The organism is Marinomonas sp. IMCC 4694 (genome assembly GCF_008122525.1).
In the GTDB taxonomy this organism is placed as follows: domain Bacteria; phylum Pseudomonadota; class Gammaproteobacteria; order Pseudomonadales; family Marinomonadaceae; genus Marinomonas.
Map to the genome: position 1 here is coordinate 1 of NZ_VSRV01000001.1, position 115,343 is coordinate 115,343.

Genomic DNA, 115,343 nt, shown 5'->3' on the forward strand with positions numbered 1-115,343 from the left:
GTGTCTTTGGAGCATTGGAATCTTTGTCTGCAGCGTTTGCAGGGTGAGTTTTCCACCTCTCAGTTTAATACCTGGATTCGTCCATTGCAGGCTGAAATGATGCCGAATGGAGACCTGTGCCTAAGTGCACCGAATCGCTTTGTATTAGATTGGGTGAGTAACAAATATCAAACGCGCATAAAAGAGTTGTTGTCTGAGTTTTCTGGCGATGATTTGGCCCCCGTTTTAAAACTGGCGGTAAATACTCAAAACTTCGCTCAAGCCAATCAATCGACACCGCCCCCACCACCTCTATCGAATGCTTCGCCTGTTAGCCCTTTGAACAATGAAGTGGTGAGGGAGTCGGGGTATCGCCCTGGGTTTGGAGTGATGGACTATGAAGAGAGTACGCCTCATGCGGATCTTGAATTTGAGGCCCCATTAACCCTTTCGACGAATGGTCGAGGGTTGCGTGGTGAGCTTGAGCCTTATGAACAAGGGCAGCTGCCATTGGCGACACCGAAACGTAAAGTTCAAGTGGAAGGCGGTATCAATCACGGCGCCAATTTAAACAATTCGTTTACGTTTGATAACTTCATTGAAGGGAAATCCAACCAGCTTGCTCATGCAGCGGCCTTGCAAGTCGCAGAAAATCCAGGGGGTGCCTACAACCCACTTTTTATCTATGGGGGCGTTGGACTGGGTAAAACGCACTTAATGCAAGCGGTCGGCACGGAAATGATGCGCCACAACCCGAATGCGAAAGTCGTGTATTTGCATTCTGAGCGTTTTGTTGCTGATATGGTTAAAGCACTGCAATTGAACGCCATTAACGATTTCAAGCGTTACTATCGTTCGGTGGACGCTTTATTAATAGACGACATTCAATTTTTTGCCGGCAAAGACCGTACACAAGAAGAGTTCTTTCATACCTTCAATGCCTTATTAGAAGGCGGTCAACAGATGATTTTAACCTGTGACCGCTATCCTAAAGAAATTCAAGGCCTTGAAGATCGCTTAAAATCCCGTTTTGGTTGGGGCTTAACGGTGGCGATTGAGCCACCTGAATTAGAAACTCGCGTGGCGATTTTGATGCGCAAAGCCGACGAAAGTGGCATTAAGTTGTCATACGATTCGGCGTTTTTTATCGCGCAGAAAATTCGCTCCAACGTACGAGAATTAGAAGGCGCTTTAAAGCGTGTGATTGCCAACTCGCACTTCACCGGTCGTGCAATCACCCCGGATTTCGTGCGCGAATCATTAAAAGACCTTTTGGCCTTGCAAGATAAGCTGGTGAACATTGATAATATCCAGCGCATTGTGGCGGAATACTACAAAATTAAGATCAGCGATTTGCTTTCAAAGCGTCGCAGTCGATCTGTGGCTCGGCCTCGCCAAGTGGCCATGTCATTGGCGAAAGAATTAACGAATCACAGCTTGCCAGAAATTGGCGATGCGTTTGGGGGTCGTGATCATACCACGGCATTGCATGCGATTCGTAAGATAAAAGAACTACAAGACACGGATTCTGACATCCGTGAAGACTACAAACAATTAATGCGAATTCTGACCACCTGATGGTCTAAGACTTTGAGTTTACGAGGAAAATAATGAAATTTTCAGTCGTCCGCGAGACACTTCTTAAGCCACTTCAGCTCGTGGCCGGTGTGGTAGAGCGTAAGCAAACCATGCCTGTCTTAGCCAACGTGTTAGTAGAGGTTAATAATCAAACCTTGACCTTGACCGGCTCTGATTCCGAAGTCGAATTGATCGGACATCTGCCTTTAGATGAATGTGAAGAAGGCCGCATCACCGTTCCGGCACGCAAACTGATGGACATCTGCAAAAGCTTGCCCGATAGCGCGGTCATCGAATTTACATTAGACGGGCCAAAAGCCGTGATCCGTTCTGGTCGTTCGCGTTTTAGTTTATCGACCTTGCCGGCGGACGAATTCCCAAATATCAAAGACATGCACGGTGATTTAACGGTATCAATCGCGCAAAACAGCGTACGTCGTTTAATCGACCGCACCGGTTTTGCCATGGCGAACCAAGATGTGCGTTATTATTTAAACGGCATGTTGTTGGAAGTGGCCGATGGTCAACTTCGTGTTGTGGCCACCGATGGCCACCGTTTGGCGACAGCAGTAGAAGACGCACAAGTCAGTGGTGATTTGACGCAAGTCATTATGCCGCGCAAAGGCGTGCTGGAACTGAATCGTTTGTTGAGCGATACCGACGACGTTGTGGAGCTGACCATTGGCACTAATCACATTCGTGCTAAAGTAGCCGAGTATGTATTTACTTCTAAGTTGGTGGACGGCAAATTTCCAGATTATCACCGAGTGATTCCACGCAATAACGAAAAAATTGTCATTGCTGACCGTTTAGAGCTGCGTCAAGTGTTTCTTCGCGCGTCGATCTTGTCAAACGAAAAATACCGTGGCGTGCGATTGACTCTGTCAAATGGTATGTTGCAAGTGCATGCGAATAACCCAGAGCAAGAAGAAGCCGAAGAGTCCGTGTTAGTGCAATATCAAGGCGACAACATGGAAGTCGGTTTCAACGTCGGTTACTTGTTGGACGTACTGGGTGTCGTCGACACCCAAGAAGTGCGCCTGTCCCTGAACGATTCCAACAGCAGCGCTCTAATCGAAGAAGCCAATAGCCATGCCGCGCAATACGTTGTGATGCCAATGCGTTTGTAGTGGTTGTGACATACCGAGTTTCTTCAATATAATTGCTCTATCACTCGCTTGGCATTGACTCCGCAGCATGCCAAGCGAGACTTCCCTACCCTACGTAAGGTTTATTCGTTATGCCGCTGGTGCGTTTGGACATCTCTCATGTTCGCAACCTTTCTAGTGTGCGTTTTGAACCCTCGCCCCAAGTCAATATCATTGTTGGTGAAAACGGCAGCGGCAAAACCTCGGTGCTCGAAGCCATTCATTTGTTGTCCTTCGGTCGCTCGTTTCGCAGCCACAAACACAAAACCTACATCCAGCACGATCACGATGCCTGTGTTGTCTTCGCCCAATTGCATCAGCCTCAAGGCAGCCCGATTCGAGTCGGCTTGCAACGCTTTCGTGACGGTCAAATCGATGTGCGGATACAAGGTCAGCGCGCCCAGTCAGTCATTGAATTAGCTGAACGTCTACCGGTGCAGTTGATTAATCCCGATGCGTTTCGATTATTGGAAGGCGCACCCAGCATTCGACGCCAATTTGTTGACTGGGGCGCGTTCCATTTTGACAAAGACTTCATTCCAGCGTGGCGAGGCTGGCAAAAAGCATTAAAACAGCGGAATACCTTACTCAGACGTGGTAAAATATCGCTCAGTTTATTGGCGGCATTTGATCAAGAATTAATCCGCTTAGGTGAGCAAGTTAATCAATCTCGTAAAGCGTATGTGGCAAAATTGACGCCACATTTTGACGCGGTTCTAGCGCAGTTAACCACGGAACTTTCTGTCTCGTTGCAGTTTTTTCAAGGCTGGGATGCGCAAAAAGATCTACACATGGCCGTTGAAGCGGGGCGCGAGCGAGACATCGAACTGGGTTACACCCATACCGGCCCTCAGCGGGCGGATTTGCGAGTGAAAACAGCGACAGGTGATGCCCAAGATTCTTTGTCTCGTGGCCAGTTAAAGCTGGTGGTGTCGGCGTTAAAAATTGCCCAAGGGCAGTTATTGATTGATATGGGTCGCCCCTTGGTATTGTTAGTGGATGATTTACCTGCGGAACTGGACGCCAACCACCGACAAAAACTGTGTCAGTTGTTGGAGTCATTAAACAGCCAAATTTTTATTACCAGTGTCGAGCCTGATACCACAGATTTTACGTGGGCTGACACCACAGACGTTCGCCAGTTTTCAATGACTAACGGCGAGCTGTCTTTATTGAGCAAAGGTTTACAGGAGAGCTAAATGAGTGAAAATAATTACGATTCGTCCAGTATTAAGGTGCTCAAAGGCCTAGATGCCGTGCGTAAACGCCCAGGAATGTACATTGGTGATACGGACGATGGCACCGGTTTGCATCACATGGTGTTTGAAGTCGTGGACAACTCCATTGATGAAGCCCTTGCTGGCCATTGCGATACGATTACGGTACTGATTCACCCTGACGAATCGATTTCTGTGTCGGATAACGGCCGTGGTATTCCGGTAGATATTCACGAAGAAGAAGGTGTATCTGCCGCCGAGGTTATCATGACGGTGTTACACGCCGGCGGTAAGTTCGATGACAACTCTTACAAGGTGTCTGGTGGATTGCACGGCGTGGGTGTGTCTGTGGTAAACGCGTTGTCTGAAGCACTGACCCTGACGATTCGTAAAAGTGGTAAAGTGTACGAACAGCATTATGTGCATGGCGTACCCCAAGCGCCACTGGCTGTGATCGGTGACTCGGACGGCGCTGGCACGACGGTACATTTTAAGCCCTCACCTGCGACGTTTAACAATATTCTGTTTGTTTATGACATCTTAGCAAAGCGCCTGCGTGAATTGTCATTCTTGAATTCAGGCGTGGCCATCCGACTAAAAGATGAGCGCACAGGAAAAGAAGATTTTTTCAATTACAGCGGTGGCTTACGATCTTTTGTTGAGCATTTAAACACCAACAAAACACCGATCAACGATATTTTCCATTTTATCTGCCAGCGTGATGACCTAGAAGACGGCATCGCGGTCGAAGTGGCGTTGCAGTGGAACGAAGGTTTCCAAGAAAACATTTACTGTTACACCAACAATATTCCTCAGCGCGATGGCGGAACGCATTTAGCCGGTTTCCGTGGTGCTTTAACGCGTACGCTCAATACCTTTATTGAAAAAGAAGGGCTGGCGAAAAAGCAAAAAGTCGCCACCACCGGCGACGACAGCCGCGAAGGGTTAACCGCGATTGTGTCGGTTAAAGTACCGGATCCTAAGTTCTCTTCCCAGACCAAAGACAAGCTCGTCTCGTCGGAAGTAAAAACCGCCGTAGAGCAAGAAATGGCCAAGCGTTTTTCTGAGTATTTACTGGAAAAACCGAGTGAAGCTAAAATCATCGTTAACAAGATGATCGACGCTGCCCGTGCCCGTGAAGCCGCACGTCGTGCCCGTGATATGACGCGTCGTAAAGGCGCGCTAGACATCGCAGGCTTGCCGGGTAAATTGGCCGACTGTCAGGAAAAAGACCCAGCGCTTTCTGAAATCTACCTAGTGGAGGGTGACTCTGCGGGTGGTTCTGCAAAACAAGGTCGTGATCGTCGTACACAAGCGATTTTGCCCCTAAAAGGTAAAATCTTGAACGTCGAGAAAGCCCGTTTTGACAAGATGCTGGCGTCGGTTGAAGTAGGTACCCTGATCACCGCATTGGGTTGTGGTATCGGCCGTGACGAATTCAATGCCGACAAGCTGCGTTATCACAGCATCGTTATCATGACCGATGCCGACGTGGATGGATCGCACATTCGTACTCTGCTGTTGACCTTCTTCTTCCGTCAAATGCCAGAAATCATCGAGCGTGGTCATATCTTCATTGCACAACCGCCGTTGTTTAAAATCAAACGTGGTAAGCAAGAACAGTACATCAAAGACGAAGCCGCTATGGATCAGCATCTGATCGAAGTGGCGCTTGACGGCGCGCACATGCACGTCAACGCCGATGCGCCAGGTATTCAAGGCGAACCGTTAGCAAAATTAGTTCGTGATTACATTCAAATTGAAGCCGACATTGATCGTTTGTCTCGTGTGTATCCAAAAGATGTCATGAGTAAACTTTTGTATTGCAAAGCCTTAACGCAAGACAATCTCACCAACGAAGCCGCTGTGCTGGAATGGGTAGAAGCGATTCGTGCCCAAATGCCACAAGATGCGCGCACTGGCTTTCGTTTTGACTTCTCTGTGGAAAAAGATGACGAACGTAACCTCTATTTGCCCGTTGTGGACATCATGTCGCACGGGGTATCGAACCGTTACCGCTTTGAAGGCACTTTCTTTAACTCGCCAGAGTACAAGCGCATCGTGGCCATGTCTGAAACCGTGGACGAATTGTTTGGTGAAGAGTCTTACATTCAACGTGGCGAACGTCGTGAACCGGTGAACACCATCAGTGACATGAAAGCGTGGTTGATGAAAGAAGCCTCTCGCGGCATGACCATCCAGCGCTACAAAGGATTGGGTGAGATGAACCCAGAGCAGCTATGGGAAACCACCATGGACCCTGAAGTACGCCGCATGCTGCGCGTCACCATCGACGATGCCGTCGCGGCTGACCAAATGTTCACCACCTTGATGGGTGACGAAGTAGAACCACGTCGTAACTTCATTCAAGAAAACGCACTAAACGTCGCGAATCTAGACGTATAAGTATTTGATCTATAAAATAAAAAGCCCCAGCTTCGAAAGAAGCTGGGGCTTTTTATAATGTGTTATGCACTTCAAGGTTGAATCCGCCATCCCTAAATGTAGAGCGAAAACTAGTTTATAGGGCTTAATTTTCAGGCTGTCAAATTAAGCCCTATTTGGCAACTTACAACGCCGCTTTGATACTGGCTTCGATCGAGGTTGTAGGACGCCCAATCAGCGTTGACAGTGTTTTGCTGTCGTTGAATAGTCCGCCTTTCGACGCACCGACTTCAGAGTCCGCAAGAACCGCTGCGAAGCCTTCTGGTAAGCCTACACCAACAAGAATCTGGGTGTATTCCGCTTCTGGAACGTTTTGGTACGCCACCGTTTTGCCTGACACTTTGCTAATCGCGGCGGCGTATTCTCTTAGGGTGAAGGCGTTGTCACCTGCTAGCTCGTATACTTTGCCAGCTTGTCCATCTTTAACCAGTACTGCGGCAGCGGCAGCAGCATAGTCTGCACGTGCTGCAGTAGACAGTTTTCCATCTTCGGCACAACCAACAACACCATGCTCTAGTGCGGTTGCTACGCCCATTGTGTAGTTTTCTGAGTACCAGCCATTGCGAAGTAGTACATAGGGTACGCCAGATTCCGCTAACAGATTTTCTGTTTCTACGTGTTCTTTTGCCAAAATAAGAGGCGATGTGTCCGCGTTCAAGATACTGGTGTAAGCAATCAGAGAAACACCTGTTTGTTTGGCCGCATTGATGACGTTGCTGTGTTGAGTCGTACGTTGGCCTACTTCGCTTGAAGAGATCAACAATACTTTCTCGACACCTTGCATTGCCGCGACAAGAGAATCAAGGTCGCTATAATCCGCTTGGCGAACTTGAACGCCCTTTTCTGCTAAATCGACGACTTTCTCTGGGTTACGAACCGCTGCCACGATTTGGTTTGCTGGTGTGGTGTTTAAAAGGTTATCGATAACTAAACGGCCAAGTTGGCCAGATACGCCAGTAACTAAAATCATCATATTCTCCTTTGTGTTTTGAGTTGATGGAAGTAGAATATATCACTAACAAACTTTTAGTAAGTACGTACAAAAAGGTAAGTATGGAAAATAATGTACAAACTTCACAGAACGGCATGTCGCGCTTATTTGAGAAAGGCGATGTGTTTTCAGACAAATGCCCTTCCCGTGATATTTTGAAACATGTCACCAGTCGTTGGGGTGTGTTGGTGTTGGTTGCTCTTAAAGATGGTGACACACAGCGCTTTAGTGAATTGCGTCGTAAGATTGTGGGTGTCAGTGAAAAGATGCTCGCGCAAACTCTTCAAGCCTTGGAATTAGATGGCTTTGTGTTACGTACTTCTTATCCTGTGGTACCGCCTCATGTGGAATACAGTCTGACGGATTTAGGGCTAGAAGTGTCCGTTCGAGTGGCCAGTTTGGCGGATTGGATTGAAGACAATATTACCGATATTTTGGCGGCTCAGTCTTTGCAGAACGATGAATTAAAAACGTAATTTATTTATATTTAAAGCGTTTTTTTTTGAAAGTGAACACTTACTTCATATAGCTCCAGCCAAACATACCGCTGGATAGCGATGTGTTTGACTGAAGAAAGTAGGCAATGAATTTACATACCCAATTTGTCGCGCAGGTTGTAGTACACAGCGCCAACGGCGGTGTACGGGATACGCAGCATGCGGCCGCCGGGGAATTGATACTGCGGCATGCTGGCAAACACATCGAAACGTTCGGTGTCGCCGTGGATAGCATCGGATAGGATTTCACCCATGAGGTGGGAATTGGTGACACCGTGACCGGAGTAGCCTTGGGCGTAGTAAAGATTGTCGCCGATTTTACCCACTTGCGGCATGCGCATCATGGTTAATAAGAAGTTACCTGTCCAAGCAAAGTCGATTTTCACGTCTTTAAGTACGGGGTAAGTCTTGAGCATCTTGGGCACTATGATGGACTCTATTTTACCTGGATCGCGGGCGCCATACGTGGTGCCGCCACCATAAATTAAGCGACCGTCGCCAGACAAGCGGTAATAATCTAATAAATAGTTACAGTCTTCTACACACAGTCCTGTTGGTAACAGTTGTTTTTGGATAGCTTCCGATAAAGGCTCTGTGGTGATCACTTGTGTGCCACAGGGCATGGCTTTTTTCTCAATGTCGGGTAATAAACCAAACATGTAGGCGTTACCCGCGACGACCACGGTGTCGGCAATGACGGTGCCTTGTTTTGTGACGACTTTGCCAGGCTTGCCTTGTTCAAGACGAATGACTTCGGAATCTTCAAAGATCTGCCCACCCAATGCTTCGAACGCTTTCGCCTGACCCAGTACTAGGTTCAAGGGCTGGATATGACCGCCTTTACGATCTAATAAACCACCGGCGTAACGATCTGAGCCGATGTGATCTTGAATGGATGAGGCCGAAAGCAGTTCCAGTTCGTTGTGGCCGTGAGATTCCCACAACGCTTTTTTGGCTTTGAGGTCTTCAAATTGTTTTGGGTTGCAGGCCGCAAACACGTTGCCGTGTTTTAGATCGCAATCGATGTCGTATTTCTTAATGCGATGACGGATTAATTCAGAACCGGCAAAGGCCATTTTGGCCATTTTTTTGCCGATGTCGTCGCCATAGCTGTTGAAAATATAATCGATGTCTCGGTTAAAGCTGTTGACGATTTGCCCGCCATTACGGCCCGATGCACCAAAACCGATGCGTGAGCCTTCTACGACGATGACACGCTTGCCTTTTTCGGCCAAGCTCAAAGCGGTTGAAATACCGGTGAAGCCCGCGCCCACCACACAGACATCGCAGCGATGTTCGCCGGTCAGTTGAGGACGGATGGCCTTGTCGTTAGCAGAGGCGGCGTAATACGAATTGGCATGATTTGGTGATGTCATAGAAAATCCCTGCTATTTTAAGCTGATCCAAGTGTTTTTGATTTCAGTGTATTTTTCCAGAGCATGCCACGATTTATCCCGGCCGTTTCCAGAGGCTTTCACACCGCCAAAAGGCACGGTCGTGTCGCCATCTCCCCAAGTATTAACCCACACCATACCCGATTCCAACAAGCGGCTAACGCGATGCGCGCGGGACAGATCGTTGGTCCAAATCGACGCGCCGAGGCCGTATTTTGAATCATTGGCTAACGCAATGGCTTCTTCTTCGGTGTCGAAAGTCATCACGGCCAGCACGGGCCCAAAGATTTCTTCGCGAACGAATTCCATCTCGTGAGAAGCGTCGGTGAAAATCGTGGGTTGTGCATAGAAGCCCTGCCCTTCATGGTATTCACGCACACCGCCTAAGGCGAGCGTTGCGCCGTCGGCGATGGCACTGTTGATGAAACGATTCACGGTATCGAGTTGCGCTTTGTCGACCATCGGGCCCATTTTCGTTTTAGGGTTGAGTGGATCGCCAGGCACATACGCTTTTGCCGCGTCAATGAGCGCGACCATAAATTCTGTTTTAATGCTGCTGTGAATGTATAAACGAGAGCAGGCAATGCACACTTCGCCTTGATTGGTGAAGATGGCTGACGCCGCGCCTTTTGCAGCGGCTTGTATGTCTTTGCAATCGTCAAACACGAGGCAAGGCGATTTACCGCCCGCTTCGAGCCACACGCGTTTCATATTCGACTGCCCCGCGTATTGCATCAACATGCCGGCCACACGGCTGGAGCCAGTGAACGCCAAGGTGCCAATGTCGTGGTGCAAGGCCAGCGCTTTGCCGGCGGTATGACCAAAGCCCGGAAGCACGTTGAATACGCCATCAGGAAGGCCCGCTTGAGTGGCCAATTCGGCAATGCGCAAGGCGCTTAACGGCGCTTTTTCCGACGGTTTTAAAATAACGGAGTTGCCCGCCGCTAACGCGGGTGCGATTTTCCACATCACCATCATTAAGGGGTAGTTCCATGGCGTGATGACAGCAACCACACCGAGTGGTTCGCGGCTGATCAGCGCCAAGTGGTTCGGGTTGGTGGGTGCGATTTCACCGTACAATTTGTCGATACACTCGGCCGACCAGCGCAACGCATCAATGGAATCTGGCACGTCGATGTTGACCATTTCAGAGATGGATTTACCCATGTCTAGGGTGTCGGTTAAGGCCAATTCGTCTTGGTGGGCTTCGAGTAAATCGGCCCATTTTTGCAACACGCGTTTGCGTTTGCCGGGGGCCATATTTGACCATATGCCGCTTTTGAAGGCCGCTTTGGCCGCATCGGTGGCGAGGTTGACGTCGGCTTCGTCGCAGCTGGCCATGTTGACCAAAAGGGATTCGTCGGTTGGGTTAATACAGGCAAATGTTTCACCGCTTTGGGCGGGTGTGAAACCACCATTAATGTAAGCCTCGCTGTGCAGGCGAATGGTATCGCGAAGAGCTTGCCATTCTTGGTAGGTTTTCATACGTTATTCCTTCCTTTATATTTAGCCGATAGACTAAATGGGTTGCTATGGTTCTAAGCTAACTGAGCCGCCCCCTATCGTACTATATCCCCGTGGGGGTATATCGTAATTTTACGAACCCACTAAGATGACGATGAGTAAGTTAGCTATGTCATACTAAAGCATCCCCATTACACAATACCGCTTGGAGAATCCGTTTATGTCAAAGGTTACTGTTGCTGCTACGCAGATGCATTGCACGTGGAACAAAGAAGAAAACGTAGATCGTGCTGAGAAGCTGATTCGATCTGCAGCGGCCAAAGGTGCGCAAGTGATTCTGATTCAAGAGTTATTTGAAACGCCCTACTTCTGCATTGAAATTCACGAGCCTTATCATGATTTAGCAACGACGTTGGAAGAAAACGCGGCGTTTAAACGCTTTCAAGCCTTAGCGGCCGAGCTCAATGTGGTGTTGCCTTTTAGCTGGTACGAACAAGCGGGCCAAGTGCGTTTTAACGCCTTGGCGATGATCGACGCGGGCGGTGAATTGTTGGGTGTATACCGTAAAACGCACATTCCAGACAGCGATGGCTACCTTGAGAAATACTACTTTAGCCCTGGCGATACTGGCTTTAAAGTATGGAATACACAGTTTGGCTGCATTGGTGTGGGCATTTGTTGGGATCAATGGTTCCCTGAAACCGCTCGTTCTATGGCGTTAATGGGGGCCGATATTTTATTGTTCCCAACGGCGATTGGTTCAGAGCCTAGCCAGTCCGATTTAGACAGTATGCCCCATTGGACCAACACCATGCGCGGCCATGCGGCGGCGAACCAGGTGCCGGTCATTGCTTCGAACCGTATTGGTAAAGAAAGTGCCGAACATCGTGATTTGGCGCTGACGTTTTACGGCTCATCGTTTATTTGTGATGAGCGCGGTGAATTGGTTGAGCAAGCAGACCGCGACAGCGAGGGCGTATTGATTCACACCTTTGATTTAGACCATGTGCGTACGCAACGCAAAGCGTGGGGGCTGTTCCGTGATCGTCGTCCTGAGCATTATGGTGTGATCCAAACCCTCGACGGCCAATTAAAATCGACCGCCAAATAAAGGAGTCATTATGTTAACGACCCCAAAAGCGGATCAATTCTGGATGCCGGGCGAACACAGCCCGCAGTCGAGTGTGTGGTTAGGTTGGCCGACGCGCCCTGATAATTGGCGCGAAAACGGCTTGCCAGCGCAAGCAGCGTTCGCCCATTTTATTGAGCGTTTAAGCGGTTACGTCACGGTAAAGTTGGCGGTGTTGCCAGAGTATGAAGCGCAAGCCAAAAGCATGTTGCCCGCCTCGGTAGAGCTTCATCCAATGGCGTACAACGACGCTTGGTTGCGGGATACCGCACCGACTATGGTGATTAATCAGGCCGGTGAAAAGCGTGCGGTTGATTGGCAGTTTAACGCGTGGGGCGGCGAGCTAGACGGCTTGTATGATGACTGGGCAGACGACGAGAAGGTCGCGCAAAACATCGCCACAATAGAAGGCGTGCAGTGCTACCACGCACCTTTTATCTTAGAAGGTGGATCGATTCACTGTGACGGCGAAGGCACTTTGTACACCACGGAAGAGTGTTTGTTGCACCCTAGCCGTAATCCTAATTTAAGCCGTGAAGACATTGAATCCTTGCTCAAAAGTTACTTGTCCGTTGAGACCATTATTTGGTTGCCGTTGGGTTTGTTCAACGACGAAACCAACGGTCACATCGACAATATTTTGCACGTGGTGCGCCCAGGCGAAGTCTTGCTAACGGTGTGCGACGATGAAAACGACCCGCAATATGCGATCAGTCAGCAGGCGTTGTCGATCCTATCGAACACGCGCGACGCCAAAGGCCGTGAGATCAAGGTGCATGCTTTGCCGATGCCGGGGCCTTTGTATATCCGCGAAGAGGAAGCCGCGGGCTTGGTGCAGCCAGAGCGTATGGAGCGTGCCACCGACGATCGTTTGGCGGGGTCTTATGCTAATTGCCTGATTTGCAATGGTGCGGTGTTTTATCCGCTGTTAGACGAAGCACAAGACACCATCGCTCACGTGGTGCTGCAAAACGCCTTTCCTGAGCACAAGCTGATTGGTATTCCAGCGCGGGACATCTTGTTAGGCGGTGGCAATTTGCACTGCATTACGCAGCAAATTCCTGCCTAAACTGAGTTTAACTTGGGCCTGATTCAAGCCAAAAAGCAAAAAACACCGAGCGATGTTATCGCTCGGTGTTTATACATTTCATTTCATCTCATCTCATCTCAACTCAACTCAACTCAACTCAACTCAACTCAACTCAATTTAAATCAATTTAAATCAACTTAAATCAACTTAAATCAAAACACATAAAACCTTAACGGTCGGTTTTCACGTTGGTCCACAAGCGCGCCATTAAACGTTCAATGCGAATACCACGGACTTTTTGTGCGAAGAGTTTCTTTTTCACCTCGGCGGGTGGGTAGATACCCACATTGTCGCGGATTTCTTCGTCCTGCAAGTCCATTGCCGCCATATTGGGGTTGGCGTAGGCCACGTAGTTAGACACGTCAGCGATCACTTCGGGTTGCAATAAGTAGTTGATAAAAGCGTGAGCGGCTTCTTTGTTGTCGGCCGCTTTTGGAATCGCCAGCATATCAAACCAAATTTGTGCGCCTTCTTTTGGGATCGCGTATTCGATGTTCACGCCATTATCGGCTTCAATCGCGCGGTCTTGCGCTTGCAACACGTCTCCAGACCAGCCAATCGCCACACAAATATCGCCGTTGGCCAGAGCGCTGATGTATTGGGAAGAATGGAATTGACGAACGTAAGGGCGCACGCTTTTTAGCAACTCAACGCCTTCGCTGTCCAGCGCGTAGTCGGCTGGGGTGCGGCTGTTTGGATCTTTGCCAAGGTAATTCAGCACCAGTGGGTACAGTTCATCAGGTGAGTCTAAAAACATAACACCGCACGATTGTAATTTTTGCATATTTTCTGGCTTGAGGACCAAGTCCCAACTGTCCACCGGCGCGTCGTCGCCCAGCGCTTCTTTCACTTTCTCGACGTTATAACCGATGCCCGTTGTTCCCCACAAATATGGCACGCCGTATAGGTTGCCTGGATCAACCGCTTCTAAAAAGCCCAGCAGCTCTGGATCAACATGGTGTAGGTTAGTTAGGGCACTCTTATCGAGTTTATCAAATACCCCAGCTTGAATTTGTCGACCCATAAACGACGCCGTTGGCACGACTAAGTCGTAACCGGAATTGCCGGCGAGCAGTTTGGCTTCGAGCACTTCGTTGCTGTCGAACACGTCTTGAATCACATCGATGCCGGTTTGTTCTTCGAAATTGGCGATGGTGTCTTCTGCCATGTAATCCGACCAATTGAAGAACTTCAGTGTTTCGGCCATTACAGGCGTGGCGCTGCCCAACGCACAGACCACGCCAGCTATGGGTAAGATACAACGGGAGAATCGCTTAGGGTTTGTCATGGTTTGGTTCCTTTTATGATAAAGCCACACACCAAGTTAAGCTTTTGTATCCTAATCATGGTGTGGGTTGGTTAAAAATAAGCACAGATTCACGTACATTGACTCGTTCAGTATTTAATCATTAAACATTGAGTAACAGATGCTCACGCTCCCAAGAGCTGATAACGCGGTTAAATGTCTCGAATTCACTGCGTTTGACGCCCATGTACGCCGTGACGAAGTCTTGTCCTAAGATTTCGCACAATGGCTCGCATTCTTCCAGTAAACGCAAACCTTCTTCTAAGGTACGTGCGATCTCTACATCAGGATGATCCGAGGGAGGCTGATTGGCTTTGGTCGGCTCGGTTGGGTGCAGTTTCTCTTTCATGCCCAAGTAGCCGCATGCCAGTGTCGCGGCGATGGCCAAATACGGGTTGCAGTCGGCACCGGGGAAGCGGTTTTCAATGCGTGTGGCTTGCGGTGGCGCAAACGGAATGCGCAGCCCTGCGGTGCGGTTGTCGAAGCCCCAATTCATATTAATCGGAGCGGCCATCTCTGGCGAGAAACGACGGTAAGAATTCACATTGGGCGCAAAGAAAGAAATCGCATTCGGAGTGTATTTTTGCAAACCGCCTAAATAATGGTAGAACAATTCACTGGGTTCGCCATTGTTATCAAAAACGTTTTCCCCCGTTTTGGCGTCGACCAAGCTTTGGTGGATGTGCATCGAGCTGCCCGGCTCGTCTTTCATCGGTTTGGCCATAAAAGTTGCATAGACGCCATGTTTTAAAGCGGCTTCGCGCAAAGTTCGCTTGAACACAAACACCTGATCGGCCAGGTCTAATGGGTCCCCATGAATGAAGTTGATTTCCATTTGTGCCGCGCCCGATTCATGAATTAGAGTATCCACGTCCAAATCTTGCGCTTCGCAATAGCTGTAAAGCGTGTCAATAATGGAATTAAATTCGTTTACGGCGTCGATGCTGTAAGAGCGACGCGAGGTTTCGCGTTTGCCCGAGCGCCCTACTGCGGGTTTCAGCTCGTAATCTGGGTCGGTGTTGGGTTGAATGAGGTAGAATTCGACTTCCGGTGCGATGATGGGTTTTAAGCCTTCTTTTTCGTACAGGGATAAAATATGGCGTAGAATAGTTCGGCTTGCTAACGGGTGCAGATTGCCGTCGTGAGTGTAGCAGTCGTTGATGACTTGTGCGGTCGGTTCGTCGGCCCAAGGCACCATGCGTAAGGTTTTCGGATCGGGTTTGAGCACCATGTCGCGGTCGCTGGCATCGATGATGTCGTAGTGATTGTCGGCCCAATCGCCCGTCACACTTTGCACCAGTACCGTTTCAGGAATACGCCCCGTTTTTTCAGCAAGAAACTTATAGGTCGGGTAAAATTTCCCCCGTGCGTTTCCCGTCATGTCCGCTAATGTTGACTCGACTTCAGTAATCGAATGCTCTTTTAAAAAAGCTTCAAGCTCTGTCATAACTCACCTTACGTTGGTTGCTCAACGAATACTGTTGAGCGGTAATAAATGCCGGCTATTCTCTTTTTACTATTCGGTTGAAAAATAGTCAACCCGAATAATAATTCGGTTTAAACCATATTTTAGTTTGATTCTGAAATCAATACATACTCGGTTAATAAGTTGATATTACAATTGACATCCGCCCTAAAATCGATCAATTATTCGGTTATTAAATTGTACACGATGATAGGAGTCCCTTTTGAGCAAACACGCATCCTCTTACTATGAGGCAACGGCGCGCGGCGTGAAAAGTCGACCTCAATTGCTGGGTGATCACACAGTGGACATCTGCATTATAGGCGGAGGGTTTACCGGTACATCGGCGGCGTTACATTTGGCGCAAGCGGGCTATCAAGTGACCTTGTTAGAAGCGCAAACGATTGGCTGGGGCGCATCGGGTCGCAATGGCGGACAAATTTGCCAAGGTCATAATATGAGTCACGCCGATATGATCAAAAAAGTGGGCAAAGACACGGCTGACCTTTTATGGCAAACCTCGGTCAATTCCGTAGAGATGGTTAAAAATTTAGTGGCTCAGTATGACATCGACTGCGATCTGACGCCGGGCGTGTTGCACGTAGCGTCTAAAAAAGGCCACACCGACGACATTAAAGACGCGGTCGATTACAAACGTAACGTATTAGGTTATGAGGGTGTGCGCTTTTTAGACGCCGATGCCGTGGCGAACAAGCTGGGTACAGAGCAATACTTTGGTGGCGAATACTACGAGCAAGGTGCGCACATTCATCCATTGAATTTTGTGTTGGGCTTGGCGAATGCGGCGGAGTCTCATGGCGCGACGATTTACGAACACTCGCCTGTGGTGGAATACACTGATGGTCAGCAGCCAGAAGTGATCACCGCGAAAGGTCGTGTCACCTGCCGTTATGTGTTGTTCGCCTGCAACGGGTATTTAGGCCATTTAAATGGCCCAGCGGCACGTAAAATCATGCCAATAAACAATTTTATTATCGCCACCGAGCCTTTGCCTGAAGACATTGTAAGCCGTATCAACCCCGACCGAGTGGCCGTGGCGGATTCGAAATTTGTGGTGAATTATTATCGTTTATCGAAAGACAATCGCATGTTGTGGGGCGGCGGTGAAAACTACAGCCCCCGATTCCCTCGCGACATTGCCAGCTTTGTAAAAAAGCACATGGTTGAAACCTACCCTGAGCTGGGCGGCTATCGGATTGATCATGCTTGGGGTGGCACTTTGGCGATCACGCTCAATCGCATGCCAAATATTTCACGTCAAAAAGACAACGTGTTTGTGGCGCAAGGTTATTCGGGTCATGGCGTTGCGTTGGCAACCTATGCCGGCGCGATGTTTGCGAAAGCGGTTCAGGGGTCGTTAGAGGAAGTCGACGCGTTTGAGCGTTTGCCCAGTCATGACTTTCCCGGTGGCACACTGTTACGCTGGCCTGGGCTGGTGGCGGGGATGTTGTATTATTCGATGCTGGACCGTTTGCCTTAGGTTTTATCTCAGCGTTTTATCTTAATCACAGAAGAAGGACACCCTTTTCGACTATGCCTAGTTCATCCGAGACGGCGAAAACGCCACCAACACCGACAGCCGTAAAAACAATGCAATCCGTGTCACCGCGCAGCGAGCCGGTGCAGTCGCGCTCAATTAAACGCGCGCAGCAAATTCTCGATGTGACCAGCGAACTGCTCGAAACGGTTGGCTTGAACGATTTAAACACAGCGATCATTGCCAAAGAAGTGGGCATTTCGGTTGGCTCTCTGTATCACTATTTTCCCAATAAGCACGCTATCTTGTATGCGATGGGCAAGTCTTGGCTCGACAGTATTGAAGTGGTGTTAACCGAAATCCAAGAATGGTCGTTAGAAACCATGACTTTGTCGGCTTTTATAGATCAAGTGATCGATACGAACCTTCGTACTTATCGCCAGCAACGGGCGGTATTAGGCTTGGTGCAGGCGATGTTTTCGGTACAGGAGCTGCGAGAATTGGACGAACGCCACGACGACATGGTGATCTCGCAAATGGCGAAGGTGTTTAAACGCATCGGACTGAAAAAGCACGTGCGCGAACGTGAACGCATTGCACGTCTGTACCTAGAAGTGACACACAGTACCTATCTGGTCGTTGTTAACCAAAACGAACGCCGTGCCTCGCGTACCTTGTCTGATTTAAAGTTAATGTTAACTTGCTTATTAGAGCGTCATTTAAGCGACGCAGACATGGACACCAGCATTTAGTCAGGGCTGTCTATTTTTTAGAAACAGAAAGCGTTACAGACAGAAGTGTTTACAAGGCGTCTTTTTCTCGATCCAAAGTGTCTAGGTGGCTTAAGAATAGGGTGAAGATCTCAGATTGGCTGGAGGTGTTCAAACGGGCATGAATGTTTTTACGGTGCACTTTAACGGTGCCTGCGCTGATGTTCAGTTCGTTGGCGATGGATTTTGACGAGTGACCTTTTAGCAATAACCCCAAAATTTCCTGTTCGCGGGTGGTTAACACCCCGTGCGCAAAGGTCTTTAACGCGTGCTTCAATGGGCCCGAACGCGAGGCTTGTTCAACAAACTCTCCCGATTGCGCCAGCCAAAACTGACTGACTAACGCTTCTAGCACAGGAAAAATCATTTTGAGGTTGTTCAGCTCTGAACGGCGAATAGAGCCAACGGCTTTTTGTCGCCCCAACGAGATGGCGCAGGTTGTCGTTTTATCTAAATCCACCAGAATATTGATTTCATCAACGAGGTCAAAGTTGCGATAGCAGGTTTGGTAATATTCGGTTTCTTCAAACGAATCGGGTGCCATGTCGACCAAACGGTACACCCCAGGCGTGATACCCTGCTGAATGGCGTTAAACAGCGGGTCGAGCAAATAAGATTGGCTCAAATACAAGCGTAGTGTATGACTTTGTTCGCAAGGATCGCTGGGGAAAATCAGCAACGGTTTCAGCGCTTTTTTATAGGTGACGATGATAAAGGTGTCGAAATAGCAAAGATTCGATAAGACGCTTTTTAGTGTACTGGGAAAACTGGGCACACGAATATGGCTAGTCAGCGTACCTAAGTCCCGCATAAGCTCAGGTAGGGTTAGATGCCCCCCTAGTGTGTTTCTTTGCATAACAACGTGTCCTATTTGTAGACCCAATAGATCTATTTCCGACCCAATGCATGTCTGTGTAGCGCTCATTCATAGGGTCTTAGTGTACCGATAAAAAAATACCTATACAAAAGCAAATACTGTGCCGTATTGAGTATTGAATGCGCATCATATAAGCCGATTTTTTGTTCGGTTTTATTTTTTTGTGATAAGACAACTTTGCCTATTTAAATTTGTTTATTTTAAATGAAATTTACATCGACTTTGTAATTCTTTCTGTAGTAAAAATACCATCATAACCTGAACAATATGTCGGATTGTGTACGTTAGTGCTGAGAATTAAAGTGTCTTTTTTTCTGTATTTCCTAATATAAACAAGGCATATAGACGGCACTCATGAAATATATGTTTATCCTTCATTGTCACTTTTACACAATTGTGTCCATGTTTGCCTATACCCATTCGGGGATAGTTACTTGCAGCATTTTATCGGGTTAAGGTGAATTACATTAAAATTATTTGATTTGCGTCACGCATTTATCTCGATAAAAACGAATAAATACTCGATTATGAATCAACCAAAACAGCGTCTTTTTCAGCAAGACTCATTTCAAAAGAGAATAGTGTATGTCGGATATGTATGAAGGGAATAACGAGTTTGATCTGTTCATTACTGATCTAAATGGTAACTTACGCGGCAAGCGTATGCCTTCCAGCGGCCTCAGGTACGTAATGAAAAACGGCGTTAAGCTCCCCCAATCAGTGATAGGTTTTGATCATTGGGGCGATGACGTGCTGGACAACGGCATGGTATTCGAAACCGGTGACAGCGATGGGATTTGCTTGGCCGTTCATCCTGAACCGATTCCTGTGCCATGGGCGGAATCGGCTCGTGATCAGATCTTAGCGATGATGTACAACGCGGATGGCACGCCTTTTTACCCCGATCCTCGCCAACTACTGACTCGCATTGTTAATCGTTTCAAAGCGCTTGGTTACACGCCGGTTGTGGCCACCGAATTGGAATTTTACCTGTTAGACGGCACGTCCGAAGCCCAGCGTCGCCCTTCTCCACCCATTATTGTGGAAGGCAATGGCGTGCGTTTGAACAAAACCGACTGTTATTCCATCGAAGAAATGGACGGGCTCGAAAGCTTTTTTGCTGAAGTTCGCCAAGCCTGTGAGATACAAGGCATCCCGGCCGACACGATCATTTCTGAATTGGGTCCCGGCCAGTTTGAAATCAACATGAAACACACGGATGACGCGGTTCAAGCAGCAGACCATGCGATCATGTTTAAGCGTCTTATTAAAGGCGTGGCGCGTCAGCATGATTTCGGTGCGACTTTTATGGCGAAACCATACGCAGACAAAAGTGGTAATGGCTTCCATGTGCATTTCAGTTTGCTTGATGCAGACGGTAACAATGTTTTTAACAACGAAACCGTAGAAGGGTCAGATTTGCTGAAACAAGCCGTGGCGGGTTTATTGCATCACATGTCGGATTCGATGTTGGTCTTCGCGCCGCATTTAAATTCGTTCCGTCGTTTCCAAAGTGGTGCTCATGCCCCCACCTTTGCCAGTTGGGGTTATGAAAACCGCACTGTGGCGGTGCGCATTCCAGAAAGCGAACACCTAGCGCGTCGTATTGAGCATCGTGTTGCGGGCGCCGATGCGAATCCGTACTTAGTGCTGGCGACGGTATTGGGTGCGGCTTTGCATGGTATCGAAACGAAAATGTCGCCACCGGCTCCCATCGAAGGGGACGCTTATGCGATGTCAGACGATTTTGAGCCGCTGCCCAATCGTTGGGAATTGGCGACGGAAGCTTTTGCCGACAGCGCGTTTTTGACGGAATACATGGGCGAAGAGTTTGTTCGTGTCTATGGCGCCGCAAAAGAGCAAGAGCAAATGAAAATACACAGTCGTATTTCCAACGTGGAATATGAGGCGTATTTGTAATGGATTTGGTCCGTAGTTTGCCTTTATTTATCGTGCAAAATGCGACGAACAGAGTTAAAAAGACAAGAAAGCTCAGTCAGAGCTTGCGCGCAAAAACGCATTATTATATTTGGATCCAGTCAGCGGACGTTGGCTAACAATGGGAGAATTCTCTATGAAACGAAAAGCAATCAGTGCATTCATCGCCGCGACGGTATCGACTTTCGCAGCAAGCAGCTACGCAGAAGACGTGTTAAACATTTATAACTGGTCTGACTACATGGCACCGGGCGCTTTGGAGCAATTCAGCCAAGAAACCGGTATCAAGGTCAACTATGACGTGTACGACAGTAACGAAGCATTGGAAGCCAAATTGATGGCAGGTGGTTCAGGTTACGATTTGGTGATGCCGTCCAACTCCTTTTTTGAGCGCCAGCTGCAAGCGGGTGTTTATCAAAAAATCGACAAAAGTAAACTGACCAACTACCCTAATTTAGACCAAACTCTAGCCAAGCAAATTGAAAAGCACGATGCGGGCAATCAATACAATATTCCTTACGCATGGGGCACAATTGGTATCGGTTACAACACCAAAATGATTGAAGAGCGCTTGGGAACCACAGACATCGATTCTTGGGACGTACTGTTCAATCCAAGCATTGCCGCGAAGCTGCAAGACTGTGGTATTGCTGTGCTGGATTCCCCTGCTGAAATGATGTCTATTGTGAACAACTACCGTCAAGTTGATCCCAACTCGGAAGACAAGGGCGAGCTAGAGGCGTCGTCTAAGTTGATGGCCACAGCCCAAGACAACATAAAATATTTTCACTCCAGTAAATATATTTCCGATCTTGCGAACGGTGAGATCTGTGTTGCTGTAGGCTATAACGGCGATATTTTACAATCTCAAAGCCGTGCGGAAGAAGCGGAACAAGGTGTAGACATTAACTTCGTTATTCCAAAAGAAGGCACCTTGGTGTGGTTCGATTTGATGGCCATTCCTGCTGACGCCCCTCATGCTGACGCGGCGCATAAATTCATCGATTTTATTTTAAAGCCTGAGATCGCGGCCGCCATTTCTAACTATGTTTATTACGCGGTTCCGAATACGGCTGCAGAGCCATTGTTAGACGCAGACGTGGCGAATAACAAAGGTGTGTACCCAACTCAAGCTGTTAAAGAAAAACTGTATGTGCAAGTGGCCCATACAGCGCGTTTTGACCGCCTGCTAACGCGCGCTTGGACAAACATTAAAACCGGTCGTTAAGCTGCTTTACGTTAAGTCGTTTTGATTTACCGTCTTTCGATGTGAGGGCGAAGTCTATAAGATTCGCCCTCTTCGAATACATTCATACTGACAGGTGGGGTTATGTCTGTGTCTACTGGTTCTCCTATTGTGACGTCTCAAACGATGCCTATTTGGCGTCAAAAAGACGTGCAGCCGTTTGTTCGTATTGAGCAAGTAAATAAACAGTTTGGTGATTTTACCGCGGTTAATAATGTGTCCTTAGACATTTACAAGAACGAGCTGTTCTGTCTATTGGGCGGCTCAGGCTCGGGTAAAAGTACCCTGCTGCGCATGTTAGCGGGTTTTGAAACCCCAACGTCGGGTCGTATTATCATCGACGGCGTAGACATGTCTCATGTATCGCCTTGGGAACGTCCTGTTAATATGATGTTCCAGTCTTATGCTTTGTTTCCGCATTTAAGCGTGGAAGCGAACGTGGCCTTTGGTTTAAAACGTGAAGGCTTGCCTAGCGCGGAAGTCAAAAAACGCGTTGCCGACATGCTCGACATGGTGCAACTTAGTCATCTTGCCCGCCGTAAGCCGCATATGTTGTCCGGTGGTCAGCGCCAACGAGTCGCGTTAGCGCGTTCTTTAGTCAAACGTCCCAAGCTTTTATTATTAGATGAGCCGCTTGGTGCTTTAGATAAAAAACTGCGCGAAGAAACCCAATTTGAATTGATGCGTTTGCAAGAAGAGCTAGGCATTACCTTCGTGGTGGTGACTCATGATCAAGAAGAAGCCATGACGCTTGCGACACGCATCGGTGTGATGAACAACGGTGTGATTGTCCAAACCGCCGAACCCCATGAAGTCTACGAATACCCTAATAATCGCTTCGTGGCTGAATTCATCGGTAATGTGAATATCTTCGATGGTACCGTGATGACTGACGAGCGTGATAGCGCGACCATTCATTGCGCCGACGCCGACACGCTTATTTATCTGAACCATGGCATCAGTTGTGCGCCCAATCAAACGGTCAGTGTGGCGATTCGCCCTGAAAAAATGCGCATTACACGCGATGCTCCTGCGGTTGAAAACAACACCACAGCGGGTGTTATTACTGAAGTGGCTTACATGGGCAGCCAGTCTATTTACAAGGTGCGTCTGGCCTCTGGTAAAGAATTACGTATCACCCAGCCCAATGCACAGCGCGACGCAGGAGACCGTCTAACGTGGGATGATCAGGTGTATTTATCTTGGGATGCCGACAGCAGCGTGGTACTCACCTCATGATGACACCTTCCGCTACCGTCGAAACATCGCGTCCTACGTTATTAAAGCGTTTGCAAAGCCTTCGTTTGGGTCGTTGGTTGGTTATCTTGATGCCCATGTTGTGGCTGGCGGCGTTCTTTTTTATACCCTTTTTAGTGGTGTTTAAAATTTCTTTGTCTGAAGCCATGATTGCCGTGCCACCTTATTCACCGCTGCTGCAATGGGAACCGGATTCTGCCTTTGCTACCTTAAGAGTCACCTTTGGCAACTATTTGTTTTTGTTCGAGTCCCGCTTTTATTTAGACGCGTATCTCAGTTCTTTACGCATTGCAGCGATTTCAACATTTTTTGCTTTGATCATCGGTTTTCCGATTGCGTACCTAATCGCTCGTAGTGGTCCGACGATGCGTACCGTATTGTTGTCCTTGGTAATTTTGCCTTTTTGGACGTCTTTTTTATTACGGGTGTACGCTTGGATGGCGCTCCTGCAAAAGAATGGCTTAGTGAATGACATTATGATGTCGGTGGGCTTGATTGATCAGCCGTTGCAAATCTTGCAAACCGACTTTGCGGTGTTTCTAGGCATTGTCTACACCTATTTGCCCTTCATGATTTTACCTCTGTATACCACGTTGGAAAAAATGGACATGAGCTTGGTGGAAGCGGCGCTGGATTTGGGTGCAAAACCGTGGCGTGCATTTTGTCTGGTAACGTTACCTTTGGCGAAGCCGGGCATCATTGCGGGTTGTTTGTTGGTGTTTATTCCGGCCGTCGGTGAGTTCGTGATTCCTTCTTTGTTGGGCGGTTCCGATACTTTAATGATTGGTCGAGTATTGTGGGATGAGTTCTTCTTAAATCGAGATTGGCCTCTGGCGTCTGCCGTTGCGATTGTTATGTTGATCGTCTTAGTGGGTCCGATTATGTTCATGCGTAATGGCAACAAGGAGGCGGTATGAAGGGTCATTCTTTCGCGCTCAAATTTAGCGCTGGCTTTGGTTTTTTGTTTCTTTATGCGCCCATCGTTGCACTGATCATTTACAGCTTCAACGAGTCCAAACTGGTTACCGTTTGGGGGGGCTGGTCGCTTAAATGGTACGGCGAGTTGTTCCGCAATGAACAGATCATGAACGCAGCTTGGGTCAGCCTTAAAATTGCTTTTATCAGTGCGACCTTGGCCGCGATTTTGGGTACGCTGGCGGGATTCGTACTCAGCCGTATGAGACGTTTTCGCGGCAAAACCATGATGGCAGGCTGGGTGACCGCCCCCTTGGTCATGCCGGAAGTGATCACGGGATTGTCTTTGTTGCTGCTGTTTGTTGCGATGGAAAATATGTTTGGCTGGCCAGCAGGGCGAGGCACTACAACGATCGTCATCGCTCACACGACTTTTTGTTTAGCGTATGTGGCGGTTGTCGTTCAGTCTCGTTTGGCGTCTATGGATGAGACCTTGGAAGAAGCGGCGATGGATTTGGGCGCTAAGCCGGTTTCGTTGTTTTTTCTGATTACTCTGCCATTGATTTCACCGGCGATTCTGTCCGGTTGGTTGTTGTCGTTTACTTTGTCGCTGGACGATTTGGTGATTGCCAGCTTCGTATCTGGGCCGGGTAATTCGACCTTGCCGATGGTGATCTTCTCGAAAGTTCGATTGGGTGTGACGCCTGAAATTAACGCGTTGGCGACCTTGATGATCCTGATTGTGTCGATCGCTGTGATCGCAGCCATTGTGATTATGCGTCGCCAGAATCGCTTTCAAAAACCGTAACGTCGTATTATAAACGTGCTTTTTTAGGGGCAGATAAAGTATGAAAATAGGCATTCTTGCCGCGGGTATCACGCCCGATGTGTTGCGTTCTGAGTATCCGACCTACGCTGAGATGTTTGCTCAGCAACTCTCGGCGTTGGAGTCTTCATTATCGTTCGATATCTTCGACGTACGTTTAGGCGAGTTTCCAGCCAGCACGGACGTGTGCGATGGCTGGTTGATTACGGGCTCAAAATCCGACGCCTATGGCGATGATGAGTGGATCCTGCAATTGTGTGAGTTTATTCGTGAGGTCGATGCAAAGGGTCAAGTGTTAGTTGGCATTTGCTTTGGTCATCAAGTGATTGCTCGTGCCTTGGGTGGACGTGTTGAGAAGTTCACTGGTGGCTGGGGGGTAGGCGTTCATCATTATCAGGTTATCGATTCTGTTGACATATCACTGGACCGCAACGACATGGCTTTTTGCGCCTTTCATCAGGATCAAGTGGTTGAGAAACCAGAAAAAATGACAACGTTTTTGACCAGTGATTTTTGTCAATATGCGGGCTTGATATATCAAGATCGTATTTTAACTTTTCAAGGTCACCCTGAATTTTCGAAAGCCTATGAAAGCGAATTGATTGATATGTACGATGGCAAAACCTTGACCACCGAAGAAGCGATTAAGGCGCGTGCTAGTGTCGTTCGAGAGAACATAGATAATGATCAGCTCATGGCGTGGATCGGACGTTTTCTTCAAGGTTAGGAGTGACGCCGCGTTAATTTATACGTCGTACGAGGCCCATTTTGTTACGGTGAAGCGCTTGGGTGTTTCACCGTTTTTTTTTCGTTCCTGCTCTCCGCTCCTTTTTATTTGTGTTGTTTTTTTTTGATACAAGATTTTTTTTTGTTATGGCTATGAATTAATCAGTTTGCGTGATTAAATCCAAAATTAATCGTTTTCGCCCTTTCAACTCTGCTTAATATGACGAAATAAATGGATGTCCCTATGACGGAATTAACGCGCACAAGCTTGTATTGCGCCATGTTTATCGCGATTGGTGCGGTGGCGGGTTTACTGGGCCCGAGTTTGATATATCTGGCTGACTTGATTGACGCCTCTGTCGCTGAGATTTCCATTGTTTTTAGTGCCCGCGCCATGGGTAATATTCTGGGGGCTTTGCTGGCAGGGCGTATGTTCGATCGTTGGCCGGGGCATCATTATCTTATTGCGATGCTGCTGTGCCTGATTACTGGTCTGATTCTGGTGCCCTTCTCCAGTAGCTTGGTGATGTTGGTGGGGTTGTTTTTCCTGCTAGGTGCGGCGGAAGTCTCAACCAATGTAGGCGGCAATATGATGATGCTGTGGTTGCACAAAGAAAAAGTCGGCTCGTATGTCACTATTTTGCATTTATGCCACAGCGCGGGTTCCATGTTAGCGCCTTTGATTTTGATTTTCGCGACCTGGACGGGTCAAGGGTATAGCGTCGGTTTTTGGCTGGTGGCCTTGTATGCAGCCTGTTTGCCCTTGTTGTTATGGCGACTCCCGAGTCCGATATTCGAAGTAAGAAAAGTGGAAACGGTGCCGGCGACAAAGCAAAAAGCGACTTTTTTGGCGTTTCTTGTACTGATCTTTTTATATGTAGGTTTTGAATTAACCATTGCGGGCTGGATCAGTACGTACGCTGTTTTGGTTGGAAATGATCAAAGTTTTGCCGCGATTTTGGTGACTTGGTTTTTTGTAAGTTTGTCGTTAGGCCGTTTGTTTTCTGTGTTTTTACTGCGTTGGATCACACCTCGACAAGGTATTTATAGCTTACTTTTGATTGGGTTATCGGCCTGTTTAATGATGATTTTTTCACAGGCATCTTTGGTGTTGATTGCGTTATGGCTGGGGCTGGGCTGTTCGGCATTTTTTCCTGTGTTGTTTTCTTACGCGAATAGTATTATGACCCTAAATGGAAAGCGCACGGGTTACATATTTGTCTGTTGCGGTGGTGGTGCCTTGGTCGCGCCGTCATTGACAGGGCCGATTATTGAGCTGTTCAGTGTGGCGGCGTTTCCTTATTTGCTGCTGACGATGATGTTGCTCATGTGCGTCAGTTGGCACCGGTTAGCGAAAATGACCAAAGGGCGTGAGTAAGTATCCACTAACGCCTTGTTTATCGAACTAGGTGTTTTAGTTGGCTAGGCGATTAATTGGCTAGCTATATTGCTGCAGCGTCGCTACGGTAAATGCGGCAAGGTCGGTGTAAACACTAAAAGGGAAATCAATCTTTTTATACTGGGTGTCACGGCCTTTGCCGGTTAATACCAACACAGGTGAACAGCCGCGCGCTTGACCAGCTTGGAGGTCTCTGAGTGAGTCACCCACCAGGATCGCTGGAGTGTTCTCAAACGACACCCTAAGCTCTGCTTCTATGGCTTCAATCATGCCGCTTTTGGGTTTACGGCAGTTGCAGTCGTTGTCTGGTCCATGGGGGCAATATTGAATGCCATTGATCTTGCCGCCCTTCTCTTCGACCAAAGCCGTCATTTTATCGTGCATAGCTTGCAAGGTTGCTTCGTCATAATAGCCGCGAGCAATGCCTGATTGGTTGGTCACAACAAACACCTGAAAACCGGCTTTGGATAAGGCCGCAATAGCGTGAATGCTGCCAGCGATCGGTTGCCATTCCTCGACGGATTTAACATAAGCATCGGAGTCATGATTAATCACACCGTCTCGATCTAACAGAATAATAGGTTTGATTTGTGCCATAAATAGTGCCTTATCGTTGCCAGAACATAGGTGTGAATAAAACTAATAAAGTGAAGACCTCTAAACGTCCCAACAACATAGAAAAACACAGCATCCATTTCGCGGGATCGCTGATGCTGGTAAAGCTGTCGGCTACGTCACCGAGCCCTGGCCCCAAGTTATTCAGCGTCGCCGCCACGGCGGACCATGCAGTGACTTGGTCGAGTCCGGTCGCCATCAAACCAATCATCAAGATGACATAAACTAATAAATACGCCGAGAAAAATCCCCATACCGCCGACACCACTCGTTCCTGAATGGCTTTACCACCGACTTTAACTGGAATCACAGCGTTAGGGTGAATTAAGCGTTCTATTTCTCGCATACCTTGTTTGAGTATTAACAGAATACGAATCACCTTCATGCCACCGCCAGTTGAACTGGCACAGCCCCCCATAAAAGAAGTAACAATCAATAAGAAGGGTAAAAAATGCGGCCAACTTGAAAAGCCAGAAGTCCCGAAACCTGCCGTGGTAGCAATAGAAACCGTTTCAAATATCGCATAGCGCAGCGAAGTATCCCAGTCATAAGTGGCTGTCATCGCCAGCACCAAGGTGGACAACATAACCGTGCTGAACAGGACCATCAAGAAAAAGCGAGCTTCAGGGTCTTTTAAGTAATGCCAGACGCTTTTGTGGCGCCAAGCGAAAAAATGCAGCGCAAAGTTAAACGCCGCAATGATCATGAAAAAGGTACAAATAAGCTCAATCGCAACACTGTCAAAGTAACCAATACTGGCATCATGAGTAGAGAAACCGCCAATCGCTACGGTAGAAAAACTGTGGCAAATAGCATCGAATAAAGACATACCGGCTAACCAATAACCCAGTGCGCAGACAATGGTTAAGGTGGCATAAATATACCAAAGAGCCTTGGCTGTTTCGGCGATACGTGGCGTGAGCTTGGTGTCTTTAACGGGGCCGGGTGTTTCGGCGCGATACAGCTGCATTCCGCCGATGCCCAGCATAGGCATAATGGCCACGGCCAACACGATAATCCCCATGCCGCCTAGCCACTGTAACATTTGACGGTAAAACAAAATCGATTGAGGGAGGTCATCGATGCCAATTAGAATCGTCGCCCCCGTGGTGGTCAACCCAGAAATAGATTCAAATAAAGCATCGGTAAAGGTTAAGTCGGGTGTTTCAGCCAAGAAAAACGGCACGGAACCGAATAAGCCCAACACCGTCCAGAACAGCACTGTGACTAAAAATCCGTCGCGTATTTTCAATTCACCGCGTTCTTTTCGTACGGGCAGCCACAGTAAAAAGCCGCCGATTAAGTTAACCGCTAAACCATATAGGAACGCATTCAACGCGCCGTCGGAATAGATTAAAGAAACCACAATGGGAGGAATCAGCGAGATGCTGAACACCATGACCAATAACCCAATGACACGTAAGATAACCCTAAAATGCATATTGTTTCCCAGAACGTATTCCGATAAAACCGGCTGTCATAGTCGTTTTGTATGTTAGCCAGTGTGCAACAGAATCTGTCGTGACACGATTAAAAGAAAGTAAAAATCAAAAGAACGTTAAACCAACTTGGAAGAGTTGTTCGACCGCCGGAATTTGTTTTTTGTTGGTCACGAAAATAATGACGTGATCTTCGGCCTGAATCACCAGTTCGCTGGTGGCGATGATCATATCTTCTTCTCGAACAATGGCCCCTATAGTGGCACCTTCGGGCAAGTTCAAGTTGGCAATGCTGCGACCGACCACTTTGGAAGAGCGCTGATCACCATGAGCCACCGCTTCTAATGCTTCCGCCGCGCCTTTGCGCATGGAGTGTACATTCACCACATCACCGCGACGAATATAACTCAGCAGTGAACTGATGGTAGTTTGTTGAGGCGAAATGGCGATGTCGATCATGCCTTCTTGAACAATGTCGACGTAGGCTGGGTTATTGATGATTGTCATAACGGTACGAACCCCCAGTACTTTGGCCAACATGGACGACATGATATTGGCTTCGTCGTTATTGGTCAGTGCACAAAATACGTCGGTCGATTCAATGTTTTCTTCCAGTAACAGCTCCTGTTTAGAAGCATCGCCGTGTAGCACAATGGTGTTGTCTAGGCTTTCCGATAAATAACGGCAGCGCTCTAAATCGCGCTCAATAATTTTGACGCGGTATTCTTTTTCTAAACTCTGGGCCAAACGTTCGCCTATGTTGCCACCGCCAGCAATAATAATACGACGGTAAGGTGTATCTAGCGGCCGCAGTTCACTCATCACGTCTAATACGTCCCGTTGTGCGGTAAGAAAAAACACTTCATCGTTGGCATGAATATGTGTATTGCCATCCGGAGAAATGGATTTACCGTTGCGATAAATGGCCGCGATGCGAGTTTGAATGGATGGCATGTGCTCTTTTAAAAAGCTAATTGGCTGATCGATTAACGGTCCGCCCTTCTCTGCCTTCACGACCACAAGCTGAACTTTGCCGTCAGCAAATTCCATGACTTGCAGTGCGCCTGGATAACGAATCAGACGACTGAGATGTTTAGTGACTTCTTTTTCTGGACTGATACGAACGTCCATAGGCAGCGCCTGATCATTAAACAGCTCGGGGTAATGTGCATAAGCGCTGGAACGGACACGGCCAATTTTAGTGGGCGTTTTAAAGAGTGTATGCGCTACCTGACAGGCCACCATATTGGTTTCGTCTTGGTTGCTTACGGCAATTAACATATCGGCATCATTGCAGCCGGCTTGTTTTAATACGTCCGGGTGGGCGCCATTGCCTTCGACGGTTTGAATGTCGAGTCGGTCTTGCAGCTCTCTAAGGCGAACGAGGTCAGTATCGATGATGGTAATATCGTTATCTTCACTGGCTAGGTTTTCTGCCAGCGTCGCGCCAACTTGGCCTGCCCCTATAATGATGATTTTCATAGTTTCCCTTTTTGCCCTAGAGTCAAATGACTCAATAAACAGCTTCGTTTATTTGTTCGAAGCGTTCGTTTTTATTAACGCAAGTTTACCTATATAACTGGGATTATTTAACTTCAACTTGCTAAATACTCATAATTTTTTTGATCAGCGTGTGATCAATAAAAGAGTGTTTCATGTGGAACACTCTTTTTGTGAATTCAAGATAATTGGGCTACTTTTCACAGTGGGGATTAGTGAGTAAAAATTCTTTTTTACGGTAAGTTTTAATTTTTTTGCAATAAGCAATAATAAAAACCATCGTGACTTTCTAAAGTAGGAAACAATTGTCGTCCATGGCTGACAGGTGTCCCCCACTCAATGGCAAGCTCAGGCGCCAATGTGTTGAGAAGTATTTCTTGAGCGTCGTTTTGTCTGGCTAAAAAGCGTTGTATTTGTTGCTCATTTTCTTCGGGCATCAGTGAGCAAGTCACATACAACATAAAACCGCCTGGTTTTAACGTTGTCCAAACGGAGTCTAAAATGGCTTGTTGGACGACGACTAGGTCGTCAATGTCGGCGGGTTTACGATTGATCTTAATGTCCGGATTGCGGCGAATAACGCCGGTAGCCGTACAGGGAACGTCCAATAAAATTTTGTCGAAGTGTTCGCCGTCCCACCAAGCATCAAGGTCGCTTGCATCCGCGCAAAGTAATGTTGCGTCATTGCTGTAGCCTAGCCGATCAAGATTGGACTCGATTTTTTCCATTCGCCAAGGTTCAAGCTCTACGGCCGTAAGGCGAATGCCATCAGCAACCTCCAGTAGATGACCTGTTTTACCTCCTGGTGCCGCGCACGCATCCAGAATTTTATCACCCGCTTTTGGTGCTAAAATATGGGCGGAAAGTTGAGCCGCCTCATCTTGTACGCTCACATAGCCCATACCAAAATGAGGCAACTCTGTGACACGAACGGCTTTTTCAAGGTACAGAGACGACGGAGAAAATGTCCCAGCGGTGGAATCTATACCCTGTTCTTTTAGCAGTATCTGATATGTTTCACGTGAAACTTGGCTCTGGTTTACGCGAAGGCACATGGGCGGGTGCATGTTGCTGGCATCGACAATACGCTCTAATTGCTCGGGCCAATGTTTATTAAAACGCTTTAATAGCCATTTCGGTTGGTTATATTCAACCGACGGCATTGACCCAAGTGCCACTTCGATCTCATCGACTTCGCGCTGATAGCGACGTAATACAGCGTTCATCAGTTTGGTCGCCCAGTCTTTTTTCAGCAGTCGACAAGCCTCAACGGTTTCATGTACAGCCGCGTGATCTGGCGTATTCATGTAGGTCAGTTGGTATAAACCGAGAAGCAATGCCGCGTACAAATCGGTGTCTTTTTCTTCGAATGGATGTGCCAATAAATGCAACGCGATGCTGTTGAGTTTTGGGTATTGGCGGCATACACCAAAGCACAGCTCTTTTAGCATCGGAAGATGTTCACTGGCGACTTCATTCTGATAGCGCGCCAGTTGTGTGCTGAGCGAGCCTTGTTGGAGCAAGATATTGGTAATGACCTCGATCGCGACATGACGAGCGCTGTATTGTAAAGAGACCGAGTTGTTATGTTTTGCGCTGTTGTCGTTCATATTGTCGTTCATTTTGTTGTCACTCATAGGGTGTGCTCTGTCAGGCCGAGGCGCTGGCCAATAGTTAAGGCGGCTTTGTGTTTGCCATTTAGGGCGTCTTGAATCGACATGCGCTTACCGCCGGCGAACTGGACATCGGTGACAAGGATCGAACCCTGACCTGTCGCTACGATAATTCCCTCTTTACTGACAACAATAATGTCCCCAGGTATCGACGCTTCGTCGCTAACACTGGCAACGCTGGCGGCATGTATTTTCATCACGCCAGCGAGACTGTGAGTGAAAGCGACGGGCCAAGGAGACAAACCGCGAATGTGTCGTTCGATTAATTCAGCGGACATGCTCCAGTCTAGGTTGGCTTCTTGCTTGGTCAGCTTCGTCGCGTAGCAGGTCAGGCTGTCATCTTGTTTTTCGGGGACAAGAGAGCCTGCTGTTAATTGCTCAAGGGAATCGATCAACGCCGTGCCGCCTAATGTGGCTAAACGATCGTGTAAAGACGCAGAGGTATCTGTTGGCGTGATGTCGCAATGGGCTTTGAGGAGCATGTCGCCTGTGTCTAAGCCGATCTCCATCTGCATAATGGTGATGCCGGTTTCGCTATCGCCTGCGATCAGGGCTCGATGGATCGGCGCCGCACCACGCCAACGGGGCAATAACGAGGCATGCACGTTAATGCAGCCTAGTGTGGGTGTGTCTAAAACGGCTTTGGGTAAAATAATGCCGTACGCCGCAACAATCATTAAGTCGGCATCGAGCGCAGCAAGTTGCGCTTTGTCTTCGTCTAATTTGAAATTCACCGGTTGGTAAACCGCAATATGATGGGCAAGCGCTAATTGTTTAACAGGGCTTTGCACCAATTTTTGTCCTCGACCGGCCGGTCTATCTGGCTGAGTATAAACACCGACAAGTTCGTAGTGGTTCGCCGCTTTTGAATCAAGTAACGCTTTTAGGCTGGCTGCCGCAAAATCTGGCGTACCTGCGAAAACGATGCGCAACGGTTTGCTTGTGGTGGTCTGTGAGTGTGTAAGTGTCGACATAAAGGTTCCTTAACAAAAAATCAGGCCAAAGCCTGATTTTATAACAGATGACTAATGATCGTTTTTTGCCAAGCCGTGTTGGGCGTTATCCTTGCTTGAGCGCGAGCTTGTGGGCTTTTTCGAGCTTGCTTTTAATGCGATTGCGTTTGAGAGGCGATAAATAATCCACCATAAGCTTGCCATCAAGGTGGTCAATTTCGTGTTGCACACACACAGCCATCAGTTCATCGACTTCCAAAGAAAAGGCTTTGCCGTGACGATCCAATGCGTGGACTTTTACTTTAGCCGCCCTGTAAATATGCTCGTAAAATCCAGGAACAGACAGGCAACCTTCCTGACATTCGTTTGGTTCATCATTAAGAATGTCGAACGTTGGGTTGATAAACACCAACGGTTCGTTGCGTTCCTCAGAAAAGTCCATGACCACCAAGCGATGATGATAATCGACTTGAGTGGCCGCTAAACCCAACCCATTTTCGTCATACATGGTGTCTAGCATGTCGTCAATTTGGGTTTGCAGCGCGGTTGTAAATTCGGTAATGGGCTTAGCAACTGTGCGTAAGCGTTTATCTGGGTATTCAAGTACGGTTAAAACAGCCATGGTCTTTTCCAACAAAGTGTCTGTAATTCTTAACAAAGAGCTTTTAAGCGAAGACAATTTCTTCCGCTCCTTTCATAGACTTTATTGTAACGCAACTCGGACTATTGAGCAGTCTTCTCATGGCGGTTTTTTGGGCAATATGCTTGAATAGAGTGTCTAATCGTGGGCAAGGAAAGCTCAGAACATTTTTTAGTGGATTTTTACCCGTGGACCCTTAAACACCGATGCATAACAAATAGCCGTCGATGTTGTGATGCGCAAGGAAGCAGATTTTATGAATATCCCTTACTCTGGCGGTTTAACAAAAACGGATTGGTTATGTTTGAGCTTTTTATCGGACATTGGCCCGTCACGTCTTTCCAGACTTTATACCTACTTAATGCAACTTGAGCATGGCTCAGAAGTGGGGCCTATGGACACCTTGTCCTTGTTTGACGCACCTGAGCGTGATGGCTCTCAATCCCTAATAGTGCCTCCTGTCCTGTCGTCTTCAGACAGTATTTCTTTTGAACTGCTGAAAGCTCTCAAGTGGCCTGACGTCACAGCGCGACAGGCGATGGCGTATTTAACCAAGGGAACCCTCACAAAGGAGCAAGCGACAAAGCGAGACAACACGCTCACTTGGTTAGCGCAAGATCGTCACTTTCTTATGTTGCAAGAAGACGACGATTACCCAGCGGCCTTAAAAGAGATCAACGTTGCGCCTGCGTTCTTATATGTTGAAGGGCATCCTAAGGCGTTGGCCGCTCCAAAAATCGGCATCGTTGGTGCTCGAAAATGCACGGCTTATGGCCGTGAAACCACCTTTCATTTGGCTGAACAACTATCGTCCCGTGGGGTTTGCGTGGTAAGCGGCGGCGCCATAGGCATTGATACCGCGGCTCATCAGGGAGCGTTACACAGCAAAATCACACCGACCCTTGCCGTCATGGGCACAGGGTTATTGCATCGATACCCCGCTCAGAATCGTGCTTTGTTTGACCGGATTTTGGAACAAGGCGCACTGATTAGTGAGTATCCACTGTCAACCAGCCCTCGCCCTCATCTGTTTCCTCCGCGTAATCGTATTATTAGTGGCTTAAGTATGGGGGTGTTGGTGGCAGAGGCATCGATAAAAAGCGGTTCTTTAATCAGTGCGAGTTACGCCGTGCAGCAAAATCGAGATGTGTTTGCGTTACCGGGTCGATTAACCGATGCACAGTCTGCGGGTTGCCATCAGTTGTTGCGCCAAGGGGCGGTGTTGGTTCGTCACGTGGAAGATGTGTTAGAGCAGTATTCACAATTGACCCAGACCCGTGCGTCGGCTAGCCGTGACAGCGCTTCAAAAAGTGATCAACGCGTGAGTCAGCATTCACCTATATCACCACCTATTCTAGGATCGACGTTTGTTCCGCTCACAGCGTCGCGTCATTCGTTGCCATCGGAGGCAACGGACAACGCAAAAGCGATGGTTGCCGTGTTGGAAAAAGAGGCGCAAGCGCTGGATTTTGACGCCTTGATTCGCCACACACGTTGGCAGGCCGGCACCATGATGCAGGTATTAATGGAGCTCGAATTGTATGGTTGTATTGAAAATCGAGAAGGTCTTTACAGCCGCTGTTAGCGGTTAATAGCGAATAACCTCTGCTAAAAGTGGCACGACCGACTTTCTCATAATGGCTTTTTTAGTCGTAATTGTTCCCGTGATCCGTCTTATTCAGTGCCGCTAAACATGTCTTTTTTAAGCTGTTTAATATCGCGGCGTTCTTTTTTGTTGGGTTTATGATCCGACATAATTCGACCGCCAAAAGACTTGTTTTCGAGGGCGCGTTTTTCACGTTTCGAAACCGACTCAGGCGTTTCTTCGTAAAGCATTTGTGCTTCGGGTGCCCCACGGCGCTGACCACTGATGTCGAGGATTTTAACCTCCTTTTCATCCCAGCCTAGGCGAATGCCGATTAAGGCGCCAATTTCTACATTCCGGCTGGCTTTGCCTTTGCTGCCGTTATAAGACACCTTGCCGCCATCAATGGCGTCTTTGCAAAGTGAACGTGTTTTGTAAAATCGTGCGGCCCAAAGCCACTTATCTAAACGAACGGCTTGTGGTGCCGACTGCTTTTCTGGTTTACTCATAAAGAATGCGTTGACCCTATTTTGTTGTCATAGTCGAGGCTGTTATGCAGGACGTTAATAAACACCCTATTTTTCAAGCGTTACAAAAAATAATACACGATGCCGCCGATGTGATCATGGACATTTATCAACGTGCTGACCTAGGCATTGAACAAAAAAACGATGATAGCCCTGTGACGGCGGCGGACCTTGCTGCTCACAACGTGATTTTAGCAGGTTTGCAAACACTTACACCCGATATTCCCGTCTTATCGGAAGAAGGTGTGGTGACGTTCGAAGAACGCTCACAATGGTCCATGTTGTGGATTGTTGATCCACTCGATGGCACCAAAGAATTTATTAAACGCAATGGCGAATTCAGCATCAATATCGCCCTAGTAGCAAACGGCGCCCCTATTCTTGGCATGGTGTATTTACCCACCACAACAGAAGGCTACTTTGGTGTGACATCGGCGTGGCAAGATTTGCCCATTGGAGCAATAAAATGGAAGGGTGACGAGTACGAAAGCATCAATGTGCGTGAGCCGCGTGAGCCAATAATCGCCATGACCAGCCGTAGCCACGGTCCCGCGTTGCCCGTAGACTTAAAAAACACCCTAAAAAACGCCTATGAACAGGTACGTGAATTGCCCAAGGGCAGTTCAATTAAAGGTTGTCGAATTGCCGAAGGCATCGCCGATCTGCACCTACGCCGTGGGCCGACCAGCGAGTGGGATACCGCTGCGCAACAAGCTATTATTGAGGCCGCTGGCGGCATGCTCGTGACACCACAGGGCAAACCTTTTCGTTACAATCAAAGAGAAACGCTGTTAAACGGGCACTTTTTTGTGTGCGGTGCTGAGCTCGCGCCGTATGTGATGAATTGGTATTTGGAGCAAGACGAAGAGGAATAAATTCAGATCATGAAGGCCATATACCAGCACGGTTTAAGAGTCCCCTTTTACCAGATAGCGCGTTAAGCCCTGTCTTTAAGGCGGGGAGGATGTCAACTAGATTGTTACATCAACTAGATTGTTACATCACATTACATACACTGGCTCTAACGTTTTTTCATGATTCACATTGAGTCGACCGACAATGCGTTTCTGTGCCCGTTTGATAAAGTCCTTTTGTAATGGTTGAGTAAAAGACCGTGCCATAGCCACCGTGCCGACTAAAGACACCACGGTCTCTTCTGCTAACGCATAAGCGTTTTGACTGCCGCGTTTTTGTAATATCGCCGCAAGCCTTTCGACTAAGCTATCAAAGCAGGCTTGGTAGGCTTGACGGACTTTCTCCTCTTTATGGGCCGCATCTGTGACCAAAAACTCCAAAGGCGAAGGGTGCTCCTTGTCATTTTTGCTCCAACGTAAATAGCGCGCAACGAGTGCTTTGATGTGAATTTCTTTACTTTCAGTTTGTTTGTCGTCTCGAGCCCAAAAAGCATGTGATGAAGCGAACGCCATTGCGGCTTCGTACACACTGCTTTTCGCCGAAAAATGCGCGTAAAACGCACCGTGAGTCATGTTGGCTTTTTTCATGATCTGCGTGAGCGTGACACGGTCAAAACCCTGTGAGCAAAATAACTTCGCGGCGGCGTGTAAAATCCGTTGGCGTGTTTGTTCTTTATGTTGAGGTGTGTAAGGCATTTATCTGACCTCCTACTCTCTGACTAAATGAAAACCTATGTGTGCATCGTAGCAGAGGATCTGAATATTATCTTGATCATATAAAGACTCTCTCTAGCATGAGGACTTTCTTTGTGCTGAATATAAAGAGGGGTTTCTCATGTCGCTTAAAGACAGAATCGTTATTACAGGAATGGGGATCGTGTCGCCATTAGGGTTGGGAGTATCGTCAGTGTGGGATCGATTGATTCGCGGCGAATCTGGCATTCGAACCTTGCCCACTACGCTATCGGAAGGATTAAACACACACATTGCTGGACAAGTGCCAAGCCACACGGAGCAGGACAATGGTTTGAATGAATCGAATTATCTGTCACCAAAAGATCGTAAGCGTGTAGATCTGTTTACACTTTTTGCCCTCGCTGCGGCGGACGAAGCATTGGCGCAGGCCAAATGGCAACCCACCAGCGAAGCGGATAAAGAAGCGACGGCAACCATCATCGCAACAGGAATTGGCGGATTACCCACCATCACCCATGCGCAATCGGTATTAACCAATCAAGGCGCGCGCCGTTTATCACCCTTCAGTAAACGCCGCGTTAATATTGAAGCGGTATTGCCCTATTATTTGTTAAAACAAGGCCCGATTTACCGTTAAAATAAAGCAGCGTGGCGCGTGAGCTCATCGGGCGACAAGCGATAAATCCGCATATTATCAATGCAATAAGCGCCCTGCTGTTGATAGAACTCAATGGCAGGTGTGTTCCAATCCAAGCAACCCCATTCTAAAAATTCACCGCCTTTGGACAAGGTGTATTTTGCTAAAAACTGCATCACGATGTGGCCAATACCCTGACCCCTTACAGAATCATCGATGAATAGAGCGTCAAGGTACACTCCAGAACGTCCGGTGAAGGCTGAGCTTTTGACATAAAAGTACGCAAAGCCAATATCTACACCATTATAGGCGACAAAAACCGCCTCTCCTGATCCGTTCTCGAGCAAACGCTCCATGCGTTCAGGTGTGACAATGATGCTGTCGACCATCTTTTGAAAGCGCCCAAGTTCTTGCATAAAGTGCACAACCTGTGCCGCGTCTTTGCTGGTCGCGTGTCGTATTACGCAAGCTGGGTGTTGAGTGCGAATGATACCCATGCGATTTGTTTCCTTTTCTGAGTCATAAAGTGCCGATGTTGAGCTGAGTGAATGTCACGCTACGCGGCTAGTCAAAGGGGTTTTCAATGACCGCGGTGGCTTGCAGAATCACACTGGGGCTCAAGATGTGTTTACGAATCAATTGGGTCGCGGTTGTCACGTCTCGGCTTAATAAAGCGTCGACCAATGCGTCGTGTTCTTTTTTGTTCGCATCAAATACAGACAAATCCACCATGTTTTTTTTCAGCCATAAATTGCGATAGCGAGAGGCTTTTTCGTATAGGGCGTCTCTTACTTGTAACAGTGCCGGTGATCGACACCCTTCTGCGATGGCTGAGTGAAAGTCGTGATGATACTGCTCCCAACGATGGGGTTCTTTTTCGAGTAAAGCGGCATGGAGCTTCATTTTGTGCGCACAGGCCACAATATTAGCCTCCCATTCGTCATCCCCACGCTCGATGGCAAAACCGACACATAAGGCTTCAATTTCAGCGCGGGTTTCATAAATATCGATCAGTTCTGCTTTAGAAATGGGGTGTACGCGAAAACCGCGTTGATTTTCAACAATGACCAATTGTTTTACCAGCAGTTGCGACAAGGCCTCTCTTAGCGGTCCAACCCCCACGTTGTAGCGCGCTTTTAATCGCGTCATCAGTAGCTTTTCGCCCGGTTTAAAATAGCCCGTCAAAATATCGTATGTCAGCGCCCCTAAAACCTGGGCGGCTGAGTTGTCTTTGCTGTCGAGGTCAACTGTATCGCGTATGTTCATCATTGTGATTGTGCACTCATGTGGCGGATGTCTCTGCGCCCTGGGTTATCGGCTCAGTTCTCGGTCAAGCGTGGTTAACCGTGGTTGGCATTTTGTCATTGGCATTTTATGTGAAGACACAAAAATAGTTAAGTCAGTTCAGATAAAAACGCTTGACGTTTAATCTGAATCAATTACATTACTATAAAATGTAGACATTTTTATTTAATAAAGATGTTTTTGACTTAATAAAATAAAAACAACGGGAGCAACACCATGAGCACCTTCGCGAAAAAGCACCCCCTTCCTCACACGTTAACGGGTTTTACGGTGGTGGATTTCCCCGCCAGTCAACGTTTGCAAATGGTCACCCTTGACGAAGCGACGGTCGCTGCGTTTGCCCAATCTGTCGCAGACTGGTCTGTCCAAGGTATCGAATACAAGCCCTTTTTGCGTTTTGAAGTCGCGGATCGGTTAGACAAGATAACGGGTTATACCTTGGGGAAATGTCTAAATGACATCGTTAGAGACCGTGCTACAGGGGCATTTTTGTTGAATTATCAAGGCGATCCAGGTGTTGAAGACGGCGAAGCCCGTACCGAATTTGAGGTGAAACTGTCTACCGCGATCTCGCATATTATTGGTTTGTCTAATCACGATGCCATGTATGGGCAATATTACGCGCGCTTCACCGTACGCAATGTAGATGACTCCGACAGCTACTTACGCAAGGCGCATCGTCGTATGGAATTGCATAATGATGGCACCTACGTCAATGAGCGCACGGATTATGTCCTGATGCAAAAGCTCAAAGAAGAAAACATGCAAGGCGGGAATTCGTTGCTCTTGCATGTGGATGATTGGGCGGATCGAGATACTTTTATCCAGCATCCATTGGCTAAGGAAAACATTGTATGGGGCGCGCCAAAATCTAAAAATGTCGACATCAAAGTGGAACACCCGGTGTTTTTTGAAGAAGACGCCGACGGCAACCCTATGATGTTGTACATTGATCAATTTGCGGAACCAAGCAACAAGGCTCAAGGAAAATATCTGTTTGACATGGGTGAGTCGTTAGAAGCGGACCCTAACTATTTGTCGGTGCCGATGCCTGTGGGTTCCATGCTGGTAATACACAATCACGTTTGGTTGCATGGTCGTGATAAATTTGTGTCTCATCCTGGTTTGTGTCGAGAGTTGCTTCGCCAACGTGGGCACTTTACGGACTAATACTTTACGGACTAATAGTGTGACCACGAGGCATAAACACAACTGTAGACATGAACATAGACGTGAACATAAAGTGACGAGATAAGAGAAAAACAGCGACTAAGTAATGACTTCGTCGCTGTTTTTGTATCAATATAATGAAGAAACCATCCGTAATCTGAGAGCAAAATAATGTACGATTTTATAATAATTGGCGGCGGCATTGTGGGTGTGTCCACCGCATGGCAACTGATGCAGCGTCATCCAGACAAAACCGTCTTATTGCTCGAAAAAGAATCCGTGTATTCCAAGCATCAAACCGGTCACAACAGCGGCGTGATTCACGCCGGCGTTTACTATGCGCCGGGCAGTATGAAGGCGCGCTTTTGCAAAGCCGGTGTGTCTGCGACCATGGTATTTTGTGATCGTAAAAATATTCCCTATGAGCAGTGCGGCAAGCTGTTAGTCGCAACGACTGAGTTGGAAGTCGACCGTATGAAAGCTCTATTTGAGCGTTGCAAAGAAAATGGCTTAGAGGTAGAAATGCTCGACGCTCAGCAACTTAAGCAGCGTGAGCCGAACATTGTTGGCTTGGGCGGTTTTTTTGTCAAAGACACGGCCATTGTAAATTACCAGCAAGTGACCACGCATATGGCCGAAGAATTTGTTGAATTAGGTGGCACGGCTTTATTGAATCACGAAGTGACGGGCTTGATGGAAAGCGAGCAAGACGTGACGGTGGTCGCTAAACACCACGGTGTTGAAAAGACCTTTCAGGGGCGTTTTCTCATCACCTGTTCTGGTCTAATGGCCGACCGAACCACCAAGATGTTAGGCATCCCGACCGACTTTCAAATCATCCCGTTTCGTGGCGAATATTACCAACTGCCTGAAAAATACAACAACATTGTGAACCACCTTATTTACCCTATTCCCGACCCCGACTTACCGTTTTTGGGGGTGCATCTCACGCGCATGATTGACGGCACTGTAACCGTCGGGCCTAACGCAGTACAGGGTTGGAAGCGCGAAGGCTATGGACGGATTAATATCTCGATTAAAGATATCGCGGACATGGTGCGTTTTGCCGGCTTTTGGCGCGTGTTAAAAAACAACTGGCGCACTGGGCTGGTCGAAACGAAAAACTCTTGGTGGAAGCCAGGTTACCTCAAGATGGTGCAGAAATATTGCCCACAGCTGACCGCCTCAGACCTACAGCCTTACCCCGCTGGCATTCGCGCACAAGCTGTTATGAAAGACGGCTCACTGGTACACGACTTTCTTTTTGCTAGCAGTCCTCGCAGCCTGCATGTGTGCAATGCGCCCTCGCCGGCCGCCACGTCCGCCATTCCGATCGGCGAGTATATCTGCGACAAAGTGGAAGTCATGCTGAACTAATCTGTTATCAATAAAGCGATTAATTTTTATTTTGTGACCTTTTTTCACTAAGAATAAGAGCCTCCACTGAGGCTCTTATTGCTTTTAATAGCGCTGGGTTATGCGTCAGATCGTCGATTTGACACCTCTAATCCATGAGCAGGTTTGGCAGCCATGTGACCAATTCTGGGAACATCATTACCACAATCAGCACCAGTAATTTGAGCAGAACAAAGGGCAAAATCGATTTGTAAATATCCAACATGGTGATACCAGGTGGTGCGATGCCCTTTAGATAGAATAAAGCAAACCCATAGGGTGGCGTTTGTACGGCGATCTCAATGTTTAAAATCATTAAAATACCAAACCAAATAGGGTCATAACCCAGTGACACCGCAATGGGGGTAAAAATGGGAGCACACATCAACACAATGATAAATTCATCGATAATGAAGCCCAGTAACAACATGATGAGCTGAAACAACATGATAACGACAATCGGCGGCAAACCCAGGTCTTGGGTAAATCCGGCGACCATATTTTGCACGCCCATTAATAAATGGAAGTTACTGAACACAGACGCACCGACAATGATCCACATGGCCACGCTGACTAAGAGCGCCGCTTGCATGCCCGCTTTTTGTACCATGCGCGGCTTAAAGCGTTTAAACATGATGGCCAATACAATCGCACCAACGACCCCGATAGCACCTGACTCGGTAGGCGTAGCGATGCCCATGATAATGCTGCCAAGCACGGCAATGATTAATAACAGAGACAATAAACCATCGCGTGCCGTTAAGAGCTTTTCTTTGGTGGTTGGCAGCACGTCGGGCACAGGGTCAAGCGGCGCGCGTTTAGGGTTGAGTTTGCAAGAAATCACCACATAGGTAATCAGCAATACAATGGTGATCAGCGCAGGAATCAAGGCACCGATAAACATGCGTCCGACCGAGTTTTGTGTCGAAGAGGCAAACATGATCATTGGAATGCTCGGGGGAATTAAAATGCCTAAGCCGCCGCCGGCCATAATCACCCCCAACGCCAAGCGTTTATCGTAACCACGCTCTAACATAGGGCGAAGAGCAATGCTGCCTGATGTCATGATACCCGCGCCGATAATGCCCACCATGGCGCCAATCATAGAACACACCATAATCACGCTGATGGCCAAAGAGCCTCGTACGCGGCCAATGAGCATCTGACTGGCGTTAAACATGGCATCACCAATACCTGAACGGGTTAGCAACTGTCCCATATAAATGTACAAAGGAATCGCGAGTAAAATAAAACTAAAATGCGTGGATTCCAGCGTGGTCGGAATCACATTAAATAAGGCGTCGCCCCACGTTAAATAGCCAATGCCCATGGCAATACCGCCCAGCGCCAAGCCTACTGGAGCGCCCAATGCAAACGCCACAATGATGCAGACAAACAAAATGCCTGTTAATAATTCAATGCCTATCATGGCGCACTTTCCTCTTGTTCTGTCGGTGCTTCTGGCAATAAAGGCTTACCAGTAATGACTTGGTGTAAGGAATCAATCCAATCGCTGGAAAGTTGCAAAATAAGCAGTACGCTAGCAATGGCCATCATGAGCCAGTAATGATGCATGTGAGGGGCCCATTCACTCTGGCGCCGATAGTTAAACTCGAGGGCTTCTTCAAACTTACCTATGCTCATTTTGCAGATGATGATCATGAAGAACATGGCGAGAGCGAATGAAAATAGGTTAAATATGCTTTTCGTCCGAGCTGAGACTTTGTTGTAAAGAATATCCACATTGATGTGAGCACGTTGCTGTTGAGCATAAGCGCCACCTAATGCCGCAATATAACCAAAGATGAACAAAGAGACGTCGTAGGCCCATATTGTTGGTTCACCTAAGGCATAACGAGAGAACACTTCAAAAGCCACCACACACGCTAATACGGGCATAAGATAGGAAACAGAATGCCCAATGAAAGCCACCAGCGCGTGGATTCCAAGACAATAGCGCCTAATCGCAGTTATTATCATGATTTTTACCTGTTAAAGGTGGGTCAAAAAACAAAACGGCTTTCGAAATGAAAGCCGCTTTGATGAACTCTGATGGATTACTTCTGTTCTTTTCGAAGCACGTCAACCAACTGCTTGCTGTATTTGTCAGCGGCGGCGTATTCATCTAAAAGACCCAGCCCTGCTTCTTTCCATGCGGCTTTGTCAGCGGCACTTGGCTCTGCGGACCATTGAAGGCCTTTTGCTTCCATATCTGCGATGGCTTGTGATTCCCACAAAATAGATTTGGTCATCTGCTCTTGAGCGTGAATGGCCGTGGCGCCTTTTACAATCGCTTGTAGATCAGGAGACAGCTTGTTCCATGCGTTACGATTTACAACAACGGGCAACACTTGTGCGCCTGCTAGAGGTAATGGGTACATGTATTTTGCCACTTCAACGTGGTTACCATCGCGGTGATCGATTATGTTAGAACCGATAGAGCCATCGATCACGCCAGTGGATAAGCTGGTGTAAATTTCAGACCAAGAAAGAGATACTGGAGAGGCGCCTAGGTTGCGTAGGAACTTGCCATAGGCACCAGGAGCACGAATTTTTAAGCCTTTAAAATCTTCAACAGAATTGATCGGTTTTTTAGTGATCACATACACAGGGGGCTGTATATAGGGGTCAAGCCACACGAGACCTTGAGCACCATAAGCTTCTTTCAGAATGGGTGCCCAGCCTTTTTCATGGAATAAAGTAGACAGTTCACCTACGTCATCAGTGCCACCTGGCAGGCCTATTTCAACAACGCCTGCAGGCAATTCGCCAGCGTGCATAGATTGGAAAGGAGCGCCCATCGCAATCAGACCGGTTTTAACCGACCCTAAGATGCCAGTTTGGCCAATGCCTTCGCCTGCATACAGCATTTGTACCTTGATTCGCCCGTTGGACATGATCTCAATGTTATTCGCAAGGTTTTGGTATACTTCACCGTACGCTGTGCCGCGGCTGTACAAATTTGCAAAACGCCAGTTATGGTCCGCAGCGTGAGCAGTCGATGCCATTGCGCCTAGCCCAAGTGCGACGGCTAGAGAGCCGGTCATGAGTTGCTTTTTCGCTGTTTGGAGCATCTTAATCATTGCGTCACCTCAAAATAGTTGAATTGTGTTTTTGTGCTTGTGTTTATATTTCGCAATGGATACTTTCAAAAAGGGTAAGGGTGTTAAAGCGCGCAAAATCTATCTAAAGTTTTGTAGCTACCAAACAATACTTAACCGTAAAAGCCTTTATAAATCAGTCCACTATGAAAAAAATCGGTGCAAAAAAAAGTATCGCTCACCAAAATGGTGCTCTTTACACAGTAAAAGGTGTGATTATTTATGGGGTGAGAGTGCGGCTATCGTATTGAAAATATGCACTTTTTTTGCATTGTTGAAGAAAGCGTGTCGATGTTTAGTCGCTTTATTTTTGCGCACTGAAATGACGCGTTCCCTGTCATACTTACGGACTCTTTTTGTATAATGTGACGATGTATCCGTGCTGACATAAAAAAAACCTACTCACCTCATGACAGGTAGAGTAGGTTTAAAAGTGTGCCGGAATGATAAATCAAAGGTGAATCATCAGCGGCAAGCGCCAACTTAGTCACGTCAATTGAGCAGGTGTTTCCCCTCATACGACATAATGAGCGGTTAACGCCGCCTTTGTGCTGACCGGATGCATCATAATCGAGCCACTCGAGAGAGAAAACGGCGATTAACCAACCTAAAGTTAGGCAACGAACGAACTAAACTAAGTCGGTCTTTCGTGACATTACCTCTTGTACTCATCGTATTATAGAATCATCGTACAGTGCGCGAATGAATGAGCGTGGCGTAGGCTTATAATAATAAAATACAGGTCGATACACAGAGGTATAAGTAATGAGCGTACAAAACTACTCACTGGGTCAAGTGGGTGACTACGAAATTAAACAGTTAAAAGTCTTTAAAACCGTGGTCGATTGCGGGGGATTTTCGGCGGCAGAAACCTCGTTGAACATTGGCAGGTCAACGATTAGCCTACACATCTCTAATCTTGAATCACGTTTGAACTTGGTGCTTTGTAAGCGGGGCCGCGGTGGGTTTTCGTTAACGGAAGAAGGCGCGATTATTTATAAGATGACCGAGAATTTACTCGAGTCGTTAGATGCGTTTCGAACCACTGTAAACAACTTAAATGTCAGCTTAACCGGCAAACTTCGCATTGCGTTGTCGGACAAAGTCAGTTTGGATCCTCGCAGTCATTTTCCAGAGCTCATCAAACACTTCAGCAATGTGGCGCCAGAAGTTTTTATCACCACGAATGTAGCGTCGATGACCAACATTGAGCGGATGGTGTTAAACGACGAAGCGGATGTGGGTTTCATTCCCTACCATCGCAAATTAGACGGCCTAGATTACGTTCACCTGTACAATGATCGCTGTTTTATCTATGCCACCAAAGACCACCCTCTGGCAACCATGTCGGTTCAGCAACAAGAAGACAACGTCGATTCCTACCCTGCGTCGCACGCCGGACTGAAATACCATGAGCAAGCCAGCGAACAAATCTCACACATGATGCTGTCAAGCGTCAGTTACTTTTATGATAGCCGCCTAGCGCTGATCTTATCGGGTCAATACATTGGTTTTTTACCCGAACGGTACGCCGAGCCTTATATAAAATCAGGTCAGATTATCGCGATCGCTGCTAGAAAAAGGCACTATAATTTAGGTGTCGCAGTCGCAACGAAAAAAACCGCACAACCGAATAAACCACGTGAATTGTTTTTAGACGTGCTGCACAACACCATCAAAGACCTTGTCGTCGCGCCTTATTAGGCATTCATTAATGTAGTGGTTGGGCGAAGAGGTAACCGTCAAAATCTGGCGCATCGGTGTCCGACAATTTAAACAGCGTTTGTTTAACGTTCTCTAAATGCTGCCACATGGCCTGCCTTGCTCCTTCAACATTTCGTTTTCGCAGCTGAACCAATACCTTTTTATGGTCGTCTAACCATTGGTCATGGTAAGACGTGTCTTGGATCCGTGCGTGGAGCTTTTTCCACATGGGGTTACCGTCTCGCATGTCCCATAAACGCGTCGCGGTATCCAGTAGTACTGTGTTTTGAGTCGCTTGCGCTATAGACAAATGAAAGTCTCTGTCGGCATTGTTGGCTTTTTCGACGGTTTCTAATTCCGCCCCTTCGATATCGAGAATATCTTGCAGCTTTTGCAGATCCTGCTTGGTGATAACGGATGCCGCACACGCCGCAATTGAACTCTCTATTTCTTGTCTTGCCTGCAATAACTCAAACGGCCCAACATCTGATACTTTATGAGTCGATTTCAACGAAAGGTTATTTTTTAAATAACTGCCAGACCCTTTTCGAACTTCGATCAGCTCTTCTATTTCCAACATAATAAAAGCCTCTCTGACCAAGGTTCTGCTGACGCCAAATAACTCAGCGTACACGCGCTCAGTTGGCAGTTTATCGCCGACTTTTATTTCCGACTTTGCAATTTCTTGTTTAATGCTTTCGCCAATTTCTCTGTAGAGTCGTTCTGCCATGGGGAGATTCTTAGTTACTTTGTAGCCAATAATTTGGTATGCCATTTTCACGCAAAGCCCAGACAAAGTCGATATTCCAATCAAAAATAAAGCAATAAGGGTTATATTGGTATGCCAATTTTCGCTTTTAGGCTTGTCTTGTTTCAATTATTCCGCTATTTTTGTCGAAATTATTGAGATTTGGTATGCCAAAAAAATAACTAGGTGCCTTTATTCATGAAAATTCGATCAGCTAGAGTAATAGTGACTTGCCCTGGGCGCAATTTAGTCACGCTTAAAATAGAAACCGATGACGGTGTTTATGGCATTGGTGATGCGACGCTCAATGGTCGTGAAAAATCGGTTGTGGCTTACCTTGAAGACCATGTTATCCCTACCCTAATAGGTAAAGACCCTCAGCGAATAGAAGACATTTGGCAGTATTTATATCGTGGCGCTTACTGGCGTCGTGGTCCTGTTGGCATGACAGCCATTGCGGCTGTTGATGTTGCTTTGTGGGATATAAAAGCCAAATTAGCGGGCATGCCATTGTATCAACTACTTGGCGGGAAAAGCCGAGAAAAAGTCATGGTTTATGGTCATGCTACGGGTTTGGATATTGAGTCTTGTCTTGAGGAGGTGCGTAAACACGTTGAACTAGGTTATAAAGCGGTTCGAGTACAATGTGGTATACCAGGTATCCCAACGACGTATGGTGTTTCCAAAGAAGCCGGCAAACCTTATGAGCCTGCCGACTCTGCTTTACCGGCCGAACATGTTTGGTCGACGGAAAAATACCTTAATCATGTGCCTGAACTTTTTGCTGCTGTTCGCAAAGAGTTTGGTGAAGACCTACACATTTTGCACGATGTACATCATCGCCTCACGCCAATTCAGGCCGCGCGTTTGGGCAAAGAAATTGAGAAATTCCATTTATTTTGGCTCGAAGATTGTACGCCTGTTGAAAATCAGTCTTCTTATGAATTAATTCGTCAGCACACGACAACGCCGCTCGCGATTGGCGAAGTGTTTAATAGCTTGTCTGATTGCCAAGAGTTGATTCAAAACCAGCTAATCGATTATATCCGCGCGACAATTACCCATGCTGGCGGCATCACTAATGTACGCCGTATCGCTGATTTTGCCTCTATCTATCATGTCAAAACGGGTTTCCATGGCGCGACGGATCTCTCGCCGATCACCATGGGTGCCGCATTGCATTTTGATACTTGGGTACCAAACTTTGGCATTCAAGAACACATGCCGCACACCAAAGAAACGGATCTCGTTTTTCCTCATGCTTATGAGTTCAAAGATGGCTTCTTCACGCCGGGGGATGTACCTGGTCATGGTGTCGACATTGACGAAGAGCTTGCCGCGAAATACCCCTATAAACCTGCTTATCTTCCGGTTAACCGCCTAGAAGATGGCACCTTGTGGAACTGGTAGAAAATGATGAAAGCCTTTCAAGTAGCGAATGTAAATGACTATGCCTTAATCGATACCAAGCAGCCTGTCGCTGAGGCTGGCGAAGTCTTGATTAAAACCGCCTTTGCCGGAATTTGTGGGTCTGATCTGCACATTATTCATGGGCAAAACCCGTTTGTTCAGTTTCCTCGAATTACGGGGCATGAGTTTTCGGGTGTAGTCGCGGCGGTTGGCGAAGGCGTCACGCACGTTAAAATTGGCGATAAAGTCTGTGTTGATCCCGTTATTAGTTGCGGTGAATGTTATGCGTGCCGAGCGGAACGGTTTAACGTCTGTGCGAAATTACAGGTGTTTGGTGTGCATCGAAATGGTGGCTTTGGTGAGTTCACCAGCGCACCTGCCAGCAATGTGTTAGTGCTTCCTCACAATGTCACGCTTGAACAAGCGGCATTGGTAGAGCCTTATTCCATTGCCACCAATGTGTTATCTCGCATGGCGCCCATTCCTGGTGACACGTTATTAGTTTACGGCGCTGGCGTGATTGGACTGACCATAGTGCAAGTGGCAAAAGCCATGGGCATCGAACGTATTATTGTTACCGATATTGTTGATGAACGTTTAGAAACAGCCAAATTGCTTGGTGCAACGGATGTGATTAACAGTCGAACTCATAAAGTCGAAGACTGTATCCGAGAATGGACAAATGGTGAAGGTGTACCTCTAATTGCCGACGCTGCTTGCATTCCGGCTCTCTTGCCTGAAATTCTGCGTATTGCTTGCCCTGCAGGACGTATTGGCTTGCTGGGTTTTAGCACAACGCCAAGTGATTTAGCGCAAATTGAAGTCATTAAGAAAGAGCTGACGATTGTAGGTTCGCGCCTTAACAATCGCCGTTTTCCTCAAGTGCTTGACATGATCGCATCAGGTCGTTTGGATCCTTTGGCTTTAATTAGTCATCGGATTGCGTTAAACGACATTGGCGATGGTATTCAGCTAATGGAAAACCACCCTGAACTTACTCGTAAAGTGCTGGTTGAAATGAGTAAGTAATCTAAAACCCTAGTGCATAAACCTAATAATAAAAATGGAGTTCCCATGATTAAACCAATATTAAAAATCGCTGTTATGTCATCAATCCTACTTACCGGATTCGCTCAGGCTGCCGATGTGACGTTGAAATTTGGCTACCCAGCCAACGAAGAGAATATTTGGCACAAAGCGGCTTTAAAATTTAAAGAAGTAGCCGAAACCAAATCGAATGGTCGTATCGACGTTAAACTTTATCCTAATGAGCAGTTGGGTAAAGAGATGGATGTTATTAACAGCATTCAGCTTGGTACGGCAGACATGACAATTACTGGCGAATCATTACAGAACTGGGCACCAAAAGCCGCTCTCATGGCGGTCCCCTACGCTTTTACAAGTTCTGCGCAATTACAGAAAGCGGTTAATGGTGAGGTTGGTAAAGAAATTACTGAGCAGATTTCTGAGCGCACCGGACTTAAACCGATTGCTTGGTTTGAGCGTGGTCCTCGTCATTTAACCTCTAACCGTAAAATTTTATCTCCAAGTGATTTAGATGGCTTGAAATTACGTGTTCCTAATGTGCCTCTGTTTGTAAAAACGTGGCAGACACTAGGTGCTAAACCAATCCCTATGGCATTTAGCGAAGTGTTCACTGCCCTTCAACAGAATACAATTGATGGGCAGGAAAACCCACTGAGCCTGATTAACAGTGCGAGTTTTTACGAAGTTCAGAAGTATGTGAATTTAACGGGTCACGTGCGTAGCTGGATTTATGTCGTGATCGGCCAAGACAAACTGAATAACATGCCGGCTGATTTACGAACCATCGTATTGGAGGCCGGTCAGCAAATGCAAAGCTATGAACATGGTATGTTCGCAGCAGATGAAGCGCAATTGCGTTCTACCCTAGAAGCGCGTGGAATGGAGTTTGTGCAACCTGATCTTAACGCCTTCAAAGCGGCCGCTCAAAAAGCAGTACAAGAAGCTCTGACGCCTGAACAGCTTGCGCTTTATAACAAGATCTAAATCTCTAATAGCAGAGCCAGATCTATATCCGTTTAAGACGCCTATTTTCGCTTTCGTAGCGGAGATAGGCCCTTTTGGAGAGAAATACGATGAGTCTCTCATCTCAAATCAATAACCCAAGCGATTTTGTGAGCAAACTGGAAACGAGTATCCAGTGGCTGCTGCGCATCGTTAATTGGGTCTTTTCAGTGTTAGCGGTGTCAGCCTTGTTAGCGATTGCGGCCGTGGTTATCTTGCAAGTAGTCTCGCGCTTTATGTTACCAAGCTCCCCTATTTGGACAGAGGAACTGTCTCGATATTTGTTTGTTTATCTTGTCGTGATGGGCTCTGGATTGGTTATCAGTCATAACCGTCATGTACGTCTCGAGTTATTTCAAGGTGCCTTGAATCGATTTTGGACAAAGTGTTATCAGATTTTTTGTCACCTTTTGGCGGGCGGTTTTGCTATTTATATCCTACCATATGCCATTAAGTACGCTCAAATAGGTCGTTGGCAGACCTCCCCCGCCCTAGAAGTACCTATGTATTGGGCCTTTTTATCGGTGACTTTTTTCTTCGCGTTAACCGCATTTTACAGTTTTATGAGTGCGCTGCTCGTTTTGCTCGAACGTGATGGCCAAGGAGTAACGTCATAATGGAAGTCATTTTACTGTTTCTTGTATTCTTCCTATTACTGTTTGTTGGTGTGCCTATTGTGTTTTGTTTAGGCATTGCATCGCTGACTTATTTAACCATGGCGGGTATTCCGTTAACCATTGTGCCTCAGCGTTTATACGCCGGCATGGACTCTTTTGTGTTGCTCTGTATTCCTGGCTTTATTCTGGCCGGTAATTTAATGAACGTCGGTAATATTACCGATTACATTATTCGTTTCAGTAACGCCTTGTTAGGTCATATTCGTGGTGGCCTTGGGCTGGCGAATGTGGGCGGCTCGATGATATTTGGCGGTATTTCGGGTACGGCTGTGGCGGATACGGCGAGTATTGGTGCCGTGATGATCCCCGGTATGGCACGAAGTGGTTACGACAAACCCTTTGCGGCGGCGGTAACGGCCGCATCGTCGACGATTGGACCAATTATCCCGCCTAGTGTGCCGATGATCATCGTGGGTTCCTTGAGTGGTATTTCCGTCGGCAAGATGTTTTTAGCCGGTGTGGTGCCTGGTATTATGCTTGGTGTTGCGATGATGGTAACGGCGTATATTATTGCGGTGAAACGCCAATATCCTCGTGAAAAACGTGCCACTTTAAAAGAAATATACGTCGTCGGTAAAGGGGCTTTCTGGGCGTTATTGATGACCTTTATTATCCTGTACGGGATCATTGGTGGACTGTTTACCCCTACCGAAGCGTCAATTATGGCCAGCCTATACGCTTTTATTGTTGGTATGTTTGTTTACAAAGGCCTTACTTGGAAGAACCTTCCGAAATTATTAGTGGATACGGTTTTAAGCTCAACTAGCTTGTTATTATTGGTTGGAATGGCGAACTTGTTTGGTTGGATTTTGACCAGTGAGCAGATTCCACAGATGCTGGCGAGTGCGATCTTTAGCATTAGTGAGAACCCTTTAGTGGTGATTTTAATCATCAATATTGTGTTGTTGATCGTGGGGGGGTTTATGGAAACCATCGCGGCACTGATTATCCTTTTTCCGACGTTGTTAAAAGTGGCAGAAGGTATTGGTATGGATCCGATCCACTTCGGCGTGATGGCAGTGCTCAACTTGATTATCGGCCTAACGACACCGCCCGTTGGTGTGTGTTTGTTTGTTGCCGCAGGAATCAGTGAGTTGCCAATGACCACGATTGTAAAAGCAATTTGGCCGTTCTTACTGTGTAACCTTTTTGTACTTATACTTGTTTCTTATATCCCTGCAATTTCGTTATGGCTGCCTTCGTTGTTAGGCTAATTAGGTGATTTTATGACAAATATTCAACGTATAGACAGCCAAATTGAACCAAGTCAGCATGATGTCGGTATCGTTCACATAGGTTTGGGTGCTTTTCATCGTGCTCACCAAGCGGTGTATGTAGAGCAGACGCTTGCACTTCATGGCGGTGATTGGATGATCGTCAGTGCGAACATTCGTTCTAATCATAAGCTGGTGGAGCAGATGCAGGCGGCTGGGCATGGTTATCATGTGGTGGAATACGCCGATATGAATAACGCCAATTTAAGAGAGATTAAAGCGATCAAGAACACGCTTTTCTCTGGCTCTGATGAAGGAAGAGAGGCGCTACTGTCACAAATGACGTCGCCTGCGACTAAGATTGTCACTTTAACGATTACAGAGAAAGGCTATTACTTAGCGCCATCTACGGGCGAATTATTGTTAGATACACCCGACATTCAGCATGACATGGCGTTTCCATCTCAACCTAAAACGGCCTTGGGGTTGATTCTTGAGTCTTTGAAACAGCGTCGTGCGTTAGGCCTTGCGGCGTTTACAGTATTGTCTTGTGACAATATGCCTCATAACGGTGTTCGAGCCAAAGGCGCTGTTGTGGCGTTAGCCAAAGCTCAGGATGATGAATTCGCCCAATGGATTGAGCAAAACGTTGCGTTCCCAAATTCCATGGTAGATCGCATCGTTCCAGCTGTTTCTGAGCAAGCCCTCGCGATGATCAAAGCAGACACTGGCATCAATGAGCCTACCGTAGTGAAGTGCGAACAATTTAGCCAATGGGTAATAGAAGACCATTTCCCTTCGGGCCGTCCGCAATGGGAATCTGCTGGCGTACAAATGGTTGAAGACGTCTCAAGCTATGAAATGATGAAACTGAGAATGCTCAACGGCAGTCATTCATTATTGGCTTATTTGGGGTCTATCGCAGGCTTTAAAACCGTCGCTGATGCCATGCAAGACAAGGACATTCGTGCCTTCCTTGAGCGCTATATGATGCAAGAAGTAGCCCCGACATTACCGAGTTTTAGCCAAGCAGAATTGGCGACCTATTGCCAACAGTTGTTAGCACGCTTTGAAAACGACAGTTTGCAGCATCAGCTTAAACAAATAGCGATGGACGGTAGCCAGAAGCTGCCACAACGCTGGTTGAGCAGCCTAGTAGAACTGCAAGAAAAGTCGCTAGCGGCGCCTGCGATCGAACTGGGTATGGCTGGTTGGATGGTTTCTCTGTGCGAGGCTGAACAGAATCAGCAAAGCATCAACGATCCGCTTGAAGCTGTGTTATTCGAATTCGTTCGCCGTCATCGAGATGACTCGATGAGTCTGATTTCTGCTCTGCTGCAACGTAACGATATCTTTCCGACGGCCTTGGCTAATAATAAGGCTTTATTAGTTCGTCTAGTGAGCTTAGTGGACGGATTGTTAGCTGGCGAAAAAGTACAGAGCCTGATGCGAAGCACTTCTCAGAGTAACGATAAGTAAGAGAGTTTATTATGGAACATACATGGCGTTGGTTTGGAGTAAATGACTCCATCACTTTACAAGATATTCGCCAAGCCGGCGCAACCGGCATTGTCACCGCATTACACGACGTACCCAATGGTGAAACATGGCCCGTTGAGGCCATCCAAGTCGTGAAAAATAAGATAGAAGCGGCAGGTCTGCGTTGGTCCGTTGTGGAAAGTATTCCTGTTCATGAAGACATTAAACAGCGTAAGGGCGAATACCAAAAATACATTGAAAACTACGGTAAAAGCATACAAAACCTCGCAAAATGCGGTATCAAAACCGTATGTTACAACTTTATGCCGGTGCTTGATTGGACTCGAACAGACCTTACTTATGTCTTGCCAGACGGTTCCCGAGCCTTACGTTTTGACCAAACGGCCTTTGCCGCGTTTGATTTATTTATCTTACAACGTCCCAATAGCGAAAGCAGTTACAGCGAGATAGAAATCGCGGCCGCTAACGCGCATTTCGTCGCACTAAGCGACGAGCAAAAAGAGCAGTTGATAAATACGATATTGGCAGGGCTTCCTGGCGCCGAAGAAAGTTACTCATTAGAGAATTTTCGTGCTGCATTAGCGGCTTATGATGATATTGATAAAAAGGTTTTAAGAGAGAATTTTGCTTACTTTTTAGAGCATATAGTTCCAATTGCTGAATCGTGTGGTGTTAGTTTAGCGGTTCATCCAGATGATCCGCCGCGTCCAATTTTAGGCTTGCCTCGAATCGTTTCGACCAAGCAAGATGTTGAGTGGTTAGTCGAGCGTATTCCCTCGCCTGCCAATGGCATTACTTTCTGCACCGGATCTTATGGTGTGCGCGAAGATAACGACTTGTGCGACATGGCGACCACTTTTGCTGATCGAATTTACTTCACTCACTTGCGTTCAACTCAACGAGAAGAGACGTGGGGAAGCTTTCATGAAGCCGCACATTTAGAAGGGAATATAGACATTTCGGATGTGATTCTGGTGTTACTCAAAGAAGAACAGCGACGTAAACGTCTTGGTATTGAAAAGAGCATTCCATTACGGCCGGATCATGGTCATCAAATTATGGACGACTTACGCCGTGATGCTAAACCTGGTTATTCTGCTCTTGGTCGAATGAAGGGCTTAGCTGAAATTCGTGGGGTTGAATTTGCATTGAAAAAGTACATTTTGACGAATTAATATCACAAGCGCAAAAAAGCCACCTTGTTTTCAAGGTGGCTGAGTAGCAAAAACAGTGCTTACATCATACTGATCTACGCCAGTGCTTTTTTCAGACAGGTTCTGAAAATGGCCATGCCTTCGTCGATCAAGTCCATTTCGATGGTCAACGCGGGTAAGAAGCGAATCACGTTGCCACGGATCCCGCAAGACAACAAAATCAAGCCGTGTTCTGCCGCGATGGCAGGCAGTTTTTTCGCCAATTCTGGGTATGGCTTGTTCACATCGCCATCGTGTAGAAATTCAATTGCGATCATGGCGCCAGCGTTTCGTACATCGCCAATCAGCTGTGGGTATTGGGCTTGTATATCAGTAAGATGTTTTACAAAGTGAGTACCCACTTCGGTGGCACGCTCACACAGGTTTTCTTCTTCGATCACATCGAATACCGCCAAGCCCGCTGCACAGCCAATCGGTGAACCGCCGTACGTGCCGCCCAGTCCACCCGGAACCGGCGCGTCCATAATGTGGGCTTTACCCACCACCGCGGCCAATGGCATACCGCCGGCGATGCCTTTGGCAGTGGTCATTAAATCGGCTTCAATACCGGCCTGTTCGTGGCAAAACATCGTACCCGTACGCGCAAAGCCAGACTGGATTTCGTCGAGGATCAGCAAGATGCCGTGCTCGTCACATAAGGTACGCAGCGTTTGTAGGAAGCTTGACGATGCTTTATAAAAGCCGCCTTCGCCCTGTACTGGTTCGATAATAATGGCCGCCACGCGAGACGGCTCGATGTTACAAGTAAACAGCAGATGCAGATCACGTATTGCCTGTTCTTCGGTAATACCCAAAAATTCATTTGGGTACGGTACGTGATAAATGTCACTCGGGAATGGGCCAAAGCCGATTTTGTATGGCGCCACTTTGCCTGTTAATCCCAGCGTCATGTTAGTACGGCCATGGTAACCACCGTTGAACGCGATAATGCCAGGACGACCGGTGTGAGCTCGGGCGATTTTGACGCAGTTTTCAACGGCTTCAGCGCCAGTGGTCACGAAAATCGATTTTTTCGGCGTGTTGCCGGGTGCCGCTGCGTTGAGTTTTTCCGCCAACGCCACAGCCGATTCATAGGGGCTGACCATCACACAGGTGTGGGTGAAACGCTCCATTTGTGCCAACACCGCCGCTTTTACTTTTGGGTGATTATGGCCGGTGTTTAATACCGCGATACCAGCCCCAAAATCAATGTGACGCTTACCCTCTACGTCCCACACCTCTGAATTTAAAGCATGATCAACATACACTGGCGCCATATTGGCTTGACCACGCGCCATGGCGTTTTCTTTGCGTTTTTGTAATTCTGCATTATTCATGTTTTCACCTTATGTATTGACTGGCTCTTTAGCTGAGATGCCGCTTAAAGAGCGTTTTGTTGTGAGTTTTTTCAAAAGATCGATAAAGGGTTACGCTAATCCACCCAGGCACAAGTATTTAATTTCAACGTATTCATCGATGCCGTACTGAGAGCCTTCACGCCCACTACCCGACTCCTTTACCCCCCCAAAGGGCGCTACTTCACTGGAAATAATGCCTTCATTTATGCCGACCATGCCATATTCCAAGGCTTCTGAAACACGCCAAATGCGGGCTATATTTTGGGAATAGAAGTAAGACGCCAAGCCAAATGGGGTATTGTTTGCCATGGCAACGGCTTCGTCTTCGGTGGTGAATTTGAACAAGGGCGCGACGGGGCCGAAAATTTCATTGGAGAATACCGCCATGTCTTCTGTCACATCGGTCAACACCGTTGGCGCAAAGAACTGTGCGCCAGCCTCGGTGGCTTTTGCTCCACCGATTAAGATTTTGGCGCCTTTGGCGACCGCGTCTTGCACTAATTCTTCTACTTTGTTCATGGCCGCAGGGTTGATCAGTGGTCCAATGTTGACGCCAGCGGAAAAGCCGTCGCCTGTTTTAAAGGTGGCAACACGCGCGGCGAGTTTGTCCGCGAAGGCATCGTATACACCTGCTTGGACTAAAATTCGGTTGGCGCAAACGCAGGTTTGCCCCGCGTTACGGTATTTAGATGCAATGGCGCCTTCCACGGCGGCGTCTAGGTCGGCATCGTCAAACACGATAAAAGGTGCGTTGCCACCCAATTCCATTGAAGTGCGTTTCACGGTTTGGGCACACTGAGACAGCAATAATTTGCCAACGGGCGTAGAGCCGGTGAAGGACAGTTTGCGTACGGTAGGATGGCTGGTTAATACACCGCCAATGGCTTTGGCGTCTTTGCCGACCACCACATTGAGAACGCCTGCTGGAATGCCGGCTTGATGAGCTAACTCTGCCAACGCCAAGGCACACAAGGGGGTTTCGTCTGATGGTTTGATCACGATGGCGCAACCCGCCGCTAAGGCTGGGCCGGCTTTGCGGGTGATCATGGCGATCGGAAAGTTCCATGGTGTAATCGCCGCCACAACACCAATCGGCTGTTTAATCGTCAAAACACGTTTGTCTTTGGCAAAGGTAGGCATCACGTCACCGTTTAAACGACGCGCTTCATCGGCAAACCAGTCAATAAAAGACGCGCCATACGCCACTTCGCCTTTGGCTTCTGCAAATGGTTTGCCTTGCTCTAGGGTCATTAGGGTCGCCAAATCGTCTTGGTTGTCCAGAATGAGCTGGTTCCAACGACGCAACAAGGTCGCCCGTTCTTTCGCGGTGCGTCCTTGCCATTCTTTTTGAGCTTTTTCTGCGGCTTCAACCGCGAGGGTGGTTTCTTCTGCGCCTACATCCGCCACGTCGATCAGGTGTTCGCCGTTAGCAGGGTTAGAAACAGGGAAGGTTTTGCCTGACGTGGCGGCGACCCATTCGCCATTAATATAGGATTGGCTTTTCAATAAATTAGGTTGTGATAATAGGGCTGTCATAAAAACTCCAAATGAATCTGTGTCGCTAAAAGAATGCCTGTGCGTAGGAAGAATTTAGCACGTTTATGATGCATCGATAGTAGGCAATGGCAGCGGTTTTAAAAATGAGAAGGTATCAATTCAATGTTTGATGTTGCTCAAACATTGGACGTGAAAGATTTTGCGCTCAAGAACTCATAGAAACGCAAAAGGCACTCGGGTTCATGGCTTTTTTACGTATAATGTGGGTTTATTAATGTGGTCAGTACCACTAGGAGAATCAGGTGTGACGCAAAAAAGAGCGGTGATTCGTCAGAGCTTACCCGATGTCATTGTTGCGGATTTGCGCCAGCGTATTTTATCGGGTGATTTGTCCGAAGGGGAGTTAATTCGTCAGGAGTTATTGGCTGAGGAATATCAGGTGTCGCGCATGCCGATTCGTGAAGCGCTCAAGCGCTTGGACGCTGAAGGGTTGGTGGTGTTTACGAACAATCGTGGCGCCACCGTGACCAAACACACCTTGGACGACATCGCTGAAATTTTCGACGTGCGTATGCTGTTGGAAGTCGATTTATTTACTCGTGCAATCCCTCTTATGCAAGAGGCACACTTTGTGCGCTGTGAGCAATTGCTCAATGACATGGACGCCTCTTATGCCGCCGGCGATGTGGCCGCTTGGGGGCCATTAAACGCGCGCTATCATCAGTCGCTTTATGAAGCGGCGGGGCGTGTTTTAACGTCACAATTATTAGAACGTGCCAGTTTACAATCCAACCGATACGTAAGCTTACACATCGACCAACTGAAAAACGCCGAACGCGCTCAGCACGACCACCGAGAGCTGTTGTCCTTGGCCCAACAAGGAAAAGTGGCCGCCGCCGCGGAGTCATTGCGTCAACACATTGAAAGCACCAAAGACCAAGTTTTGGCATGGATCGCGGCCGCTCGCCAATAGCGTGTAGGTCTATTGGCTTTGTTTCACCTTATTTTTTTCTAAAATCGGGTAGCAGAAAATGGCGAAAGGTCTATGTCAGGGGCGTCGTTATTGATGAGCGCGGCGACCAGTTCCGCGGTTCCTGCGGATTGAGTCAGCCCTAAATGCCCATGCCCAAAAGCGTAAATGACGCGCTTGGATCGGCTTGAATGGCCAATCACCGGCAAGCTGTCTGGCATGGAAGGTCGAAATCCCATCCATTGTTTTCCGCCTTCGATGTTGAGCTCTGGCAAAAATGCCTTTGCTTTGTTGAGTAAAACATCTGCCCGTTTAAAATGGGGACGTAGAGTTAACCCACCCAGTTCTACTGCGCCGCCGACTCGTATGCCCTCCCCTATTTTGGTGATCACAAAACCATGCTGGCTAAAAGTAAGGTGCGTTTTTAAGGCAAAGGCGCCTGCTGGCAGGGTCGTGTTGTATCCTCGTTCAGTATCTAATGGCACATTGTCACCTAAGGATTGCGCCAAGGTTTTAGACCAAGCCCCAGCCGCGAGCACTAACTGGTGTGTTTTATAATCGACCGCGTCGCTTTTTAACGTGACGGTATCGCGATTAACCTCAATAGTGTCAATCGATGCTATGGCGATTTTCCCACCTAGGGCTTCAAACGCATTGGCGAGGTGTTGCGTCCATTGAGCAGGATCACAGACATTTTTCCATTCTGGCGTAAACGCTGCATGGGTAAAGCGCGGGTGAATACCCGGTTGAATCTTGGCGATGGCGTCTGAACTGAGTAAAAATTCATACTTTACGTCATGCTGTTGTCGCGTTTGCCAACCAGCAAGACTGGCATTGAATTCATCAACGCCTTCGTACAGTTGCAACTGCCCTTCCCGACGAATCAAAGCTTCGCCATTCACCGCTTGGATTTGGCGCTCTAACGCGGCTTTTGATACAGCCATTAAACTGGCTTGTGCCGCCAGTGCGGCTTGGTATTTGTCTGGCCAGCTGGCGCGCCAGAAACGCACCATCCAAGGAAGTATGTTTAACCCATAAGCGGGGCGAATTGACAAGGGCCCAAGGGGGTCAAACAGCCACTTTGGTGCTTTACGCATAATGCCAGGCGTCGCCAAAGGGATGACATCCGTGAAGGCAAACGCGCCCGCATTACCGGACGATGTTTCGGCTGCGACGCCTTTTCGATCGAGCACCAGTACCTGTCGTCCTTGAGATTGCAGCTTGAGAGCAATGCTGATGCCAATAATCCCAGCACCAATCACGACCACGTCATAAACAGGCGTTTTCATAAGCGCACACCATAACGCAATGGGTCGGTTGGGTTGAACATTAGGTTCGCTTCACGGGTAATAAATGCCTGCCCTGTGATCGCAGGGACGATGGCGCCCAGTGGCGCATTGGCCGATGTTGAAAACTGATAACTTAGGGTATAACCGCTGCCGATGGTGCTTTCCTGATAAATCTCTTCGCCCGGGGCAAGGCGTCCATCGGCAGCCAAGCAAGACAGGCGCGCGGAGCTGCCAGTGCCGCAAGGCGATCGGTCGTAGGCGTTGTCAGGACAGAGTACAAAATTGCGGGAATGGCCTTTTTTCGTCAGTGCAGGGCCAAAGAATACAATGTGATCGATCACACCGCCGTTTTCGCCTTCAATGCCATTAGCGTAAAGCGCGTCGCGCACCTTAATGCCCGTCTCGGTCAAGGTACGAATATTATGGGGTAAAACGGGAGTGGGGCTGTCATCCACCAGAAAGAACCAGTTACCGCCATAGGCGATGTCTCCGACGATGTACCCAACGCCTGGTACGTCTAACTCAACGCCTTTTCGAAAGCGATAGCTGTCGATATTGTGTACTGTGACGGTGTTGTTGTCTGTTAGGGTGACCTCAACCATGCCCACTGGCGTTTCGATTCTATGCGTACCCAGGCCAATCTTGCCCATGTGAGCCAATGTGGCGGCCACGCCAATGGTGCCGTGACCACACATGCCAATGACCGCGGCGGCGTCAAAATAAATGACCCCTGCGACGCAACGCGTGTCGACGGGTTCGACCAGCATCACGCCGACCATGGCGTCTTGCCCGTAGGGTTCAGACACGACAGAGCGATAAAAATCCCGATGCTCTGTGGCTAAAATTGCCGCACGTTCGGCCAAAGAACCAGAACCCAAATCGGGCCCTCCCGATACAATAACGCGAGTAGGTTCCCCTTCCGTATGACTGTCTATGACTTGCATGCTGTGTTCCTCGACCTTTATAGGTGGCATTTATAGAAGGCATTTATGAGTGGCATTGAGCAATGACACCACCTTGTTGGCGCCAATCTGCGAACCAGGTCTTAAACAGTGTGTATTGGTCTTCGCAATAACGACGCTGTGCAGCGTTTAGCTCATCTGTCTCATTGAAGTGCAATCGATACGCTTCTTCGCCATTTAACACAAGCAAATATTTGAAGTACAGCACCAACTCAGGGCCTTCATCGAAGCTGGCCAAAACAGAAAAAGCGGCTTCTAATTCTTGTGCTCGAACGCGCGCTTCGGCGTTGCCAGTGGCGGCTAAACGGGATAAGTTCGCCAATAACAAGACTTCTTTTGGCAAGGCGGTGCCAATTCCGGTAATCGCGCCTACCGCACCACAGTGCACAAAACCATGAAAAACGGCGGTGTCCACGCCGACCATCAACAACACATCATCGTCTTGAGAGGTGATGTTTTCGGCCGCATAACGAAGGTCTGCATCGCCACCAAACTCTTTGAAACCGACCAGATTACGGTGCTCAGAGCGCAAACTAAAAAACAAATCAGCACGAGTGGCAAACCCATAAACAGGGCTGTTGTAAATAATGGCGGGCACGTCAGGCGCTGCCTTTAGGATGGCTTTGAAGTGATGACGTTGCGCTGCGATCACCGAGCCACGAGACAGTACCCGAGGGATCACCATCAAACCCGCGGCACCGACTTGTTGCGCATGAGCCGCCAGCGCCACGGCGGACTTTGTATTGATCGCCCCAGTGCCGACAACAACGGGAACCCCGGCTTTTACCAAACGCTCGACACCTTCCATGCGCTCGGCGTCGGTCAGCAAAGGCCAATCGCCCATCGAGCCGCAATACACCACCGCCGACATTCCTGCCGCCATCATTTCTCGCCCTTTTAAGACCAGAGCGTCGAAATCTGGCGTGCGATCAGGCGTACAAGGGGTCATCAACGCGGGCATAATGCCATTGAAGACCGATACATCAAGAACAGAGTTATCCATCATTCGCTACCTTTATATCGGAAATTTATGGGAAAAATTAAACAAATAAACGCCCATTTGTCAAAATGGATTTTGTATCCAAAATATACCTTGTTAGAAAAGTAGTCAATGGCAGCGTTGCCAGTCGAGATAAAAAGAACAGCAAAATGACTAAAACAAGCGACGCTATATAAAAGAATAGCGGCATTAAGGTAAAATACTCCTTTCAGGTAATCAGACGAAATGAACGACATGCTTCCAGCCGATAAAAACACACACAACCCGACGTTTCAGTGGCGTTTTTTAGCGCCACGTTTTTGGTCGACTTGGCTGATCGTGCTGTTGGCGCTTATTTTGGCTTATGTTCCTTTTCGTCTTCGAGACCGGCTGGCTACGAAAGTCGCGCCTGTGATTACGAAAAAAAAAGGCGGCGCCTTAAAACGAGCGCGGTTGAATCTTGCGTTGTGTTTTCCCGAAAAAACGTCAGAACAGCGTGAAGCCATTTTACGCAGCAGTGTAGAAACCGCGGTGCAGTTTTGCTTTGCTTATGGCGAGCTATTAGTACGCAGTGAAACGTACAAAAAACGCCGCAATAAAGTGATCGGGGGTGAACATTTGTTCCCTTTGCTGGATCGAGGCGAAAATGTGATCACCCTAGTGCCCCATTGTTGGTCGATTGATTACACCGGCTCCATGCTGGCATCACTTGGGTACACGGTGACTACCATAATGAAGCCGCAAAAAAATGCGCTCATCGATTGGTTAATGCACACGCAGCGCATGCAATACGGTCGAGGTGTGGTTTATCCTAGAAGTGCGGGCATTAAACCGTTTCTTCAATCCGTTAAAAAAGGCTATGTCGGTTATTATTTGCCCGATGAAGACCTCGGGGCGCAGCATTCTGTTTTTGTGCCTTTTTTTGGTACAGAAAAAGCCACCATGAAGGGCTTAGGTAAACTGACTAAATTGACGAAAGCGCACATTGTGCCGATGTTTCAGGCTTACAACGCCAAATCGGGCCAATATGAGCTGCATATTTTTCCGGCATTAACGCCTTTTCCTTCAGGGGATGATGTTCAAGATGCTATCTTGATGAATCAATCGCTGGAAGCCATGATCGCCCAGCGACCAGAACAATACATGTGGATCCTCAATTTGCTACGCAGTCGCCCTGATGGCTCGCAACTGTATTAACGCCTCTTTTTGTGACTCATTTTTCGCATTTAATGAAATGGAGCCAGCCATGCCTGAGCCGATAACCTCACCACACCACGACGATGTTCAAGCGGTTAAAGCGTACTTGATGTCGCTTCAAGATCATATTTGTTCGACGCTCGAAACGGTCGAACCATCAGCGCGTTTTAGAGAAGACGCATGGGATCGCCCTAATGGCGGTGGTGGCCGCACACGAGTGATGGCCGGTGGCCAGGTGATTGAAAAAGGTGGTGTGAATTTTTCTCACGTTATGGGTGACAATTTACCCCCCTCTGCGACAGCAGATCGCCCCGAGCTAGCGGGAGGCCGTTTTGAAGCCATGGGCGTGTCGTTAGTGATTCACCCCAATAACCCAATGGCCCCGACGTCTCACGCCAATGTGCGTTTGTTTATCGTCTACAAAGACGGCATGGCGCCGGTTTGGTGGTTTGGCGGTGGGTTTGATCTGACACCTTATTATGGCTTCGATGAGGATTGTATCCATTGGCATGAGACCTCCCGTGAGGCGGTTGAACCTTTTGGAGAAGGGTATTACTCACGCTTCAAAACTTGGTGTGACGAATACTTCTATTTAAAACATCGGGGCGAACCTCGTGGTATCGGCGGTTTGTTCTTCGACGATTTCAACGACGGCGGCTTTGCGCATTGCTTTGATATGATGAAATCGGTGGGGGATGCTTACACCAAGGCCTACATGCCCGTATTGTCACGTCGTAAAGATTTACCCTTCACTGAGCAGCAGCGAGATTTCCAATTGCATCGTCGTGGTCGTTATGTGGAATTTAACTTGGTGTTTGACCGCGGCACGCATTTTGGTTTGCAAAGCGGTTTGGGTCGCACCGAATCTATCTTGATGTCGTTACCCCCAGAAGTGCGTTGGACCTATGACTATCAAGTGGAAGCGGACAGTGAAGAGGCCAAATTAACCGACTACTTTTTAACATCAAAAGATTGGCTGGGTGTTGCACACTAATCTACAGTCAATACGCTACCGTTTGGATGTATCGCGTTTGAGCTTATACATTTGAGCTTACAAAAGAAGAGGACATATTTTGGATCAATACGCCGTAGTAGGAAATCCGATTACGCACAGCAAATCCCCAAGCATTCACGCGTACTTTGCGGCTCAAACCCAGCAAATGCTGAATTACTCAACGCTCTTGGGGGATGACTGTGAGTTCGAAAATCAAGTGCGCGATTTTTTTCAACAAGGCGGGCATGGTCTAAATGTAACCATGCCGTTCAAAGAACGCGCCTTTGCCCTGTGTGATATTTTAAGTCAGCGAGCCAAGCAAGCAGGGGCGGTGAACACCTTACTAATGGAAAAAAATGGTAATTTATTTGGCGATAATACCGACGGAATTGGTATGGTTCGCGACATTATCGACACTCATCAGCAAATTTTAACAGGCAAACGCGTATTGATTCTAGGCGCGGGCGGGGCCGTTCGGGGCGTACTTGATCCCATTTTGTCCGAGAATCCAGAGTCGGTCACCATTGCTAATCGTACGGTGGAAAAAGCACAGGAATTGGCGACACATTTTGACTGTTTGGCGTCATCATTTGAAGGCTTAGTAGGCTCTTTTGATATTATCATCAATGGTACATCGGCCAGTTTATCCGGCCGTTTGCCGCCGTTAAAAGAGGAACTGATCGGCGAGCAAACGTGGTGTTACGATATGATGTACGACAAGGATCGTACCGTTTTTTTGCAGTGGGCGCATGAACACGGTGCCAAAGGAGCCGATGGGCTTGGTATGTTGGTAGGTCAAGCCGCAGAAGCATTTTATTTATGGCGGCAAGTGCGACCCAACATCGCGAGCTTGGTGAATCACATGCGCCAACAAATGCAAGTGGCGGAGTAATTGAGCGAACCCCATGCCCAAAGATAAAAAAATCAAAGATAAAAAGGGAAACCCCTGAAGGTAAACAACATGAAGGCGCAATGGTTCAATTCAGTGGATCAAATAGGTGAGGCTACATGGCGCGCCGCGATTGGGGAAACGCGTTATCCCTTTGCGCAGTTTGCTTTTCATCAAGCGCTTGAGCACAGTAAAAGCATTGGCGACGGCACCGGTTGGTACCCAGAATATTTGCTGGTGATGGACGACGATGACAGCCCTATGGCCATTGCTCCAACCTATTTGAAAACTCATTCCCAAGGGGAATTTGTGTTTGATTGGTCGTGGGCCGATGCCTACCAACGCTACGGCATGCGCTACTTCCCTAAGCGTATTTGGGCGATACCCTTTTCCCCGGTAACGGGGGTTCGACTTTTTTCGCATCGTGATCCGCAAGGCGACGATGTGGCGTTTTCTCATCTGTACCCAGCGTTGGCCGAGTTAATGACTCAAGCCAACCAAGAGCGCGATTTTTCCAGCTGGCATTTATTGTTTGCCAAGTCAGAACACGCGGCGTTATTCGCACCCAACAAAGATCTACTGCATCGAATATCTTGTCAGTTTCATTGGTTCAACCGTGACTACAAAAACATGGACGACTACTTGTCGCATTTCTCCAGCCGTAAGCGCAAAACCGCCCGTAAGGAACGAGAAAAAATCGCCAAAGAAGGCATCAAGCTGACTCGAACCATCGGCCGCGATTTAACGTCGGCCGAGATTGATTTTTTCTACCTGTGTTACCAATCCACCTACGCTAAACGTGGGCAACAAGGTTACCTCACTCGCGAATTTTTCGGGCAACTAGCCGAAAACATGGGCGACCAAATTCTCTTGGTACAAGCCTTTCGAGAAGGCGAAGCCATCGCCGCCTCTTGGTGCTTCTTTGATGATCATTCTTTGTATGGCCGCTATTGGGGTTGTATGGAAGAAGTGGATTGCCTGCACTTTGAAGCCTGTTACTACCAAGGCATCGAGTTTTGCTTGGAAAAAGGGTTACAGCATTTTGATCCAGGAACTCAAGGGGAACACAAAATCGCCCGAGGCTTCGAGCCTGTCTTCAGCCACAGCATTCACTACATCGCCCATGAAGGTTTCCGCGACGCCATTGGCCACTTCTGCGAAGAAGAAGCGCAAGCCGTGCGTGAGTACCATCAAGATACCCACGCGTTGTTGCCGTTTAAGCAATAGGCGAAACGCTGTGTTAAACAGCGATCTTCCAATGATTGTCGACTTCTTCTAATAATATTTCCCTTGCGGCTTGCTTGGCTTCGGCATCTGAAAGTAAATCAAGAAAATAGCCAACAGAGCTGGCTTTCTCTAGTGTTTCCATAAAGAGAGACCTAAGCGCAGCGTCTGTCGTTCGAGGAATTACGGATTGCCCTTTTTCATAACGCGCGATCGTTTGCTCTGACACGCCAAAACGATAGCCGAGCATTTTTTGCGATAGGTTTAACTCTATGCGTAAAAATTTAAACTCAGCAGGACAAAGAGCCGTATGATTGTCTGTCAGACTTTGTGCAATGGCGTTATGTAAGTTATTTATATCATCGATGCTGGTGTAATTTTCGCCGTCAACCTGTTCCATGACAAAACCGTTTTTTAGAAAAACGTTAGATAAGCCACATTCTGTATAGTGATACATAAATACTCCTAATGCAGTGACCACTAGTGACCCCAGACTGTGATTAAAATCGATGTCGGGTTATCCGCAGGGTGTTTTATGACAACGCTCAGTTCTAATATAGACCCAGCAGCCATGCCCTTTATATTACATTTCCAATCACCATTGAGCTCAAGATAAGGGCCTTCACGAAATATGGAGCGCTTACTTTTAAGCAGAGTTAAAATTTGCCTCGTGGTCACTCCTCGATCAAGCATGCGTTCTTTGATGTGTCTGCTCCAACGGATTCTATTTGTGTGATTTTCGGCTAAGTCGTTAAGGGTTTTTCGAGCTGCAAATTCACTGAGAGGAAATACCACGTTTCCTTGTGGGTTGTTCTTTTTCATAATGCTCATCCATTGAGTCAATACCTATCATATTGATAGGTTGTTTCGTTTTTGTCAATAGTGAGATCAGTGACGGTAACCCTCCCCCTTTTTCTAAAGAGAGTTTCTTAAGGGGGAGGGTTTTCATGCAAGATATTATCAGAAAGGAAAGATCAAACGTCTTTCAAAATCAAACGTCTTTATGCGGGCCGAACAATTCGTAGTGAATACGATCCGCTTCGACGCCTAGTGTCAGCAGCTGTTGTTTGACGAACATCATGAAGCCCACTGGGCCACATAAGTAAAATTCACCATCCGTCAGCGGTAGGCTGTCTTTTACTGCGTCAATTTGCATCATACCGTTCAATACGCCTTGCGCTTCGTTGCCTGCTTGTTCGTACCAAGTGTAAACAGACAGGTTGAGCTGCTCTTTTAGGCTGTTTACGTGGGCGTCAAATGAATGCTGACCTTGATGCGCACAGGCGTGCAAGTAGCTGATGGGTTGGGCGTATTGTTGTTTTGCCAATGTGTCTAATATGGCTTGCATCGGGGTTAAGCCAACACCACCAGAAATCAGCACCACCGGTGTTTGTTTGTCTTGGAAAAAGAAGTCGCCCGCTGGTGGCATGGCTTCGATCTCGTCACCGACGTTGACATGGTCGTGTAGGTAATTAGACATAACCCCGGCAATGTTGTTGCTGCCTTCGCGTTTTACGCTGATACGGTAGCTTTGGCCGTTTGGTGCGGTAGACAAGGAGTATTGGCGAATTTCGTCGAATTCGTTGCCTTTAGGGTGTAATTTCACGCCTAAGTATTGCCCCGGTACGTAACCGATGACAGCGCCACCGTCGACTGGTTCTAATACAAAGCTGGTAACCAGCTCGGATTCTGCTGTTTTAGACGCCACACGAAAGCGACGGAAATCTAACCAACCGCCTGCTTGTGCCGCGCGCTCTTGATACAAATCGCTCTCGATTTTAATAAAAATGTCCGCTAATTGGCCATAGGCTGCGACCCACGCTTCTTCCACGTCTGATGTAAAGGCGTCTGGTGCCAATTCGCGTAGTGTTTCGATCAGGTGATGACCAACAATGGCGTACTGGTCAGGCTTAATATTAAAACTGGTGTGTTTATGTGCGATGCGCATCACCGCGCCAGTAAGCACTTCTAGGTTATCGATGTGCGTTGCGTACGCTGCAATGGCGTTAAAAAGCGCCGCGGGTTGGCCTCCCGTTTTTTGGTGCGTCATGTTGAATACGTGTTTCAACTCTGGGTTATGAGTAAACATACGATTATAGAAGTACTGTGTGATCGCAGGGCCGGCTGACGCCAAAAGAGGAATAGTCGATTTAACTGTGTCTATATGTTGTTGAGATAACATCATTGTTTCCTTTTTAATTCGTGAATAAAACTCATCGTCGGCGTGATTAACCGCTCTATACGTAATAGTATTGCGAAGCTTGTGCCAACTTATTAAAGTTATAAAAATCAATGATTTAAATATATGTCTATAAATATAGAGTCGTTATGACTCGCTCATTTAAAAGTCGATATGATATATTAGAGTCAAATTGACATAGTGAAGCACAATAGAAAACAACGTAAAAATCAGAGATTGATGACCGTGAACCAGATTTCCAATAATGCCCTACTTAGCTTTGCGCTAGACCTTGCCAGTGCCGTGACGCTGCCAAATCGTTTTGAGCAATTGGTCAATGCTGTCCGTGCGACCATTAACTGCGACGCAGTCGTTTTGTTGATCAATCACCATGGTGTGCTGGCTCCGATTGCCCAACGAGGTTTGTCGGAAGACCTCATGGGCCGTCGTTTTGATATTGATGAGCACCCAAGGCTGAAAGAGATTTGTGCGGGACATTATCCAGTACGTTTTCCAAGTGATTCCCCCCTGCCCGACCCCTATGACGGCATGGTGTTGGGCTATGGTGAACACCTGCCCGTGCATTCTTGTATGGGTGTGCCGCTGTATTTGGAAGGAAAATTGATTGGTGTCGTGACTTTAGACAGTATTCAGCCCGGTGTTTTTGATGAAATAGACAATCGCGCCTTGGAAATTATTAGCACCATGGCGGCCATGACATTAAATACCTCGATGCTGATGACGCGCTTGGAAAGCCAGTCTCAACATGCGCAGCAGGTGCTCAAAGTAATGAGTGAACAGCCAAGCGAAATGATCGGTCAAAGCAAGGTCATGCAAGATCTTAAGCAAGCGATTCAACTGGTTGCGTCGTCTGACTTTGCCACGCTCATTGAAGGGGAAACCGGTGTCGGTAAAGAGCTGGTAGCGCGGTCCTTACATGAGCAATCTTCTCGCTCCGATGCTCCTATGGTGTACGTAAACTGCGCGGCGATTCCGCAGCATTTAATTGAGAGCGAGCTTTTCGGTCATGTCAAAGGGGCGTTTACGGGGGCGGATCGTGATCGAGAAGGAAAGTTTCTTTTAGCCGATGGCGGCACCTTATTGCTGGATGAAATTGGCGAATTGCCTTTAGAAGTACAAGGCACTTTATTACGAGCGATTCAAAACCAAGAAATTCAAGCGGTCGGTAAAGATCAGGTGCGAAAAGTCGACGTGCGCATTCTCGCCGCGACCAATCGACACCTAGAAACCGAAGTCGCAGAGCAGCGTTTTCGCGCGGATTTATTTCATCGTTTGAGTGTGTTTCCACTTCAAGTGCCCGCATTGCGGGAGCGGCAAGGCGATGTGCCCTTGTTAGCGGGCTTTTTTGCTGAGCGGTTTCGGCGCAAATTGGGCTTGCAGCAATTGACGATCGCTGCCGCCGCGATGGAATTATTAGACGCTTACCATTGGCCAGGCAACGTACGAGAGCTGGAGCATGTAATTTCTCGCGCCGCCTTGTTTGCCAAGGCGGATGCGGTCAAATCTGAGCGAACGAGCGGAATCACCGTGATAACGCCTTCGCATCTTACCGGGTTACAGTTAAATAATAACTTCCATAAAAAGATACAAACTGCCCCTTTAGAAAGCGACGCGACACAAGACAGCTCTGACGACACCATTGATTTACGAGAAAAAACAGACACTTACCAGCGTAATATGATTCGTCGAGCGTTAGAGCAGAATAACGGGAATTGGACCAAAGCCGCGCAACAGCTCTCTATGGATCGAGCGAATTTAGCACGGCTAGCAAAACGCTTGGGTATTTTCGTCGCAAAAGAAGTACGCATATAATGTTTGATAAACAAATTTAAGTTTAAACCGTGACTGGATAAAACGTCTCGTTTATATCTTTGCCCATGGTAAGCTATGAAAATGTATATGATTAAGCCCAAGCGGAGCATAATGACATGAAAATCAAATCCTTACATTTAAAGCACTTTCGTCGCTTTGATGATTTTGAGATTTCATTTGATCCGAAATTAACGGTTTTGGTTGCGAAAAATGGAGCAGGAAAAACCAGCATTTTAGATGGCATAGCTATTTCTTTAGGCCCATTTTTAACACGATTGCCAAGTGCAACAGGAAAAAACTTTAAGGAAATGGATTTTCAGATTTTACAGGATGGCATGAAGCCCCCTTATATGAGAATACGTAGCGAATCCTTTAACGGAATTGTTTGGGATAGAACGGAAAAGCGTGATAAATCCAAAAAAACAGCGGAGCAAATTCCTGAGGCGATAGGGCTTAAAGCGTTATTTAATCATGTTGATTCATTTGCCGACGCATTCAATAGTCAAGAACCTTTTCAGTTACCTATATTTGCTTATTTTGGCGCTGGTCGTGGAGTTTTTGACATACCACAACGTAAGAGAAGCTTTTCTAAAAAGTGCTCACGTTTTGACTCTTTTAAAGGCGCTCTTGAAAGTAGAACAAATTTTAAAAGCTTTGTGGAATACTTTTACTCCCTTGAAGATCTAGAAACCCTTAAGCAAAAAGAAGCTCGTTCATTTGATTTTGTCATTCCTGAGCTAAAAGCAATACGGAGTGCTGTAAATGCAATGATTCCAGCATTTAGTAATCCACGAGGAGCTTACCCAGCGGGAATTGAAGTGGATTGGTGTCAGGATGAAATTAAGAACACATTACGAATTGAGCAGCTTAGTGATGGTTATCGGACTACATTAGCAATGGTAATGGATATTGCTGCTCGTATGGCTGAGGCGAACCCTGATGTAGATGACCCTTTACAAACTGAAGGTGTTGTAATGATTGATGAGGTAGATTTACATCTTCATCCAGGCTGGCAGCAAACTATGTTGTTAGACTTAATGCGTACTTTTCCTAGTGTACAATTTATTGTTACTACACATAGTCCTCAAGTAATTTCATCTGTTAAGCCTTCAAGTTTGCGTGTAATTGACTGGAAAGATGATAAGCCCGTATTAATTCCTATTGCTTTTTCTGAAGGCGCCGAAGCTCAGCAAGTATTGCTTGATGTTCTTGGATTGAAATCACCAAGAGTTGAATCTTTAGATATCGTTAAGGATTTGGAAAAATATCAGCATCTTGTTGAGCTTGATAAATGGGACTCAAAAGAAGCGGTTTATCTGCGTAAAATTTTAGATCAATGGGGAGCGGGGCATGAACCTGAACTTGCTCGATTGGATATGGACATTCGAATGAAAGAGTGGGAGCGCGAACAAATATGAAGAAGGTCGCAAAAGGAATTGAACCTCCACTTCTTGCAAACTATCGAGATATAAACCCAGATAATGAGTGGGAGCAATTCACTTCGAAGCTAAATCGACGCAATCAAATACAAGCTCAAATAAAAGCAGATCAAGGTGGCTTATGTGCTTATTGTGAGATTGATCTTGTCGAGAAAATAGAGGATGAGCTTGATGATTTCCGAGTCGAGCATTTTCATCCAAAATCTGACGGTACTGTTCCTCATAATTGGCATTTAGATTGGCAGAACCTATTAGGTTGTTGCCATGGAGGCAGTCAGCGTAATGTTGTTGATGCCAGTAATCGATTTACGAGTCCAGATGCTTCTTGTGACGTGCCAAAAGGAAGTCAAAATCTAGATAATGTGATTTTGAACCCGCTTCATATCCCTGCTTTCCCTAAGCTCTTTTCCTGTGAAAGAATAACAGGCGAATTTTCGGTTGACTCTGAAAATTGCGAGCAAGCAAATATTAGTGTTGAAAAAGCGCAAAATACTATTACTGAGTTGAACCTAGACACTGAACGGTTGAGACGCTTTCGCCGAGAGATTCTGAACAAGCTAAATGATGACGTAAGACGGTTAGTATCCCAAGGCTTTTCCATTGGAGAGGCACAAAAACGCCTAGCAGAAGTAAATTTAAAGAAAAACACGAACGGCCATTGGCCTAAATTTTTTACTAGCATCCGTAGTTATTTAGGGAGTACTGCTGAACGACAATTACGTTCTATTCATTATGACGGTTAGATTTACTTAATGCTGTCTAGCCGCACTCACCTGTCGAATACGTTCGGCCGGAAAAGCGAGCTGAGGCAGTAAATACGCCTTCAAATCTTCTGAATAATCCAATTCATCGAGCGCAGCGGCCATGCAATCTAACCACATGGCTTTTTCTTTTTCCGTCACGACAAGATGGGCATGGGCTTGAGGTAAGCTGATTGGGCCGTATTTCTTTGAAAACAAACGTTCTCCGCCCATCCATCCCGATAAAAAGCACACCAGTTTGTCGATGGTGACTTCAATGTCGTTTGGGTGCATATCAAACAGCGGTCGAAATTCGGGCGTGTTTTCCATGATGCGATAAAAGGTTTCTACCAAGGTTTGCAAACCAGATAATCCGCCAATGGCTTGCAAGGTGCCGTCGGCTTCGCCATACGTTGGAGGCTGAGAGAACGTCATATTATTGATCGTCTTTATTGGCAGTTTGTGGTGATTTTCTTGATTTTTTCTCTTTTTTCTCGCGATCCATTTTGATCGAATTACGATAACCACCCAGTGCAGCGAGCGCACCGATAATTAGGCTCATGTAAAAAGGAATGTCAAACAGCATGGTAATACTGATGAAAACAAAGCCAACGGCCAAACCTTCAAGATAGGGTTTAAGTTGCTTTGACATGGTGTTGCTCCAATAACGAAAAATATACGCGAGTTTAGCAAATTTCTGCGAGTCTGTGCGCGAGATTATGGAAAAATAGCCATGTATGCCGCCACAATCATACCCAGTATGGTCTCAATGAGAGTGCTTTTTGCCTGTTAAAAATTTTTGTATTGAGCCGTGTTTTTCATTTTTAGGTTGGTATGTTGAAAAAGTCATTATATCGGATTAAAAAAGCCTTTCGTTGTGAATAACTGCTATGATTTTCCACATTCGAAAAAACTTTTTTATTTTGTGGGTGAATAACTTTTATCCACAGAATAGTACACAACCACAAGTGAGCCCTGTGTGTCGACGTTATCCCCAGCCTCTATTTTTCACTCTTATCGAGTTAATCTCCCTTTAAATACCAAGATTTGGCGCATGGCTTGGCCGCCTATGGTGGCCAATATTACCACGCCGTTGTTAGGGTTGGTCGACACAGCCGTGGTCGGGCATTTGGGTACCGCCACGCATTTGGCCGCGGTGGCGATTGGTGCGAGTATTTTCAGCTTTCTATTTTGGGCATTTGGCTTCTTGCGTATGGGCTCCACAGGGCTTACTGCTCAGGCGTTAGGGCAAGACGATCAGCGTCGGGTGCGAGAGCTGTTATTGCAGTCGGTGTTAATGGGCGTGTTGATCGGCTTGATGCTGATCGCCTTTCGAGTGCCGATTATTGATCTGGCCATGGCCCTAATGGAACCCAGCGCCGAAGTAGAACCTTGGGCGCGTTTGTATTGTGAGGCGCGTATTTTTAGTGCGCCGGCGGTGTTGGCAGGCTATGCCTTGATGGGATGGTTTTTTGGCGTGCAATATTCCAAAGGTCCTTTGTGGATGTTGTTGGTGATCAACATTGCCAACATGGTGCTGGATTATTGGGCGGTGTATGGATTGGGCATGGCCAGCGATGGCGTGGCGTGGGCGACCGTATTGGCCCATTACATCGGTGTTTCGGTAGCGGGCGTATTGGCTTGGCATAAGCTCAAGGGCTTTTCGGGTCATGTGCCCCTGCGAGCATTAGCGAAATGGCGCGAATACATCGCCTTAGTACAGGTAAACCGTTATTTGTTTGTGCGCACCATTCTCTTGTTATTAGTGATGCTATTTTTTACCGCACAAGGCGCTCGCCAAGGAGATTCTATTTTGGCGGCCAACGCCGTGTTATTGACCTTTTTGATGATTATTTCCAATGCGCTGGACGGCTTTGCCTTTTCGGTAGAAGCCTTGTGCGGTGAGTACTACGGTCGTAAAGATAAGGCGAATTTCCAAAAAGTTATTCAATTATCAACTTATTGGGCCTTGTTGGCGGCGTTGATCTTGATGCTGATTTTCTGGCTGTCCGGGAATCAAATTATCGCCTTATTAACCAGCGTACAAAGTGTACGTGATGATGCGTCACTGTACCTACCTTGGCTGATATTTTTCCCACTGTTAGGTATTTGGTCCTTTATGTTGGATGGCATTTTTATCGGCACAACCAGCGTAAAGCAAATGCAAAACACCATGATCATTTGTGTCGTTGGCGTGTTTTTCCCTGTGTGGTTTATGAGCCAAGATCTTGGGAATCATGGCTTATGGCTCAGCCAAGCCATATTGTTTATCGCCAGAGCGATAACTTTGTATTGGTGTTATTTACAGAATATGAAAAAAGGGGTTTGGTTCGCCAATTCTTAAAACTCATTGCTTCGAGCATCTCTGTTAACAATTGAAATTTTTATGGTGACTGGGTTTGTTACCATGCGGTGATGTGTTCTTTTTAAAGCCACCAAACAGGGAGAAAATTCAGTATGTCGAAGCATTTCTTAAGCGAGTTAACCGGTTCTTTTGCTACGCCAGCGATAGAAAACCCCACAGGCGTGATGATGGAAGCTGCGTATCGAGATTTGGGTTTGGATTGGCGTTATATTAATTGTGACATTCAGCCCGAGGACCTTAAAAACGCCGTATTAGGTGCGAAAGCCATGAATTGGCGCGGTTTTAATTGTTCTATTCCTCATAAAGTGTCGGTTATTGCTCACCTTGATGAGTTAGGCGAGTCGGCTCGTATCATTGGTGCGGTGAATACCGTGGTGAACCGTGATGGCAAGCTAGTGGGAGAAAATACGGACGGTCGTGGTTTTGTCGAGTCCGTTACATCCAGCTTAGAGCTGAGCAACAAACGTGTGGTTTTGTTCGGCGCTGGTGGTGCGGCACGAGCCGTGGCGGTGGAACTGGCTCTAGCTGGCGTAGCACACATAACGATTGTGAATCGCAATCAAGAGCGCGGCGAAGAGCTTGCCCAACTGGTTGCCGATAACACGTTGGCTGGCGCGGAATACCATGCTTGGGCAAAGCAATATCAGATTCCTTCTGAGACGGATTTAGTGATCAACGTGACATCTATTGGCTTATATCCCAATGTGGATGCAGAGCTAGATATAGACACAGATTCGATTAAATCTCATATGGTAGTTGCAGATGGAATCTTTAACCCACCGCAAACACGATTGATCCAAACTGCTGAATCCAAAGGCTGTACGACGGTAAATGGCTTGGGAATGCTTGTCCAACAAGGCGCAATAGCTTTTGAATATTGGACGGGAAAAGCCCCTTCAATGGACGTTATGAAAGCCGCATTGAGTGATGCTTTGGACGTCACTGATCTGGACGTCACTGATCTGGACGTCACTGAGCTGGACATCACTGATCTGGAAAGGACAGAAACATAATACTCACTGGAATCCCCCAAGATTGTTTACAGCGGATTCTGGTGCTCGTTTCTGCGTAGCGAGCGCTGGATCCGCGTTTCTTCTTGGCGCATTTTCAATAAGTTATCTTCTACGAAAACCAAATGGGTGTGAGCCGCGGTTCTGGCGGCTTCGGCGTCGCCAGCCATGATGGCTTGATACAAATTGGTGTGTTGTTCCATTACGCGCTGACGAGCGGCTTGCTTCTCAAATAGATTCCTAAGGTTACTCGAAATGCTTTTCGCCAACATGGCGTGTAGGCTGCGAAGTGTGTGCAGCAACACCACATTGTGCGCTGCTTCCGCGATAATCATGTGAAATTCCACGTCTAACTTAGCTTCCAAGGCAAAAGCTTTGTTTTGGTTGGCTTCTATCAGCTGGTTAAAACACTGTGTGAGCTTGGTTTTGTCGGCGTCGGTACTGCGCAGTGCTGCGTAGTAAGCGGCGAGACTTTCTAGCGCATCGCGAAACTCCAATTGGTCGTATAAAAATTCATCGTGGGAACTGATCAAATCTTGCAGTGGATCGGCAAAGGACGTTCCTAGCTGTTGGGAAACGTAGGTTCCGCCGCCGTGACGACTGAATAACACACCGCGCGCGATCAGTTTTTGAATGGCTTCTCGTAACGAGGGTCTCGATACCTCAAAACGCGCGGCCAATTCCCTTTCCGGAGGCAGTTTTTGTCCTGCGGTAAAACTGCCTTCTAAAATCATGCTTTCGAGCTCTTTCATGATGATGTCGGAAATTTTCGGTTGTTTAACGCGACCAAACTGATTGGGTTCCATAACGTTTCCTAAAAAGGTCTTCTTTAATGGTGGTTTTCTTAATGGCTGTGTATAAGTTTAAAAGTGGTAAAACCAATTAATCTTGCTGCTAAAATTCACGAAATATCGACTAAACTATCAGTTGACAAAGTTTATCTGACTTCTTACTGTGCCTTATATTTAAAAGGTAAATTGGTATTACCAATTTGTCTAGCGTTAATTTTTAGTATGAATAATAAAAAACAGGCGACTCGCCGTGGGACTTCTGATGAACACAGCCACAACTGATAAAGACTCAATTGCTCATAAAACCGCTCAATATCGCGATGTGTATTTTGCTTTGAAAGACGCAAAAGACGGCGCGATTGATGAATCTCGATTGATTCAAGACCCACTTCGAACCTTGGCGTACGGTACCGATGCGAGTTTTTATCGACTGATTCCTCAGTTGGTGGTGCGCGTTGATAACGAAGACGAAGTGCGTTTGGTCTTAAAAGAAGCGCGGGAGCGATCTTTGCCGGTGACATTTCGGGCGGCGGGCACCAGTTTGTCGGGTCAGGCGGTGACGGACTCTATTTTGATGCAGCTGTCGGATAATTGGAAAGGTCATCGTGTTCATCAACATGGTCATCGTATTTCCTTGCAGCCCGGAGTGATTGGCGCTCGTGCGAATCAGATTTTAGCACCGTTTCAACGCAAAATTGGCCCAGATCCCGCGTCGATCAACGCCTGTATGATTGGTGGCATTGCCGCCAATAACGCCAGCGGCATGTGCTGTGGTACGGCGCAAAACAGCTATCACACTGTCCAGAGCGCACGACTTATTTTTGCCGATGGTTCTTTGTTGGACACAGCGGATGAGTCGAGTCGATTAGCGTTTCGTGTTTGTCACGGACCCTTGCTTGAAACGCTAACGCGATTATCAAAAAACGTACAGGCGAATGCAGCGCTGGCGGAAAAAATAAGACACAAATATCGCCTTAAAAACACCACAGGATACAGTTTAAACAGCTTAACCGATTTCGATGACCCGTTTGACATACTGTTACACCTCATGATCGGCTCGGAAGGGACGCTGGGGTTTATCAGCGAGGTTACCTACGACACCGTGGTGGATCATCCGACGAAGGCCGCGGCGATGATTTTCTTTGACGATATGGAAACCACCTGTCGTGCCGTGATGGCGTTGAAAACGTCGCCGGTGGCCGCTGTTGAGTTGATCGATCGAGCGGGTTTGCGAGCCGTAGAAGGGAAGCCAGGGATGCCAGAGGCTTTGGCCTCATTGGGCGATAACGCGGCCGGTTTATTGGTGGATGTACGAGCTGAAAATGGTCACGCCTTAGAAGCCAATCTGGCTTTAGTTGTGGCGGCTTTGAATGGTCAGAGGACGTTAAACGCGATCGAATTCACCCAAGACAAAGCCCTTTATGATTCGTATTGGAAAATACGCAAAGGCTTATTTCCAGCCGTGGGAGCGGTTCGTCCGGTGGGCACCACGGTTATTATTGAAGATGTGGCGTTTCCTATCGAGCAGTTAGCCGAAGGGGTATTAGAGCTGCAAAGTGTGTTTCAAAAACACGGTTACCGTGAAGCGATTTTGTTCGGTCATGCGTTGGAAGGTAATCTGCACTTTGTGTTCACGCAGGGTTTTGATGATCCCAAAGAAATCACGCGTTATGAACAGCTCATGGACGAAGTCGCCCAGTTAGTGGCGGTAAAATATAAGGGCTCGTTAAAAGCCGAGCACGGCACAGGTCGTAACATGGCACCTTATGTTGAGCTGGAATGGGGCAAAGAAGCCTACGATATTATGTGGGAAATCAAGGGGGCATTTGATCCTCTGGGGCTGTTGAATCCAGATGTGGTGTTATCGCGCAATGCAAATTTGCATGTGCAGAATCTTAAACCTATGCCGAAAGCCAATGACAAGGTAGATACCTGCATCGAATGCGGCTTCTGTGAATCGTCTTGTCCGTCGAAATCCGTCACGTTAACACCTCGCCAGCGCATTGTGATTTGGCGAGAAATCCAAGGTCTGATGGCGTCGGGGGATCAGCCTGAACGCTTAGCTGAGTTGAAAAAAGACTATGATTATCAAGGGGTTGATACGTGCGCCGGCTGTGGTTTGTGTTCGATGCAATGCCCTGTTGGCATTAATACGGGGGATCTAACCCGTGAGATTCGTCACGATCGTCACCCAGACAGTAAAGTTGGGTATTGGGTCGCGGATCATTTTTCCGGTGTGACAAAAAGCGCGAAAACCGGTTTGTCGGTTGCACACGCAGCGCGAGGGCTGATCGGTAATGGCGGTATGAAAGCGGTCACTTCGGTGATGAATAAGGTCAGCGGTGGCGCAGTGCCTAAGTGGCACAACAGCATGCCGACGGCCGCGAGTGCGATCCCACGCCATCAATTGAATGGCACGCATAAAGAGGTGGTTTATTTCCCGAGCTGCGCCACTCGGATGATGGGCGCTGGGCCAAATGCCACCGATAAACGCTCGGTGATGACGGTGATGTTTTCTGTACTTGAAAAAGCGGGTTATAACGTTATTGTGCCCAAAGGCATTGAAAGCCAATGTTGTGGTATGGCGTTTCATTCGAAAGGTCAATTTGGCGCTGCAAAGCAAAAGTCCAGTGAACTTAATGCGTTGTTGTTGAAGGCCAGTGATAACGGCCGCATTCCTATTATTTGTGATGTCAGTCCTTGTACCTTGCGTATGCAGGAAAGCTTGGATGATTGCCTAGCCTTGCATGAGCAAGTGAGTTTTCTATCGACTCATGTCATGCCGACGATTCGAATTGCGAAAAAACTCGATAAAATGGCCTTGCATGTGACTTGCAGCACCACTCGGATGGGCTTGGCAGACAGCTTTGTACAGCTTGCTCATCAATTGGCCGATGAAGTGGTTATTCCGCCAGACATTACCTGTTGTGGCTTTGCCGGAGACAAGGGCTTCTCGACGCCCGAACTCAACGCCAGCGCCTTGAAAACCTTAGCCAAAGCCGTAGAAGGTTGCGAAGTGGGCTACTCAAACAGCCGCACCTGCGAGATTGGCTTATCGGAACACAGCGGCATTGAGTATCAATCCATTGTCTATCTGGTGGATCAATTGTCTGAAGCTTCCGCTTCTTAATCGCTTATCAAGAGGACGTTTTGCGTGCGTCACTGACGTTGTCAGCGCAAAACCTCCTCTAGAACCGCTTGAACATGTCATGTCGATACTATTGTTCATTTAGCGAATGTCAAAAGATCAACATCTCGCACACTTAATTATCTGCTAGAGGTTGATCTGGTTAACTACAAGTGGCTCCATTAAAGGCGAGTGAAAAACCTCAAAGCATAAACGTCGAGTACAGGCCAAATCCGCAGACGATGAGCAGCGCCCAGCCGACGAATTGGAAGAAGACGGGTGTTTCGGCTTTTTGGATGCGGTTATGGAGTTTTTGTCCGAAGACGTGCCCAAGCAAGGCGCATGGTAGTAGCCAAAGTTGATGGATGAGTTGCAGGTCGATGCCAGCGATGAGGAAGGAGACCATTTTGATCATCACGAGAATGAACCAGAGCACAAATAAGGTATCGCGCAGTTGATGGCGTGGCACTTTGGTGGCGAAGACGGAGACAATGAGCGGCGCGCCGATTAACGAGGTGCCGCTGACGTAGCCGCCGAGCATGAGGAAAATCGTGTCGAGAATTTTGTTGTTGGTGTAAAACGGTTTGTTAATAATGTAGGACACGGCAAAGATGGCGACGATGACAAAAATCACGCCGGTGACGATGTTGCCGGGTAAGGTTAATAAGCCAAATACGCCGATCAGTTTCGGTACGATCATGATACCGAGGGCTTTTTTCAAGTAACCCCATGCAATGTTGCCCTGCTCTTCTTTTGGCACTTCACCTCGTTCTGCGGCGAGAATGGCTTGCTGTTTGGTTTTTTTCGCACCTTGCCATGCAATCCAGCTCGAAAACACGAGTAAATGTACGGAAATGATTGGCAGGAATAATAAAGGGTCGTTTTTCACTAATAGCAGGAACGGTAAAGCGAGCACGGCACCGCCAAATCCTAGTCCGCTGCGAACGAAGCCGCTCCAAATAAAAATGGCGCCTATTAAGGCGTATTGCCACCAGACTAGATTTTCCATGGTTGTCCTTTGTGAGGCCTTTGTAGAATGGTCGAATCAAGAAAATTTAGGCGCTAGTGTAACCAAACTTTGCGGTCGACAACATGACGATTTTCATTGACGAGGTAGGAAAAGGCATTAAGATCGGCCGTCATTTTGATGTTTGGGGCGGGTATTTGAGTGATTTCCCTATGTGGAATTAAGAATGTCTGTATTTTTTAGATAAGTGTTTGCTAATATTTAAGGTGACGTGTAATGGAAGAATTGAAAAAGAGGTTTTTTGTATGAAGCATCGAATTATTTTTGCTGTGTTGATGTCGTTTACTCTGTCGTTGTTTATGTCGGCGTGGATTACTTACGTGAATATTGGGGTAACGTCTGAGTTTGTATCATTTTGGATGCACGCTTGGGTGTTGGCGTGGCCAGCGGCTGGGTTGATCTCGTTTATTGCTGGGCCATTTTTGCACGGATTAGCGCAAAAAATTGCCAATAAACTGTGATCTGATACGAGACTATTGTAATGATTGCAATAAACCGCACGCTAATGTGTGCGATTTATTACGTGAAAACGGCCTGGGTTAAACCGCATCAGGTGATGTCGGTGTGTTGTAATCTTCTTGTTGAATCGGGTCTTGCTGGCCTTGTCCCCATGTTTTTTCTAATGGAATCACGCCCGCCCAGACTGGCCAATTTGCGTCTTCTGCGTCATCAATGGGCGGTTCGGCGCGCATTTTTACCGACGCTTCTTCTATCTTAATTCTTACTAAGCCGGTGGCTTTGATTTCTTGTTCGTTCACTGGTCTGAGTTGTTCCCAACGGCCGGGGCTGACTTTGTCTAAGAATATTTTGAATTGGCGCAATTTTTCTTCTCGATCGTCAATGCGTTCTGGTACTCCAAATAGAGTCACTGAGCGATAGTTCACAGAATGATGAAACGCGGAGCGCGCCATGACCAATCCATCTAGTAGTGACATATTGATGCAGACTTTTTCGGGTTGATCAATGGGGCCTTTCACGTTGCGTGCTTTGGAATGGCCGTGCCAATACAAATAGTCGCCATCGCGCCAATGGCAGGTGGGTGTAACGAATACTTGGCCTTCTTTGGTTTGGCCGACATGGCACAGTAAAGCGCTGTCTATGATGTTAAACGCTAGTACCGCGTCGTAGGACGCTCTGTTTGGGCCTCGTTTTACCTTGCTTAATGGGGTTTCGAGTGAGCGGCTCATGGTGGAATCCTTGTTTTTGTGGGTTGGGGTCTATATAACCAAGAGTAGATAAATCTGGAGCCTTTAAAAATAGCCAGAATGCCATTAAATAAACAGGCCAGATATGAAGTATGCGATGGGAAGTTTACGGTTTTCTTTGAGTGAGGAAGGCGCGCCGTATTATCAGCAATTAATGGAGCAGATTTGCCGAGGCATTGACTCTGGTGAGTTAGTTGTGGGTGATAAGTTGCCCTCGTCACGATTTTTGGCCAGTTCCCTTGGCGTGTCTCGCAGTACCACGTCTCGAGCGTATGAGCAGCTTGTGGCAGAAGGCATTTTAACCAGTCAGGAAAAGCGCGGTGTGTTTGTGGCCGCCTTGCCTATGCTAAACAGTCGGGCGCCAAAACGTGTTGTTGTCGACACGCGACAGGCTTGCGTCAATACAGAATTATTGGCGTTTGATTCCGGCGTTGATGTGTCCGTGTTTCCAAGCAAGGAGTGGGCGACGAGCATGAGGCGAAGTTGGTTAAGCCCAGATTTGACCTTGTTACAAGGCGGTTATACAACGGGGTATCCTGGGTTGAAAGCCCAAATTGTGGCGTATTTATACCGCGTTCGAGGGCTGGAATGCACGGCGGAACAGATCATAGTGACGGCTGGTAGTCGGGACTCTTTATTGCTTTTGCAGCGTACGTTCGCTTCGTTAAGTCACCATGATATGACATGGTGGGTAGAAGAGCCGACCTATCCACCGATTCGTGAAGCCTTGGGGTCTTATGTTCGTCAAGGTGCTTTGATGATCGACGACGATGGTGCTTGTGTACCCACAGCTACGGTGTGTTCAAATGCGGCGATATTGACGCCAAATCGTCAATATCCCTTGGGAATGGCGATGAGCTCTCAGCGTCGTCAAGCGTGGTTGCACGCTGTGCAAGATGACGCATCGGATTGGTGGTTAATAGAAGACGATTATGACAACGAATTTGTGTATCAGGGTCAAAGCAATGTGCCTTTTATGCAAAGTGCGAGCGTATATGACAGAGCAAAAGATCGCGTATTTTTCATGGGCAGCTTTTCAAAGGTGTTGTTTCGAGGTTTAAGGTTAGGTTTTATTGTGGCGCCTATGAAGCATGTCGCCGCGTTACAGCACAGTCAGCACGTCATAGGCGTTTCCGCTTCATTACCGATACAACCTGTGGTGGCGGATTTTATGGAGCAAGGTCATTTTGATCGTCACGTTAATCGTATGCGTCGGCATTATCGACTTAAGCGTGAGGCGTTGCTTACCTTGCTAGAGGCTCATCTATCGCCCTGGTTTGAATGGAGGAAGCCGCGCGGAGGCATGCATGTTTTAATAGAAATAAAAGCGGAAATGGTCGCAAAATGTCCTGTCAATTCGCTTTGTTTAGACCAGCAGATTGCAAAAGAGCTGTTAATAAGCAACATTCGCCTATCTTATTTGTCTTCCCATTACGTACCGCCTAAAATAGCAGGCTATCGGATGGGCTTTATCTTGGGATTTAGTGGACCAGATGAGAAAGCTATGTCTCAAATGGTGCGCGCTCTGCGGACTTGGTGGGTGAAAAATGGGCCTCATTAGGCTGAGGTTTTGTGGACCCTCGTTCACTCACCTTGAACTTGTCTGTGGTTATCTGAGGCTGAGCTTGACAACCGGATATTCGATAAAAAATTGATCTATATCACTGAGATGATCGTAACCAATTATTAATTGTACAAACAATTGATGGAAGGGAGCGATTTATGCCCATGGACTATTGTAAAAGCCCTAGTGCAAAAATATAATTGTCGGGCTTAATTTACACTACATGCAACATGTAATGTGGTTTTCTTGATGGTATCTACGACGATACTCATGATTTTATTTGTTAAGCATTCAATTTAGTGTTCATAGCTAGTTGCACATGCTTATGAATTCTATGAGTTTACATTAAGCGCCTAGTCCGCTTGCAAAACCTGCTCTAGGACATTCTGAGGTTACAGATGAAGAAAAAACTGTTCCAGTCAACTATGGTATTCGCACTTGCACTGCTTTTAAGCGGTTGTGAGCTTGCCTTGTTCGATTCCAGCGGTGTTACCGGGAAAAAAATTGGTGACACTATCCTACTTACAATGGGTCTAATGCTGATCGTTGTTATACCAACGATTTTAATGTCTCTTTGGATACCATTTAAATACCACGCGAGTAAGAAAGATGAGTCTTACGACCCTGAGTGGGAACACTCTAGCAAGATAGAGTTTTTTGCCTGGGGTGTGCCAGTAGTGATTATTGTTGTGTTAGCAACCATCACTTACTTTACTTCTTATTCTCTTGATCCTAGGAAAGAGATCGTTTCGGACAAGAAACCTCTTACTATTCAAGTGGTTGCAATGGATTGGAAATGGTTATTCTTGTTCCCTGAAGAAAAAATTGCAGTCGTAAATGAAGTTGCTTTTCCTGTTGATAGACCGGTTCAGTTCTTGGTTACGTCTCAATCCACGATGAATTCGTTTTTTATTCCTAAACTTGGCGGACAAATTTACGCCATGGCGGGTATGGAAAACCGTATGAATATTATGGGCTTTGAAGTGGGCGAGTACCGTGGTATATCAGCCAACTACAGTGGTTTTGGTTTTGCGGGAATGCGTTTTAAGGCCAAAGTTACCTCGGATGAAGATTTTGAAAAATGGGTAGAAGGTGTCAAAGCTTCTGGCCAAGTATTAACCGATGCTGAATATGATCGCTTAATTGAAAAGACACGTGATCATAAAGTGGAGTATTTTTCATCAATAGATCCTCTGCAATTTAAGAATATTATTGAGTCTTTCACTGGAGCGCAAAATGGTTCAAACTGATCTAATCAAAGATCCTCATGTGCTAACGGGTAAGTTACACTGGGGTGTTATTCCTTTCCATGACCCTGTAGTAGCGCCAGTAATGTTCGCTGCTATTTTGGGTGGTCTATTGCTGGTTGCTTACATTACACACAAGAAGTTGTGGGGGTATTTGTGGGACGAGTGGTTTACGTCGGTCGACCACAAAAAAATCGGTATCATGTACTGTATCGTTGCCTTGGTGATGTTGGTACGAGGCTTTTCTGATGCTATTTTGATGCGAACGCATCAAGCATTGTCAATGTCAGATACCTATGGTGAAGGATTCTTGCCTCCAGAGCACTACGATCAAATTTTTACCGCCCATGGCGTAATTATGATCTTCTTTGTGGCAACGCCTTTAATGATAGGGATCATGAACGTGATCATGCCGCTGCAAATTGGCGCGCGAGACGTTGCTTTTCCTTTCTTAAACTCATTAAGTTTCTACTTGTTTTTGGTCGGTGCATTACTGGTAAACATTTCATTGTTTGTCGGTGAGTTTGCCGCGGTGGGTTGGTTAGCTTATACCCCGCTTTCTGGCATTGAATACAGTCCAGGGGTAGGTGTTGATTACTGGATATGGGCTTTGCAAATATCCGGTATCGGTACAACGTTAACCGCAGTGAATTTCGTGGCCACTATTCTGAAAATGCGTGCGCCAGGCATGTCAATGATGAAGTTACCGGTTTTCACATGGACAACGTTTTGCGCCAATATCATTGCATTGGTTATTTTCCCAATCTTGACGATTGCGATTGCTCAGTTAACACTCGACCGTTATTTGGATTTCAACTTCTTCACCAACGATGATGGTGGAAATCAAATGATGTGGGTTAACTTGATTTGGGCTTGGGGTCACCCCGAAGTGTATTTCTTGGTATTACCCGCTTTCGGTATGATTTCTGAAGTGACGGCTACTTTCTCAAGAAAAAGATTGTTTGGTTATGTTTCTCTTGTTTGGGCCACCATTGCCATCACAATCTTGTCCTTCCTCGTATGGTTGCACCATTTCTTTACGATGGGCTCAGGCGCGAGTGTTAATGCTTTCTTCGGTATCATGACAATGATCATTGGTATCCCTACAGGAGTGAAGCTCTACAACTGGATCTTTACCATGTACAAGGGTCGCGTCGAATTAACGGCGTCCATGTGGTGGGTGATCGCCATGTTGGTAACCTTTACGGTAGGCGGAATGACGGGTGTTATGCTGTCTATTCCTGCGAACGATTTCGTACTGCACAACAGTATGTTTGTTCCTGCTCACTTCCATAACGTTATTATTGGTGGTGCGGTCTACGGCTACTTCGCCGGTTTCACATACTGGTTCCCTAAAGCGACCGGTGTGAAGCTAAACGAAACGTTGGGTAAATGGTCTGTTGCACTTTGGTTCTTTGGTTACTTCTTCGCTTGGGTGCCTTTGTACATAACGGGCTTCGATGGTATGACTCGTCGTCTTCAGTACATCGATAACCCAGAGTGGCAATCGTACATGTATATCTCTCTAATTGGTGTGGCGCTTATTGCTGCAGGTATTGGTACTCAGGTATTCAATATTGGTTGGAGCTTGTACAAACGTAATGATCCTCAGTACAAAGATGTAACGGGCGATCCATGGGATGGTCATACTTTAGAATGGTATACATCGTCACCACCGCAGTTCTATAACTTTGGTGATGTGCCATACATCAATGATCGTGATCAATTGCTTGATATGAAGCAAAAAGGCACCGCTTATAAGCGTCCTGAAAAATATCAGCGCATTCATATGCCTAAAAATACGTGGGCCGGTCCGGTACTTGGCTTGCTAACATTACCAATGGGATTTGGTTTTGTATGGCATATTTGGTGGATGGTTATTGCATCGGTAGTAGCGATCTTTGCTTGCTGGATCAAACTCAACTTTGAACGCGATAAAGATTATTACGTTGAGGTTCCAGAGGTTGAAGCGATTGAAGGTAAATTCTTGAAGAGTAACGAAGGTCGTCGTTATTACTTTGAAGGAAATGCAAAACACTATAAAAAGTGGAAGCCATCTGATCAAAAATGATAGAACGGTTTTGCTAAGTAATCAGTAAACTGTTGTTACAGAGCCATCCATAGATGGCTCTGTAATCAGAATTTAAATTTTGGAAGATATTTATGACTGCATTAACTAACGATCATGATCTTCATGACCATGACGATCATCACCATCATGAAGCGGAAGCTGCTGATCGCTACATGTTTGGTTTTTGGCTATACATCATCAGTGACTGTTTGTTGTTCGCTACTTTGTTTGCCACTTACGCGGTTATGGGGCAAAACTTTAATAACGAGATCACACCCTATGAACTCTTTGATTTAGGTTTCGTTGCGGTTGAAACGGCCCTTTTGTTGTTGAGTAGTTTTACCTTTGGTATGGCTATGCTGGGCGCCAATGCTGAAAACATGGCGAAAATGAAGCTTTGGTTGATTATCACCGCTTTGCTTGGACTTAGTTTCCTTGGCATGGAAATTTATGAATTTGTTCACTTTAGTCATGAAGGTGCCACGCCACAAACCAGCGGTTACTGGACGTCTTTTTACAGTCTAGTGGCTACACACGGTTTGCACGTAACAGCGGGTTTGATCTGGATGGCTATTTTGTTTGTCCACTTCAACCGTGATGGTTTTACAAATGAAAATAAAATTCGTTTGTCTTGTCTAAGTTTGTTCTGGCATTTCCTAGATATTATCTGGATTTGTGTTTTCAGCTTTGTATATTTAAGAGGAGCTATGTAATGTCTTCATCTGAAACGGGTCCTGGCGGACAAGCTCACGGTAGTGTTAAAGAGTACGTAACGGGTCTTATTTTATCGATTGTGCTGACCATTATTCCATTTTATTTGGTTATGTCAGGCACAGGAAGTGACACGTTTGTGATCATTGCGATCGTTGTTGCCGCGATTGCGCAGGTTTTAGTGCAGATGGTGTTCTTTCTTCATATGAATGGATCTTCTGGACAAACTTGGTTAACGATCTCTGCCGTTTATGCGGTGTTCATCTTGCTCTTCGTTATTGTTGGTTCGTTGTGGATATTCGAGCATTTGAATCACAATATGCTAATGGGTCACTAACCTAGTCGAGAAAATTATGTTTAAGGACTATGTTTCGCTGACCAAGCCAGGCATTATCTTCGGAAATCTCATAGCCGCTGCAAGCGGCTTTTTCCTAGCTGCAAAGGGTAATATTGATTGGTTTTTGTTGCTCATTGTCTTGATCGGTACGGCGTGTATCGTGGCGGCTGGCTGCATTATTAACAATTACGTTGATCGTGATATTGATTTAAAAATGAGTCGCACTAAAGACCGTGCACTCGCACAAGGTCGTATCAGCGTGGGTTCTGCGTTGTTTATGGCGTTGGTCTTGGGTACCATCGGTTTTGCATTATTGCACCTTTATACAACGGTTTATGCTGTCCTGTTCGGTGCTATTGGTCTTCTCGTTTATGTGGGTCTTTATACCTTAAAATACAAACGCAATTCGGTGTATGGAACACTTGTGGGTAGCCTGTCAGGCGCTTGCCCTCCTGTTATGGGCTATGTCAGCGTCAGTAATGGCTTTGATGTGGGCGCCGCTATCTTATTGTTGACCTTCTGTTTTTGGCAAATACCGCATTCTTATGCCATCGCAATCTGTCGTTTTGATGATTACAAAGCCGCCAATATCCCAGTTCTGCCGGTAAAATACGGCATACAGACGGCAAGATACCACATGTACGTGTATATCGTTGCGTTTGCTGTGGCCGCTCTGTTCCTGTTTGAAAGGGGTTTTGTGGGCAATGTCTATGCTTTGGTCATCACGCTGATGAGCATCTATTGGATTTATTTGGTTAAAGCCGGATATAACGTAGACGACGAAAAAGCATGGGGACGCAGATTGTTTGTTTTTTCGATCATTATGATCATGGTGTTTAGCGTATTAATCTCGGTTGATTACGTTAACTACGAGCCAGTTGGCTTGGCATTTACTCATTACTTATCAATGGTTATTGCATAATGAATGAATCTAGAGTGTTAAAAATATCTGTTTTTGTGGCTGTTTTTTTCTCTATCTTTATTATCGTGTTTTACGCCACGACAACAACTCGTCCAATTGGAGAAAAGTACAAACCGTTGAGCGAGTTGGGTGGTCCTTTTACTTTGCATACTAAAGAGGGACCTTTTTCCCTTTCTGATGTCGAGGGGAAAGTGGCCGTCGTGTATTTTGGTTTTTTGAGCTGCACCGAGGCGTGTCCTGCGTCTATTGGTGTGGTTCAGGCGGCGTATAAGCAATTGACGGTCGAAGAACGTAACGGTGTTCAGTTCTTGTTTATCAGTGTTGATCCCGATCGCGACTCTTTGAATGATTTGTATGATTTCGGTGATTATTACGATAATGATTTGATTGCCTTAACGGGGTCAGAAGAAGAGATTGATAAAGTGACCTCTGACTACGGTGTATTCTTTGAATTAACCGACTTAGAGGGTTCTGCACTTGGTTATACCGTCGACCACTCTTCTCGTTTTTATATGATCGATAAAACAGGCAAATTGTTCACGACCATGAGCCACAGCACAACACCCAGTGAGCTCGCAGCGCGTATTAAACAACTGCAAAACAAAGCGGTTACTGCTTCTTAATTTTCACTGTCATCTCTAAATGAAAGGACGTGTTATGGCCATTCGTCATTCTTTTTTTGCCGTTACTTTAGCGTCATTGTGCGCACTCTCTTTTAACGTTCATGCCGACACGTCTATGTCGGTGATTGTCGAAGAGAACGACATTCAACAATGCAAAATACCTTTGCTAGCAATTGCCGATGAATTGATCGGAACCAATGTTCATCGTTTGCATGTGGATCAACCTAAACAGCACGCGGACAAGTATCCCTTTACCGTCGTCGGTGTTATTTCATACAAAGATGATGATGCGCAAGTACAATTTAATGCGTTCCCCATGGTGAATGGTGAATGTGAAGTGTCCTATCAAGAAGTGTTTGAGTCACCTGAAAATTGTTTAGAGGTGCGCGAACAGATTTTTAAGAAGTGGGAATATGTAGGAAGGCTAAGCAAAAACAGTTTCTTCTTACGACACAAAGAGCGTTTGACGAAAAACGCAACACTAACAAGTGTGAAGTCAGGTACTGAGTGTTTGGTTACCCGACGTCACAGTGGTTTCTAAGAGGCAGTTACATGAAAAAAGTCATAGCATCTTTATTGCTAGCGGTGAGCCCACTGGCGTTTTCCGCTCAGTTGGATATTAGCAGAACAAACCTTAAAGCCAACACGCCGGGCAGCGATAACACAGCCGCTTATATGTTGGTTGAAAACTTAACAGACAAAGACGTGCGTATTGTGAGCGCCGCATCGGATGTAGCGGAATTTACTGAGCTGCACAGTCATAGAATGGACGGCGATCGAATGATCATGCGTCAGGAAAAGTACATTGATGTTGATGCAGGAGAGACGGTACGCTTCGTACCAAATGGCTACCACATTATGCTGATTAACCTGAAGAAACGCATGAAACATGGCGAGGTTGAAGACATCACCTTGATATACGACGATGGAACGTCACAAACGGTTCCATTTACTGTAATAGACCCAAGAAAAGCCGGGTAATAGCGCATTTTTTTATTGAAAGAGCCTATAGGTTTTGTTTGATTGAAAGAACTTAAAGCTTATGCTTTTCTAATAAAACGTGTATTCCTTCGATCGTTACTTTGCCGTATAAAACATCCACTACTTCTCCGCCTGGAGACACGATATAAGTGGTGGGTAATACGGCAGGTAATGAGATCGGCAAAGCTTCCAAAGACTTCGTAGTTAACACCGGAAATTGGATCTGATGACGAATTATTAAGTCTTTAATCTCTTGATCGGGCAACCGGTCGTAACTGATCCCAAAAACGCGTAATTCACCCGCTTGTGCTAATTCATTCAGCTCTGGGAGTTCTTCCAGACAAGGCTGACACCACTCAGCAAAATAATTGACCAACGTCCACTGATCGCTCTTCCAGCTATAAGACTGACCTGAAACCGCCTCGAAAGAGGGTGTGCTGCGCAACAGCATGACCATCACAAAAGTAGCGACGGGTAACAGCGCTATCGCGAGCATTTTAGTAGCAAACGAGGCATTTTTAAACATCATAAGTGGCTCAAACGGGTCGAATTAGATCAATGAAAAAGACAACAATCATAACTACAGGCACTTGATCGGGCAAGGCAAAGCCATGAAATTCTCCGCATAGAAACCATCGCCCGATGAGTAGGCAAGCCACCACTCAAACTTTGCTCATTCTGATCACTTTCTATTTTGTTGCGAATTGGGTATTTTGAAGAACCTTACGTGACACTTAGTTGTGGCGTTGTTCCCGGCTCATAAAAAGGATGATGTGCATGAAAGCGCGGTTACGTTCCATAATGCCTGTGGCGGCCTTACTGGTTTTCATCAGCCACGGGCTTCACGCAGAGACGATCGAGTGTTTGGCATTACCGGCTGCGGCCCCCGAGGGGGTTGCTCTTAATGCGGTAATGATGTCGGCTGATGAACAAGTAAAAAGCCGTTACTGCCTTGTCACGGGCGTCATGGCGCACCGTATGAGTGAAGATCACCAGCCGTATGCTATACACTTTGAACTGCGTTTGCCCAATGTATGGCAGGGGCGATTTGCGTACCAATTTAACGACGGCAATGAAAACCAAAATGGCAGATTTACTCCGGCACTTGGCCGTGTTACGGGTCAGGAAAGCCCCCAATATGCTATTAATCAAGGCTTTGCTGTGGTATCTGGCAATGGTGGTTTTCGCTCAACAGGTCTGACTTCGATCAGCCAGAGTAAAGCCATCAATCCAGACTCGGGATTAATAAACAAGGTGATCTTTGGTCACGACCCCGAGGCACGTCGTGATTTCGGCTATGGCGTCGTTGAAACACTGACCCCCGTTGCTCGCCAATTGATCGAGCACTACTACCAAGCGCCCATCCAATACGCCTATGGCCTAGGTCAGTCCAATGGTGGGCGAATGGCGATGGTTGCCGCGTCGCGTTTCCCCAGCATGTTTAACGGCTTAATCGCCGGTTCCCCTGGATTCAATGCCCCTAAAGCGGCACTGCAACACCCGTGGGATGTTCAAGCGCTGCACCGAGTGAATGACACCATCAATCAAGCCCTAAGCCCTCGTGATCTGACCTTGTTTGCGCATCACCTCTTGAAGCAGTGCGATGGTTTAGATGGCCTTAACGACGATATGATTTTTGCGGCTGAGGCGTGTCAAACGGCCTTTAATCCTAAAGCGCTTGTGTGCAAAAGTAATTTTGATAGAGACTGTCTGCCGCTCAACAAAGTCGCTGCGTTAATTCGCATGCACAGAGGGCCACATAATGCGAAAAACCAAGCGCTATACGCCAGTTGGCCTTACGACACGGGCATTCGCTCTGCAAATTGGCGTTTTTGGAAAATAGAAAGCGGTTTTCCAGCATGGGACGATAAACCCGCTGCCGTTGCCATAGGAGCCGCGGCTTTGGCCCATCTTTATACCACGCCTTTTTTGGATGTTTCGGGGGACGTTTACGCACTCGAAAAATATCTACAGACATTTGACTTTGATAAAGATGCGCCAAAAATTTACGCAACAAATACGGTATTCAACGAGTCGGCCATGACCCTCATGACGCCGCCAGATGTGATGAAACCACAGCTTACCGAGTTTAAACAGCAAGGCGGTAAAATGCTGCTGTTTCATGGTAACAGCGACCCTGTGTTTTCAGTTCATGACACCTTGCGCTGGTACAACGATTTGAACTTTATGCACGAAGGACGTGCAGCAGAATGTGTGCGTCTGTATCGTATTCCGGGCATGCCTCATGGGCAAGGCGGCGCTTCTGCCGATCAATTTGATGTGCTCCAACCCCTTATATCTTGGGTGGAGCACAATCAACCCTCCGAGGCTATCATCGCTAAAACGCGATTCAATAACCCTGAAATTACCGCTCGAATGTCGGGTATGTCCCGCCCCTTATGCCCTCACCCTGCTTACGCAAAATACATTCAAGGTGATTTTTTGAAAGCGGGCGCTTTTCAGTGTGTTGTGAGCCGTTAGCGTCCTGTTCTGTCTGGTATTACGCTCCGATTAAGGAAGCATTGGGTATTCTGCGTGTGCGTTATTGAAAATAGTAAGTAATATATATAATAATCATTGAGTGCTAAATTAGGTGGCTAACATGCAGACGAAAAACATTGGTTTTCTACTCACGGACATTATTCGCCTGATGCGTCGGGAATATTCGAAGAGTGATTTAGGCATGACGCCGATGCAGGCAAGAGCCCTCGTATATGTTTCTCATAGTGAAGGCATTCGGCAAGTTGCCTTGGCGGACATGCTCGACATACAGCCCATTACACTGGCGCGTTTAATCGATCAATTGGCGGCAGACCGTTTGGTGGAGCGCCGACCTGATCCTAAGGACCGTCGTGCCTACGGCTTGTATCTAACAGACGCGGCGCGGCCGTTATTAGACAAAATCGATAAAGAAGTGGACCGCGTTCGTAAGATAGCCCTACAAAATTTAACCGATGAGCAAGCCAACAGGATGTTAGAGGCGCTACAGCTCATGCACAGCAATTTATCACATTCTTCGTCATTATAAATACGTCTTTGGAGACACATCGGTTATGAGTGAACAAACAGTCAGCCCATCATTGCCAAAACACATTGAGAGACGCAAAACGCGCCGCACTTTTCTGGTGGCATTGCCCCTCGTTATCGTCATAGCGTCGGTCTTTATTTACATGAAAGGCGGGCGTTATGTTGAAACAGACAACGCCTATATTAAGTCCAACATAACGACCATCAATGCCGAAGTATCCGGGGCCATTACGTCCATCGCCGTGAAAGATAATGAAAAGGTGCAGCAGGGTCAGCTGCTGTTCAGCATTGATGCCTCGTCTTATCAAGTGGCTGAAGCTAAGGCGACGGCGCAGTTGCGACAAATTCGATTGAATATTCTGGAGCAGAAAGCGGCTTACGAAGAAAAACAAGCCGAAATTGATCAAGCCGAAAACCAATATGCATTTAACCAACGTGAAGAAAAACGCCAAGCTAACTTATTAAAACAAAAGTTCATTTCTGATACGCAATTCGATCAAGCACGACAAGCGGCACAAGTGAGCGCGCTGACAGTAGCAACCTTGAAAAAAGACCTGTTTCGGTTAAGAGAAGCCTTGGGCGGTGACCCGTCCACTCCCATCGAAGAGCATCCGAGTTACCAAACGGCTCAAGCTGTACTGGATCAGACGCGTATTGATTTGGGTCACCTTGCTGTAAGAGCGCCCGCTTCAGGTGTGGTCGCCAAAGTACCCAGCAGCGGAGAATACGTTTTAGCAGGTTCAACCACCATGGTATTGGTATCCGATGATGAACAATGGATCGAAGCCAATTTCACCGAAAAAGACTTGGCTTTTGTTCAGCCGGGTCAAGCGGTAGAGATTGAGATCGATGCGTATTCCGGCATGACCCTAACCGGCAAGGTCGAGAGTATCAGTCCCGCCACGGGGGCTCAGTTTTCTGTCATTCCTGCTGAGAATGCGACGGGTAATTGGGTGAAAATCGCCCAGCGGTTGTCGGTTAAAATCACCGTGGATGACCAACAAAACACACCGACTTTGCGTACAGGCTTCAGCGCCAATGTCACCATAGACACAGAACATCAGCGCCGATTATTCGGTTTAGCATTGTGAGGCAATAAGCATGGCCGCAACGCAAACGTCACCAACAAAAGACGCCAGTACAACGCGAATAATGGTCACGATTTCAGTGATGCTCGCGACCATTATGCAGGCATTAGACACGACCATTGCCAACGTAGCTCTGCCTCACATGAGGGGCGCGATGGGCACAACGCAAGATCAAATCTCGTGGGTACTGACGTCTTATATTGTCGCGGCGGCGATTTGTATGCCATTAACGGGAATCCTATCCGCAAAAATTGGCCGTAAACGTCTTTTTATGTGGTCCATTGTGGGGTTTACCCTATCGTCTATTTTATGCGGTGCGGCGCAATCTCTTGATCAAATTGTTATCTTTCGATTGTTGCAAGGCGTGTTTGGTGCCAGCTTGGTCCCCTTGTCGCAATCGGTGTTACTCGATACGTACCCAAAAGAAAAACACGGTTCTGCTATGGCAATGTGGGGTGTTGGGGTGATGGTTGGGCCCATTCTTGGTCCTTATTTAGGCGGCTTGCTGACGGAATATTACAGCTGGCGCTGGGTGTTTTACATCAATGTGCCCTTCGGTATTATCGCTTGGTTGGGCTTGGCGGGCTTTTTAGACGAATCAGCACTCGACAAAAAACGCCGATTTGATGTTTATGGGTTTGTTTTGCTGGGCGTCGCCATCGGTAGCTTGCAAATGATGCTAGACCGCGGTGAGTCTCAGAGCTGGTTTGAAAGCTTAGAAGTCATCATTGAGGGGGCGCTGGCCGTGGTGTGCGGTTATATGTTTTTGGTGCATATTTTTACCCACGATCACCCATTTATTGACCCTCGCATGTTCCATGATCGAAACTTCAGTGTTGGCATGGTGTTCATCTTTATTGTGGGTATTATTTTGTTGTCATCCATGGCCTTATTGCCACCGTTTATGAGTGCATTAATGGGGTATCCGGTCGTGGACATCGGTGCGATTTTGGCCCCCAGAGGCTTTGGGACGATGGGCGCTATGATCATCGTAGGGCGTTTGGCCAATAAAGTCGACGCACGGTATTTCATCACCTTAGGGTTGTTGTTAATTACCTTTTCGATGTGGGAAATGACCTTGTTTACCACTGACACTACTGCCTGGGATATTATTCGAACAGGCATGGTTCAAGGGGTTGGTTTGGGCTTTATTTTTGTGCCTCTATCGACCATTAGCTTTGCCACCCTAGACCCCAAATACCGCAATGAAGGTACATCTATGTTTAGCTTGTTGCGCAACATAGGCAGCAGCATCGGTATCTCGGTGGTAACAACTTACTTAGCCCAACGTACGCAAATAAACCACGCCGCGTTTGCCGATTATATCAACCCCTTCAATGTGGGTTTGCACATCGCACAAGAGCACGGCATTTACAACACAACGACCGCCGCAGGGCTGACGGTGCTTAATCAGGTAGTAACAGGGCAAGCCGCGACCTTGGCCTACTTGCAAGACTTTCGTTTGATGATGTGGGTGTCTGTCGCGGCCTTGCCTTTGGTGTTTTTGTTAAAAGGTAAACCCAAGCCCGCTAGCGTATAGCCACAGACTTGAATGTCATCATTCGCTAGTACTGTCTAAAAGCAAGCGTTATCATGCCTACCATTGAAACTGACTTCGGGTGCTTTATATAGTAGCCGATTTTGTTTGGAGGCAGACTTGAGTGCATTAGATCGACATTTTATTTTGGGCTACGGCAGCCTAATTAATGGTGAAAGCCGTGCGAAAACCGGTGAGACAGGACGAGTCTGGCCGGTCAAGCTACACGGTTTTGAACGTCACTGGTCGGTCATGTCGCGACAATATGGCATGAGCTCTGTTGCGGTCATCGAAGCCCCTAATAAAGCCTGTAATGGTGTGCTGGTGGAAGTCCCATACGATCAATTTCCGCTGTTCGATGAGCGGGAAGTAGGTTATCGACGCGCACAGCTTGAACCTCACCAACTAAGCACCTATCAAGATGACACACTGCCCACCGGCACTTACTGGGTGTATCACACCGACGATGTGGTTGAGCCGTATCATGATTGCCCGATCGCATTAAGTTATTTGGATGTGATTTTGGCCGGCTGCTTAGATCACGGTGATGCCTTCGCGAAAGACTTTTTAGTATTAACCCAGGGCTGGACGTCGCCCTTATTAAATGATCGCACCGCGCCGCGTTACCCCAGAGCGCAACCGGATATTGCGACAGAGCGTTTGAATCTTTTACTCGCGCCTGTCACCACCCTTTCTATAAAAGAGCTATCTGTTACTTATGAATCTTAATACCACGAGCCAACTATTGATGCGCAGTGAAGACGCGCTCACCGGTAAAATTTTATTTGCTAACCCAGAAGACACCTATCCGTTAGACCTTAGCCGCAAAGCCGATGTGTCTGCTTGGTGCCAATCAAAAACCCTTTACGATGCGTTGGCGCGTGTCGGTTTTAGCGATGAAAAACGGTTCTTTTCCGCGCAATGGTCGCCTGACAATGGCGCTGATTTTGATCACATTGTGGTGTATCAACCCAAAGCCAAAGAGCTACTAGACTATTTGCTTGCGTCGGTGTTGCCCTTATTAAAAATAGGGGGACGAATTTGGCTGGTAGGCGACAACAAAAGCGGCGTTAAATCGTCTATGAAGCGCCTAGAGAGCGGTTTAGACGACGTGGGCAAGCAGGATGGCGCCAAGCATTGTTTGCTTTACACGGGCTACAAGCGCCGCGACGCTAAGCCGTTTGTGTTTGATGATTGGCTCGTCACTTGGAAGCAAGACGTGGCAGGACAAAGCTTGACCTTGTGCAGCTTGCCCGGCGTCTTTGGTCACGGCAAACTCGACAAAGGCACCGAGCTTTTTCTGAACCAGCTTGATCAACATCGTTTTATGAGCGACGTCGCCAATTCGCGCTTACTGGACTTTGGTTGTGGCGATGGCATTCTTTCCCTTTGGTTGCACAACAAAACCGGTGCCAACATCACCGCCCTAGACGACAGCGCCTTAGCGTTGAAAGCCACAGAACGGACCTTTGCGGCCAACCAAGTTAGCGATAGGGTGACGTTAATCGCCTCAAATGGTCTAACGGACGTGAAAGGCCGTTTTAACTACATCGTCACCAACCCGCCTTTTCATAAGGGCATCAATACCGACTACAGTATTGCTGAAAGCTTTTTTATGAACGTCAAACAACACCTAACATTAAACGGTGAACTGTTTGTAGTGGCCAACGATTTCTTGCGTTACCCGCCTATTTTGGACGCTGCTCTGGGTTCGCATACGCGCTTATTCCGAGACAAAGGCTACGCGATTTACCACGGCCGCCAACCGAAGAAACGCTAATAGGGTCTAATGAAGAACTCTGTTAAAATAGGACTCCACACCCTAACACTAGGAATTTACTGTGAATAACAATGACATTTTGCGCCGCCTTCGCTACACATTTGATTTAAAAGAACTGGCCATTGTCGATATTTTTGCGTCGGCCGACGGCGTTGCTACGCAAGAGCAAGTCGTTAGTTGGTTAAAAAAAGAAGACGACACAGGCTATGTCGAGATGCTTGATATTGACATGGCGACGTTTCTAAATGGCTTTATTAATAACAAACGCGGCAAGCGTGAAGGCCCACAGATGGCTCCCGAAAAACGATTGACCAACAACATCGTCTTCATGAAATTGCGTATTGCATTGAACTTACAAGCCGAAGACATTTTAGACATCATGTCACTGGCGGAATTTAACCTAAGCAAACACGAACTGAGCTCATTCTTTCGCAAGCCAGACAACCGCCACTACTGCGAATGCAAAGACCAAATCTTGCGTAACTTCTTGATGGGTCTACAGAAAAAAATCCGCCCTTAATGCTAATGGGGAAACGCCATAAGCTTTAATAAGAAGCGACTTTCTGATCAATACAGACGATCAGAAAGTCGCTTCTCCCTATTTTTACCCTGCCGAATCGTTTGTCTTCATTCTTTTTATCGTCACTTTTACACCCAGTGTACAAAGATTGCACTATATGGATATTTTGTTATTTAGCTTTTTGCGATATTCAATGCTCATAAAAAATAAAAACGTTTTTAAAAGGGCGGTATCGACATGTTAATGAAAAATAAAGTAGCGCAAGCCATTATTATTGCAGGCCTATCCACTCAAGTATTTGCTTTAGAGTTAGGCGAATTCAAAGGCACGCAATTCAGCGTGGGCGGTTACCTAAAGGCGGAAGGCGTTTTTAATAACCCTGAAGTGGGTGATCGCTCTTTTGAGTCAAGCGCCAGTCAGTCTCGTGTCAACATCGCAACAAGCCGTACAGAGTGTTCTGGTCAAGTCCAACCGGACACTTTCCTAAAGGAGTTTTCATACTCAATGGGTGATTGGTCGCCATTCGACGAATGTAATCGCTCCAGATTGTAATATTTCACATAGGCCGCAACATCTTGCTTCATATGCTCTCTTGTTGGTTGTGCTACCTTGAACAACCAATCATGTTTTAAACTGCCGAAGAACCTTTCAACCACGGCATTATCCCAACACGCACCGACGTCACCCATGCTAGAGCGGCAATCAAGCCGTTTTAATAGGCTTCTAAAGCGTTTACTCGTGTATTGCGAACCTCTATCGCTATGAAATACTAAGCCCTTTGGCGGCTGTCGTAAGCGATGTGCTTTTAAAAATGCTTGCTCAATTGAGGTAATTGCAAAACTGTCGATATAAGCCATATCTATTCGTGGAATAACGAAAAAAGAGAAGACGTGGGCTGCCGTTTCCGGCGACGATAGCGTTCTCACACAACATCGACATACCCACTCTATGAATGCTACGACGCCCCAACAAATAATGCAACGCTGGCAAATCGTTCAAGGCCAATTGATTCCTGCTTTACACCAAGAAATAGGCTTGTTGACCCCAAAACTTGAAAAACTGATTCATATCTTGGAATGGTCTCGCATCGAAGAGTTTGTGACACGCTTTTCGTATCGGACGGGGCGTCCTCCCCATGAACTCGCTTGGTTAGCCAACGCGTTTGTTGCCAAGGTAGTGCTTGGGCTTACCACCACGGTGCATCTAATAGAACGCCTAAACATGGACAAAGCATTACAGCGAATCTGTGGATTTCCGCTTCATAAGAAACTGCCCTCAGCCTCGACTTTTTCTCGTGCGTTCGAGACGTTTGCCAAAGATAAGTTGGCCGAACGTGCCCACGAGGTGCTGATCAAAATGCACTTTGGAGATCGTCTCATTGGGCATATCAGCCGAGACGGGACGGCGATTAAGGTGAGAGAACGTCCACAAAAGATCGACAAAGTGGACACGGATAAACCTAAGCTTAAAGGGCGGCCCCGCAAGGACAAAGATGAAAACCGCCCGATCAAATTCAATGTGGCACGGCAACGTACCCAATGCCTAGAAGAGATGCTTAATGAGATCCCGGTTGATTGCCGTCGTGGCACAAAATGCAATGCTCAAGGCTATAAAAACAGCTGGAATGGCTACAAACTGCATCTAGACATTGCAGACTGTGGCGTCCCCATCTCCGCTTTGCTGTCCTCAGCCTCCATGCATGACAGCCGTGCCGCCATCCCTCTGTCTCACATCAGTGCGGCGAGGGTGACCAACCTTTATGATCTGATGGACGCCGCCTACTGCAGTATTGACCTGCATGAGCACAGTAGAGAGTTAGGGCATGTGCCCCTGATAGATCACAACCCCAGAGGGGGCGAGAAAGAAGAATTTGAACCCGCCGATACGGTGCGTTATCGGGAACGTTCGGGCGCAGAACGAGCCAATGGCCGACTCAAGGATGAGTTCGGAGGTCGACACATCTGGGTACGTGGTGAGGTAAAAGTCATGAGTCACCTGATGTTTGGCATTTTAGTACTGAGTGTCGATCAACTGCTTCGACTGCGGCAATAAATCGCAGAAAAATAAGTCATGTATCGAGGATATTGTGCTTCTGGGGTGGTCACAGAACGAGCCGCTATGATCAAAAAAGAGAGAAAAGCGATGACGACCTAGTCAAAATAGAAAATGCATAGAAACACATGCTTAACTGAGTAAAAAAACAGCCTCTAAAAGGGCGATAAGTTATCCACAAATGGGTTGGCTATTAGTTTTGCAAGATGCTCAATTAAGTCTGTCGTCATACGTTTTGACGTGTGCCAACCCACTATGCGACGACCAAACAAATCCATTACAATAGCAAGGTATAGCCAGCCTTCGCCTGTTTTTAAATATGACACATCCCCAGCCCACACCTGGTTCTGGCCTAACGGGTTAAAATTCATGTTCAATAAATTATCAGCTACAGCATCACTGTCTTTGCGCTTTGTTGTGACTTTGTAAGGGATACGCTGCTTAACGACTAACCCCAATCGTTTCATCAAGCCAATGACACTATGCCGGCTAACATCAAAGCCTTCTTTGCGAAGCTTTTTCCCAAGCTCACGGCTACCCAAACTGTCTCGACTATCTTCAAAAAGCGCCTTCGCCCTACGATGTAAATTCAGTGTTTGTGCACTGATAATTATCGCGGGACGTTTTCGCCAAGCATAGTATGCAGATTTGCTAACGCGCATCACTTTACACGATATGACAACTGGGTACTGCTTACCTAAACTTTTGATAAATGAATATTTTATTTCATTTCTTTTGCGAAAAACGCTGAAGCCTTTTTTAATATTTCGCGCTCCATTAGCAAGCGCTTATTGTCTTTTCTGAGCTGAGCGAGTTCAGCCCGCTCATCCTTCGACAACTCTGAATCTTCATTTTGTTGTTTAAACTTCGCTACCCAGTTATAAAGTAGCTTGTCAGTGATATTCAGTGAAGCGGCAGCCTCAACAACTGAGTAACCTTGCTCAATCACCAGCGCCACCGCTTCTTGCTTAAAATCGTTTGGATATTGTTTGTTAGTACGTTTAGTCATTTTACACCTCAATAATTGGATATTATCCTTTATTGAAGTGTCCGGCTAATTCAACCACAACAGAGGGCGAACATAAGATAAAAGGTTTTGTGGAAGGAGACTTTCGAGGTGCGGCAAACGTATTTCGTTTACGCCACGCGACCATCACGGTGGATAATCTAACGGTCGGTCAAACTTGGACTGGACAGTTTTATGGTAATGCCCCTTTTGATACCGAAATGATCAACTTTTACGGCACAGGAATTGGTACTATCTCTGGTAACGGAGCCGTTGTTAGACCGGATCTTGTATTGCATTATGCAAAAGATGGTGTGCGCTTGAGTTTGCAGGATCCTTTATACAGTGATGCAAACCTTCCTGATGTGGTTGCGGCTTATACACACCGTACTCCAGAAGGTCACGCTTTTAACGTCGCCTTAACGGGTCGTGATGTTGACATGACACCTTCTGACACAACAGACAGCGACTCGAAATTTGGGGCCGCTTTGTCGTTAGCCACGAAATTGAATTTTGGTGATACTAGCCTAACCTTGAGCGGTTTCTCTGGTAAAGGCGCTGCGGTTTACGCGGGTTGGGGATTTAATGGCGCTCAAGGTGCATCGGGTGCCGCTGAAATTGACAGCCAAGGTGATTTGGTTACATTAACGGGATTTAGTGCGGGCATTGGGCAAAAGCTCAGCGATAAATTGCGCGTAAATCTACGTTACGGCCAAGTATCATCGGATAAATCCAGTTTAGCAGACGACACTCTGACATTGGTCACAGCCAACGCGATTTATACCTACCTTCCTGGTCTTGATCTTGGTATCGAATTTCGCGATCAGAACGCAAAAACCAACCCTGTTGCCAGTGGCAGCGTAGTCACCCGTCCTGCTGGTCAGCAAGTTGAAGTAATGGCGATGTACAAGTTCTAATAACGAGCAATCCTAAAGCACACTGGACTTACCCCTTTTGTTCAGTGTGTTTTTCTCTTTGTAATACAACCCATTCATTTTACCGTTCTTGCTTAGCACGGATCGTTCTTAGACGGCGGTCACTGTGAACCATCACGCAAGGTTTGTGATGGCAATTCTCCGATTTGTTCGCGATATTGCGCCGAAAAGCGGCCCAAATTGGTAAAGCCGTACTTTAATGCGACTTGGGTGACATTTTTAACGCGTTCGTTACTTTTAAGTTCGGAATGCGCCTTCTCTAGTTTTAGACGACGCACATAAGATGACGGTGTCAGCCCCACTTCTCGTTCCAGTAAGTTATACAGCGATTTACGACTAATTTGACACAGGCCGGCTAACACGTCGACAGTAATGTCTGCCGTTATATTATCTTGCACATAGAGTAGGATCTGTTTCACATGACGATGTAGGGGCTTCTTAGACGGCATACCTTGATCAAAATGATGACGAAACAGGGTTAAAATTGCGCTGTTTAATAACTTCCCGTAATACACCAAGGCCGGTTCACCTAGCATGGTAGAGTCTTGTTGTAGCATGTCATTGAGCAAGTTAAATAAAGGGCCAATCATAGGGAAAGGATGAACCTTACTATCGAATAGCATGGCGCCAGTAGAAAGTAAATAACCAAACTCGTGCGCGGTTTGGTGTAAAAAATCGGTTGGAATTTTAATTATTAGCTTTTTACAGTCTAACGAATCACTCGATAAAAAAGGATCGTTAGGCATTATAAAAATGAAATCTCCTGTCCTTAAAATCCGTCCAGAGAGGCCTTGTTCCCTACTTTCGCCGGCCAAAATAATGTGTATAAATAAGGCATCAGAAGCCTTAAACGAGCTCCTTGATATTGGAACACCCGCTTCATACTCTAAAAAAGAGAGTGGGCCAAACGCCTTAAAGCGCAATGCCGCCATGTTCATTTGAGAGAAATTTTGGAGAAAGAGGGAGTCACAGAAAGTATTTTTCGAAACGAAATTAGTAATAGTCTGCGTTGAAACACCAATGAATTGCAGGTCATAAGCAGAAAAATCCAACATCATATGCACACACCGAAAATTAATTATATTTATAAATCAGTATCTTGCGTAATAAGTGTGATGAACTATGCGTTGCATAGGCTAGGGCACTTATTTCTTTAACGATAAAAACGCAAACCGAATAGCGGCCTTAAAATTGACTTAATAACATCATCGAAGAGAGTGTAATGGTTTTGACGTTTGCCTGGTCATCCATTTTTTAGGTTTTAACATCAATTATTGATATATTAAACATTATTTTTTAAAACAGTATGAATATACTAAATGACAAACTGTCAAAAAAAGAATACTGGGCAGCGGTGTGGTCAGGTGCACGGCTCGCCCACAAAAAAACGCCCGGTCGGGCGTTGTGGGTGATTCTGCAGTTCGAACGCCGATTAAGAACCTTAAGCGACTGGGTCGTTGATGATTGCGATGCGGTTTTCTTCTACTGCGTGACAGGCGATTAAATGGTGCTGTTCGTGTTCGCCTTTATCATGCAGACGCAAAACAGGCGCTTCACTGCGGCAGCGGTCGTTGGCGTAACGGCAGCGACTGTGAAACGCACAACCCGATGGTGGATTCAGCGGCGATGGCAATTCTCCCTCGAGTTTAATACGCACACGGCGTTTTTCTGGCGAAAGTTGCGGCGTACTGGACAGCAACGCCAGCGTATAAGGATGTTGAGGGTTATTGAACAATTGCTCGCGGGTACCTTGCTCAACGACCTTACCTAGGTACATCACCATCACATCGTCGGCGATGTGTTCCACCACAGATAAATCATGAGAAATAAACACATAACTCAGGCCAAATTCTTGCTGCAAATCCATCATCAGGTTCAGCACTTGTGCTTGCACCGACACGTCGAGTGCCGACACTGGCTCGTCGGCGACGATCACGTTCGGGTCGAGCATCAAGCCGCGAGCGATGGCAATACGCTGGCGCTGTCCACCGGAAAACATGTGCGGATAGCGGTCGTAATGCTCGGTTTTTAAGCCCACTTTTGCCATGATGGCGAGGGCTTTTTCTTTGCGCTCCGCCTTGGATAGCGTGGTATTAATCACCAAGGGTTCTTCCAAAATCGCACCGATTTTTTTACGTGGATTCAGTGAGCCATACGGGTTTTGAAAGATGATTTGAATCTTCTGGCGCAGCTTAGCTTGTGCGTCCTTGCTCAAGGTGAGCAAATCTTCCCCGAGGTGCGCCAAGCGCCCTTCGGTTGGTGTTTCTATCATGGTGAGCATGCGACCTAGGGTCGATTTACCACAGCCAGATTCCCCCACCACGGCCAGTGTTTTGCCTTTTTCAAGGTGAAAACTGATGCCATCGACGGCTTTGACCACGGCGTCGGGTTTGAAAAAACCTTGCTTCACATGGTAATGCTGCTTGAGGTTTTCCGCTTTTAAAATCAATTGCTTATCGGCGTGAATCATGCGGCGGGTCTCCCTTCTTGGTCCAGAGGCGTGTGGCATTTTACCTGACGGTCTAGGTCGCCCTGATTGATTGGCGCCACATTGCGGCAATGATCGGTGGCATACGGGCAGCGTGGGCTGAGCAAGCAGCCTACAGGGCGATCGTATTGCCCTGGCACCACGCCGGGTAAGGCTTCAAGACGCGACTTACCTGCCGCGGATTCTGGCAAAGACGCCAGCAAAGCCTGCGTGTACGGGTGCTTCGGTGTGCTAAACACTTCCGACGCTGGGCCAGATTCGACGATCTGACCGGCGTACATCACAATAACGCGATGAGCGACTTCAGCGACTAGGGCCAAATCGTGGGTAATCAGCACCAAGCCCATTTGCTTTTTGCGCTGTAGATCGATGAGCAAATCAATGATTTGCGCTTGAATGGTCACATCCAATGCCGTGGTCGGCTCATCGGCGATGAGCAAACGCGGGTCGCAGGCAATCGACATGGCGATCATCACCCGCTGACTCATGCCACCGGATAGCTGGTGCGGATAGTTGTTCAAGCGAGATTCGGGTGCCGGAATGCCCACTTGGGTGAGCAGTTCAATGGCGCGCGCTTTCAGTTCTTTCTTGCTGCCGCCTTGGTGCGTTTTCAAGGCTTCGATGATTTGATAACCCACGGTAAAGCACGGGTTTAAGCTGGTCATCGGGTCTTGGAAAATCATCGCAATGTCGGAGCCAGTGAGCTTACGACGTTGCTTTTCGGGCATGGCTTGCAGGTCTTGACCGTCAAAGGTTAATTGATCGGCACTGACTTTGCCGGGAAAATCGATCAAGCCCATGATCGACAAAGAGCTGACACTTTTACCGGAGCCAGATTCGCCCACGATGCCGAGCACTTCGCCTTCTTCTACTTTGTAACTGATGTTATCTACGGCGCGAAAATGGCCGAAGGTAACGCTTAAATTGTCCAACTGTAACAGTGACATACCAACCTCTCTTACTGTTTCAACTTGGGATCAAGGGCATCACGTAAGCCATCGCCCATGAGGTTAAACGCCAATACGGTGATCAAAATCATCAAACCGGGGAAGGTCACTACCCACCAAGCGCGCTGTACAAATTGCAAGGCATCGGCCAGCATGGAGCCCCATTCTGGGGTCGGTGGCTGTGCGCCGAGTCCCAAAAAGCCCAATGCCGCCATGTCCAGAATCGCGCTGGAAAAACCTAAGGTGGCTTGCACGATTAAGGGCGCTAAACAGTTTGGCAAGATGCACACAAACATCAAACGCAACGGGCCAGCGCCAATCACTTTGGATGAGGTGACGTAATCGCGAGACATTTCCGCCATGGTGGCGGCACGAGTCAAGCGCACATAGTGAGGCAAGGAAACGATGGAAATCGCCAAGGCCGCGTTGACAATGCTTGGCCCTAAGATCGCCACAATCGCAATCGCGAGCAACAAGCTTGGCATGGCCAGCATGATGTCGACGATCCGCATGATGGCGGTGTCGATCATGCCTCTGAAATAACCGGCGACTAACCCCAGCAAAATCCCCATGATTAACGACGCCGTCACCGCAACGATGCCCACAGCAATGGACAAACGCGAGCCGTAAATCAGGCGCGATAAAATATCGCGGCCCACATCGTCGGTGCCCAGTACAAACGACCAATTACCGCCTTCCAACCACGCAGGTGGTAACAGCAAGGCGTCGCGGTATTGATCAGACGGTGAATGGGGCGCAACAAAATTGGCGAAGATCGCCATGAAAAAGATGATGGCGATGACAATTAAGCCACCCAACGCCCCCTTGTTGCGGCTGAAATAATGCCAAAACTCTTGAAACGGGGTCATCGGCGCCGGCGCGACAATGGCATCGGCGGATTTTGTTGTGGACGTTTCGGTTGACGTGGTCATAAAACGCCTCCTTATCGGCTGTGTCGAATACGTGGATTTACAATGCCGTAGGTAATGTCTACCAAAAGATTCACGACAATAATGATGCAGGCGACGATTAAAATACCGCCCTGAACAACGGGGTAATCTCGGCGTCCGATGGACTCGATCAGCCATTTACCAATGCCCGGCCAAGCGAACACGGTTTCGGTCAGAATCGCCCCAGACAGCAAGATGCCGACTTGTAAACCAATCACGGTGATCACCGGAATCAGCGCATTACGCAAAGCGTGAATGACAATCACCCGCCACGGCGCGATGCCTTTGGCGCGAGCGGTACGAATGTAGTCTTCGCTTAACACTTCTAACATGGAAGAGCGCGTCATGCGGGCAATCACCGCCATGGGAATCGTACCTAACACAATGCTTGGTAAAATAAGATGCGACACGGCCGAGGTAAAAGCGCCCTCTTCGTCAGACAACAAAGAGTCGATCAACATAAAGCCGGTCACGTCGTCGATCCAATACACCACATCGATCCGCCCCGAGACGGGCGTCCAGCCGAGGTTGACGGAAAACACCAGCATTAACAGCAGCGCCCACCAGAAAATGGGCATGGAATAGCCGGTGAGCGAAAACGTCATCACCGAGTGGTCAATAATCGTGCCGCGTTTGACGGCCGCAAAAATCCCCGCCGGCAAACCAATTAAAATGGCAAAAATCGCCGCGCAGGTGGCCAATTCGATGGTGGCCGGAAACAGCGTGAGAAACTCTTTCATGACGGGTTCGCGGGTGATCAGCGAATTGCCTAAATCCCCTTGTAATACGCCGCTGACGTAGCGAAAATACTGAACGTACAAGGGTTGGTCGAAGCCAAGTTGGGCGCTTAATTCGGCGTGGCGTTCTTCGCTCACACCGCGTTCGCCGGCCATCACTTCGATCGGGTCGCCAGGAATCAAGCGGATAAGGGTGAACGTCAATAAAGTGATACCGAGGAAGGTCGGAATAACCAGACTTAGACGACGAAAAATAAACTGGAACATAAAAGATGGACTCTCTTGAGGTGTTGTTTGATCAAGCCAGCGGCTCGGTCAGCAAAACTTCTGCTCACGTTCCAGTGAACAGAAGTTTTGTGTTGCTTTGCTTAGTCCATCAGTATTCAACTCAATGGACGAACGGCTAAACGTCGATTATTTGCTGACGTTGTAGAAGTAATGACCACCGAGAGGGTCGATTTTGTACCCTTTCACTTCTTTACGAATAGGCTCGTACACAACAGAGTGGGCTACGGTCACCCAAGGGGCTTCGCGTTTGAAGACCACTTGAGACTCTTCGTACAGCGTCGTACGTTCCGCTTTGTCAGAGGTTTGCTTCGCGGCCAACAACAAATTGTTGAACTCGTCGTCACACCACTGAGCACGGTTTGATCCGCCGACGCCATCACAACCTAGCAATACATAAAGGAAATTGTCTGGGTCACCATTGTCTCCGGTCCAACCAAGCAATACGGTATCGTGCTCGCCTTTCTTGGAGCGGTTTAGGTATTCACCCCATTCGTAAGAAACGATCTCGGCTTTGACGCCCACTTTAGACCAATCTTCTTGCATGATTTCCGCCATACGACGGGCATTCGGGTTGTATGGACGCTGTACTGGCATCGCCCAAATGTTGGTATCGAAACCGTCTGGGTAACCCGCTTCGGCCAACAGTTTTTTCGCTTTGACAGGATCGTATGGGTAATCGACCACGTTTTTGTTGTACGACCACATCGTCGGTGGAATCGGGTTTTTCGCGGCTTTACCAGCACCTTGGAAGACGGCATCGATAATCGCGCTCTTATCCGTCGCTAAGTTTAACGCTTGGCGTACGCGCACATCATCAAAGGGTTTTTTCTGGGTGTTAAACGCCAAGTAACCGACGTTTAAGCCTTCTTGGCTCATCAAATTGATGTTTGGATCCGACTCCATTTGCTTAAGGTCTGCTGGGTTCGGGTACGGCATCACATCGCATTCGCCGGCTTTTAATTTGGCATAACGAACCGACGCATCTGGCGTGATAGAGAACACCAGGCGATCAATTTTTGCACGACCTTTCCAGTAATCATCAAACGCTGTGTAGCGAATCAAAGAATCTTTTTGGTACTGTACTTTTTGGAACGGCCCTGTGCCCACAGGGTTGATGTCGATTTGTTCAGGTTTGCCTGCTTTCATCAACATATCGGCTTGTTCTTTTGAGAAGATCGATGCGAAATCCATCGCCAAGTTGGCAATAAACGGCGCTTCTGGCTGGTTTAACACGAACTTCACGGTGTAGTCGTCAACGCGCACCATCTCTTTGATCAGCGTATCCATGCCCATGCCAGTGAAGTACTCGTAAGAACCGCCCGATACCGTGTGATATGGGTTGTCTTTATTGCCTTGACGATCGAAGGTGAAAATCACATCGTCGGCGTTAAAATCCCGTGTTGGCTTGAAGTCTTTAGTAGAATGAAACTTCACACCTTTACGTAAATGGAACGTGTACTCAAGGCCATCACTGGAAACTTCGTAGCTTTCGGCTAAGCCCGGCTCGGTTTCGGTGGTGCCCAGTTTAAACTCAAGCAAACGGTTGAACATATTTTTCGAAGTCGCATCAAACGTAGTGCCAGAAGTGTAGAACGAAGGGTTAAAGCCTTCTGGACTGCCTTCAGAACAATAAACCAGTGTGGATGCCGCGTGAGCAGAAGTGCTGATCGCGCCAGCCGCCATGAGTGCAAGCGTCAGTTTTGCTAGCCCTGTTTTCATTGGTACTCTCCATTAACGTCATTATATTTTGTGTTAAACACGTGGGAAGTTGAATCAAGGTGTTCGTTACTTTTGTGATTTTTGGGAGGAACCTATGCCATGAAGCATCGCGAATAAGAAACAAACGCCATTCAGACTTCCTGCCTGAACGACGCTGTCCTGTCTCATCCTTGAGCCCCCTTGGCCATACTCTGAAAGTCTGAATAAAAAACAGAACCTCCAAAAAACAGCGTCTTTGAAGAGTACTCAAGCTGACCTAAATCACCAATCGAAATAACGATACGGCCTATGCGTGGAATGAATAACAACGGGTGTAACCCTCAGAAATCCCGCGTATTTAAAGGGATCTGGGTAAAAACAGACATAAGTAATGTGTAGGAAAAGAGCAAAAAAATATTCCACGTCCCGGCATAGTGAGTGGGTAGGCTGACTGATCACGTCAGAACCTTTAATTAATGACTCACTTTTTTTGCCGTTGTACAAGCATGTGTAAGTTAGGGTTAGCCTAATTTTACTCGTTCCCACGGACCACACTCGTTCCCACGGACCACACTCGTTCCCACGGACCACACTCGTTCCCACGCTCCGCGTGGTAATGCATATGCGCTACTAGGGTGTCACCACGTTTGTTGGGGCACAGTCGAACGCGGCCTTCTGTCATGAGGTCTTGGTTTTTACAGGTGCATCAAGCCGTATGGGCGAAGTCGCCACTGGCTATGCAGGTAGGGCTGCTTTTCGTAATGCCTCGATATGTCGTTTTGGCGCTTGCCCAAACAGACGAGCGTATTCCCGACTGAACTGAGAAGGGCTTTCGTAGCCTACTTTGAACGTTGTCGCTGTCGCATCCAGATTTTCGGTCAGCATGAGACGACGAGCTTCGTTAAGGCGGAGCTTTTTCTGAAACTGCAGAGGCATCATAGAAGTCACTAAGCGAAAATGCGCATAAAATGCAGAGAGACTCATTCCGCTGTAAGTCGCTAATTCATTAACAATGAGCGGTTTAAAAAAGTTGTTTTTAAGCCATTCAATGGCCTTTGAAATTTGATAACTGCGGCTGTCTGTCGTGACAATTTGATGAAGTAAAACGCCTTGTTCTGACGTTAAAAGACGGTAAAGAATTTCTCGCTGAATAATAGGAGCAAGGATTTTGACATTATCGCGTTCGCCTAATAATCCCAACAATCGAGTAAACGCATCGAGCAATGACTCAGAAAGAAGGCCGACAGCGATTCCCTTTGGCGTTTTTATATCATGACTGAACAGATGCTCACTCTCCGCAATCAGCTCAGAGATTACTTGTAAGTCCAGTTCCATGATCAAGCCGAGATAAGGGGTATCTGGAGTGGCTTCTATTATGTTAGCAATGATGGGCAGATCTACAGACGAAACAAGAAAGTGGCTCGCGTCATAAACATAACTTTCTTCACCCAAAAGAACCCGTTTTTTACCCTGTGCAATCAAACAAATACTAGGATTGTGAGTGTAGCTCGTTGGCGGTGTAATCGATTCCCATCGGGTTAATTTAAGGCCTGGAATCTCCGTATTAACTTGATTAACGCTGCTCTCTATCCACTTATTAATCTGCTGAGCCAGTTTCGCTTCAGCAAGAGTTTTACTTTGTAAACTACCCATAATCACCCTATTGAGGACGTTAGTCATCTTTATTGATCCCGCCACTATCTTACATTATCTAAGTAATAAAAGAATATTAGGCAATATATAAGCATCGCCATCAAATTCTAAAAAAAAGTAAGATTCAAATTCACATATAAAACAGTGACTTAAGTTAATACATTATGTTTTTAAAAAAGTGTCGTCTTTCGCATCTAGTAAAAATCCATGACGGTAGAAGAATTAGGCATTTTTTAAACAATATTAGGCTAGTGAGCACCGCCGCTGAAGCACTAGACTCAATTCCAATCCTAATGACTTCTTTGAGGATGTTTTCATAACGTAACGAGGAGTGAATCTCATGAAAAAAAATATGCCTTCGACTTTAACAGCGACTTCAGCGGCAAGTGTTGAAGCGAAAGCCCAAACAGAACAGCAAGTTTATCGAACCGGTGACCTTCAGGCTTTCGAAGCCCTAGATACCTTTTTTACCGGCAAAGTGAACGTCAAAATGGTATTCCCAGAAAATGGCGTTGCGAACTACAGTGCCGCCTATGTCACCTTCCAGCCAATGGCACGAACAGCTTGGCATACCCACCCCGCGGGGCAACATATTATAGTCACCCAAGGCGTTGCTATGACCGGAACACGTGACGGTAAAGTCATTCACTTTCATGAAGGTGAAAGTGTTTGGTGTCCGCCGGGAATAGATCATTGGCATGGCGCTACGTCTGATGCCGTAATGACCCACCTTGTTATTACCGCTTCAAAGGATGGCGTGAATGTCATTTGGAAGGAGAAAGTTACTGACGAACAATACGCCGCAGCAAGCGAATAAAGGGCTTCAATGATGACGATGTGCCGTGCCTCATTGTGATCGACAACCGTTTTACCTAACCTACATATCTGGAGAATGACCATGGATAAACACACTGACATCAAAAAGGATATTGCCCAGCAAGAGGTTCCTGATGAGGGACGTCGCAATATGATGAAATTAACGGGTGTAGGTATGGCTGCGCTGGGCGTTGCCTCGCTAACCACTGGCAAAGCCTTTGCACAATCACCAATAAAGCTAAGTAATGACTGGGACAAAACATTTCCCAAAAGCGATAAGGTAAATCACCAAAAAGTCACCTTTAAAACTCGCTATGGCATTACCCTTTCTGGCGATCTTTACCAGCCACAAAACACCTCTGGTAAATTACCTGCCATTGTTGTTGGTGGGCCTTTCGGTGCTGTGAAAGAACAATCTTCTGGTTTGTATGCACAAATAATGGCCGAGCGTGGCTTCGTCACCTTGGCTTTTGACCCCTCTTACACGGGTGAAAGTGGTGGCGAGCCTCGTAACATTGCTTCGCCAGACATTAATACAGAAGATTTTAGTGCCGCGGTAGATTGTATTGGGATGCAACCCAATGTGGATCGTGAACGTATCGGGATGATTGGCATCTGTGGTTGGGGTGGTAAAGCATTAAATGCCGTCGCCGTCGACAAACGTGTCAAAGCCGTCGTAGCCAGCACTATGTATGATATAAGTCGAGTCGTATCAAAAGGCTATAATGACAGCGTCACACTCGAACAGCGTACAGAAATGCTAACGCAACTGAGCCAGCAACGCTGGGAAGATGCTGGGAAAGCAACTCCAGCTTATCAAGCACCTTATAACGTGCTAAAAGGTGGCGAACCGCAATTTATGGTCGACTATCATGATTACTACATGACACCACGAGGATATCATCCACGAGCGGTCAACTCTGGTAACGCCTGGTCAAAAACGATGCCACTGTCATTTATGAACGCGCCGTTACTGACCTATATTGCGGAAATCTCTCCTCGCCCAATATTGTTCGTTCATGGCGAAAAAGCACACTCTCTTTACTTCAGTCAAACGGCTTACGCAAATGCGGCTGAACCAAAAGAATTGATGATTATCCCAGGGGCAAGTCATGTTGATTTATACGATCAAGTGGATGTCATTCCATTCGACAAGCTAGAAAGCTTCTTTCAGCAACACCTGGCTTAATCGACATCAGGATAGTTAACGTAACTACTGCACCACGTGCGCTCGTTGAGCTGGCGTGGTGCTTATGTGTAATAACCAAGTTTGTAAATAACCAAGGCGTAACAAAAACGATGGCAATCAGCACATCAGAAACTCATGCGGGAACACCAGCAGAGAAGACAAACAACACGGCACATTGGAGTGGCGTTTTTGCCATGTCGCTCTGCGTATTCACACTGATAGCGTCCGAATTTATGCCAGTTAGCTTGCTAACGCCCATTGCCAGCGACTTACACATTACAGAAGGCATGGCAGGACAAGGTATTGCAATTTCTGGCGCCTTCGCCGTGCTCACTAGCCTACTACTTCCTATGCTTATTGGCTCTATGGACCGCAAAAAGTTAATGTTGATATTAACCGTCTTGATGGGAGTTTCTGGAAGCATCGTCGCACTGGCGCCAAACTACCCAGTTTATATGCTAGGTCGCGCACTCATCGGCGTCGTTATCGGTGGTTTTTGGTCTATGTCTGCTGCCATGGCAATTCGCTTAGTTCCACCTAACAAGGTACCCAAAGCACTGGCGATTTTTAATGGTGGAAATGCACTCGCGACCGTCATTGCCGCGCCATTGGGAAGTTATCTAGGTTCAATTATCGGGTGGCGAGGTGCCTTTTTGGCGATCATCCCCGTCGCACTGATCACCTTAATCTGGCAATGGATAGCCTTACCCTCAATGAAAGGAAAGGCAAGCGCTTCAGGTTCAGGTCCAAGCACTATTCTCAAGGCGCTAAAAAACCGTGCTGTTGCTTATGGTATGGCTGGATGCGGGGCTTTCTTTATGGGACAGTTTGCGCTCTTTACCTATCTTCGTCCTTTTCTCGAAACCGTCACGCAGACCACCGTATCAACCCTGTCTCTTCTATTACTTACCATTGGGTTTTCAGGGTTTATCGGTACGTTAATCATCAGTTCGATCCTAAAACGTACTTTATATGGCTTGCTGATTGGCATTCCTGTTTTTATGGCGGCTATTGCTGTCATGCTGATATCAGCTGGAAACTATGTTGCCCCTGTCGCTTTACTACTCGCACTGTGGGGGCTCGTCGCCACGGCGGCACCTGTCGCTTGGTGGACTTGGTTAGCGAAAGCGATGCCAGATAATGCTGAAGCAGGCGGCGGCCTGATGGTTGCCGTGATTCAATTATCCATTGCATTAGGCTCAACAATAGGTGGCATACTCTTCGATGCAGATGGCTACCAAAGCACCTTTATTGCCAGCGCAGCCGTCTTATTCATTAGTGCCTTCCTGTCGCTTCAAGCT

107 protein-coding genes and 1 pseudogene (1 of these 108 running past the window's edge) are annotated in these 115,343 nt (G+C 47.1%); 64 read left to right on the forward strand and 44 right to left on the reverse strand.

Features of this window, described 5'->3' with window-relative positions; genetic code table 11:
* The 4 genes from dnaA to gyrB all read left to right on the forward strand — a co-directional run bounded on the left by dnaA (position 1) and on the right by gyrB (position 6,328).
* A complete protein-coding gene (gene dnaA, locus FXV75_RS00005) occupies positions 1-1,557 on the forward strand; it encodes a chromosomal replication initiator protein DnaA (RefSeq protein ID WP_148830461.1) in 1,557 nt (518 codons plus the stop codon).
* 32 nt (positions 1,558-1,589) lie between these two features.
* Complete coding sequence (dnaN, locus tag FXV75_RS00010; protein ID WP_148830463.1) at positions 1,590-2,687, forward strand: DNA polymerase III subunit beta; 1,098 nt, start codon at positions 1,590-1,592, stop codon at positions 2,685-2,687.
* Positions 2,688-2,797: 110 nt separating this feature from the next.
* Positions 2,798-3,904: a DNA replication/repair protein RecF gene (gene recF, locus FXV75_RS00015; RefSeq protein ID WP_148830466.1), complete on the forward strand. Its 1,107-nt coding sequence runs from the start codon at positions 2,798-2,800 to the stop codon at positions 3,902-3,904.
* Positions 3,905-6,328 (forward strand): DNA topoisomerase (ATP-hydrolyzing) subunit B, encoded by a 2,424-nt coding sequence (gene gyrB, locus FXV75_RS00020; protein ID WP_148830468.1) that lies wholly within the window; start codon positions 3,905-3,907, stop codon positions 6,326-6,328.
* A gap of 163 nt (positions 6,329-6,491) precedes the next feature.
* Here the strand turns inward: gyrB and FXV75_RS00025 are convergent, their stop codons facing one another.
* Complete coding sequence (locus tag FXV75_RS00025; RefSeq protein WP_148835091.1) at positions 6,492-7,337, reverse strand: SDR family oxidoreductase; 846 nt, start codon at positions 7,335-7,337, stop codon at positions 6,492-6,494.
* Positions 7,338-7,420: 83 nt separating this feature from the next.
* Between FXV75_RS00025 and FXV75_RS00030 the strand changes: the two genes are divergently transcribed.
* Positions 7,421-7,834: a winged helix-turn-helix transcriptional regulator gene (locus FXV75_RS00030; protein ID WP_148830470.1), complete on the forward strand. Its 414-nt coding sequence runs from the start codon at positions 7,421-7,423 to the stop codon at positions 7,832-7,834.
* A 113-nt stretch (positions 7,835-7,947) separates the two neighbouring features.
* Here FXV75_RS00030 and FXV75_RS00035 read toward each other — a convergent pair whose 3' ends face one another.
* Together FXV75_RS00035 and FXV75_RS00040 are read right to left on the reverse strand one after the other, a co-directional pair.
* Positions 7,948-9,231 carry an NAD(P)/FAD-dependent oxidoreductase gene (locus tag FXV75_RS00035; protein ID WP_148830472.1) on the reverse strand — a complete coding sequence of 428 codons (1,284 nt, stop codon included), beginning with the start codon at positions 9,229-9,231 and terminating at the stop codon, positions 7,948-7,950.
* A 12-nt stretch (positions 9,232-9,243) separates the two neighbouring features.
* Positions 9,244-10,734 (reverse strand): aldehyde dehydrogenase, encoded by a 1,491-nt coding sequence (locus FXV75_RS00040; RefSeq protein WP_148830474.1) that lies wholly within the window; start codon positions 10,732-10,734, stop codon positions 9,244-9,246.
* 199 nt (positions 10,735-10,933) lie between these two features.
* On the opposite strand from FXV75_RS00040, the gene aguB reads away from it, so the two are divergent.
* Complete coding sequence (gene aguB / locus FXV75_RS00045) at positions 10,934-11,824, forward strand: N-carbamoylputrescine amidase (protein ID WP_148830475.1); 891 nt, start codon at positions 10,934-10,936, stop codon at positions 11,822-11,824.
* 10 nt (positions 11,825-11,834) lie between these two features.
* Positions 11,835-12,911, forward strand: coding sequence for an agmatine deiminase (aguA, locus tag FXV75_RS00050; protein WP_148830477.1), 1,077 nt, complete (start codon positions 11,835-11,837; stop codon positions 12,909-12,911).
* A gap of 190 nt (positions 12,912-13,101) precedes the next feature.
* Here the strand turns inward: aguA and FXV75_RS00055 are convergent, their stop codons facing one another.
* Complete coding sequence (locus FXV75_RS00055; protein WP_148830479.1) at positions 13,102-14,220, reverse strand: extracellular solute-binding protein; 1,119 nt, start codon at positions 14,218-14,220, stop codon at positions 13,102-13,104.
* 121 nt (positions 14,221-14,341) lie between these two features.
* Complete coding sequence (locus tag FXV75_RS00060; protein WP_148830481.1) at positions 14,342-15,685, reverse strand: glutamine synthetase family protein; 1,344 nt, start codon at positions 15,683-15,685, stop codon at positions 14,342-14,344.
* 241 nt (positions 15,686-15,926) lie between these two features.
* Here FXV75_RS00060 and FXV75_RS00065 point away from each other — a divergent pair, with 241 nt between their 5' ends.
* Positions 15,927-17,204, forward strand: a complete 1,278-nt coding sequence (locus tag FXV75_RS00065) for an NAD(P)/FAD-dependent oxidoreductase (RefSeq protein ID WP_148830483.1) — start codon at positions 15,927-15,929, stop codon at positions 17,202-17,204.
* 53 nt (positions 17,205-17,257) lie between these two features.
* Positions 17,258-17,953: a TetR/AcrR family transcriptional regulator gene (locus tag FXV75_RS00070; protein ID WP_148830485.1), complete on the forward strand. Its 696-nt coding sequence runs from the start codon at positions 17,258-17,260 to the stop codon at positions 17,951-17,953.
* 49 nt (positions 17,954-18,002) lie between these two features.
* Here the strand turns inward: FXV75_RS00070 and FXV75_RS00075 are convergent, their stop codons facing one another.
* Positions 18,003-18,827: a helix-turn-helix transcriptional regulator gene (locus FXV75_RS00075; RefSeq protein ID WP_148830487.1), complete on the reverse strand. Its 825-nt coding sequence runs from the start codon at positions 18,825-18,827 to the stop codon at positions 18,003-18,005.
* Positions 18,828-19,433: 606 nt separating this feature from the next.
* Here FXV75_RS00075 and FXV75_RS00080 point away from each other — a divergent pair.
* The 7 genes from FXV75_RS00080 (at position 19,434) to FXV75_RS00110 (ending at position 27,134) form a co-directional block, all read left to right on the forward strand.
* Positions 19,434-20,768, forward strand: coding sequence for a glutamine synthetase family protein (locus FXV75_RS00080; protein WP_148830489.1), 1,335 nt, complete (start codon positions 19,434-19,436; stop codon positions 20,766-20,768).
* Positions 20,769-20,922: 154 nt separating this feature from the next.
* On the forward strand, positions 20,923-22,014 hold the full coding sequence (locus FXV75_RS00085; RefSeq protein WP_148830491.1) for a polyamine ABC transporter substrate-binding protein: 1,092 nt from the start codon (positions 20,923-20,925) through the stop codon (positions 22,012-22,014).
* Positions 22,015-22,116: 102 nt separating this feature from the next.
* Complete coding sequence (locus tag FXV75_RS00090) at positions 22,117-23,271, forward strand: ABC transporter ATP-binding protein (RefSeq protein ID WP_148830492.1); 1,155 nt, start codon at positions 22,117-22,119, stop codon at positions 23,269-23,271.
* The gene (locus FXV75_RS00095; RefSeq protein WP_410428248.1) at positions 23,271-24,206 is read left to right on the forward strand and encodes an ABC transporter permease subunit; all 936 of its coding nucleotides are present in this window, start codon (positions 23,271-23,273) and stop codon (positions 24,204-24,206) included. The genes FXV75_RS00090 and FXV75_RS00095 overlap by 1 nt, the downstream gene beginning before the upstream one ends.
* Positions 24,203-25,012: an ABC transporter permease subunit gene (locus FXV75_RS00100; RefSeq protein WP_148830497.1), complete on the forward strand. Its 810-nt coding sequence runs from the start codon at positions 24,203-24,205 to the stop codon at positions 25,010-25,012. Before FXV75_RS00095 ends, FXV75_RS00100 begins: the two co-directional genes overlap by 4 nt.
* A gap of 40 nt (positions 25,013-25,052) precedes the next feature.
* On the forward strand, positions 25,053-25,757 hold the full coding sequence (locus tag FXV75_RS00105; RefSeq protein ID WP_148830499.1) for a glutamine amidotransferase-related protein: 705 nt from the start codon (positions 25,053-25,055) through the stop codon (positions 25,755-25,757).
* A gap of 243 nt (positions 25,758-26,000) precedes the next feature.
* The gene (locus FXV75_RS00110; protein WP_148830501.1) at positions 26,001-27,134 is read left to right on the forward strand and encodes an MFS transporter; all 1,134 of its coding nucleotides are present in this window, start codon (positions 26,001-26,003) and stop codon (positions 27,132-27,134) included.
* 60 nt (positions 27,135-27,194) lie between these two features.
* On the opposite strand, the gene gmhB is transcribed toward FXV75_RS00110, so the two are convergent.
* The 6 genes from gmhB to def all read right to left on the reverse strand — a co-directional run bounded on the left by gmhB (position 27,195) and on the right by def (position 33,957).
* Positions 27,195-27,752 (reverse strand): D-glycero-beta-D-manno-heptose 1,7-bisphosphate 7-phosphatase, encoded by a 558-nt coding sequence (gmhB, locus tag FXV75_RS00115; RefSeq protein ID WP_148830502.1) that lies wholly within the window; start codon positions 27,750-27,752, stop codon positions 27,195-27,197.
* Positions 27,753-27,762: 10 nt separating this feature from the next.
* Complete coding sequence (locus FXV75_RS00120) at positions 27,763-29,211, reverse strand: TrkH family potassium uptake protein (protein WP_148830504.1); 1,449 nt, start codon at positions 29,209-29,211, stop codon at positions 27,763-27,765.
* 106 nt (positions 29,212-29,317) lie between these two features.
* Positions 29,318-30,691, reverse strand: coding sequence for a Trk system potassium transporter TrkA (gene trkA, locus FXV75_RS00125; protein ID WP_148830506.1), 1,374 nt, complete (start codon positions 30,689-30,691; stop codon positions 29,318-29,320).
* Between the two features lie 263 nt (positions 30,692-30,954).
* Positions 30,955-32,346 carry a 16S rRNA (cytosine(967)-C(5))-methyltransferase RsmB gene (gene rsmB / locus FXV75_RS00130; RefSeq protein ID WP_262368416.1) on the reverse strand — a complete coding sequence of 464 codons (1,392 nt, stop codon included), beginning with the start codon at positions 32,344-32,346 and terminating at the stop codon, positions 30,955-30,957.
* On the reverse strand, positions 32,343-33,356 hold the full coding sequence (gene fmt, locus FXV75_RS00135; RefSeq protein ID WP_148830508.1) for a methionyl-tRNA formyltransferase: 1,014 nt from the start codon (positions 33,354-33,356) through the stop codon (positions 32,343-32,345). Before fmt ends, rsmB begins: the two co-directional genes overlap by 4 nt.
* Positions 33,357-33,441: 85 nt before the next feature.
* Positions 33,442-33,957, reverse strand: a complete 516-nt coding sequence (gene def, locus FXV75_RS00140) for a peptide deformylase (RefSeq protein WP_148830510.1) — start codon at positions 33,955-33,957, stop codon at positions 33,442-33,444.
* Between the two features lie 274 nt (positions 33,958-34,231).
* Here def and dprA point away from each other — a divergent pair, with 274 nt between their 5' ends.
* On the forward strand, positions 34,232-35,560 hold the full coding sequence (dprA, locus tag FXV75_RS00145; protein ID WP_148830512.1) for a DNA-processing protein DprA: 1,329 nt from the start codon (positions 34,232-34,234) through the stop codon (positions 35,558-35,560).
* 89 nt (positions 35,561-35,649) lie between these two features.
* On the opposite strand, the gene FXV75_RS00150 is transcribed toward dprA, so the two are convergent.
* Entirely contained in the window at positions 35,650-36,069 is a 420-nt protein-coding gene (locus FXV75_RS00150; RefSeq protein WP_148830514.1) for an RNA-binding S4 domain-containing protein, read from the reverse strand.
* Between the two features lie 44 nt (positions 36,070-36,113).
* Between FXV75_RS00150 and cysQ the strand changes: the two genes are divergently transcribed.
* Positions 36,114-36,962, forward strand: coding sequence for a 3'(2'),5'-bisphosphate nucleotidase CysQ (gene cysQ / locus FXV75_RS00155; RefSeq protein ID WP_148830515.1), 849 nt, complete (start codon positions 36,114-36,116; stop codon positions 36,960-36,962).
* A gap of 126 nt (positions 36,963-37,088) precedes the next feature.
* Here cysQ and FXV75_RS00160 read toward each other — a convergent pair whose 3' ends face one another.
* The gene (locus FXV75_RS00160) at positions 37,089-37,697 is read right to left on the reverse strand and encodes a TetR/AcrR family transcriptional regulator (RefSeq protein WP_148830517.1); all 609 of its coding nucleotides are present in this window, start codon (positions 37,695-37,697) and stop codon (positions 37,089-37,091) included.
* 139 nt (positions 37,698-37,836) lie between these two features.
* Here FXV75_RS00160 and FXV75_RS00165 point away from each other — a divergent pair, with 139 nt between their 5' ends.
* Positions 37,837-38,334, forward strand: a complete 498-nt coding sequence (locus FXV75_RS00165; protein ID WP_262368417.1) for a beta-ketoacyl synthase N-terminal-like domain-containing protein — start codon at positions 37,837-37,839, stop codon at positions 38,332-38,334.
* Here FXV75_RS00165 and FXV75_RS00170 read toward each other — a convergent pair.
* The gene (locus tag FXV75_RS00170) at positions 38,331-38,831 is read right to left on the reverse strand and encodes a GNAT family N-acetyltransferase (RefSeq protein ID WP_148830519.1); all 501 of its coding nucleotides are present in this window, start codon (positions 38,829-38,831) and stop codon (positions 38,331-38,333) included. The genes FXV75_RS00165 and FXV75_RS00170 overlap by 4 nt on opposite strands.
* A gap of 67 nt (positions 38,832-38,898) precedes the next feature.
* Positions 38,899-39,603, reverse strand: a complete 705-nt coding sequence (csiR, locus tag FXV75_RS00175; RefSeq protein ID WP_262368418.1) for a DNA-binding transcriptional regulator CsiR — start codon at positions 39,601-39,603, stop codon at positions 38,899-38,901.
* A 252-nt stretch (positions 39,604-39,855) separates the two neighbouring features.
* Between csiR and glaH the strand changes: the two genes are divergently transcribed.
* Both glaH and lhgO read left to right on the forward strand, forming a co-directional pair.
* Positions 39,856-40,809 carry a glutarate dioxygenase GlaH gene (gene glaH / locus FXV75_RS00180; RefSeq protein WP_148830521.1) on the forward strand — a complete coding sequence of 318 codons (954 nt, stop codon included), beginning with the start codon at positions 39,856-39,858 and terminating at the stop codon, positions 40,807-40,809.
* Between the two features lie 171 nt (positions 40,810-40,980).
* Positions 40,981-42,186: an L-2-hydroxyglutarate oxidase gene (gene lhgO / locus FXV75_RS00185; protein ID WP_187424818.1), complete on the forward strand. Its 1,206-nt coding sequence runs from the start codon at positions 40,981-40,983 to the stop codon at positions 42,184-42,186.
* Positions 42,187-42,313: 127 nt separating this feature from the next.
* Here lhgO and FXV75_RS00190 read toward each other — a convergent pair whose 3' ends face one another.
* The 3 genes from FXV75_RS00190 to FXV75_RS00200 form a co-directional block, all read right to left on the reverse strand.
* Entirely contained in the window at positions 42,314-43,633 is a 1,320-nt protein-coding gene (locus FXV75_RS00190; protein WP_222863063.1) for a TRAP transporter large permease subunit, read from the reverse strand.
* Positions 43,630-44,184, reverse strand: coding sequence for a TRAP transporter small permease subunit (locus FXV75_RS00195; protein ID WP_148830525.1), 555 nt, complete (start codon positions 44,182-44,184; stop codon positions 43,630-43,632). Before FXV75_RS00195 ends, FXV75_RS00190 begins: the two co-directional genes overlap by 4 nt.
* Before the next feature lie 77 nt (positions 44,185-44,261).
* Positions 44,262-45,287, reverse strand: a complete 1,026-nt coding sequence (locus FXV75_RS00200; protein ID WP_222863064.1) for a TRAP transporter substrate-binding protein — start codon at positions 45,285-45,287, stop codon at positions 44,262-44,264.
* A gap of 783 nt (positions 45,288-46,070) precedes the next feature.
* On the opposite strand from FXV75_RS00200, the gene FXV75_RS00205 reads away from it, so the two are divergent.
* Positions 46,071-47,009 (forward strand): LysR family transcriptional regulator, encoded by a 939-nt coding sequence (locus FXV75_RS00205; RefSeq protein ID WP_148830527.1) that lies wholly within the window; start codon positions 46,071-46,073, stop codon positions 47,007-47,009.
* Between the two features lie 7 nt (positions 47,010-47,016).
* Here the strand turns inward: FXV75_RS00205 and FXV75_RS00210 are convergent, their stop codons facing one another.
* Positions 47,017-47,739 carry an FCD domain-containing protein gene (locus tag FXV75_RS00210; protein ID WP_187424819.1) on the reverse strand — a complete coding sequence of 241 codons (723 nt, stop codon included), beginning with the start codon at positions 47,737-47,739 and terminating at the stop codon, positions 47,017-47,019.
* Between the two features lie 216 nt (positions 47,740-47,955).
* Between FXV75_RS00210 and manD the strand changes: the two genes are divergently transcribed.
* The 7 genes from manD to uxuA all read left to right on the forward strand — a co-directional run bounded on the left by manD (position 47,956) and on the right by uxuA (position 55,782).
* Positions 47,956-49,167, forward strand: coding sequence for a D-mannonate dehydratase ManD (gene manD, locus FXV75_RS00215; protein ID WP_148830531.1), 1,212 nt, complete (start codon positions 47,956-47,958; stop codon positions 49,165-49,167).
* Between the two features lie 6 nt (positions 49,168-49,173).
* Complete coding sequence (locus FXV75_RS00220; protein WP_148835101.1) at positions 49,174-50,196, forward strand: Zn-dependent oxidoreductase; 1,023 nt, start codon at positions 49,174-49,176, stop codon at positions 50,194-50,196.
* A gap of 45 nt (positions 50,197-50,241) precedes the next feature.
* Entirely contained in the window at positions 50,242-51,198 is a 957-nt protein-coding gene (locus FXV75_RS00225; RefSeq protein ID WP_148830533.1) for a TRAP transporter substrate-binding protein, read from the forward strand.
* Between the two features lie 89 nt (positions 51,199-51,287).
* Positions 51,288-51,833, forward strand: a complete 546-nt coding sequence (locus tag FXV75_RS00230; protein WP_148830535.1) for a TRAP transporter small permease — start codon at positions 51,288-51,290, stop codon at positions 51,831-51,833.
* Positions 51,833-53,107, forward strand: a complete 1,275-nt coding sequence (locus tag FXV75_RS00235) for a TRAP transporter large permease (protein WP_148830538.1) — start codon at positions 51,833-51,835, stop codon at positions 53,105-53,107. The genes FXV75_RS00230 and FXV75_RS00235 overlap by 1 nt, the downstream gene beginning before the upstream one ends.
* 12 nt (positions 53,108-53,119) lie before the next feature.
* Complete coding sequence (locus FXV75_RS00240; protein WP_148830539.1) at positions 53,120-54,586, forward strand: mannitol dehydrogenase family protein; 1,467 nt, start codon at positions 53,120-53,122, stop codon at positions 54,584-54,586.
* An 11-nt stretch (positions 54,587-54,597) separates the two neighbouring features.
* Positions 54,598-55,782: a mannonate dehydratase gene (gene uxuA / locus FXV75_RS00245; protein ID WP_148830541.1), complete on the forward strand. Its 1,185-nt coding sequence runs from the start codon at positions 54,598-54,600 to the stop codon at positions 55,780-55,782.
* A 74-nt stretch (positions 55,783-55,856) separates the two neighbouring features.
* On the opposite strand, the gene gabT is transcribed toward uxuA, so the two are convergent.
* Both gabT and FXV75_RS00255 read right to left on the reverse strand, forming a co-directional pair.
* Positions 55,857-57,137 (reverse strand): 4-aminobutyrate--2-oxoglutarate transaminase, encoded by a 1,281-nt coding sequence (gene gabT / locus FXV75_RS00250; protein WP_148830543.1) that lies wholly within the window; start codon positions 57,135-57,137, stop codon positions 55,857-55,859.
* Between the two features lie 90 nt (positions 57,138-57,227).
* A complete protein-coding gene (locus FXV75_RS00255) occupies positions 57,228-58,694 on the reverse strand; it encodes an NAD-dependent succinate-semialdehyde dehydrogenase (RefSeq protein WP_148830545.1) in 1,467 nt (488 codons plus the stop codon).
* 265 nt (positions 58,695-58,959) lie between these two features.
* Between FXV75_RS00255 and FXV75_RS00260 the strand changes: the two genes are divergently transcribed.
* Entirely contained in the window at positions 58,960-59,628 is a 669-nt protein-coding gene (locus tag FXV75_RS00260) for a GntR family transcriptional regulator (RefSeq protein WP_148830547.1), read from the forward strand.
* A 38-nt stretch (positions 59,629-59,666) separates the two neighbouring features.
* On the opposite strand, the gene FXV75_RS00265 is transcribed toward FXV75_RS00260, so the two are convergent.
* The 3 genes from FXV75_RS00265 to FXV75_RS00275 are packed head-to-tail and all read right to left on the reverse strand — an operon-like array spanning position 59,667 to position 62,882.
* Entirely contained in the window at positions 59,667-60,914 is a 1,248-nt protein-coding gene (locus FXV75_RS00265; protein WP_148830549.1) for an NAD(P)/FAD-dependent oxidoreductase, read from the reverse strand.
* Positions 60,911-61,858, reverse strand: a complete 948-nt coding sequence (locus FXV75_RS00270) for a proline racemase family protein (RefSeq protein WP_148830551.1) — start codon at positions 61,856-61,858, stop codon at positions 60,911-60,913. The genes FXV75_RS00265 and FXV75_RS00270 overlap by 4 nt, the downstream gene beginning before the upstream one ends.
* A gap of 43 nt (positions 61,859-61,901) precedes the next feature.
* Positions 61,902-62,882: a dihydrodipicolinate synthase family protein gene (locus FXV75_RS00275; protein WP_262368419.1), complete on the reverse strand. Its 981-nt coding sequence runs from the start codon at positions 62,880-62,882 to the stop codon at positions 61,902-61,904.
* A gap of 219 nt (positions 62,883-63,101) precedes the next feature.
* On the opposite strand from FXV75_RS00275, the gene lpxM reads away from it, so the two are divergent.
* The 4 genes from lpxM (at position 63,102) to FXV75_RS00295 (ending at position 67,162) form a co-directional block, all read left to right on the forward strand.
* Positions 63,102-64,052, forward strand: coding sequence for a lauroyl-Kdo(2)-lipid IV(A) myristoyltransferase (lpxM, locus tag FXV75_RS00280; protein WP_187424820.1), 951 nt, complete (start codon positions 63,102-63,104; stop codon positions 64,050-64,052).
* A 49-nt stretch (positions 64,053-64,101) separates the two neighbouring features.
* Positions 64,102-65,046, forward strand: coding sequence for an oxygen-dependent coproporphyrinogen oxidase (gene hemF / locus FXV75_RS00285; protein WP_148830553.1), 945 nt, complete (start codon positions 64,102-64,104; stop codon positions 65,044-65,046).
* Between the two features lie 79 nt (positions 65,047-65,125).
* A complete protein-coding gene (gene aroE / locus FXV75_RS00290; RefSeq protein WP_148830555.1) occupies positions 65,126-65,938 on the forward strand; it encodes a shikimate dehydrogenase in 813 nt (270 codons plus the stop codon).
* A gap of 69 nt (positions 65,939-66,007) precedes the next feature.
* Entirely contained in the window at positions 66,008-67,162 is a 1,155-nt protein-coding gene (locus FXV75_RS00295) for a GNAT family N-acetyltransferase (RefSeq protein WP_148830557.1), read from the forward strand.
* A gap of 13 nt (positions 67,163-67,175) precedes the next feature.
* On the opposite strand, the gene FXV75_RS00300 is transcribed toward FXV75_RS00295, so the two are convergent.
* The 3 genes from FXV75_RS00300 to hmpA all read right to left on the reverse strand — a co-directional run bounded on the left by FXV75_RS00300 (position 67,176) and on the right by hmpA (position 69,344).
* On the reverse strand, positions 67,176-67,616 hold the full coding sequence (locus FXV75_RS00300) for a helix-turn-helix domain-containing protein (protein ID WP_148830559.1): 441 nt from the start codon (positions 67,614-67,616) through the stop codon (positions 67,176-67,178).
* A 23-nt stretch (positions 67,617-67,639) separates the two neighbouring features.
* Positions 67,640-67,981 (reverse strand): DUF4258 domain-containing protein, encoded by a 342-nt coding sequence (locus FXV75_RS00305; RefSeq protein ID WP_148830561.1) that lies wholly within the window; start codon positions 67,979-67,981, stop codon positions 67,640-67,642.
* Positions 67,982-68,150: 169 nt separating this feature from the next.
* On the reverse strand, positions 68,151-69,344 hold the full coding sequence (gene hmpA / locus FXV75_RS00310) for an NO-inducible flavohemoprotein (protein WP_316247073.1): 1,194 nt from the start codon (positions 69,342-69,344) through the stop codon (positions 68,151-68,153).
* 234 nt (positions 69,345-69,578) lie between these two features.
* Here hmpA and norR point away from each other — a divergent pair, with 234 nt between their 5' ends.
* From norR to ptuB, 3 genes are all read left to right on the forward strand, one after another.
* A complete protein-coding gene (gene norR / locus FXV75_RS00315) occupies positions 69,579-71,171 on the forward strand; it encodes a nitric oxide reductase transcriptional regulator NorR (protein WP_148830563.1) in 1,593 nt (530 codons plus the stop codon).
* Positions 71,172-71,287: 116 nt separating this feature from the next.
* Positions 71,288-72,589 (forward strand): AAA family ATPase, encoded by a 1,302-nt coding sequence (locus FXV75_RS00320; RefSeq protein ID WP_148830565.1) that lies wholly within the window; start codon positions 71,288-71,290, stop codon positions 72,587-72,589.
* A complete protein-coding gene (gene ptuB, locus FXV75_RS00325) occupies positions 72,586-73,353 on the forward strand; it encodes a retron Ec78 anti-phage system effector HNH endonuclease PtuB (RefSeq protein ID WP_148830567.1) in 768 nt (255 codons plus the stop codon). Before FXV75_RS00320 ends, ptuB begins: the two co-directional genes overlap by 4 nt.
* A gap of 6 nt (positions 73,354-73,359) precedes the next feature.
* Here ptuB and FXV75_RS00330 read toward each other — a convergent pair whose 3' ends face one another.
* Positions 73,360-73,785, reverse strand: a complete 426-nt coding sequence (locus FXV75_RS00330) for a group II truncated hemoglobin (protein WP_148830569.1) — start codon at positions 73,783-73,785, stop codon at positions 73,360-73,362.
* A 1-nt stretch (position 73,786) separates the two neighbouring features.
* A complete protein-coding gene (locus FXV75_RS00335; protein WP_148830571.1) occupies positions 73,787-74,002 on the reverse strand; it encodes a hypothetical protein in 216 nt (71 codons plus the stop codon).
* A 402-nt stretch (positions 74,003-74,404) separates the two neighbouring features.
* Here FXV75_RS00335 and FXV75_RS00340 point away from each other — a divergent pair, with 402 nt between their 5' ends.
* Both FXV75_RS00340 and aroE (FXV75_RS00345) read left to right on the forward strand, forming a co-directional pair.
* A complete protein-coding gene (locus tag FXV75_RS00340) occupies positions 74,405-75,694 on the forward strand; it encodes an MATE family efflux transporter (RefSeq protein WP_148830573.1) in 1,290 nt (429 codons plus the stop codon).
* Between the two features lie 113 nt (positions 75,695-75,807).
* Complete coding sequence (gene aroE, locus FXV75_RS00345) at positions 75,808-76,728, forward strand: shikimate dehydrogenase (RefSeq protein ID WP_148830575.1); 921 nt, start codon at positions 75,808-75,810, stop codon at positions 76,726-76,728.
* A gap of 26 nt (positions 76,729-76,754) precedes the next feature.
* Here the strand turns inward: aroE (FXV75_RS00345) and FXV75_RS00350 are convergent, their stop codons facing one another.
* Complete coding sequence (locus FXV75_RS00350) at positions 76,755-77,531, reverse strand: FCD domain-containing protein (RefSeq protein ID WP_148830577.1); 777 nt, start codon at positions 77,529-77,531, stop codon at positions 76,755-76,757.
* A 247-nt stretch (positions 77,532-77,778) separates the two neighbouring features.
* Between FXV75_RS00350 and FXV75_RS00355 the strand changes: the two genes are divergently transcribed.
* Positions 77,779-80,646, forward strand: coding sequence for an FAD-binding and (Fe-S)-binding domain-containing protein (locus FXV75_RS00355; protein WP_148830579.1), 2,868 nt, complete (start codon positions 77,779-77,781; stop codon positions 80,644-80,646).
* A gap of 199 nt (positions 80,647-80,845) precedes the next feature.
* Here the strand turns inward: FXV75_RS00355 and FXV75_RS00360 are convergent, their stop codons facing one another.
* Positions 80,846-81,652, reverse strand: a complete 807-nt coding sequence (locus FXV75_RS00360) for a sulfite exporter TauE/SafE family protein (protein ID WP_148830581.1) — start codon at positions 81,650-81,652, stop codon at positions 80,846-80,848.
* Between the two features lie 263 nt (positions 81,653-81,915).
* Here FXV75_RS00360 and FXV75_RS00365 point away from each other — a divergent pair, with 263 nt between their 5' ends.
* On the forward strand, positions 81,916-82,131 hold the full coding sequence (locus FXV75_RS00365) for a DUF2798 domain-containing protein (protein ID WP_148830583.1): 216 nt from the start codon (positions 81,916-81,918) through the stop codon (positions 82,129-82,131).
* Positions 82,132-82,209: 78 nt separating this feature from the next.
* Here FXV75_RS00365 and FXV75_RS00370 read toward each other — a convergent pair whose 3' ends face one another.
* Positions 82,210-82,857, reverse strand: a complete 648-nt coding sequence (locus tag FXV75_RS00370; protein ID WP_148830585.1) for a pyridoxamine 5'-phosphate oxidase family protein — start codon at positions 82,855-82,857, stop codon at positions 82,210-82,212.
* Positions 82,858-82,960: 103 nt separating this feature from the next.
* On the opposite strand from FXV75_RS00370, the gene FXV75_RS00375 reads away from it, so the two are divergent.
* The 9 genes from FXV75_RS00375 (at position 82,961) to FXV75_RS00415 (ending at position 91,331) form a co-directional block, all read left to right on the forward strand.
* Positions 82,961-84,436, forward strand: a complete 1,476-nt coding sequence (locus FXV75_RS00375; protein WP_148830587.1) for a PLP-dependent aminotransferase family protein — start codon at positions 82,961-82,963, stop codon at positions 84,434-84,436.
* Between the two features lie 401 nt (positions 84,437-84,837).
* On the forward strand, positions 84,838-85,689 hold the full coding sequence (gene cyoA / locus FXV75_RS00380; protein WP_148830589.1) for a ubiquinol oxidase subunit II: 852 nt from the start codon (positions 84,838-84,840) through the stop codon (positions 85,687-85,689).
* Positions 85,676-87,757: a cbb3-type cytochrome c oxidase subunit I gene (locus tag FXV75_RS00385; RefSeq protein ID WP_148830591.1), complete on the forward strand. Its 2,082-nt coding sequence runs from the start codon at positions 85,676-85,678 to the stop codon at positions 87,755-87,757. The genes cyoA and FXV75_RS00385 overlap by 14 nt, the downstream gene beginning before the upstream one ends.
* A 92-nt stretch (positions 87,758-87,849) precedes the next feature.
* Positions 87,850-88,470: a cytochrome o ubiquinol oxidase subunit III gene (cyoC, locus tag FXV75_RS00390; protein WP_148830592.1), complete on the forward strand. Its 621-nt coding sequence runs from the start codon at positions 87,850-87,852 to the stop codon at positions 88,468-88,470.
* Complete coding sequence (gene cyoD, locus FXV75_RS00395) at positions 88,470-88,805, forward strand: cytochrome o ubiquinol oxidase subunit IV (protein WP_148830594.1); 336 nt, start codon at positions 88,470-88,472, stop codon at positions 88,803-88,805. Before cyoC ends, cyoD begins: the two co-directional genes overlap by 1 nt.
* 16 nt (positions 88,806-88,821) lie before the next feature.
* Positions 88,822-89,727, forward strand: a complete 906-nt coding sequence (gene cyoE, locus FXV75_RS00400) for a heme o synthase (protein ID WP_222863065.1) — start codon at positions 88,822-88,824, stop codon at positions 89,725-89,727.
* Positions 89,727-90,350 carry an SCO family protein gene (locus tag FXV75_RS00405; protein WP_148830598.1) on the forward strand — a complete coding sequence of 208 codons (624 nt, stop codon included), beginning with the start codon at positions 89,727-89,729 and terminating at the stop codon, positions 90,348-90,350. Before cyoE ends, FXV75_RS00405 begins: the two co-directional genes overlap by 1 nt.
* Before the next feature lie 34 nt (positions 90,351-90,384).
* On the forward strand, positions 90,385-90,891 hold the full coding sequence (locus FXV75_RS00410; protein ID WP_148830599.1) for a hypothetical protein: 507 nt from the start codon (positions 90,385-90,387) through the stop codon (positions 90,889-90,891).
* An 11-nt stretch (positions 90,892-90,902) separates the two neighbouring features.
* The gene (locus tag FXV75_RS00415; RefSeq protein ID WP_148830601.1) at positions 90,903-91,331 is read left to right on the forward strand and encodes a copper chaperone PCu(A)C; all 429 of its coding nucleotides are present in this window, start codon (positions 90,903-90,905) and stop codon (positions 91,329-91,331) included.
* A 52-nt stretch (positions 91,332-91,383) separates the two neighbouring features.
* Here FXV75_RS00415 and FXV75_RS00420 read toward each other — a convergent pair whose 3' ends face one another.
* Positions 91,384-91,860, reverse strand: coding sequence for a TlpA family protein disulfide reductase (locus tag FXV75_RS00420; RefSeq protein WP_148830603.1), 477 nt, complete (start codon positions 91,858-91,860; stop codon positions 91,384-91,386).
* Positions 91,861-92,108: 248 nt separating this feature from the next.
* Here FXV75_RS00420 and FXV75_RS00425 point away from each other — a divergent pair, with 248 nt between their 5' ends.
* The 8 genes from FXV75_RS00425 to FXV75_RS00460 all read left to right on the forward strand — a co-directional run bounded on the left by FXV75_RS00425 (position 92,109) and on the right by FXV75_RS00460 (position 99,835).
* Positions 92,109-93,812, forward strand: a complete 1,704-nt coding sequence (locus tag FXV75_RS00425) for a tannase/feruloyl esterase family alpha/beta hydrolase (protein WP_148830605.1) — start codon at positions 92,109-92,111, stop codon at positions 93,810-93,812.
* Positions 93,813-93,933: 121 nt separating this feature from the next.
* On the forward strand, positions 93,934-94,359 hold the full coding sequence (locus FXV75_RS00430) for a MarR family winged helix-turn-helix transcriptional regulator (protein WP_148830607.1): 426 nt from the start codon (positions 93,934-93,936) through the stop codon (positions 94,357-94,359).
* Between the two features lie 25 nt (positions 94,360-94,384).
* Positions 94,385-95,449: an HlyD family secretion protein gene (locus FXV75_RS00435; protein WP_148830609.1), complete on the forward strand. Its 1,065-nt coding sequence runs from the start codon at positions 94,385-94,387 to the stop codon at positions 95,447-95,449.
* 10 nt (positions 95,450-95,459) lie between these two features.
* Positions 95,460-96,986: a DHA2 family efflux MFS transporter permease subunit gene (locus FXV75_RS00440; RefSeq protein WP_148830611.1), complete on the forward strand. Its 1,527-nt coding sequence runs from the start codon at positions 95,460-95,462 to the stop codon at positions 96,984-96,986.
* Between the two features lie 117 nt (positions 96,987-97,103).
* On the forward strand, positions 97,104-97,712 hold the full coding sequence (locus tag FXV75_RS00445; protein WP_148830613.1) for a gamma-glutamylcyclotransferase family protein: 609 nt from the start codon (positions 97,104-97,106) through the stop codon (positions 97,710-97,712).
* Positions 97,702-98,763: a class I SAM-dependent methyltransferase gene (locus FXV75_RS00450; protein WP_148830615.1), complete on the forward strand. Its 1,062-nt coding sequence runs from the start codon at positions 97,702-97,704 to the stop codon at positions 98,761-98,763. The genes FXV75_RS00445 and FXV75_RS00450 overlap by 11 nt, the downstream gene beginning before the upstream one ends.
* A 61-nt stretch (positions 98,764-98,824) precedes the next feature.
* Complete coding sequence (locus FXV75_RS00455) at positions 98,825-99,283, forward strand: DUF1456 family protein (RefSeq protein ID WP_148830617.1); 459 nt, start codon at positions 98,825-98,827, stop codon at positions 99,281-99,283.
* A 243-nt stretch (positions 99,284-99,526) separates the two neighbouring features.
* A complete protein-coding gene (locus FXV75_RS00460) occupies positions 99,527-99,835 on the forward strand; it encodes a hypothetical protein (RefSeq protein WP_187424934.1) in 309 nt (102 codons plus the stop codon).
* Here the strand turns inward: FXV75_RS00460 and FXV75_RS00465 are convergent.
* Positions 99,745-100,107: pseudogene (locus FXV75_RS00465) on the reverse strand (integrase core domain-containing protein); the annotation flags it as partial. The gene FXV75_RS00460 and the pseudogene FXV75_RS00465 sit on opposite strands and share 91 nt — an antisense overlap.
* A gap of 124 nt (positions 100,108-100,231) precedes the next feature.
* On the opposite strand from FXV75_RS00465, the gene FXV75_RS00470 reads away from it, so the two are divergent.
* Positions 100,232-101,335 carry a transposase gene (locus FXV75_RS00470; protein WP_222863066.1) on the forward strand — a complete coding sequence of 368 codons (1,104 nt, stop codon included), beginning with the start codon at positions 100,232-100,234 and terminating at the stop codon, positions 101,333-101,335.
* Between the two features lie 155 nt (positions 101,336-101,490).
* Here FXV75_RS00470 and FXV75_RS00475 read toward each other — a convergent pair whose 3' ends face one another.
* Positions 101,491-102,099 carry an IS3 family transposase gene (locus tag FXV75_RS00475; RefSeq protein ID WP_148830619.1) on the reverse strand — a complete coding sequence of 203 codons (609 nt, stop codon included), beginning with the start codon at positions 102,097-102,099 and terminating at the stop codon, positions 101,491-101,493.
* Positions 102,057-102,344 carry a transposase gene (locus FXV75_RS00480; RefSeq protein ID WP_148830621.1) on the reverse strand — a complete coding sequence of 96 codons (288 nt, stop codon included), beginning with the start codon at positions 102,342-102,344 and terminating at the stop codon, positions 102,057-102,059. Before FXV75_RS00480 ends, FXV75_RS00475 begins: the two co-directional genes overlap by 43 nt.
* A gap of 32 nt (positions 102,345-102,376) precedes the next feature.
* Here FXV75_RS00480 and FXV75_RS00485 point away from each other — a divergent pair, with 32 nt between their 5' ends.
* On the forward strand, positions 102,377-103,258 hold the full coding sequence (locus FXV75_RS00485) for a hypothetical protein (protein ID WP_187424821.1): 882 nt from the start codon (positions 102,377-102,379) through the stop codon (positions 103,256-103,258).
* A 119-nt stretch (positions 103,259-103,377) separates the two neighbouring features.
* Here the strand turns inward: FXV75_RS00485 and FXV75_RS00490 are convergent, their stop codons facing one another.
* The 5 genes from FXV75_RS00490 to FXV75_RS00510 form a co-directional block, all read right to left on the reverse strand.
* A complete protein-coding gene (locus tag FXV75_RS00490) occupies positions 103,378-104,022 on the reverse strand; it encodes a helix-turn-helix transcriptional regulator (protein ID WP_187424822.1) in 645 nt (214 codons plus the stop codon).
* A gap of 695 nt (positions 104,023-104,717) precedes the next feature.
* The gene (locus FXV75_RS00495; protein ID WP_148830625.1) at positions 104,718-105,746 is read right to left on the reverse strand and encodes a peptide ABC transporter ATP-binding protein; all 1,029 of its coding nucleotides are present in this window, start codon (positions 105,744-105,746) and stop codon (positions 104,718-104,720) included.
* Positions 105,743-106,711: a dipeptide ABC transporter ATP-binding protein gene (gene dppD / locus FXV75_RS00500; protein ID WP_148830627.1), complete on the reverse strand. Its 969-nt coding sequence runs from the start codon at positions 106,709-106,711 to the stop codon at positions 105,743-105,745. The genes FXV75_RS00495 and dppD overlap by 4 nt, the downstream gene beginning before the upstream one ends.
* Before the next feature lie 11 nt (positions 106,712-106,722).
* Positions 106,723-107,643, reverse strand: a complete 921-nt coding sequence (gene dppC / locus FXV75_RS00505; protein WP_148830629.1) for a dipeptide ABC transporter permease DppC — start codon at positions 107,641-107,643, stop codon at positions 106,723-106,725.
* Between the two features lie 11 nt (positions 107,644-107,654).
* Positions 107,655-108,665, reverse strand: a complete 1,011-nt coding sequence (locus tag FXV75_RS00510) for an ABC transporter permease subunit (RefSeq protein ID WP_148830631.1) — start codon at positions 108,663-108,665, stop codon at positions 107,655-107,657.
* A 5-nt stretch (positions 108,666-108,670) separates the two neighbouring features.
* Between FXV75_RS00510 and FXV75_RS16490 the strand changes: the two genes are divergently transcribed.
* On the forward strand, positions 108,671-108,805 hold the full coding sequence (locus FXV75_RS16490; protein ID WP_262368420.1) for a hypothetical protein: 135 nt from the start codon (positions 108,671-108,673) through the stop codon (positions 108,803-108,805).
* Positions 108,806-108,812: 7 nt separating this feature from the next.
* On the opposite strand, the gene FXV75_RS00515 is transcribed toward FXV75_RS16490, so the two are convergent.
* Positions 108,813-110,405, reverse strand: coding sequence for an ABC transporter substrate-binding protein (locus FXV75_RS00515; protein ID WP_148830634.1), 1,593 nt, complete (start codon positions 110,403-110,405; stop codon positions 108,813-108,815).
* Between the two features lie 714 nt (positions 110,406-111,119).
* Positions 111,120-112,037 carry an AraC family transcriptional regulator gene (locus tag FXV75_RS00520; protein WP_148830636.1) on the reverse strand — a complete coding sequence of 306 codons (918 nt, stop codon included), beginning with the start codon at positions 112,035-112,037 and terminating at the stop codon, positions 111,120-111,122.
* Between the two features lie 340 nt (positions 112,038-112,377).
* Here FXV75_RS00520 and FXV75_RS00525 point away from each other — a divergent pair, with 340 nt between their 5' ends.
* From FXV75_RS00525 to FXV75_RS00535, 3 genes are all read left to right on the forward strand, one after another.
* Complete coding sequence (locus FXV75_RS00525; protein ID WP_148830638.1) at positions 112,378-112,854, forward strand: cupin domain-containing protein; 477 nt, start codon at positions 112,378-112,380, stop codon at positions 112,852-112,854.
* Positions 112,855-112,935: 81 nt separating this feature from the next.
* Positions 112,936-114,042 (forward strand): alpha/beta hydrolase, encoded by a 1,107-nt coding sequence (locus FXV75_RS00530; RefSeq protein ID WP_148830640.1) that lies wholly within the window; start codon positions 112,936-112,938, stop codon positions 114,040-114,042.
* Between the two features lie 110 nt (positions 114,043-114,152).
* Positions 114,153-115,343, forward strand: partial view of an MFS transporter gene (locus FXV75_RS00535; protein ID WP_148830642.1) — the 5' portion only. Its footprint extends 21 nt past the window's final position; only the first 1,191 of its 1,212 coding nucleotides appear in the window; its start codon is at positions 114,153-114,155; its stop codon lies beyond the right edge, outside the window.

Excerpts from the sequence above, each read along its gene's own strand:
- dnaN (WP_148830463.1), top strand. The coding sequence starts at position 1,590 with ATGAAATTTTCAGTCGTCCGCGAGACACTTCTTAAGCCACTTCAGCTC.
- recF (WP_148830466.1), top strand. The coding sequence starts at position 2,798 with ATGCCGCTGGTGCGTTTGGACATCTCTCATGTTCGCAACCTTTCTAGT.
- gyrB (WP_148830468.1), top strand. The coding sequence starts at position 3,905 with ATGAGTGAAAATAATTACGATTCGTCCAGTATTAAGGTGCTCAAAGGC.
- FXV75_RS00025 (WP_148835091.1), bottom strand. The coding sequence starts at position 7,337 with ATGATTTTAGTTACTGGCGTATCTGGCCAACTTGGCCGTTTAGTTATC.
- FXV75_RS00030 (WP_148830470.1), top strand. The coding sequence starts at position 7,421 with ATGGAAAATAATGTACAAACTTCACAGAACGGCATGTCGCGCTTATTT.
- FXV75_RS00035 (WP_148830472.1), bottom strand. The coding sequence starts at position 9,231 with ATGACATCACCAAATCATGCCAATTCGTATTACGCCGCCTCTGCTAAC.
- FXV75_RS00040 (WP_148830474.1), bottom strand. The coding sequence starts at position 10,734 with ATGAAAACCTACCAAGAATGGCAAGCTCTTCGCGATACCATTCGCCTG.
- aguB (WP_148830475.1), top strand. The coding sequence starts at position 10,934 with ATGTCAAAGGTTACTGTTGCTGCTACGCAGATGCATTGCACGTGGAAC.
- aguA (WP_148830477.1), top strand. The coding sequence starts at position 11,835 with ATGTTAACGACCCCAAAAGCGGATCAATTCTGGATGCCGGGCGAACAC.
- FXV75_RS00055 (WP_148830479.1), bottom strand. The coding sequence starts at position 14,220 with ATGACAAACCCTAAGCGATTCTCCCGTTGTATCTTACCCATAGCTGGC.
- FXV75_RS00060 (WP_148830481.1), bottom strand. The coding sequence starts at position 15,685 with ATGACAGAGCTTGAAGCTTTTTTAAAAGAGCATTCGATTACTGAAGTC.
- FXV75_RS00070 (WP_148830485.1), top strand. The coding sequence starts at position 17,258 with ATGCCTAGTTCATCCGAGACGGCGAAAACGCCACCAACACCGACAGCC.
- FXV75_RS00075 (WP_148830487.1), bottom strand. The coding sequence starts at position 18,827 with ATGCAAAGAAACACACTAGGGGGGCATCTAACCCTACCTGAGCTTATG.
- FXV75_RS00080 (WP_148830489.1), top strand. The coding sequence starts at position 19,434 with ATGTCGGATATGTATGAAGGGAATAACGAGTTTGATCTGTTCATTACT.
- FXV75_RS00085 (WP_148830491.1), top strand. The coding sequence starts at position 20,923 with ATGAAACGAAAAGCAATCAGTGCATTCATCGCCGCGACGGTATCGACT.
- FXV75_RS00090 (WP_148830492.1), top strand. The coding sequence starts at position 22,117 with ATGTCTGTGTCTACTGGTTCTCCTATTGTGACGTCTCAAACGATGCCT.
- FXV75_RS00095 (WP_410428248.1), top strand. The coding sequence starts at position 23,271 with ATGACACCTTCCGCTACCGTCGAAACATCGCGTCCTACGTTATTAAAG.
- FXV75_RS00100 (WP_148830497.1), top strand. The coding sequence starts at position 24,203 with ATGAAGGGTCATTCTTTCGCGCTCAAATTTAGCGCTGGCTTTGGTTTT.
- FXV75_RS00105 (WP_148830499.1), top strand. The coding sequence starts at position 25,053 with ATGAAAATAGGCATTCTTGCCGCGGGTATCACGCCCGATGTGTTGCGT.
- FXV75_RS00110 (WP_148830501.1), top strand. The coding sequence starts at position 26,001 with ATGACGGAATTAACGCGCACAAGCTTGTATTGCGCCATGTTTATCGCG.
- gmhB (WP_148830502.1), bottom strand. The coding sequence starts at position 27,752 with ATGGCACAAATCAAACCTATTATTCTGTTAGATCGAGACGGTGTGATT.
- FXV75_RS00120 (WP_148830504.1), bottom strand. The coding sequence starts at position 29,211 with ATGCATTTTAGGGTTATCTTACGTGTCATTGGGTTATTGGTCATGGTG.
- trkA (WP_148830506.1), bottom strand. The coding sequence starts at position 30,691 with ATGAAAATCATCATTATAGGGGCAGGCCAAGTTGGCGCGACGCTGGCA.
- rsmB (WP_262368416.1), bottom strand. The coding sequence starts at position 32,346 with ATGAGTGACAACAAAATGAACGACAATATGAACGACAACAGCGCAAAA.
- fmt (WP_148830508.1), bottom strand. The coding sequence starts at position 33,356 with ATGTCGACACTTACACACTCACAGACCACCACAAGCAAACCGTTGCGC.
- def (WP_148830510.1), bottom strand. The coding sequence starts at position 33,957 with ATGGCTGTTTTAACCGTACTTGAATACCCAGATAAACGCTTACGCACA.
- dprA (WP_148830512.1), top strand. The coding sequence starts at position 34,232 with ATGAATATCCCTTACTCTGGCGGTTTAACAAAAACGGATTGGTTATGT.
- FXV75_RS00150 (WP_148830514.1), bottom strand. The coding sequence starts at position 36,069 with ATGAGTAAACCAGAAAAGCAGTCGGCACCACAAGCCGTTCGTTTAGAT.
- cysQ (WP_148830515.1), top strand. The coding sequence starts at position 36,114 with ATGCAGGACGTTAATAAACACCCTATTTTTCAAGCGTTACAAAAAATA.
- FXV75_RS00160 (WP_148830517.1), bottom strand. The coding sequence starts at position 37,697 with ATGCCTTACACACCTCAACATAAAGAACAAACACGCCAACGGATTTTA.
- FXV75_RS00165 (WP_262368417.1), top strand. The coding sequence starts at position 37,837 with ATGTCGCTTAAAGACAGAATCGTTATTACAGGAATGGGGATCGTGTCG.
- FXV75_RS00170 (WP_148830519.1), bottom strand. The coding sequence starts at position 38,831 with ATGGGTATCATTCGCACTCAACACCCAGCTTGCGTAATACGACACGCG.
- csiR (WP_262368418.1), bottom strand. The coding sequence starts at position 39,603 with ATGATGAACATACGCGATACAGTTGACCTCGACAGCAAAGACAACTCA.
- glaH (WP_148830521.1), top strand. The coding sequence starts at position 39,856 with ATGAGCACCTTCGCGAAAAAGCACCCCCTTCCTCACACGTTAACGGGT.
- lhgO (WP_187424818.1), top strand. The coding sequence starts at position 40,981 with ATGTACGATTTTATAATAATTGGCGGCGGCATTGTGGGTGTGTCCACC.
- FXV75_RS00190 (WP_222863063.1), bottom strand. The coding sequence starts at position 43,633 with ATGATAGGCATTGAATTATTAACAGGCATTTTGTTTGTCTGCATCATT.
- FXV75_RS00195 (WP_148830525.1), bottom strand. The coding sequence starts at position 44,184 with ATGATAATAACTGCGATTAGGCGCTATTGTCTTGGAATCCACGCGCTG.
- FXV75_RS00200 (WP_222863064.1), bottom strand. The coding sequence starts at position 45,287 with ATGATTAAGATGCTCCAAACAGCGAAAAAGCAACTCATGACCGGCTCT.
- FXV75_RS00205 (WP_148830527.1), top strand. The coding sequence starts at position 46,071 with ATGAGCGTACAAAACTACTCACTGGGTCAAGTGGGTGACTACGAAATT.
- FXV75_RS00210 (WP_187424819.1), bottom strand. The coding sequence starts at position 47,739 with ATGGCAGAACGACTCTACAGAGAAATTGGCGAAAGCATTAAACAAGAA.
- manD (WP_148830531.1), top strand. The coding sequence starts at position 47,956 with ATGAAAATTCGATCAGCTAGAGTAATAGTGACTTGCCCTGGGCGCAAT.
- FXV75_RS00220 (WP_148835101.1), top strand. The coding sequence starts at position 49,174 with ATGAAAGCCTTTCAAGTAGCGAATGTAAATGACTATGCCTTAATCGAT.
- FXV75_RS00225 (WP_148830533.1), top strand. The coding sequence starts at position 50,242 with ATGATTAAACCAATATTAAAAATCGCTGTTATGTCATCAATCCTACTT.
- FXV75_RS00230 (WP_148830535.1), top strand. The coding sequence starts at position 51,288 with ATGAGTCTCTCATCTCAAATCAATAACCCAAGCGATTTTGTGAGCAAA.
- FXV75_RS00235 (WP_148830538.1), top strand. The coding sequence starts at position 51,833 with ATGGAAGTCATTTTACTGTTTCTTGTATTCTTCCTATTACTGTTTGTT.
- FXV75_RS00240 (WP_148830539.1), top strand. The coding sequence starts at position 53,120 with ATGACAAATATTCAACGTATAGACAGCCAAATTGAACCAAGTCAGCAT.
- uxuA (WP_148830541.1), top strand. The coding sequence starts at position 54,598 with ATGGAACATACATGGCGTTGGTTTGGAGTAAATGACTCCATCACTTTA.
- gabT (WP_148830543.1), bottom strand. The coding sequence starts at position 57,137 with ATGAATAATGCAGAATTACAAAAACGCAAAGAAAACGCCATGGCGCGT.
- FXV75_RS00255 (WP_148830545.1), bottom strand. The coding sequence starts at position 58,694 with ATGACAGCCCTATTATCACAACCTAATTTATTGAAAAGCCAATCCTAT.
- FXV75_RS00265 (WP_148830549.1), bottom strand. The coding sequence starts at position 60,914 with ATGAAAACGCCTGTTTATGACGTGGTCGTGATTGGTGCTGGGATTATT.
- FXV75_RS00270 (WP_148830551.1), bottom strand. The coding sequence starts at position 61,858 with ATGCAAGTCATAGACAGTCATACGGAAGGGGAACCTACTCGCGTTATT.
- FXV75_RS00275 (WP_262368419.1), bottom strand. The coding sequence starts at position 62,882 with ATGATGGATAACTCTGTTCTTGATGTATCGGTCTTCAATGGCATTATG.
- lpxM (WP_187424820.1), top strand. The coding sequence starts at position 63,102 with ATGAACGACATGCTTCCAGCCGATAAAAACACACACAACCCGACGTTT.
- hemF (WP_148830553.1), top strand. The coding sequence starts at position 64,102 with ATGCCTGAGCCGATAACCTCACCACACCACGACGATGTTCAAGCGGTT.
- FXV75_RS00295 (WP_148830557.1), top strand. The coding sequence starts at position 66,008 with ATGAAGGCGCAATGGTTCAATTCAGTGGATCAAATAGGTGAGGCTACA.
- FXV75_RS00300 (WP_148830559.1), bottom strand. The coding sequence starts at position 67,616 with ATGTATCACTATACAGAATGTGGCTTATCTAACGTTTTTCTAAAAAAC.
- FXV75_RS00305 (WP_148830561.1), bottom strand. The coding sequence starts at position 67,981 with ATGAAAAAGAACAACCCACAAGGAAACGTGGTATTTCCTCTCAGTGAA.
- hmpA (WP_316247073.1), bottom strand. The coding sequence starts at position 69,344 with ATGATGTTATCTCAACAACATATAGACACAGTTAAATCGACTATTCCT.
- norR (WP_148830563.1), top strand. The coding sequence starts at position 69,579 with ATGACCGTGAACCAGATTTCCAATAATGCCCTACTTAGCTTTGCGCTA.
- FXV75_RS00320 (WP_148830565.1), top strand. The coding sequence starts at position 71,288 with ATGAAAATCAAATCCTTACATTTAAAGCACTTTCGTCGCTTTGATGAT.
- ptuB (WP_148830567.1), top strand. The coding sequence starts at position 72,586 with ATGAAGAAGGTCGCAAAAGGAATTGAACCTCCACTTCTTGCAAACTAT.
- FXV75_RS00330 (WP_148830569.1), bottom strand. The coding sequence starts at position 73,785 with ATGACGTTCTCTCAGCCTCCAACGTATGGCGAAGCCGACGGCACCTTG.
- FXV75_RS00335 (WP_148830571.1), bottom strand. The coding sequence starts at position 74,002 with ATGTCAAAGCAACTTAAACCCTATCTTGAAGGTTTGGCCGTTGGCTTT.
- FXV75_RS00340 (WP_148830573.1), top strand. The coding sequence starts at position 74,405 with ATGGCTTGGCCGCCTATGGTGGCCAATATTACCACGCCGTTGTTAGGG.
- aroE (WP_148830575.1), top strand. The coding sequence starts at position 75,808 with ATGTCGAAGCATTTCTTAAGCGAGTTAACCGGTTCTTTTGCTACGCCA.
- FXV75_RS00350 (WP_148830577.1), bottom strand. The coding sequence starts at position 77,531 with ATGGAACCCAATCAGTTTGGTCGCGTTAAACAACCGAAAATTTCCGAC.
- FXV75_RS00355 (WP_148830579.1), top strand. The coding sequence starts at position 77,779 with ATGAACACAGCCACAACTGATAAAGACTCAATTGCTCATAAAACCGCT.
- FXV75_RS00360 (WP_148830581.1), bottom strand. The coding sequence starts at position 81,652 with ATGGAAAATCTAGTCTGGTGGCAATACGCCTTAATAGGCGCCATTTTT.
- FXV75_RS00365 (WP_148830583.1), top strand. The coding sequence starts at position 81,916 with ATGAAGCATCGAATTATTTTTGCTGTGTTGATGTCGTTTACTCTGTCG.
- FXV75_RS00370 (WP_148830585.1), bottom strand. The coding sequence starts at position 82,857 with ATGAGCCGCTCACTCGAAACCCCATTAAGCAAGGTAAAACGAGGCCCA.
- FXV75_RS00375 (WP_148830587.1), top strand. The coding sequence starts at position 82,961 with ATGAAGTATGCGATGGGAAGTTTACGGTTTTCTTTGAGTGAGGAAGGC.
- cyoA (WP_148830589.1), top strand. The coding sequence starts at position 84,838 with ATGAAGAAAAAACTGTTCCAGTCAACTATGGTATTCGCACTTGCACTG.
- FXV75_RS00385 (WP_148830591.1), top strand. The coding sequence starts at position 85,676 with ATGGTTCAAACTGATCTAATCAAAGATCCTCATGTGCTAACGGGTAAG.
- cyoC (WP_148830592.1), top strand. The coding sequence starts at position 87,850 with ATGACTGCATTAACTAACGATCATGATCTTCATGACCATGACGATCAT.
- cyoD (WP_148830594.1), top strand. The coding sequence starts at position 88,470 with ATGTCTTCATCTGAAACGGGTCCTGGCGGACAAGCTCACGGTAGTGTT.
- cyoE (WP_222863065.1), top strand. The coding sequence starts at position 88,822 with ATGTTTAAGGACTATGTTTCGCTGACCAAGCCAGGCATTATCTTCGGA.
- FXV75_RS00405 (WP_148830598.1), top strand. The coding sequence starts at position 89,727 with ATGAATGAATCTAGAGTGTTAAAAATATCTGTTTTTGTGGCTGTTTTT.
- FXV75_RS00410 (WP_148830599.1), top strand. The coding sequence starts at position 90,385 with ATGGCCATTCGTCATTCTTTTTTTGCCGTTACTTTAGCGTCATTGTGC.
- FXV75_RS00415 (WP_148830601.1), top strand. The coding sequence starts at position 90,903 with ATGAAAAAAGTCATAGCATCTTTATTGCTAGCGGTGAGCCCACTGGCG.
- FXV75_RS00420 (WP_148830603.1), bottom strand. The coding sequence starts at position 91,860 with ATGATGTTTAAAAATGCCTCGTTTGCTACTAAAATGCTCGCGATAGCG.
- FXV75_RS00425 (WP_148830605.1), top strand. The coding sequence starts at position 92,109 with ATGAAAGCGCGGTTACGTTCCATAATGCCTGTGGCGGCCTTACTGGTT.
- FXV75_RS00430 (WP_148830607.1), top strand. The coding sequence starts at position 93,934 with ATGCAGACGAAAAACATTGGTTTTCTACTCACGGACATTATTCGCCTG.
- FXV75_RS00435 (WP_148830609.1), top strand. The coding sequence starts at position 94,385 with ATGAGTGAACAAACAGTCAGCCCATCATTGCCAAAACACATTGAGAGA.
- FXV75_RS00440 (WP_148830611.1), top strand. The coding sequence starts at position 95,460 with ATGGCCGCAACGCAAACGTCACCAACAAAAGACGCCAGTACAACGCGA.
- FXV75_RS00450 (WP_148830615.1), top strand. The coding sequence starts at position 97,702 with ATGAATCTTAATACCACGAGCCAACTATTGATGCGCAGTGAAGACGCG.
- FXV75_RS00460 (WP_187424934.1), top strand. The coding sequence starts at position 99,527 with ATGAAAAATAAAGTAGCGCAAGCCATTATTATTGCAGGCCTATCCACT.
- FXV75_RS00470 (WP_222863066.1), top strand. The coding sequence starts at position 100,232 with ATGAATGCTACGACGCCCCAACAAATAATGCAACGCTGGCAAATCGTT.
- FXV75_RS00480 (WP_148830621.1), bottom strand. The coding sequence starts at position 102,344 with ATGACTAAACGTACTAACAAACAATATCCAAACGATTTTAAGCAAGAA.
- FXV75_RS00490 (WP_187424822.1), bottom strand. The coding sequence starts at position 104,022 with ATGCCTAACGATCCTTTTTTATCGAGTGATTCGTTAGACTGTAAAAAG.
- FXV75_RS00495 (WP_148830625.1), bottom strand. The coding sequence starts at position 105,746 with ATGATTCACGCCGATAAGCAATTGATTTTAAAAGCGGAAAACCTCAAG.
- dppD (WP_148830627.1), bottom strand. The coding sequence starts at position 106,711 with ATGTCACTGTTACAGTTGGACAATTTAAGCGTTACCTTCGGCCATTTT.
- dppC (WP_148830629.1), bottom strand. The coding sequence starts at position 107,643 with ATGACCACGTCAACCGAAACGTCCACAACAAAATCCGCCGATGCCATT.
- FXV75_RS00510 (WP_148830631.1), bottom strand. The coding sequence starts at position 108,665 with ATGTTCCAGTTTATTTTTCGTCGTCTAAGTCTGGTTATTCCGACCTTC.
- FXV75_RS16490 (WP_262368420.1), top strand. The coding sequence starts at position 108,671 with ATGGACTCTCTTGAGGTGTTGTTTGATCAAGCCAGCGGCTCGGTCAGC.
- FXV75_RS00515 (WP_148830634.1), bottom strand. The coding sequence starts at position 110,405 with ATGAAAACAGGGCTAGCAAAACTGACGCTTGCACTCATGGCGGCTGGC.
- FXV75_RS00520 (WP_148830636.1), bottom strand. The coding sequence starts at position 112,037 with ATGGGTAGTTTACAAAGTAAAACTCTTGCTGAAGCGAAACTGGCTCAG.
- FXV75_RS00525 (WP_148830638.1), top strand. The coding sequence starts at position 112,378 with ATGAAAAAAAATATGCCTTCGACTTTAACAGCGACTTCAGCGGCAAGT.
- FXV75_RS00530 (WP_148830640.1), top strand. The coding sequence starts at position 112,936 with ATGGATAAACACACTGACATCAAAAAGGATATTGCCCAGCAAGAGGTT.